Raw genomic sequence first — 111,767 nt, 5'->3', positions numbered from 1 at the left:
CGTCGCGGATCAGCGCGATTTCGGCCGCGTTGACGCCGCGCAACGCGCGCGGCTCGCGATATACCGCGTACCAGATCGCGGCCCACGCGATGCCGGCGAGGCCGGTCGCGACGAACACCATGTGCCAGCCGAGATGCACCTGCAGCCACGCGAGCATCGGCGTGAGGAACGCGAGGCCGACGAACTGGCCCGACGTGTAGCCGCCGATCGCGCTTGCGCGTTCGCGGGTCGGGAACCACGTCGTCACCACGCGGTTGTTGATCGGGTAGGCCGGCGCTTCGAGCGCGCCCACCGCGAGGCGCAGCACGATCAGCCCGACGAACGAACCGGCGAAGCCGAGCAGCAGCGTCGCGGCCGACCACAGTGCGAGCGCGCCCGCATACAGCACGCGCGGCGAGACCTTGTCGACGAGCCAGCCGCCCGGAATCTGCATCAGCGCATAGGTCCAGCCGAACGCGGAGAACACGAGGCCCGCGCGAACCGGATCGATGTTCAGTTCCTTGAACAGCTCGGGCGCCGCGATCGACAGGTTGCTGCGGTCGAGATAGTTGATCACGACGGTGACGAACAGCAGCGCGAGAATCAGCAGCCGCTTGCGGCTCGGCGGCGTGGTGGCGGTCGCTGTCGCGCGGGCGGCGGATCGGGATTCGGGTAAGGCGCCGGGGTGCGCGGATGGCCGCTCCGGCGGGTTGGCATGGGTGCGTGACGCGGATTGGCCCACGGTCGTCTCCTGTGTTCTATGTTCCGCCGGCGCTCGCGAACGAGGCGGCCGAATCGAATGGCATTGGGCGAACGTTAGAGCCGTGGCGCGGCGTGCGTCAACATTTGGGCAGACATCCCTATTAATGGGACGTTTGCCGTTCAATATATGGGAACGTGCCGACAGGCGCGGACCGGCGTCGTCACGAAAGAGCGCAAGCAGGCGAACGGTCAGCCGCCCGTGCTGTCGTCGCGATAGCCGCTCTTGCCGACGAAGATCTCCTTCAACGCAGCGCGCAGCGTGCCCGGATCGTACTGACCGGGCGCGAGATGGATCACGTAACGCGTCTGGCCGTCGAGCCGCGCGGCGATGCCCGGTTCGATCTCGACATCGATCGTGTCGTCGGTCAGACACACCGACAGATCCTTGACGCGCACGTTGAGCTGGTTGCGCACCATCACTTCGATCCGCGCATCGTCCGGAAAGCGCGACAGCGCGAAGCAATAGTCCTGCTCCGCATCGTGACAGTAGATATTGGCGAAGCTTTCGTCGTCGTCGAGGTCGGACGTGGCCGTGCCGACGGTAGCGTGAAGTTCCTTGACGTCCTCCTCTCCCGAAAGAGAGAGGATTCCCACACCTGGCGATGCACGTCCGCATCGGAGAATGTTCAACGCAGCGTTGGTATCTCGATCATGCTCGACACCACATCTACTGCAGGCCCACTCTCTTATTCTCAGTCCCGCGATACCTTTCGGCCGCGTCGTGCTGTCTTTCGACCCGCACGACGAACAGGACTGGGTAGAACCGCTTTCGTCCACTTCCTCGAACGTGGCTCCGTGCGCGATCGCTTTGTAACGGAGCTTGTTTCGGAAGGACGACCAGGATGCGTCGTAGACGCTCTTCGCCATCCTGGTTCTGGCGAGTTTGACCGCCGACACGTTGCCGACCGCGATGTAATCGAAGCGCCGCACCAGATCGAGCGCGAGCTTGTGCTGGAAGTCGGCGCGGGAGTTCGCGACCTTGGCGTGCAGCTTCGCGATATGCCGCTTGTGCTTGCGTGCTCGCTGCGCTTTCGCCAGCTTCTCCGCCGCGCGCCGACCGAACTGGTCATTGGGCAGCTTCTCTCCGGTCGAAAGTGTGGCGAAGTCTTTCAGGCCGAGATCGATGCCGACGCCGGAACGGATCGGGCGGGCCTGCACATCCGGCATCTCGATCACGATGTTGAGAAACCAGTTGCCGCGTGCATCCTGCGCAAAGTTGGTCCCGTCCTTGATCTTGCCTTCGGGAAGCGGTCGGCTGTTGAACACGCGAAACGTGCTGCCGGCGAAACGGAACGCGTCACCCTCGCGCTTCAGGTCACGGCCCTTCAGCGGCACCCAGCCCAACGATTTCCTGCCGCGGTAGCGCAGGTAGGGCCGACGGCGCTGACTGCGCGACTTCGCATATTGCTCGCACGTCGCGTTGACCGTGCCGGAGTGAATGCCGAGTTCCTTGCTGCTGCCGGTCGTGAGCACATTCAAGTCGAAACCGGTCGGCCACTTCTTGTTCCACTTCAGCGCGTGCTTCTGTGTGTCGTTGCAGAAGTTCCAGACGTAGTTCACCACACGGCTCTGCTTGTTGAGCAGTCCGTTGAGCGACTTCACCCGGTAGCGATAGACAAGAATCATGTAGGTGATCCTATCCCGTGGAAGAAGCTGTCTGTCAACAGCACGCCTTTCTTCCCCGTCCTGAAGTACGGGGTTTCTCGGAGCAACTGATGAACGTAGTTCCTGCCGAAGGGTTATTTGTGAGCATACATCGTCGTTTCGGTCTCAGCCGCGGTGTCGGGCATTGCGTCGGCGTGCGCGTCGCGCGCTTTCAGCCACAGCCCGAATTCGCGCATCACGTCGACCACCGGCCGCAGCCGCTCGCCGTCCGCGGTGAGATCGTACTCGACGCGCACCGGCACTTCCGGATAGACGGTTCGCCGCACGAGCCCCGCGTCTTCCAGCGCACGCAGGTCGAGCGTCAGCATGCGCTGCGAGATGCCCGGCATGTCGCGCCGCAGGTCGCTGAAGCGGCGCGGCCCGTCGAGCAGATACGACACCAGCAGCAGCCGCCAGCGGCCGCCGAGCATGCGCATCGCTTCTTCAACGGAACATCCTGTCGCACTCGTTTTCATTGCGCCGAATCCTGGTCGGTAAATTTTTTGTGACTACGGCACAAACGACTGCCGTCTTCTCAGCCATGCGCCGATGCGAGATATTAGCGCCCGCGTCGCGGCGAATCGATACATGGACAACCCACGAAGGAAACATATGAAGCTCTATCACGCTCCCGGCAGCTGTTCGCAGGCGATCTGCATCGTGCTGCGCGAAGCCGATATCGACGCCGAGATCGTCAAGGTCGATGCGCGCAAGCATGTCGTCGAAGGCGGCCGCGATTACTACGACGTGACCGAACTCGGCTACGTGCCGCTGCTCGAACTCGACGACGGCACGATGCTGCGCGAAGGGCCGGTGATCGCGCAGTATCTCGCGGACCAGCGCCCGGACGCCGCGCTCGCGCCCGCTTACGGCACGCTCGCGCGCTACCGGCTGATGGAATGGCTGAACTTTCTCGGCACCGAGATCCACAAGGGTTTCATCCCGCTGCTGTATGCGGTACAGGCGGGGAAGTACGTCGAGCCCGTGCGGCGGAAGCTAGACGGCCGCTTCGCATGGATCGACCGCCAGCTCGACGGCAGGACGTTCCTGACCGGCGATACGTTCACCGTCGCCGATGCGTACCTGTTCGCGCTGACCGGCTGGGGCAAGGCCGACTGGATGCGCTCGGTGTACAACGCGGATATCGACCTGAGCCGGCATGCGCATCTGCGTGCGTGGTACGAGCGAGTGCGGGAGCGGCCGGCGGTGCAGGCGGTGCTCGCGGCGGACAAGCTGTTGCGATGACGCGCAGCCGCCGCAGCGGAGAGGGCGCGTCGTTTCGCCGTAGCGACGCCGCGCCATGCCGCAACAGTGCGCGCTATAATCGCCGCCATGAAACTGCTTCGGACCTTCATCCTGCTGCTGCTGTGCGCGGTGCTGCCCATCACGGGGCTGGCAGCCAGCGGCCTGACCGGTGAATGTCCGATGCAGCACACGATGTCGATGGACGCGGACACGGGCATGAACATGGCCATGTCCGCCGAGATGAGCGATTGCGATTCGATGCAGCCGCCATCCGCCGATCACGCGAAGGCCAAAGCCAAGGGCATGGCCTGCAAGGTGACGGCCCAATGCCAGTTCGGCAGTCTCTACCACCCGGCCGCCCGCGCCGACGTCAACCGTCCCGCTGCATTCGCCAGCACGATCGTCTTCCACTACACGCAGTCCGTCCCAGCTCGCGACCCGAACGGGTTGTGGCGCCCGCCACGCATCAACTGATCCCGATTTGACCGGTTCGCCGCGCACGCGGTGAGGTTCGTCCTGCGCGCAGGACGTGGAATCCCTTTGGATTCCGATTTGGGGTTACACCATGTCATTCGTTTTCCGCACGCTGCGCATGCCGCGTGCAGGTCGGCGCGCGCCCGTACCGTGGGCCGCGCTGCTGGTGGCGGGCGCCGTTCACGCGCAACCGTCGCCGCTGACGCTGGACGCCGCGCTGCAGTCCGCCACCGATCGTTCCGCGTCGATGCAGGCCGCGCAGGCTTCCGTGCTCGCGCGTTCCGAAGCGGCCGTCAAGGCCGGCCAGTTGCCGGACCCGATGCTCAAGGCCGGCATCGACAACCTGCCGGTCAACGGCGGGCAGCGCTTCACCGTCGGCCAAGACTTCATGACGATGCGCCGCATCGGCATCGAGCAGGAATGGGTGTCCGGCGACAAGCGGCGGCTGCGTACCGCGCTGGCCGACGAGCAGGTCGGCCGCGAGCGCGCCGGCTATCTCGTGCAGCTCGCGGCCGTGCGCCGGCAGACCGCGACGGCCTGGCTCGATGCCGTCTATGCGAAGCAGGCGCTCGCGCTTCAGCAGGCGCTGCTCGGCCACATGAACCATGAACTCGACGCGACGCAGGCATCGTATCGCGGCGCGAAGGCGAGCGCGGGCGACGTCGTGCAGGCCCGCGCGATGCTCGCGCAGACGCAGGACCAGGTGCTCAAGGCACAGCAGGCGTATCGCACCGCGCTCATCGCGCTGGCCCGCTGGACGGCGGTGCCCGTGATGGACGTGGCCGGTACGCCGCCCGCGCCCGAATCCTTCGTATCGTCGTTGCCGCCGGACGAACTGCGCCTGTCGCAGCCAGCGCTCGTCGCCGCCGCGGACGACATCGCGGTGGCCGAAGCCGACGCCGCGGTCGCGAACAGCGAGCGCAGCCCCAACTGGACGTGGGAAATCGCGTACCAGCAGCGCGGTGGCGCGTATTCGAACATGGTGTCGGTCGGCGTCTCGATTCCGCTGCCGCTCAATCGCAAGAATCGCCAGAACCGCGACGTCGCCGAAAAGGCCGCGCTCGCGACGAAGGCGCGCCTGATGTACGAGGACACGCTGCGCCAGGTACAGGCCGACATCCGCACGCAATCCGACATGCTGGCGAGCGGCCGCGAACGCATCGCGAACCTCAGCGCCGCGCTGTTGCCGGCCGCCGACCAGCGCGTGCAGCTCGCGACGGCGGCGTACCGGGCCGGCACGGGGTCGCTCGCCGACACGTTCGCCGCGCGACGTGCGCAACTCGAAGCGCAATTACAGGTGCTCGATCTCAGGCGCGACGTGTCGCAGACCTGGGCACAGCTCGAATATCAGGTCGTGCCGTCGGCAATGGCCGCCGCGCAGTGAAGGAGACGCTCATGACAAGGCAATCACTGATGCGTGCGGCGCTGATCGCATCCGCTGGCGCGGTGCTCGTCGGCGCTGGCTATTTCGCGGGCGTTCGCCATGCGACGAGCGGCGCGGCGACGGCCGCCATGCCCGCCGCTGCGCCGTCGGGCATACCGTCGGGTGTACCGGCTCAGCAGGCCGCACGCAAGGTGCTGTACTGGCACGACCCGATGGTGCCGAACCAGCACTTCGACAAGCCGGGCAAATCGCCGTTCATGGACATGCAGTTGCAGCCGGTCTATGCGGACGAAGGCGGTGGCGCGACAGGCATCCGGATCGATCCGGGCCTGCAGCAGAACCTCGGCATCCGCTATGCGACCGTGCGTCGGCAGCAGACGGCGGCCGGCTTCGACGCGGTGGGCACCACGCAGTTCGACGAAGCGCGCGTGGAGGTCGTGCAGTCGCGCGTCACGGGCTACATCGACCATCTGTATGCACGCGCGCCGATGCAGCGCATCGCGAAGGGTGCGCCGGTCGCATCGCTGTTCGTACCCGACTGGCTCGCGCCGCAGGAGGAATATCTCGCGCTGAAGCGCGGCGGCATGGACGGCAACCTGCTCGATGCGGCGCGCGCACGAATGCGCGCGCTGTCGATTCCGGACGGGATGATCGCGACTCTCGATCGCACCGGCCGCGCCCAGACGCACGTCGTGCTGAGCGCGCCGGAGACGGGCGTCGTCAGTGAGCTGAACGTGCGCGACGGCGCGATGGTCGCGCCCGGCCAGACGCTCGCGAAGATCGCCGGGCTGGCGACGCTGTGGCTGATCGTCGAGGTGCCGGAAGCGCTCGCTTTGAACGTGCGGCCGGGAATGTCGGTCGACGCGACGTTCGCGGGCGATCCGGCCCGGCATTTCAGCGGACGCATCCGCGAAGTGCTGCCCGGCATCAGCACGGGCAGCCGCACGCTGCAGGCGCGCGTGGAGATCGACAACGCATCGCTGAAGCTCACGCCCGGCATGCTGATGCGCGTGCGGGTCGCCGCGAGGGAGACGGTGTCGCGCCTGCTCGTGCCGTCCGAGGCCGTGATCGCGACCGGCCAGCGCACGATCGTCATCGTGAAGCTCGGCGACGGCCGGCTCCAGCCGGTGTCGGTGACGGTCGGCAACGACGTCGGCGGCGACACGGAAGTGCTCGGCGGGCTGAACGAAGGCGATACGGTTGTCGCATCGGGGCAGTTCCTGATCGATTCGGAAGCCAGCCTGAAAAGCGTGCTGCCGCGGCTGGAGCGGGCGGCAGGCGCAAGCTCGGCCGCATCGTCCGCGACGGCAAGCGCGCCGGTGTACGAAACCACCGGCAAGGTGGAGAAGGTCACCGCCGACGACATCACGTTCTCGCATCAGCCGGTGCCGGCGCTCGGCTGGGGCGCGATGACGATGGCGTTCGGCAAGCCGTCGGTGCGCGCGTTTCCGGACGTGAAGCCGGGGCAGACCGTGCGTTTCGCGTTCACGCAGACCGACGACGGCTACCGGCTGACGAAGGTCGAGCCGCAGGGAGGTGAGCGATGATCGCGCGCATCATTCACTGGTCCGTCCATCACCGGTTTCTGGTGCTGCTGGCCACCGTGCTGCTCGCGGCATGGGGCGTGCATTCGCTGCGGCAGACACCGCTCGACGCATTGCCCGACCTGTCGGACACGCAGGTGATCGTGAAGGCGTCGTATCCGGGCAAGGCGCCGCAGGTTGTCGAGGATCAGGTGACCTATCCGCTGACGACGACGCTGCTCGGCGTGCCCGGCGCGAAAACCGTGCGTGCGTACTCGTCGTTCGGCGACGCGTTCGTCTACGTGCTGTTCGACGACCGCACCGATCCGTACTGGGCGCGCTCGCGCGTGCTCGAATACCTGAGCCAGGTGCAGAGCCGCCTGCCGGCGGGCGCGACCGTGTCGCTTGGGCCCGATGCGACCGGTGTCGGCTGGGTATACGAGTACGCGCTCGTCGATCGCACCGGCCGTCACGATCTCGGCCAGTTGCGCGCGCTCAACGACTGGTTCCTGAAGTTCGAACTGAAGGCCGTGCCGGACGTCTCCGAAGTCGCGAGTATCGGCGGCATGGTGCGCCAGTACCAGGTCGTGCTGGACCCGGACAAGCTGCGTGCATACGGCATCACGCAGGCGGCGGTCGCGGAGGCGCTCGGCAAGGCCAACCAGGCCTCCGGCGGCTCGGTCGTCGAGCTGGCCGAGTCGGAGTACATGGTGCGGTCGTCCGGCTACCTGCGCACGCTCGACGATTTCCGTCACGTCGTGCTGCGCACCGACGACACCGGCACGCCGGTCTTGCTCGGCGACGTCGCACGCATCCAGGTCGGCCCGGCGATGCGGCGCGGTATCGCGGAACTGAACGGGCAGGGCGAAGTGACGGGCGGCGTCGTCGTGATGCGCTCGGGCAAGAACGCGTTGACGACGATCGACGCGGTGAAGGCGAAGCTCGCCGACCTCAAGCGTTCGCTGCCTGCCGGCGTCGAGATCGTCACGACCTACGACCGATCGCAACTGATCGCGCGCGCGGTCGACAACCTGACGGACAAGCTGATCGAGGAATTCGTCATCGTCGGTGTCGTCTGCGCGGTATTCCTGTTCCATCTGCGCAGCGCGCTGGTCGCGATCCTGTCGCTGCCGCTCGGCGTATTGGTCGCGTTCATCGTGATGCGCTACCAGGGCGTGAATGCGAACCTGATGTCGCTCGGGGGGATCGCGATCGCGATCGGCGCGATGATCGACGCGGCGATCGTAATGATCGAGAACGCGCACAAGCATCTGGAAGCGTACGACCACGCGCATCCGGGCGAGCCGATCACCGCCGCGCGTCGCTGGGAGCTCGTCGCGGCATCGGCGGCGGAAGTCGGGCCCGCGCTGTTCTTCTCGCTGCTGATCATCACGCTGTCGTTCGTTCCGGTGTTTTCGCTGGAAGGGCAGGAGGGCAAGCTGTTCGCGCCGCTGGCGTTCACGAAGACCTATACGATCGCGGCCGCCGCCGGGTTGTCGGTGACGCTGGTGCCGGTGCTGATGGGCTATCTGGTGCGCGGCCGCATTCCGCACGAGCACGCGAACCCGATCAATCGCGTGCTGATCCGCCTGTACCGGCCGCTGCTCGAAGCGACGTTGCGGCGCCCGTGGGCCGCGATCGGCGTGGCAGTCGTCGCGCTCGTGCTGACGGCCGTGCCGTTGTCGCGGCTCGGTGGCGAATTCATGCCGCCGCTCGACGAAGGCGACTTGCTGTACATGCCGACCGCGCTGCCGGGCATCTCGGCGGACAAGGCGAGCGAACTGCTGCAGCAGACCGACCGGCTGATCAAGACCGTGCCCGAGGTCGACACGGTGTTCGGCAAGTCGGGTCGCGCCGATACCGCGACCGACCCCGCGCCGCTCGAGATGTTCGAGACGACGATCCGCTTCAAGCCGCGCAGTACATGGCGGCCGGGCATGACGCCGGAGAAGCTCGTCGACGAACTCGACCGGACGGTGAGGGTGCCGGGCCTGTCGAACGTATGGGTGCCGCCGATCCGCAACCGGCTCGACATGCTGTCCACCGGGATCAAGACGCCGGTCGGCGTGAAGATTTCCGGGCCGGACCTGACGGGAATCGACGCGATCGCGACGCAGGTCGAGGCCGCCGTGAAGCGCGTGCCGGGCGTGACGTCCGCGCTCGCGGAGCGGCTGAACGGCGGCCGCTACGTCGACGTCGACATCGATCGGCTCGCCGCCGCGCGTTACGGGCTGTCGGTGGCGGATATCCAGTCGGTCGTGTCGTCGGCGATCGGCGGCGAGGACGTCGGCGAAGTGATCGCCGGGCGCGAGCGTTTCCCGATCAACATCCGCTATCCACGCGAGATCCGCGATTCGCTCGACAACTTGCGGCAACTGCCGGTCGTCACCGCGCGCGGCGCGCAGATTCGCCTCGGCGACGTCGCGCGTGTCGCGATCGCCGACGGGCCGCCGATGATCCGCAGCGAGAACGCACGGCTGTCCGGCTACGTGTACGTCGATCTCCGCGGTGTCGACCTCAGCACGGCGGTTCGTGCGATGCAGCAGGCCGTCGCGCGGCAGGTCGCGTTGCCGCCCGGCTATTCGATCGCGTGGTCGGGACAGTTCGAGTATCTCGAACGCGCGGCGGCGACGTTGCGTACCGTCGTGCCCGTCACGCTCGTCGTGATCTTCGTGCTGCTGTTCGTCACGTTCGATTCGGCGGCCGACGCGTTGCTGCTGATGTCGACGGTGCCGTTCGCGCTGGTCGGCGGATTCTGGCTCGTATGGGCGCTCGGCCATGCGGTGTCCGTCGCGACGTCGGTCGGGTTCATCGCACTGGCGGGCGTGGCGGCCGAATTCGGCGTGGTGATGCTGCTGTACCTGAAGGGCGCGCTGCAGCGCCGGCTCGATGCCGGCGAACCGCTGACCGATGCGTTGCTGCTCGACGCGATTCGCGAAGGCGCGGTGCTGCGCGTGCGGCCGAAGGCGATGACGGTCGCCGTCGTGCTCGCCGGCCTCGTGCCGATCATGATCGGCCACGGCGCCGGTTCCGAAGTCATGCAGCGCATCGCCGCGCCGATGGTCGGCGGCATGGTCACGGCGCCGCTGCTGTCGATGTTCGTCATTCCCGCCGCGTGGCTTCTGCTGCAGCGCCGTCGTGCGCGAAGCGCGGGCCGAGCGCGGCATTCCGAGGCAGTTCCTTCCGGCACGAACGTGCCATCCCTTCCCACCGGAGAATCACGATGAAGATGAATCAATTGATCGCTGCTGCAACCGCTGTCGTCGCGCTGAGTGCTTTCGCGGTACCGGCGCTTGCCGCCGGCGAGATGTCGAACATGGACATGTCCGGCATGAAGATGTCGTCGGACGGCGCGGCGGAATCGAACGCCGCGCTGACCGACGCCGAAGTGAAGAAGGTCGATGCCGCGAGCGGCAAGATCACGTTGAAGCACGGCGCGCTGCAGAACGTCGGGATGCCGCCGATGACGATGGCGTTCAAGGCGAAGGATGCGGCGATGCTCGCGCAAGCGCATGCGGGCGACCAGGTCAAGGTGCGGATCGAGAAGGTCGACGGCACGTTGACGATCGTCAAACTCGTCAAGGGTTCCTGATCGGCGGGATGCGGGCGTCGCAGCCGCCGCCCGCATCCGGCGCCGTGAAGCGCGCCGCGCCGACGTGTTGGTCGGCCGGCGCGCCCGACCGGCGTTTAGCGCGCCAGCGTCACCGCCAGATACCCCACATAACCCGCGCCGTTCGCGAGCAACGCCCAGATCGCGAGCCCGCGCGTGCGCGCATTGATGCGCAGCCAGGCCGCTGCCGCGAGCGTGATGATCACGCCGGTCAGCACTTCGGGGCGCGGCTCCCACGGCGTCAGCATGATGCCGATCGCCGGCAGCAGCGTGCCCTGGAACACCATCGCGCCGGTGATGTTGCCGAACGCGAGCGTGTCCTTCCGGCGGCGGATCCACAGCACGCTGTTGACCTTCTCCGGCAGTTCCGTCGCGATCGGCACGATGATCAGCGACAGCAGCAGCGCCGACACGCCGAGCACGTGCGACACGCCTTCCACGCCGTGAATGAAGCCCTTCGCCCCGCCCACCAGCAGCGCGACGCCGATCAGCAGTTGCAGCACGATCGTCGCCAGGTTGGTCGGCAGGCCGATGCGCGACAGGAACATCGCGTGCGGCGCCTCGGTGCCGTGCCCGGCATCGACGAGCCCGGTCGATGCACGGAACGTCATCACGACGTACATCACGTAGAGCCCGACCAGCATCGCGGCGAGCAGCGCGCGTACGGCCCAGTTGTGATGCGGAACGAACATCGCGACGGTCGCCAGCGAGAACGCGGCGAGGAACGTGTTCATGTCGCGCACGAAGCCGGTGCGTTCCGGCGTGATCGTGCCGCGCAGCCCGCGCGTGCGGATCACGGCGAGCGTCATCAGGAACGTGGTGAGCGTCGCGAGCATCAGCGGCGCGCCGAGAATCGCGCCGACGCCGATCTCCTCGTTCACGGCCTGGTTCGACGTGCCGCCGGCCAGCGCGAGCAGCGGCACCATCGTTTCGGGCAGCGCGGTGCCGACGGCCGCGAACAGCGAGCCGGTCACGCCTTCGGAAATCTTCAGGCGTTCGCCGAGATGTTCGAGCGCATTGGTGAAGACTTCGGCCGCGACGAGGATCACGACCAGCATGAACGCCAGTTCGACAAACATGAAGGTCATGCGGCACCTCCGCAGGCAGCGGTGGCGTGGGCAAGGCGAGCAGGGAGGAACATGGGGACTCCGTGGTCGGACGCTGACGAACCATGACACATCCGCCGACGTCCGACCAGGAACGACGCGATGTGCCGATGGTCTCGCCAAGCCGATCGGGCCGAACGCGCCACGGCCGCAGGCCGAGTGTGTTGACGCGTTCGCTTTCCGGGGGCGGAAAGCAGGCTACTCCCCAAAGACGGAGAGCAGTCTAGCCGAGCGGTTTTCTTTCGACAAGCCTTCGTCTCGAAAAAAATATACCCCTCCACCCTATAGGGGCAGCCTTCCGGAGATATACTCCCCTACCCTATACAGGAGCCCAGCGATGAGTCATACCGTCCGCGAGAAACAGAAGCTGCTGAACCGCGTGCGCCGTATCAAGGGACAGGTGGAAGCGATCGAGCGGGCGCTGGAAGAAGAGCGCGGCTGCAACGACGTGCTGCAACTGATCACGAGCTGCCGCGGCGCGATGAACGGCCTGCTGGCCGTCGTGCTGGAAGACCACATCCGGTCGCATCTCGTCGATGCGGACACGCCCGATGCGCACGAGGGCAGCGCGACCGAGCAGCTGATCGAGGTCGTGCACAGCTATTTCAAGTAACCGGATGCAAACATGAACGAATTCGACGGCGCGGCGGCGGGCGGCGCGCACAGCCACGCATTTCTGGGCGCCGCACACGCGCGCAACGAGCGGAAGACGTGGATGGTCATCGGCCTGTGTACGGCGATGATGATCGCCGAGATCGTCGGCGGCACGCTGTTCGGCTCGCTCGCGCTGGTCGCCGACGGGCTGCACATGTCGACGCATGCGGGCGCGATGCTGATCGCCGCGCTGGCCTATACCTATGCGCGCCGGCATGCCGACGATCCGCGTTTCGTGTTCGGCACCGGCAAGCTCGGCGACCTCGCTGGTTTCACGAGCGCGATCGTGCTGGCGATGATCGCGGTGCTGATCGGCTATGAGGCGATCGCGCGCCTGCTGGCGCCGGTGCCGATTCACTTCGGCGAAGCGATTCCGATTGCGGTGCTGGGGCTTGCCGTGAACCTCGCGAGCGTGTGGCTGCTCAGCGGCGACCACCATCACGGGCATGGTCACGGCCATCACCATGCGCACGGGCACGACCGCCACGATGACCATGATCATGACCACGACGACGCGCACCACGCGCATCATGCTCACGGTTCGCACTCGGCCGCGCATCACGACCACAACATCCGGTCGGCCTACGTTCACGTGATCGCCGACGCGGCCGTATCGGTGCTGGCGATCGTCGGCCTGCTGCTCGCGCGCGCGTTCGGATGGGTCTGGATGGACCCGCTCGCGGGCATCGTCGGTGCGCTGGTGATCGCCAACTGGGCGTACGGGCTGATGCGCGATACGGGCAGGATCCTGCTCGACGTCAACGTCGATCGCAAGCTGACGGACAACGTCCGCCGCGCGATCGAGGCGCTCGGCGACACGGTCAACGATCTCCATGTGTGGCGCGTGGGGCCCGGGCACATGAGCGCGATCGTGTCGGTCGAATCGGCCGACACCGCGCGCGATGCACGTTTCTACCATGCGCTGGTCGCGGGCTTCGACGGCGTGTCGCACGTGACCGTCGAAGTGCTGACGCCCGCGAAGGCGGCCTGATCGTGGCCGTGAAATCGCCGTGTATCGAGCTGTGCGCGTTCGACGGCCGCACGGGCTTTTGCGTCGGTTGCCTGCGCACCCGCGACGAGGCGCGCGACTGGAAGAAACTGACCGACCATCGCCGGCACCAGATCCTCAACGACCGCACGCGCCGTCAGGCGAAACTTCGGCGCGATACGGCGGAATAGCGGGCGCGCACGCACGGCGTGCGGTCGTGTCACGGGACTGCAGTAGCATCACAGGCATTCGACGTCTGGATTCCTGAACCGGAGCGACCCATGCAGACCGACTCATCGACCGGCATTCTTCGGCAGATTCCACGCAGCGTGTGGGTGCTCGGCTGTGTCAGCCTGCTGATGGACGTGTCGTCCGAAATCATCCACAGCCTGTTGCCGATGTTCCTGATGGCGGGGCTCGGCGCGAGCGCGACGACGATCGGCCTGATCGAGGGGATCGCCGAGGCGACGTCGCCGGTCGTCAAGGTGTTCTCCGGCACGCTGAGCGACTATCTGCGCAATCGCAAATGGCTCGCGGTGGCCGGCTACGCGCTCGGCGCGCTCAGCAAGCCGCTGTTCGCGATCGCGCCGACGATCGGCGTCGTGGTGACCGCACGCATCGTCGATCGCGTCGGCAAGGGGATTCGTGGCGCGCCGCGCGATGCGCTCGTCGCCGACGTCACGCCCGTTCACCTGCGCGGCGCCGCGTACGGGTTGCGCCAGTCGCTCGACACGGTCGGCGCGTTCCTCGGGCCGCTGCTGGCCGTCGTCATCATGCTGGTGTGGCGCGACGATTTCCGCCTCGCGTTCTGGCTGGCCGTGATCCCGGGCGTGCTCGCCGTGGCGCTGCTCGCGTTCGGCATCGACGAACCGGCGCGTGCGCCGGGCGAGCCGCGCGTCAATCCGATCCGCCGCGAGGTCGTCGCGCAACTCGGCGCCCGCTACTGGTGGGTCGTGGCCGTCGGCGGCGTGTTCGCGCTCGCGCGTTTCAGCGAGGCGTTCCTGGTGCTGCGCGCGATGGGCAGCGGCGTGCCCGTCGCGCTCGTGCCGCTCGTGATGGTCGCGATGAACGTCGTGTACGCGTTGTCCGCTTACCCGTTCGGCAAGCTCGCCGATACGACGAGCCACACGACACTGATGGTGGTCGGGCTCGTCATGCTGATCGCCGCCGATATCGTGTTGGCGCACGGCGCGCACTGGCCGGCCGTGCTCGTCGGCGTCGCGCTGTGGGGGCTCCATATGGGCATGACGCAAGGGCTGCTCGCGACGATGGTCGCGCATGCCGCGCCGGCCGAATTGAGAGGGACGGCGTTCGGCGTGTTCAACCTGGTCAGCGGCATCGTGACGCTCGTATCGAGCGTCGTCGCGGGCTTCCTGTGGGACCGGGCCGGTGCTGCTGCCACGTTCTACGCGGGGGCGGTGTTCAGCGCGGCGACCATCGCGCTGCTCGTGTGCGTTCGCACGTCGTTCGGCACGGTGCAGGATCGCTAGCCGCACGACGCGGCGGCGCACGCGCTAACGATCAGTGCCGCGCGGAAAGTAAAGCGCGAACGTCGTGCGCCCGTCGCGGCTCGCGACCTCCACCTTGCCGCGATGCAGCTCCATGATCGACTTCACGATCGCGAGCCCGAGCCCCGCGTTGCGCGCCGCGCCGTGCCGCGACGAATCGATCCGGTAGAACCGCTCGAAGATCCGCTCGACCTGTTCGGGCGGAATCGCGGCGCCGCGGTTCGTGACTTCGACGACCGCGTAGCCGCGTTGTACGGACACGGCCAGCTCGATCGTCGACGCGGCGTGCGCGTGTTCGAGCGCATTCGACGCGAGGTTGCTGACCGCACGCCGGAACAGCGTCGCGTCGGCGACGACCGGCGCTTCGCCATGCACGTCGATGCGCACGCCGGCCTCGTCGGCCAACGCCTGGAAATACGACGCGAGCCGGCGCAGTTCGCTGCCCGCGTCCAGTTCGGCGGTCTTCAGGTGCTGCCGTGCATTGTCGGTGCGCGCGAGAAACAGCATGTTCTCGATCATCCGCTGCAGCCGTTCGCATTCCTCGATGTTCGACTCGATCAGCGCTTCGTATTCGTCGACGGTGCGGGCGCGCGACAGCGTGATCTGCGACGAGCTGATCACGTTCGCGAGCGGCGTGCGCATGTCGTGCGCGAGATCGGACGAGAACTGCGACAGCCGCACGAACGCGCGTTCGAGGCGGTCGAGCATCCGGTTCACCGACGTGGCGAACTCGCGCAATTCGACCGGGCCGCCGCGCGCGTCGAGGCGTGCGTTCAGGTTGTGCGCCTCGATGCGCGATGTCTGCCGGCCGAGGCTTTCGACCGGGCGCAGGCCGCGCGACGCGACCGCGTAGCCGAGCGCGCCGACCAGCAGCGCGCCGACGGCCGCCGCGAGCCAGATATCGACACGATAGCTTTCGAGCAGCGACTGCCGATCGGCCGCGGTGCGCGCGAGCGCGACCTCGATCGCTTCGCCGGACGGCAGCGTTTCGCGCGCGTACACGCAGCGCGACGTGCCGATGCCGGGCGGCGCGCACGTGAACGGCCCAGCGGCGCTGCCAGCCGGATGCGGCGCCGAGATCACCGATGCGAGCGTGTTGCCGGCTTCGTCGGAATGCTCGACGAGCGGCTGGTGTCGCGCATCGTAGATGCCGAGATAGACGCCCGGATGTGACAGCAGCACGTCATGGAACACGGCCGGGTCGGCGCGCAGCGCGGCCGTCGAGCCGCTGGCGCGTGCCAGTTGCAGGAACTGGTTGAGCTTGGCGGAGATCTCGATGTCGTCGCGCCGCGTCAGTTCGGCGGACAGCGAACGATAGAGATACGCGCCGGTCAGCGCGAACACGAGCGCCGCGACGGCGGCGAACGCGAGCGTCAGGCGCCGCAGCAGCGAATACGACGCGGGGCGCGCGGTCACGAACGATCCTCGAGCACGTAGCCCATGCCGCGGATCGTGTGGATCAGCTTCTTCTCGTAAGCGTTGTCGATCTTCGCGCGCAGGCGCTTGATCGCCGCATCGACGACGTTCGTGTCGCTGTCGAAATTCATGTCCCAGATCTGCGACGTGATGAAGGTGCGCGTCAGCACCTCGCCTTCGCGTTCCGCGAGCAGCTGCAGCAGCGCGAATTCCTGTGCGGTCAGGTCGATGCGGGCGTCGGCGCGCCGCACGCGGCGCTTGAGCAGGTCGATTTCCAGATCGGCGACGTGCAGGACGTCGCGCACGTTGCGCGGTGCGCGCCGCAGCAGTGAGCGGATACGGGCGAGGAATTCGGCATACGCGAACGGCTTGAGCAGGTAATCGTCGGCGCCGAGTTCGAGCCCGGCGACCTTGTCCTCGATCGCGTCGCGGGCCGTGAGCAGCAGCACGGGCGTCTGCTTCTGCGCGCGCAGCCGCCTGAGCACCTCGAAGCCGTCGAGCTCCGGCAGCATCACGTCGAGCACGACGAGGTCGAAATCCTCGTGCAATGCGAGGAACAGCCCGTCCTTGCCGTTTTCCGCGACGTCGACCGTGTAGCTCGCCTCCGTCAGGCCCTTCCGCAGGTAGGACGCCATCTTGGCTTCGTCTTCGACTATCAGTATCCGCATGGTGAGGCAGGCTGTCCGTGATTCCAGCCGGTCAGTGTAACGCCGAGCGTACGGTGTCGCGCGTGCGCGCAGGATGACCGGCGGATGACGGAATTGTCATGAAAAGCCGGTCATGTTTCGGCCATGCCGTCGTCACCGCGGCGGCGATAAGCTGCGACCGTCTTGTCCCCGGAGCGCGCCGTCGCGGCGCCGCGATGGCCCGAACGATCGCTGTCTGCCCGATTTTGCATCCATGTCGTACTGGCGCACATTCCTCGTCGTCGTGTTGCTCGCGCTGAGCCTGCCGATCCAGTCGTTCGCGGCTGTTTCGATGCAGTGCGCGAGCGTCGCCGCGCCGCATGAGGAGAAGGCGTCGCACGCGATGCCGGCTGCGCAGGATGGTCATGCCGATCACGGCGACCACGCGCGGCATGCGTCGTCGTGTGTCGCGTGCGTGTCCTGCTGCTTCGGCACGGGCATGTCGGGGGCGCCTGCGGTGGCGGCCGCGGCGAGCGGCGGCGTCACGATCGTCGCGCCGCCGCCTTCGGCTGCGGACGTGTCGTTCCTGACCGGCGGCATCGACCGGCCGCCGCGCCGGATGCCCGCCTAGTCCCTGCCCGTGGCCGACCGGCCGCGATCCGCCCTCTACTCCGGCGGCCGCCTCGGGCGCGCCGGACGACTTACGACGAGACATGTTCATGCGATTGATCATTGCGGCGCTAATGGGCGCGGCGGCCCTCGTGCCGTCGCTCGCGCCCGCGCAAACCCCGTTGCCCGATCCGGCGGACGCCGCCGCGTCGGTGCCGGACGTCACCGTGACGTCCGCGTTCGACGGCTACCGGCCGTATCGGGACGATGCAGGCCCGGGCTGGAAGCAACTGAACCGGGACGTGACGGAGCGGCCCGCGAAAGGGCGTACGACCGGCGGCGCGGCCGGCAACGGCGCGGCCCATTCGATGCACGGAGGGGCCGCGCGATGACGACGTTCGCGATATCGCCGAGGATCGGCGCGGCCGTGGTCGCGCTGGCGTTCCTCGCGGGCTGCACGACGTTTTCGAAGGACGGGTTCGACGCCGTGTCGTCCGCCGCATCGGCGCGCATCGGCAAGGACGCAGTGGTGGTCAGGACCGACGCCGACCGCGAAGCCGTCGACCGGCGGACGAAGGAACTGCTCGGCAAGCCGCTGTCGATGGACGACGCGGTGCAGGTCGCGCTGCTGAACAACCGCGGGCTGCAGGCGTCGTATGCGGAGCTGGGGCTGTCGGAGGCCGACCTCGTGCAGGCCGGCCGGCTGCCGAACCCGCGCTTCGCATTCAGCCGCACGCGTGCCGGCGACGGCGAGCTGACGCTCGGCCGCACGTTCTCGGCGAACGTGTTCGCGCTGCTGACGATGCCGCTTGCAACGAAGATCGAGCGCCGCCGTTTCGAGCAGACCAGGCTGGAAACGGCCGATGCGATGCTGAAGGTCGCGGCCGATGCGCGCCGGGCCTACGTGGAAGCGGTCGCCGCCGAGCAGGCCGCGAACTATGCGCAGCAGGTGCGCGACGCCGCGAGCGCGGCCGCCGAGCTGGCGCTGCGCATGCGGCAGGCCGGCAACTTCAGCCGGCTCGACTACGCGCGCGAACAGGCGTTTCATGCCGACGCGGTCGCGCAGCACGCGAAGGCGCGCCAGCAGGCCGTCGCCGCACGCGAGAAGCTCACGCGTGCGATGGGGCTGTGGGGCGAACGCACGCGATACGCGCTACCCGAACGCCTGCCGGATTTGCCGAAGGCGCGCCCGGATCTGCCCGATCTCGAACGCTTCGCGATGCGCAACCGCCTCGACATCCAGGCGGCGAAGCTGCGGACGCAGGGCGTCGCGTCGTCGCTCGGCCTGAGCAAGGCCACGCGTTTCGTCAACGCGGTCGAGCTCGGTTACGTGAACGACTACGAGACCGGCAAGGGCCACGAGCACGGCTACGAGATCAGCGTCGAGATTCCGCTGTTCGACTGGGGCGGCGCGAAGGTCGCGCGCGCCGAGGCCGTCTACATGCAATCGGCGAACCGGCTCGCGAAAACGGCCATCGATGCCCGCTCCGAAGTACGCGAATCGTACGCGGCGTACGTGACGAGCTACGACGTCGCGACGCACTATCGCGACGAAGTCGTGCCGCTGCGCAAGACGATTTCCGACGAACTGCTGCTGCGCTACAACGGGATGCTCGCGAGCGTGTTCGAGCTGCTGACCGATGCGCGCGAACAGGTCGGCGCGGTCAACGGCTACATCGATGCGCTGAAGGACTACTGGCTCGCCGAAACCGATCTGCAGATGGCCGTCGGCGGCCGGTTGCCGTCGTCGGGCGCCGCGCCGCGCGCACCGCATGACGCCGAATCGGCACCCGCATCCACATTCGACGCCGACGCTGCGCGGCAGCCGGCTTCCACCCCCGCGGCGCCATCGGCGCCCGCCACGCAACCGCATCCGGAAGGTCATTGACATGGTGTCCCGTCGACAATTTCTCAGCGGCTCGGGCGCCGCGCTGCTTGGCGCGGCGATGGTCAGCCGGGCCGGCGCCGCGTCGCTGCCCGACGCGCCGACGATGGCGAAAACCGGCACGCAGCCGCCGCTCGTGCCGCCCAACGGCCGCCCGTACACGCCCGTCGCGACGCTGAACGGCTGGTCGCTGCCGTGGCGGATGAAGAACGGCTGGAAGGAATTCCACCTGACGGCCGAGCCCGTCGTGCGCGAGATGGCGCCCGGCATGAACGCGAACCTGTGGGGTTACAACGGCCAGTCGCCCGGCCCGACGATCGAGGCCGTCGAAGGCGACAAGGTCCGCATCTTCGTGACCAACCGGCTGCCCGAGCACACGACGATCCACTGGCACGGGCTGCGGCTGCCGAACGGGATGGACGGCGTCGGCGGCCTCACGCAGCCGCATATCCCGCCCGGCAAGACCTTCGTCTACGAGTTCCAGCTCGAAGCGCACGGCACGTTCATGTATCACCCGCACGCCGACGAGATGGTGCAGATGGCGATGGGGATGATGGGCATGTTCATCGTGCATCCGAAGGATCGCGGCACGATGCCGGTCGATCGCGATTTCGTGTTCCTGCTCGCCGCGTACGACATCGATCCGGGCAGCTACACGCCGCGCGTGAACGAGATGACCGACTTCAACATGTGGACCTTCAACTCGCGCGTGTTCCCGGGCATCGATCCGCTGCCGGTGCGCGCCGGCGACCGCGTGCGGATTCGTTTCGGCAACCTGACGATGACGAATCACCCGATCCATCTGCACGGCTACAGCTTCGAGGTCGCGGGCACCGACGGCGGCTGGATTCCGCCGGTCGCGCGCTGGCCGGAAGTGACGGCCGATGTCGCGGTGGGCCAGATGCGCGCGATCGAGTTCACCGCCGATCGCCCGGGCGACTGGGCGTTTCATTGCCACAAGTCGCATCACACGATGAATGCGATGGGCCACCAGGTGCCGAACCTGATCGGCGTGCCGCAGAAGGATCTCGCGAAGCGGATCGGCAAGCTCGTGCCCGACTACATGGCGATGGGCAGCACGGGCGGCGCGATGGGCGGCATGGAGATGCCGCTGCCCGACAACACGCTGCCGATGATGACCGGCACGGGCCCGTTCGGGCCGCTGGAGATGGGCGGCATGTTCACGGTGCTCAAGGTGCGGCGGGGGCTCGGGCGCAACGACTATCGCGATCCGGGCTGGTTCCGGCATCCGAAGGGCACCGTCGCATACGAATACACCGGCGAATTGCCGGATAGCTGAAGCAGCATGCGGCGGCCGCACCGAGACGGCCGCCGGTTTCCATTCACTGACACGGGAGTCGACACGATGAAGAAGGGACTGGTTTTGATGGCGACGGGGTGGGCGCTGGCGTTGTCGGCCGCGTCGCACGCGGCCGGCGACATGACCGGCGACATGACCGGCGGCACGGCCGGCATGGACATGAGCGCGGATGCGAAGCAGGGCGCCGCGGCGTCGAGCATGTCGCACGGCGAGATCCGCAAGGTCGACACGGCGGCCGGCAAGCTGACGATCAAGCACGGCCCGCTGGAGAACCTCGGGATGGACGCGATGACGATGGTATTCAAGGTGAAGGACCCGGCGATGCTGTCGCAGGTGAAGGCGGGCGATACGATCGACTTCGTCGCCGAGGACGTGGACGGCACGCTGACCGTCGTCGAACTGAAGAAGCCGTGACGCGGAGCGCGAACATGACGATTTCCACACGCAAGCGGCTGGCCGGCTTCACCGCCGCTGCCGCGCTCTTCGCGATTGCACCGGTCGCGGCGTCGGCGCACGGCAAGCTGGAAAGCGCGGTCCCGGCGGCCGGCAGCACGATCGACGCGGCGCCCGACATGGTGCGGCTCACGTTCAACGAAGCTCTCGAACCGGCGTTCAGCACGGTGAAGGTGTCGGATGCGAGCGGCAACGCCATCACGCAGGACAAGGCGAAGGTCGACGCGTCGAACCCGCGTGTGATGACCGTCGCGATCCCGACGCTCGCGGCGGGCGCGTACACCGTGCAATGGGCGGCGATGACGGCCGATGCGCATCGCACGAAGGGCACTTATACGTTCCGGGTGAAGGGATGAACGACGGCGTCGTCGGCCTGCTGCGGCTCGGGGCGGTGGCGATCCAGAACGCCGGGTTCGCGGTCGTCGTCGGTGCGCTGCTGGGGCGCCACTGGCTCGCGCGCGGCGCGTCCGCATGGCAGCACGGTGTCGGACGGCGGCTCGTCGCGACGCTGCGCATCGCGTCCGTCGTATCGCTGCTCGCGAGCGTCACCGCGTTCTGGGCGCACTGCGCGCTGATGAGCGAAGTGTCGCTGCTCGACGCGGGCCCGGCGGTGTGTTCGATGCTCGCGGGCACCGGCTTCGGTCATGCGTGGCTGGCCGGCACGGTGTTCATGCTCGTCGTCGTGCTGCTGTCGTTCGCCGGACGTGCGAACGACACGCGGTTTCCGTTCGCGATGGCGGCCGTGCTTGCCGGTGTCGCGCTGGCGCGCAGCAATGGCGGCCATCCGGTCGACGCCGGGCTGTTCAGCGTGCCGGTGTGGATCGACTGGCTGCATCTGCTGGCGATCAGCGTGTGGATCGGACTCGTGCTCGTGACGGCGTTCGGCGTGATGCCGCGGCTCGCCCGCATGCCGGCGAGCGAACGCATGACGGGCGCGGCGTTCGTGCAGTCGCTGTCCGATGCGTCGACCTGCGCGTTGATCGTGCTGTTCGCGACCGGCGCGTACAACGGCTGGCGCGGCGTCGAGACGCCGGCCAACCTGTTCGCGTCGACGTACGGGCAGATCCTGCTGCTGAAGCTCGCGCTCGTGCTGCTTGCCGCGATGCTCGGCGCACACAACCGCTTCTTCGGGATGCCGACGCTGCTGCGCGCGTTGAAGGACCCGGCCGCCGCGATGCCGGCACACGCGTTGAAGCGGTTCTGCACCGTGCTGCGAGTCGAGGCGGTCGTGCTCGGCGGCGTGCTGATGGCGGCGGCCGTGCTCGTGTCGAGCGCGTTGCCGGGGACGGTCTAGCGGCGGGGCTTCGGCGCCGGAAGATGGGGTGCATGGTCGGGGCTTGACCGGACGACACAGGGCGATCGCGGCGTGATGACGACCATTACATCGGCCTGTCTCGCGATTACCAAAAACTGTCACCGAGCGCCGCTAAGCTTTCGCCACCCTCACAACCGGGATTCCCGCCATGCGCTCGACAATCCGCCTGTTTGCCCCGCTATTGCTGCTCCCGGCGCTCGCCGCGCCGGTGTGCGCCGCCACCGCCGCACCCGTCAGCCCCAATTGCGGCGGCAGCACGACGCCGATCGCCGATATCCAGGGGCCGGGCGCGCCGTCGCCGCTCGCCGGGCAGAACGCATCGATCGAAGCGGTCGTCACCGCCGATTTCGGCGGCACGGACGGCTTCGGCGGCTTCTTCGTCCAGCAGGCCGACGCGCAGCGCCGCAACCAGCCGGGCGTGTCCGAAGGGCTGTTCGTCTATGCGCCGAAAGCGCGCGCGAAGGCCGGCGATCTCGTGCACGTGACGGGCAAGGTCGAGGAGAAATACGGGCAGACGCAGCTCACGCTGTCGGGCGCGATCGCGGTGTGCGCGAACGGCCAGACGGTCACGCCCGCGACGCTCACGCTGCCGGTCGACAGCCCGAGCGCGTTCGCCGCATACGAAGGGATGCTCGTGCGCCTGCCGCAGACGCTGAGCGTCACCGACAACTACGAACTCGGCCGCTACGGCAGCGTGATGCTCAGCAACGGCCGCTTGCGGACGCCGACGAGCGTCGTGCCGCCCGCGCAGGCGCAGACGCAGATCGACGCGAACGCGCGCAACCGCCTGATCCTCGACGACGGCTCGAACAAGCAGAACCCGGCAACCGTGCCGTATCCGGCGCCGGGCCTGTCGGCCGCGAACACGCTGCGCGCGGGCTACACGGTGCGCGACGTCGAGGGCGTGCTCGAAGTGCGTTACGGCGCCTGGCGCGTGCAGCCGCTGCCCGGCGCGGCCGCGCCGGCGTTCGACGCGCGTTCGAACCCGCGCACCCAAGCACCGGCGCGCGATCCGAAATCGAACCTGCGCGTCGCGTCGTTCAACGTGCTGAACTATTTCAACGGCAACGGTCTCGGCGGCGGCTTCGACGATCCGAACAACCGCGGCGCGAAGACCTTCCAGGAATTCCAGCGTCAGGAAGCGAAGATCGTCAGCGCGCTGAAGGCGATCGACGCCGACGTGATCGGCCTGATGGAAATCCAGAACAACGGCTACGGCGAACTGAGCGCGGTGCGCCAGCTCGCGGCGAAGCTCGGCAACCACTGGCGCGTGGTCGATCCCGGCACGTCGCGGCTGGGCGGCGACGCGATCGCGGTCGCGCTGATCTACGACAGCCGCAAGGTCGAACCGGTCGGCCGCGCGGCGACGCTCGCGATCGACGACAAGAACCGTCAGCCGCTCGCGCAGTCGTTCCGGCTGATCAACGGCAACAAGCAGGCGCTGACGGTGGCCGTGAATCACCTGAAGTCGAAGAACTGCCCGGATGCGGCGAACGACGATCTCGACCAGGGCGATGGCCAGGGCTGCTGGAACCCGACGCGCACGCGCGCGGCGGCGAAGGTGGCCGACTGGCTGGCCGGCAACCCGACGGGCGTCAAGAGCCAGGGCGTGCTGCTGATCGGCGATTTCAACAGCTACACGTACGAAGACCCGATCCGCGCGCTCGAATCGCGCGGCTACCGCAACCTCGTCGCGCGCTGGATCGGCGCGAACGCGTACAGCTACGTGTACAACGGCGAAGCCGGCTATCTCGACCACGCGCTGGCGACGCTGCCGCTCGCATCGCACGTGAAGGCCGTGCACGAATGGCACATCAACGCGGACGAGCCGCTCGCGCTGCAGTACACGCTCGCGTACAAGTCGGCGGAGCAGCAGAAGACGTTCTACGCGGCCGATGCATATCGTTCGTCGGATCACGATCCGGTGCTGATCGATATCGCGCTGCCGGGCGGCGGGAAGTAATCGCGGTTCGAGTCTTGACGACGGACGACGTGCGGCAGGCAATACCGTACGTCGTCGCTTGTCCGGGAACACCGTTTGAATGCCGGGTAAATAATGCCGTGAAGAATTAATCGAATCGGTATTTTATGGATGACGCAGCGCACGGCGATGCTGCGATTGAAGCGTGATTGAAGCGAATCGAATCGTCGAATGACGCGCGCATGCCGCCGCATTGCATTAATCGATCGGTGATAATAGAAATGAAAGAATAATCCTGTCGATTTGAAGGCTTTGAATGCGCTTGTCCAAGACGGGAAAGGCTTCCGCGTTGTGCTGGAAAAGCAAAATATTCTGCGCGGCATTACCGATGAAGCACGCGCTGCCCGAATAATCCCGCTTTCTTTCAGATTCCAGACACTGTCCGCCCTTTGCATCATTGCGGGATTTTTAATATCCGAATGATCTTTGACAACGCGGTGCAGCACCACCTATTTTTGTGGTGTCGTAAATTTAGTCATATAAAAGTTGGCCAAACTGCAGGGGGCGCGTCCGAGCACCATTCTCGCCAGCAGTTTGCTGTGTCTGTATCAAGTTCAGTCTCTGAGAAGTCCAATCCCCAACCGCCGACTGCCGACCGTGCAACGCGAGTGGCGGGTCGGCCTGCGCGTGTCGCAGGCGTTGGCGGCCTTTGTGACGCGGTATCCGAAGCCAAAGGAAAGAGATGAAACCAGACAGGAGCAGTACCGGCAGCCGCCGTGTTCGTCGCGGCCGGCTGGCCGGGCTCGGTGCGTTGTCGGCCATGACGCTGGCGCTCGCGGCGTGCGGCGGCGACGATTCGTCGTCGGTCGGCGCGTCGAGTCTCGCGCAGGCCACCGCGAGCCAGCAGGCGAGCGCGCAGGCGGCCGGCACCCAGGCGCCGGCGGCCAACCAGCCGTACGTCGACCCGGTCGCGTACTCGATGAACGCGACCGACGGCCTCGCGCCGTCGCAGGTGTCCGAGAAGGCGGCCGTCATGCATTACCAGTGGACCGGCGGCGGCAAGACGATCAACTACACGACGACCACCGGCCACCTGACCGCGCAGGACGCGAACGGCAATGCGGAAGCGTCGATGTCGTATGTCGCGTACACCGCGCCCAGCACGAACGGCAAGCCGCGCCCGGTCACGTTCGTCTACAACGGCGGGCCCGGCTCGTCGTCGATCTGGCTGCGGCTCGGCTCGTTCGCGCCGACCCGCGTGGCCACGCCCGATCCGCTGTTCGGCAACAACTGGCCGAACTACCCGCTCGTCGACAATGCGGAGAGCCTGATCGACACCACCGACCTCGTGTTCATCGACCCGCCCGGCACCGGGCTGTCGGAAGCCGTGTTGCCGAACACCAACCAGAAGTACTGGGGCTCCGACGTGGACGTGAACATCATGCGCGACTTCATCCAGCGCTACCTGAACGTCAACAGTCGCGGCACGTCGCCGATCTACCTGTACGGCGAATCGTACGGCACGCCGCGGACCGACATGCTCGCGCTCGCGCTCGAATCGGCCGGCGTGCACCTGACGGGCATCGTGCTGCAGTCGTCGATCCTGAACTACTTCGCGGATGCGGTGGAAGCGGTGGCGATCACGCAGTCGACCGAAGGGCTGCTGCTCGATACCGATACGGTGGCCGGCTACCTGCCCGGCTACGCGGCGGTCGCCGCGTACTTCAACCAGGTGTCGCCGGCGCCGGTGAACCAGGATCTGTACGCATTCCAGACGGAACTGTTCACGACGCTGATCTACAGCCAGCTGCAGAAGTACTCGCAATCGTGGGTGTTGAGCCAGCTCGGCATTCCGGATGCGCTCGGCACGCCGGTGTTCCCGAGCGATGCGACGCTCAGGCTGTGGTCGATCCCGTCGAGCCTCACGCAGCAGGCGCTGCGCGGCTACTTCAACGCGAATCCGTTCGGCACGAGCCTGCTGCCCGGCACGACGATCGGCCGCTACGACGGGCGCGTGTCGTTGCCGAACTCGGACCCGCGGCTGCAGACCGACGGCGATCCGTCCGACATCCTGATCTCGCAGCCGTTCACGAACGCGCTCGCGACGCAGATGCCCGACTACCTCGGCTATACGGCCCCGAACGCGACGTACCTGCCGCTGAACGACAACATCATCGGCGTCTGGGACTTCTCGCACGACGGCCAGCCGATGCCGGACACGATCCCCGATCTGCTCGGCGCGCTGCAGCTCAACCCGAAGCTTCGCGTGCTCGCGGAGAACGGCTACCACGATCTCGCGACGCCGTTCTTCAACACCGAGAAGCAACTCGCGCGGCTGCAGACGGTGAAGGGCCTGAATCCGAAACTGCAGGTGAACTTCTTCCAGGGCGGCCACATGACTTACCTGGACGACGTCGCCCGTCCGCTGATGAAGCGGGACCTGCAGACGTTCTACAAGGGCGCGCGGATTCCGACGGCGCTGACGCTGCACACGCTGCCGCCGCCGTGGCCGGATGAAAACCCGCCCAGCGTGCCGACCGGCAGCGTCCCGGGCGTGGCGGCCGCGACGACGCTGGCGGCCGCCCCTTGAGCGACGGCGTCCTTGTCGAAGGAACCCACTCTTCATCCATTGAATGCGAGCGATCATGTCCCTAATCCAATTGATGCGGCGTATGTCTCCGTTGATCGTGCTCGGTGCCGCGATGAGCAGTGCCCACGCGTTGCCGCCGCAGGCGGTGGCGCCGGTGAAGCTGCCGCACGGCGGGCGCGGTGTCGACGGCCCGTTCTTTCCGGCCACGCGCGCGGCGCCGGTGTTGCCGTCGACCGGCGCGGCGTTGCAGCAGCAGGCGCAGCAGCGCGTCGATGCGCGGCTCGGCGCCAATACCGTGCTGAGCAACGGCGCGGCCGTGACGAAGGCGCAGGCGCAGAGCAGCGGGCTCGGCTTCGTGTCGAAGCACTTCGACGAGATCGATGCGAAGCACACCGGCCGCGTGACGATGAGCGATGTACGGCAGTTCATCCGGCAGCGGCAGGTGCAGGCGCAGCAGGAACAGCAGGACGAGTGACGTAGTCGGGCAGGGCGGCGGCCGGCGTGATGGCGATCGCACCGGCCGCCGCCTATTCGGCTGCGCGGGGGCGGGGCCGCCCGGCTTCCGTTGCATGTTTTCATCCCGCATGCCGGAGAGGCGGGCGACGGCTTATTCCGTTTGCCGGTTGTCGCGTCGCGGTCCGAAGCGCGCGCGATAGTCGCGCGGCGAGATGCCGACGCGTTTCGAGAACGCACGCTGCAGCGCGTCCACGCTGCCGAATCCCGAGCGTTCCGCGATCCGTTCGAGCGGCCAGTCGGCCCGCTCCAGCAGCGCCTTCGCGCGCTCGACGCGCGCTGCCAGCACGTACTGCGCGGGCGATAGTCCGGTCTCCTTGACGAAATGGCGCGCGAACGTCCGTTCGCTCATGTGCATGCGGGCGGCCAGCGCGGCGACGCCGAGGTCGCCGGCCGGATCGTCGGCGATGTCGGCGAGCAGCGACCGCATGCGCGGCGTCGCCCCGGCCTGGATGTCGAGCCCGACGCTGAACTGCGCCTGTCCGCCGGGACGATGCATGAACAGCACGAGTTCGCGTGCGATCGCGAGCGCGGTCGGCGCACCGCAGTCCGCCTCGACGAGCGCCAGGCACAGATCGATACCGGCCGTCACGCCGGCCGACGTATGGAACGGCGGATCGCTCACGTAGATCGCGTCCGGCTCGATCCGCGCGTCGGGACAGAGCGCCTGTAGCGCCGAGCACTGGTTCCAGTGCGTGGTCGCGCGCTTGCCGTCCAGCCAGCCGCCGGCGGCGAGCACGAACGCGCCGGTGCAGATGCTCGCGATGCGCCGCGTGCTCGCGATCCGGGTGCGGAGCCACGGCAGCACGCCGGCTTCCGACGCGGCGTGCCGCAGCGCCGCTTCATCGCCGCCCGCGACGATGATCGTGTCGATTCGTTCCGGCAGTGCCGCGAGGGCGGCCGCGCCAGCGAGCCGCAGGCCCGCGTGCGTGACGATATCGTCCCCGTGTTGCGACGCGAGCGTGAGCCGGTACGGAACGGCGTGATCCGGAAGATGACGGTTCGCGACCGCGAACACTTCCATCGGCCCCGTGATGTCGAGCGACTGGACACCTGCGAAGCCGACGACGACGACGTCGCGTGCCGAACGGGTTGACTGAGGCATGGCGGAAAGTGCGGTGGAGTTGTCCTTGTGACCGCGAGCATGATCCTTGTAATTTTCCGGACATGCAATCGATCGACACGGGTGGGCGATGCGGGAACGGAAGACAGGCGGCGCGGTGCTGCTCGTATGCGGGCTGCTGGGTGCGTGGGCATGGGGGTGGCCGGCGCGGGCGATGGCGGAGGACCCGCCGGCGGCGGCCCGGACGCTGACGATCGGCATGCCGAAGGCGGGTCGCCCGCGGCCGCTCGTTGCGATCGTCGCGGACAACGCCGGAACGGAGACGACCGATTTCATCGTGCCGTACGCGATTCTGAAGCGCTCCGGTGCGGTCGATGTCGTCGCCGTGTCGGTCGACGAAGGCGCGGTCGAACTGATGCCCGCTCTGCGCGTGCTCGCCGATACCACGTTCGACCGGTTCGACGCGACGGTGCCCGCGGGGGCGGATGTCGTGATCGTTCCCGCGATGCATCGCGCGGACCGGCCGGCCGTGCTGGCCTGGCTACGCAAGCAGGCCGCTGCCGGCGCGACGATGGTGGCGATCTGCGATGGCGCCGAGGTGCTCGCGAACACCGGCCTGCTGCGGCATCGCACCGCGACGTCGCACTGGTATTCGCGCGAGCGCCTGCGTCGCCGCTTTACCGAGACGAAATGGGTCGACGATCGTCGCTACGTGATGGACGGCAACGTGATGACGACGACCGGCGTGTCCGCATCGATTCCCGCTTCGCTGGCATTGTTGAGCGCGCTGGCCGGGCCGACCGCCGCGCGCGACACGGCGCGCGGCCTCGGCGTGCAGGCATGGGGCGATGCGCACGACGGCAGCCGCTTCGGGGTGACCGCGCGCGCGGTGGCGATCGCATTGATGAACCGCGTCGCGTTCTGGCGGCACGAGACGTTCGATCTTCCGGTCGAAAGCGGGTTTGACGAGCTGCCGGTCGCGTTGAGCGCCGACGCGTGGGCACGGACCTGGCGCAGTGACGTCGTCGCGACGGCCGATGCGGGCGTGGTCGAGTCGAGGTACGGGCTGCGGTTGCTGGCGCAGCCGGCCCATGGCCGGCACGCGCGCGTGACGACGTCGGCCGGCTGGCGGGGCGAATCGACGCTTGCCGGTGTGCTCGCGGATATCGCGGCGCGCTACGGCGACGCCACATCCGGGTGGGTCGCGTTGCAACTGGAGTATCCGGAGTAGCGCCCGCCGCGCTCACTTCACCCATTCCGCGAGCCGCGGATCGGGATAGGGCAGGAGATCCTGCGACGCGGTGGGCTCGGCCACCCATTTCTCGCCGTTCCAGTGGAAATCGGCCTGCGTTTCCGATCCGTGGCCGTTCGAGCGGATGGCCATGGTGCAGGCAGCCTGTCCGGGGTACGTCGGGTTCTTGGCACCGATGCAGGACCCGAGAAACACCATGACGTCGCCGAGGCCGAACCGCTCCTGCATCGCATAGGTTGCGTCGAGGTCGGAGAGCCGGTCCGGCACCGGCGTCGCGTCGCATGCAGCGACGCTCGCGGCCAGCAGCAGTGCGGCGGCGCGGCCGGCGCGCCGCCAGTGGTTCGGGCCGTGGGCGGAACGTGCGTCAGCGTCGGCGCGCTGCCGCGCGCGGGCATGTGACGGGCGGGGCATTCGGCGTCCAGCGGATGAACATGGCGGCCATTATGACGGATTTCGCCGGCCGCCGCGACGTTCGCCAGGGGATCGACATGAAGCTGCCGTGCCTCGACGTGCCGCTACCCGGCGCCAGCCCCGACGCGGCGTGATGGCGGCTCGCGTGCCGCGTGCGCGAACGCCAACGCGCGATCACCGTCATCCTGAACGGCCCGCCGTGTTCCGCCGCATGCGCGACTGCGCCGTTCGCATCGTCGAGCGCGAAGACCCTCACGTCGAAATGCCCGAAGTCGAGCGACCCGCCGCGACCGCGCCCGGTCATCAGCGTCACGGCTTCCGTCGGGTACATCCATTTGCCGTGCAGCGTCACGGCGGGGACGTTCAGGCCGTCCGTCGTGCAGACAGCCGGTTCCACAGCATGCCGGAGCGGCTGCCGCTGCGGCAATACGCGAGCACCGGCTTGGGCAGCGTGTCGACCAGTGCGCCGAACGCGTCGACTTCCGCGTCGCCGATGCGATCGCGTTCGACCGGCAGGTAGCGCGCGTCCATCCCGAGTTCGCGCGCGGCCGCGGCGATTTCCTCGAACGCCGGCTGGTCGTCGCCTTCGCCATCCGGCCGGTTGCATATCACCGCACGGAAGCCGGCATTGCGGATCGCCTTCAGGTCGGCCGGCGTGATCTGCCGCGACGCGGTGAAGCCGGTCGCCGCGGCCGCGCGACATTGCTCGATCGCTCGCGCGAAACAGCCGATCGCGAAGTCGACGTCCTGCTCCGTTGTGAACCGCCCGAAACTGATGCGCACGGTGCGACCGGCCGTTTCCGCATCGAGGCCGATCGCGGTCAGCACGTGGGACGGCGCGCCGCTGGTCGAATTGCACGCGGACGTCGACGACACGGCGAGCGCATCGCCGAGCATGAACGGGAAGAAGCCCGGCGCATGCACCGTCAGGCTCAGCGTGTGCGGGATGCGGCGGGCGGCGGCCGCGTTCTGCGTGACGTCGCCGAGCGCGAACAGCGCGTCGGTCAGCCGTGCGCCGAGCGCCGCGATTCGCGCGGCTTCGCCGTCGAGCTTTTCAGCGGCGAGTGCGCACGCGACGCCCATGCCGACGATCTGGTGCGTCGCGAGCGTGCCCGAACGCAACCCGCGCTCGTGGCCGCCGCCGTGAATCTGCGGTGCGATCCGGCTGGCGATCTCGCGGCGGACGAACAGGGCGCCGATGCCTTTCGGGCCGTACACTTTGTGGGCGGACATCGACATCATGTCGATGCCGAGCGCGCGCACGTCGATCGGCGTCTTGCCGAGCGCCTGCGCGGCGTCGACGTGGAGCAGCGCGCCGGCGGCGTGCACGATGCCGGCGATCGCGCCGATGTCGGTCAGCGTGCCGATCTCGTTGTTCACGAGCATCAGCGACACGAGGCCCGTGTCGGGGCCGATCGCGGCCGCGACCGCGTCGGCGGTGATTTCGCCGTGTGCGTCGGGCGTCAGGAAGGTGACCTGCGTGCCGTGCTTCGACAGGTTCGCCATCGTGTCGAGAATGGCCTTGTGCTCGAGGCGGCTCGTGATCAGGTGGCGCTTGCCGGAAGCGTTTTCCGCATAGCCCTTCAGCGCGAGGTTGTTCGATTCGGTGGCGCCGGACGTCCAGACGATTTCGTCGGCATCCGCGCCGATCAGGGCGGCGACCTGCGCGCGGGCGTGCTCGACCTTGTCTTTCGCGAGCCGGCCGGCGGCGTGCGAACTGGAAGCGGGGTTGCCGAAGATGCCGTCGAAGCCGAGGCAGGCCGTCATCGCTTCGATCACGCGCGGATCGGCCGGGGTGGTGGCTGCGTAGTCGAGGTAGTGCAGCGGGGTGGGTTCGCTCATGTCCGTCTCTTGCTCATTGCGTAGTAAGAGAAATGATACGGGGGACAGAAGGGAAAAAGGATCCAAAATTGGCTGGCGATTCAGCTTGATGTGGAATAACGTTTTCTCTATTTATGAAATTAGGGAATTTATTTCTCAGTGGGCCAATTGTGCGCGGGGGCACCGGCTCGACTGGCGGGTTGGCCTGCTGCGGACGGCCGGGTCGCACGGAGAAGCGCCGCGGGCCGGCATGGCAGCTGGCCATCGCCTGCCCGGGTTCGAGCCTGCCGGCGCCCGGCGGCACGTCGGGTCACGCGCGCATCAAGTCTCGATGAGATTGAGAAACTGCCGCACGCGCGGGTGCGTGCTCGCGGTAAAGAACGCATCGGGCGTCGTGTCCTGCACCACCACGCCGTTCTCCATGAACACCACGCGATCGGCGACGTCCTGCGCGAAGCGCACTTCGTGCGTGACGACGAGCATCGTCATTCCGTTGCCCGCGAGTTCCCGCATGACCGCGAGCACGTCTTCCCGCAATGCCGGATCGAGCGCGGAAGTCGGCTCGTCGAACAGGATGACTTCCGGGTCCATCGCGAGGCCGCGGGCGATGGCGACGCGCTGCTTCTGGCCGCCGGACAGTCGCGCCGGGTATTCGCCGGCCTTGTGCGCGAGGCCCACGCGGTCGAGCAGGTGCCGCCCGCGCTCGAGCGCTTCGCTTTTGCGCACGCCCTTGACGCTCACGAGCCCCTCGATGACGTTTTCCAGCGCGGTGCGGTGCGGAAACAGGTTGAACGACTGGAACACCATCGCCGTACGCTGGCGGATGGCCTTGATGCGTTTCTGCTCGTCGCGCGACAGCGCGGTGCCGCCCGCGCGTTCGATTTCGATGCCGCACACCGATACCTTGCCCGCATCGGGCAGTTCCAGAAAATTCAGCGAGCGCAACAACGTGGTCTTGCCGGAGCCGGACGGCCCCATCAGCACGACCACTTCGCCGCGTGCGACACGGAAGTCGACGCGCCGCAGCACGACGTTTTCCCCGAAGGACTTGGCCAGCCCCTGAACGACGATGGTATGCATAGGTGTAGTCATTGAAAGCGCCGCGACACGCGGCCTTCGAAGATCGTCTGGACGATCGTCAGGATCTGGTTGATGACCCAGTAGATCAGGCCGACCATCAGGAACATCTCCATGTAGCGGAAGGTCGACGCGCCGACCTGGTCGGCCACGCGGGTGAGTTCGACGACGGTGATCGTGGACGCCAGCGACGTATCCTTGATCAGCGCGATCATCCGGCTGCCGACGGGCGGGATCGCGATGCGCAGCCCCTGCGGCAGGATCACGCGCCACATCATCTTCCAGTAGTTCATGCCGAGCGAATGCGCGGCTTCCCACTGGCCGCGATCGACCGCGTTGATCCCGGAGCGGAAGTTCTCGCTCAGGTACGCCGCGGAGAACAGCGTGAGCGCGAGCAGCGCGGCCGGTACCGGGTCGAGCGTGATGCCGTAGCGCGGCAGCCCGAAGTAGATCAGCAGGATCTGCACCAGCAGCGGCGTGCCGCGAAAGATCGACACGTACGCGAACGCGATGCCGCGCAGGAAGCGGATCGACGACACCCGCGCGAGCGCGACGGCGAGCCCCAGCGCCGAGCCGAGCGCGAACGACGCGAGGCCGAGGAACACGGTCATCGTCACCGCGCTTTCGAGCAGCGGCAGCGACCGCACGAAGAGATCGAACATGCGTCACTCCTTCTGCGCTTTCGCCCGCGCGATGTTGCCGACCATGTCGTAGGTCGGGCCGACCCAGCGCTTCGCGAGCCGTTCGAGCGTGCCGTCGGCGGCCATGTCGTCGATCGCCTTGTCGACGGCGGCGAGCAGCGCCGGTTGTCCCTTCGCGAGCGCCGGCGCGGACAGCTGATAGATCAGCGGCTCGCCGACTTCCTTGACCGGCAGGTGATTCACGTTCGCGTATTTCATCCCGCCGAAGTGGGAAATGATGACCGCATCGAGGCGGCCGCTGCCGAGATCGTTGAACACGAGGCCGCCGTTGTCGTACGCGCGAATGTCGGCGTCCTTCAGGTGCGCGCGTGCCCAGGTTTCGTTCGACGAGCCCGTGGTCACGCCGACGCGCTTGCCTTTCAGGTCGGCCTGCCCGTGAATGTTGGTGTTGTCGGTGCGCACGAAGATCCGGAAATCCTCGACGCCGTACGGTTTCGCGAAATCGACCTGCTTGCTGCGCTCGGCCGTCGGCGTCAGGTCGTTCATCACCAGATCGTATTTGCCGGCCTTGAGCCCTTCGACGAAGTTCTTGTACGCGTCCGCGACGAACACGACCTGCTTCACGCCGATGCGCTTGCCGACTTCGCGCGCGACTTCGACGTCGTAGCCGGCCGGCTGGTTGCGCTCGTCCAGCAGGCTCCACGGCGGGCTGCTCTGCGAGTTCGCGACGCGCAGCGTGCCGCTGCCGCGCGCGGCAGCGAGCAGGTCGGCCGCGCCGGCATCGAGGCTCGACAACGCGAGCGCGCCTGCGATGCCGAGCGCGGCCAGGCCTCTGGCCAGAACGCGGGTGGTCTGAGGGTTCATGGTGTCTCCTTGGGTGGTGGCTTGTTCCGCACGGCGGGTGTGTACGAGCGCCGCGTTACGCTGCGCGGTTTCTGACGTCGGTGAACGCGGCGAGCCCCGTGTACAGATCGTCGATCAGCAGCTCGGGGGCTTCGAGTCCGATCGACAGGCGCACGATCGGCTGGTCGGTCAGCGGGAACCGGCGCTGCGCCTGCAGCGGCGCCGGGTAGTACGCGGCGAGGCTGTGGACGCCGCCCCAGCTCGCGCCGATCGCGAAGTAGCGCAGCGCATCGAAGAACGCGGTGAACGCGGCTTCCGGCGCGGGTTCGAGCATCAGCGAAAACAGGCAGCCGTTGCCGGAGAAATCGCGCTTCCAGATCGCGTGCCCCGCGTCGGACGGCAGTGCGGGAAACAGCACCTGGCGAACCGCCGGATGCGATTCGAGCGCCTGTGCGACGCGCAGCGCCGCCGCGCTTTGCGCATCGAAGCGCACCTTCAGGGTGTCGAGGCCGCGCAACACGAGGAAACAGTCGTCGGGGCTCGCCTGCTGGCCGAGGATGCTCTGCGTCTCGCGCAGCGTCTCGTAGTAGCCGAAGTCGTTCATGCTGATCGCGCCGAGCAGCAGATCGGAGTGACCGCCGAACAGCTTCGTGGCCGCTTCGACGCTCAGGTCCACGCCATGTTCGAGCGGTCGAAACGCGAGCGGGCTGGCCCACGTGTTGTCCATCATCGTCATGATGCGATGGCGGCGCGCGACGTCGACGATCGCCGGCACGTCCGGCATTTCCATCGTCACCGTGCCCGGCGATTCCATGCAGATCATCCGCGTATTCGGTTTCACGTACCGCTCGATGTCGGCGCCGATCGCCGGTTCGTACAGCTCGACGTCCACGTCGAACAGCGCGAGCCATTTCTGCGCGAAGGTCTTCAGCGCGCCGTAGCACGCGGCCGACACGAGCAGGTGATCGCCGCCGCGCACGAAGCCCATCACGGACGTCATCAGCGCGGCCTGCCCGGACGGCGCCAGCACGCAGTGCGCGCCGCCTTCGAGCACGGCGATGCGGCGCTCCAGTTCGCGCGCGGTCGGCGTGCCGGTGATGCCGTAGCTGTAGCCGTCGGGCTGGCGTTCCTTGCGGCGGGCGAAATCGTCGAGCGAGTCGAATACGACGGTCGAGGCACGCATGACCGCCGGCGACAGGCTGCGGAACGGTTGCGGAGGGAGCGGCGGGGTGGTCGTCATGATGCGGGTCGGGACTCCATGGCTGGAAACGGGATGACGAGCAGTTTTACTTTCGCGCCGGTTTGCAGCAACATCGGAAATAATTAGGTTGATAAGCCGGAGTTATAGGTGAGCGTGCGCGATATCGAGGTGTTCCGGGCGGTGATGAACGCCGGCAGTACCAGCAAGGCGGCCGGCGTGCTGGAGATTTCGCAGCCGGCGGTGAGCCAGTCGATCCGGCGGCTCGAGGGCATGGCCGGGTTCCGCCTGTTCGAGCGCGTGCGCAGCCGGCTCGTGCCGACGCAGGAGGCCGTCGCGCTGATGCGCGACGTCGACCGGTACTTTCTCGGCTTCGAGGTGATCGAGCACCGGATCCGCAGCCTGCGTTCGTATGGGTTGGGGCGCCTCGCGATCGCGTCGCTGCCCGCGCTCGGCACCGGCTTCCTGCCGCGCGTGATCGCGTCGTTCGACGCGGCGGCGCGCGACGTGCAGATTTCGCTGCAGGTGATGAGCTCCCGCGAGGTTCACGAGAAGGTGTCGGCCGGGCAGGTCGATTTCGGGCTGATGTCCGACGAGATGTCGATGGCCGGGCTCGAGCACTCGTCGTTCGTCAGCATGCCCGGTGTCGCGGTGATGAATGCCGCGCACCCGCTGGCGGCGAAAAGCGTGATCAAGGCCGACGATCTGTCGCAGGCGCCGTTCATCGCGCTGAACCCGGAGGACAGCACGCGGTTGCGGCTCGAAACGCGGTTGCGCGGGCTCGGCGTCGTGCTGAAGCCGCTGGTCGAAACGCCTTATTCGCATACCGTGTGCGAACTCGCGCTGGCCGGCGTGGGCGTCGGTTTCGCGCATCCGCTGGTGGCGCTCGACTTCGCACAGCGCGGGCTCGTGGTCCGGCCGTTCGACGTCGATGTCGCGTTTACCGGCGTGCTGGTGTTTCGTCCGGGTACGCCGATGTCGGAGAACGCGCGCGTGTTTCTCCAGCACATGCGGATCCAGCTGGAGGCCGACCGGCATGCGCTGGCGGCGTTGTCAGGCAGGAAGGGGCGGGGTAGTGCGCGGGGGGCGGGCGGTGGCGGTTGAATCGACAACTGCTCGGGGGTCGTCCACCGATATCCCGATGTCCATGAGGGATTCCCCCGTAGCACGTGGCCACGCGCCCGTTCGACGCGGTACCCGTTCGCTTCGCGCGTTCCGGTAGCGCCTTCCGGTCCGCCGCGCCCGATTGTTTGCGTTTCGCGAATGGCGCGTTCGCCGGTTGTTCCATACCCGATCGGCGTCCGCGCACCTATCGTGGTGGCGTCGGCCGAGCCCGTTCGATGCGTCGAATCGGGACGCCGGCCGGCACTTCCTCGCGATTCGCGTCGCACACAAAAACCATCGGACACGAACCATGCGCAGGCGCTGCGGCGCGCGCGGGCGAACCGGCGTCCACGGAGACGGACATGAAAGCAAACGAGTGGGATACCTCATACGAGTGGAAGGCGGTCACGCTGCTGGCGCTCGGTTTCGGGCTGGTTGGCCTCGACCGCTGGCTCATCGCGCCGCTGTTTCCTTCGATCATGAAGGACCTGAACCTGAACGCGCAGGACGTCGGCAACTGCATCGGCGTGCTCGGCCTGTCGTGGGGCATCTTCGCCGCGCTGATGGGCGGCATCTCGGACAAGATCGGTCGCCGGAAGGTGCTGATTCCGGCCATCATCGCGTTCTCGCTGCTGTCGGGCTTCTCGGGGCTCGCGGGCGGGTTGCTCGGCCTGATGGCGATTCGCGGGCTGATGGGCGTCGCGGAAGGCTCGTTCTGTCCGACGAGTTTTGCCGCGACGGCCGATGCGTCGCATCCGCGGCGGCGCGGCCTGAACCTCGGCCTGCAGCAAAGCGGCTTCGCGCTGTTCGGGCTCGCGCTGTCGCCGATCATCGCCACGCAGTTGCTCGGTTTCGTGTCGTGGCGCTGGGTCTTCGCGCTCGTGGCCGTGCCCGGCCTGGTCCTCGGCGCGATCATGGTGTTCGTGATTCGCGAGCCGAAGGTCGCGCAGGACGTCGCGTCGGAGCATGCGCCCGCGTCGCTCGGCCACGTGCTCAAGCGCCGCAACATCCTCGTGGCGATGGCCGCGCTGTGCTGCGCGATGACCGGCGTCTTCGTGCTCGGCGCGCTGCTGCCGCTGTACCTGACCGATTACCTGTCGCTCGGCACGCAGAAGATGGGCCTCGTCGTATCCGCGATCGGCTTCGGCGGCTTTCTCGGCCAGTTCGGCCTGCCCGGCCTGTCCGATCTGGTCGGCCGCCGCATCGCCAGCATCGTCGGCTTCGCGGGCACGGCCGTGATGCTCTACGTGTTCCGCGGCCTCGGCCCGCAGCCGCTCGCGCTGTTCGGCGTGCTGTTCGTCGCGTCGTTCTTCACGCTCGGGCTGGTGTCGCTGCTGTCCGGCCCGGTCGCGACCGAGGCCGCGCCGGTCGGCCTCGTGTCCACGTCCATCGGCGTGGTGGTCGGCGTCGGCGAGATCTTCGGCGGCGGCATCGCGCCGGCGATGGGCGGCTACGTGGCCGCACACTTTGGCATCCAGAACATCCTGTGGCTGCCGATGGCCTCGGTGCTGCTCGGCATCGTGGTCAGCCTGCTGCTGAAGGAAACCGCGCCGGCCGTGCTGCAGCGCCGCGCGATCGTGCAGCCGGAGCTGGCCGCCGGAGAGCAAGCGCGGTAATGCCGGTGTCGATGGGTCGGGCGATTGACATCGATTTGGCGACACAGTGACGCCTTTCGCATGACACCGCCCTGTATCCGCACAGGTAGACTGCCGGTTTCGCTGTCGAAAAAGGGCGCGGTATGGACCGGTTTCTGAGCATCGAGGCATTCGTGAGGGTCGCGGAGGCGAGCAGCTTCGCCGAGGCGGCGCGGCAGCTGGGTGTGACGAGTTCGGTCGTGACGAACCGCATCCAGCAGCTGGAGAAGTTCGTCAACGCGCCGTTGTTTCACCGCAGCACGCGCCACGTGCGGCTGTCCGAAGTCGGTGAAACGTTTTACCGCGAGTGCGCCGAGGTGGTGGGCCGCGTCAACGAGCTGACCGACCAGATGCGCGAGCTGCGCGCGACACCGACCGGGCGGCTGCGCATCCAGATGCTGCCCGGCTTCGCGCTCGATCACTTCGGCAAGCCGCTCGCCGCGTTCAACCAGCGCTATCCGGGCATCCAGCTCGACATCATCGTCAACGATCGCGTCGTCGACCCCGTCGAAGAAGGGTTCGACATCGCGTTCCAGATCTTCCCGCCGATTTCCGAGTCGCTGATCGAGCGACGGCTGTTCACGGTCCGGCGCCTCTTCTGTGCCGCGCCCGCGTATGTCGACGCGCATGGTGCACCACAACATCCGCGCGATCTGCTGCAACACACGACGGCGCTGTATTCGGGCTACCCATCGCGCAACCGCTGGACGATGACGCGCGGCGACGAGGTCGTCGAGATGGAGTTGCCGGGCATGATTCGCTCGAACTCCGTTCATCTGTTGCGCGAATACGCGCTGACCGGCGGCGGGGTCGTCTGCCTGCCCACGCTCGTGGCCAGCGACGCGCTCGTCGCGGGCCGCCTGGTGCCGATCCTGACCGACTACCAGCTCGCGCCGCTGAGCTTCGCCGCCGTCTATCCCGCCACGCAGCGACAGGCGTTGAAGGTGAAGGCCTTGGTCGAATTCCTCGCGGAATACATCGGCGACGAATCGCCGTGGGACCGGCCGCTGCTGGCGCGCGGCTGGGTACGCTGACCCGCGCGGATTATTCGCGAAACGCAAATGCCGTAATCGCCATCCGTTGCCTTGTTGCTGGTGTGCGTTGCCCCTAGAGTGGAATCCAACAAGCGGTTCAACTCAGGAGACAGACATGACCAGCACGGCATTCCACACCGTCTTCGGTTCGCTCGACGGTTACCGGAAGGGCGAGATCGAAATCACCAGCGGCAGCGCGCAGCACTACGCCTTCTCGAACGTCTTCGAGGTGGCGTCGAAGTCGGCCCCTTACGAAAAGGTCGTCGCCGGCAAGAACCTCGAATACGTGATCGAAGTGCTGCGGACCGGCGGCCAGTCGCCGTGGTTCGCGTGCGCGCACGACGAGTTCACGATCCAGATGGACGGCGAAGTCCGGATCGACTTCATCAAGCTCGACCACCCCCCGCAAGCGGGCCGCGGCACCGTGAGCGCAGGCGCGCATCCGGCCGGCCGAAACATGGGGTACGTCGTGTTGCGCAACGGGCATCAGGCGCTGTTGCCGGCCGGCTGTGCGTATCGCTTCACCGCGAGCCGGCCGGGCGTCGCGCTCGTCCAGACCGTGCTCGGCGAACTGTCCGTCGAGAAGTGGGCCGAGATCTGCCTGCACTGACCGTCCGACCGCATTCGACTATTCCAGGAGACACGTTATGGCCACCCTCGAGACCCTCGACCTTTCCACGGGCTTCGCCGCCGATCTGGTGCGATCGACCGAAGCCGATGCCGTCACCGGCTACCGCCGCTTTCAGCTCGGCGAATTCGCATTCCAGCGCGACGAATATTTCGTGAAGATCAGCTGGCCCGCGAAAGGCCAGACCCGCACGCATGCGATGCCGGCCGACGCATTCCTGCGCGCGATGATGCGCGACGTCGCGTGGGGCTTCTTCTACGGCTGGGTGAATTTCGACCACGTATTCGGCACGCGCAATCACTACGGCAAGGTCGACATGTATGCGGGCACCTTCAACGGCATTCTGAAGGACGCCGGCGTCGACTACACCGAGACCTTCGACACGCCGACGATCATGGCGACCTTCAAGGCGATGCTGCACGACTGGACCAACGAAGGCTTCGACCCGTTCGCGGCGCCCGAGGAAACGGGCACGGCGTTCGGCCGCAAGCACGGCGACAACGGCGCGGCGATCGAGCGCACGCGGATCGCGACGCGCCGCATGCCGGGGCTCGAAGGCGACTCGCCGTTGCGCGACGACCTGCCGGTCAACCGCGCGTTTCTCGACGTCGCGCAGGACGAGCCGGAAGTGCACGTCGAGCCGGGCTTCGAGGGCGAACTGCACGCGTTCAACCTGTTCAAGTACCTGTCGCGCTCGGACGTGACGTGGAATCCGTCGGTCACGTCGGTGTGCGGGCGCAGCCTGTTCTGTCCGACCACCGAGGAATTCATCCTGCCGGTCTTCCATGGCAACGACCGCGTCGAATGGTTCCTGCAACTGTCCGACGAAATCGTGTGGGACATCGGCGACAAGAACACCGGCGCGCCGCGCGCCCGCATCACGATGCGGGCCGGCGACATCTGCGCGATGCCGGCCGATATCCGGCACCAGGGGTATTCGACGAAGCGCTCGATGCTGCTGGTCTGGGAAAACGCGACGCCGGATCTGCCGCAACGCTACGAGAGCGGCGAGCTCGCGCCGTACCCGATCGCGTTCTAGGCCGCGCGTCAGTGTCTGCTTCCGCTTCCGCATTACACCGAGGACGATTCATGCAAACCCAACTCTTCATCGACGGGCGCTTCGTTGACGCCGTCGATCGCGGCACGATCGACGTGCTGAACCCGCACGACGGCTCCGTCATCACGAAGATCGCGGCAGCCACCGCGGCGGACGTCGATCTGGCCGTCGACGCCGCGACGCGCGCCTTCCCGGCCTGGTCGGCGATGCCGGCCGCCGAGCGCGGCCGCCTGCTGCTGCGCCTGGCCGATGCGATCGAAGCGAACACGGAAGCGCTGGCGCAGCTCGAATCGCTGGACACCGGCCACCCGATTCGCGATTCGCGGGCGCTCGACGTGCCGCGCACGGCGGCCTGCTTCCGCTATTTCGGCGGCATGGCCGACAAGCTGCAAGGCTCGGTGATACCGGTCGACACCGGCTTCCTGAACTACGTGCAGCGCGCGCCGATCGGCGTGGTCGGCCAGATCGTGCCGTGGAATTTTCCGCTGATGTTCACGAGCTGGAAGATGGGCCCGGCGCTGGCGGCCGGCAACACGGTGGTGCTCAAGCCGTCGGAAATCACGCCGCTGTCGACGTTGCGCATCGTCGAGCTGATGGCCGAGGTCGGATTTCCTGCCGGAGTCGTCAACATCGTGCCCGGCTACGGCCATACGGCCGGCCAGCGGCTCGCCGAACATCCGGGCGTCGGCAAGATCGCGTTCACCGGCTCGACGGCGACCGGCCGGCGAATCGTCGAAGCATCGCAGGGCAACCTGAAGCGCGTGCAACTGGAACTGGGCGGCAAGGGCGCCAACATCGTGTTCGACGATGCCAACCTCGACGCGGCCATCAACGGCGCCGCGTGGGCGATCTTCCACAACCAGGGGCAGGCGTGTATCGCGGGGTCGCGTCTGGTGCTGCACGAACGCATCGCGGACGCGTTCCTTGAACGCTTCGTCGCGCTCGCGTCGTCGATCCGGATCGGCAATCCGCTCGACCCGAATACCGAAATGGGGCCGCTCACGTCGAAGCAGCACCTCGATCGCGTGCTGTCGTATGTCGACGTCGCGCGCGAGCAGGGCGGCCGCGTGCTGACGGGCGGCAGCGCGCCGCAGGACCCGGCGCTCGCCAATGGCTATTACGTGCGCCCGACGATCGTCGAGGCGAAGCATGCGACCGACCGCGTCGCGCAGGAAGAAGTGTTCGGCCCGTTCGTCACCGTGCTGCGCTTCGGCAGCGATGACGAAGCGCTGGCCATCGCCAACGCGACGGAATACGGGCTCGGCAGCGGCCTGTGGACCAACGACCTGTCGCGCGCCCACCGGATGGCGGCGCGGATCGACGCGGGCATGTGCTGGATCAACTGCTACAAGCGCGTGAATCCGGGCAGCCCGTTCGGCGGCGTCGGCAAGTCGGGCTACGGCCGCGAGATGGGCTTCGAGGCGATGCACGACTACACGGAAGCACGCTCGGTGTGGGTCAACGTCGACGGCAACGTGCCGCCGCATTTCAAGCGCTGAGGCTCGTATGGAGCGCTTCGTCTATCAGGGCACCCCGTCGCGCGTGGTCTTCGAATGGGGCGCGCTCGACAGGCTGCCGGACGAGCTGTCGGCGCTCGGCGCCCGCCGCGCGCTCATCCTCTCCACGCCCGAACAGCAGCCGCTCGCCGATCGCGTGAAGGACGTGCTGGGCGAACGTGCGGCCGGCGTGTGCGCCGAAGCCGTCATGCACGTGCCGGTCGAGGTCGCCCGCGCGGCGCGCGAGACGGCCGCCGAACTGGGCGCGGATTGCTGCATCGCGATCGGCGGCGGTTCGACGATCGGGCTCGGCAAGGCCATCGCGCTCGAATCGTCGCTGCCGATCCTCGCCGTGCCGACGACCTACGCCGGCTCGGAGATGACGCCGATCTACGGGCTCACCGAAGGCCGGTTGAAGCGCACCGGGCGCGACGCACGCGTGCTGCCGCGGACCGTGATTTACGATCCGTCGCTGACGGTGTCGCTGCCGCCGGGTATTTCGGCGGCGTCCGGTGTCAATGCGATGGCGCATGCGGTCGAGGCGCTCTACGCGGAAGACGCGAACCCGGTCATCAGCTTGATGGCCGAGGAGTCGATTCGCGCGCTCGGCGAAGCATTGCCCGTCGTGGTGCGCGATCCGCAAGATCGCGCAATGCGCAGCCGCGCGCTGTATGGCGCGTGGCTCGCCGGCACCTGCCTCGGCGCGGTCGGCATGGCGTTGCATCACAAGCTTTGTCACACGCTCGGCGGCACGTTCAACCTGCCGCACGCGCAGACGCACGCGGCGATGTTGCCGCATACCGCGCATTACAACCACGCCGCCGCGCCCGACGCGCTGCGTCGCGTCGCGCGGGCGCTGGGCGGGAGCGACGCGGCTGACGCCGGGCCGCTGCTGTTCAGGCTGAACGCGCAACTCGGCATCGCGCCGGCGCTCGCCGATATCGGGATGCCGGAGCAGGGGCTCGACGAAGCGGCCGACCTCGCATGCAGGAACCCGTATGCGAACCCGCGGCCGATCGAACGCGCGGCGATTCGCGCGTTGCTTCAGCACGCATGGGAAGGACGCGCGCCGCATTGAACGCCGGACAGGCGAACGGAGAACGACGTGATGAATGACCAGACCGGCCTGCACGGCTTGCACCGCGAAGCGATGTTCGGCTTCGTCCTCGATCGGAGCTGATCGCCATGGCGCGTTTTTTTGCGGTGTTTGCCACCGACCAGCCGGGCATGCGTGACGTGCGCGACCGCATGCGGCCGATTCACCGGACATATCTGCGCTCGGCGGCCGAGCATGGCGTGTATGTGCGGCTCGGCGGCCCGACGCTGGACCCGCAGGACGATGCGATGAACGGCACGCTGCTCGTTGTCGAGGCGGACGACATCCATGCGGTGATGCAGTTCATCGGCAACGATCCGTATGTGAAGGAGGGCCTGTTCTCGCGCGTCGAGGTGCGCCCGTGGGACTGGAGCCTCGGCAACCCCGAGCACAGGGTGTGAGCGATGGAAGCGAAACAGCTGTGTCGCGTGGCCGATGTGCCCGACGGCGGCGCGCGGGTCGTCGACGAAGCCTGCATCGGCCGTCCCGTCATCGTCGTGCGGCGTGGCGAGCAGGTGTGGGCGTACGTGAATCGTTGCCCGCACTTTTCGGTGCCGCTCGATTTCGTGCCGGGCAATGTGTCGTGCTACCGGTCGCAGGTGTTGATGTGCGCGCATCACAGTGCGTTGTTCCGGTTCGATGATGGCGTGTGTATCGACGGACCCTGCACGGGGGCCGGGCTGGAAACCGTGGCCGTCGAGGTGGACGCATCCGCATGGATCGTCTTTCGGGGCGCTTGACTTGGCGCATGTTGAATGCGTGCGCGTCGATGCGGGTTCACCGGGAATTGTTCTGAATTGATCGATCGGTAAAACCCATTTCCGGTGTTGATGTGACTGCCTGAATCAACGCGATTTTCCACGAAGCAATGAGCGAACACCCGCCTCGCAGCGGGTGACGGACTCGCATTTTCATAAAAAAGACGGAGACGACATGAAACTCAGGTTTGGTGTATTGGCGGTGCTTGCCGTGGCGCAGGGCGCATGGGCGCAAAGCAGCGTGACGATGTTCGGGCTGATCGATTCCGGCATCACGTATGTCAGCAACGAGGGCGGCGGAAAGAACGTCAAGTTCGACGACGGCATATTCGCGCCCAACCTATTCGGCCTGCGCGGCATCGAGGATCTCGGCGGCGGGTATCGCGCGACCTTCGCGCTCGTGAACCAGTTCTCGATGGCGAACGGCAGCATCATCGGGACCGGGATTTTCGGGCGCAATGCCTACGTGGGGATCGAGAGCGACCGCTTCGGCAGCATCACGCTGGGCAATCAGTACGACTTCATGGTCGATGCATTGTTTTCAAAGGGCAACGCGATTTCGCGGGACATTTCCGGGCTGTACGGCTTTCGGAACGGCCCGTTCCAGCGTCTCGCGCTGCCGGGCAATCCGACCGGCGCATTCGACTGGGACCGCACCGCAGGCAGCAAGCCGATCGCGAATTCGGTCAAGTACAGCTCGCCGACCGTCGCGGGTTTGTCCGGCGGCGTGATGTATGCGTTCGGCGGCGTCGCGGGTTCGATCGGCGCGGACAACGCCGTCAGCGCCGGCGTGAACTACGAGCTCGGGGCCTTCGGCGTGGGCGCGGCCTATACGAACGAGAAATACGGTCCGGCGCCGGGTGTGCCATCGACCAGCGTGCGCAACTGGGGTGTCGGGATGCACTACGACTTCGGTGTCGTGACCGCGAAGGCGCTGATGACCACCGTGCGCAATTCGTTCAACGATGCGGGCGTGTGGATGGCCGAGGCCGGCGGCTTGTGGCGAATCAGGCCGGACGTCGTGCTGGGCGCGAAATACATGTACATGAAGGGCAATGAAGCGTTGAACGACGACCATGCGCATCAGGTCAGCGTCGCGCTTCAATACCTGTTGTCGAAGCGGACGATGGTGTATGTGTCGGCGGATTATCAGCGCGCGAATGGCGGCGCGAATGCGCAGGTGAACGGCGTGCTGGATCCGAACGGGGCGTCGAGTTCCGCGAGTCAGGCGGTGGCGCGGGTGGGGGTGCATACGGTGTTTTGACGGGGCGGCGGTGCCGCGCTTCAGATGCGTCGTGGTGCGTCGCGTATGCGACGCCTGTCGTTGGACGGATCAAACGGAAAACGGGCCAGGCGGCCCGTTTTCTTTTCCACTTTTACGGCGTTTGCGATTGCCATACTCGCTTACGCGAGACTCATGACGACGCCGTTACTTGCGCCGAAGTAGTCCTTGACCACCCGTTTCGGCAAGGCCGTGCGGGTCAGTTCCGACAGATTGCGCAGGAGAGGGACGTCGCCGCCGCTCGCCTGCAGCGTCATTCCGCCCAGGGCGAAACAGGCGACGGCGTCCTCCAGTGTGCCTTGCGTCATGATTTCGGTAATGCGATTGACATTTCCGCGCAATTTAATGCCTTCCGCGATGCCGAGTTTGCTCATATTTGCCTCTTTTTCTAGAGAAGGTTGGCCACGAAGTGTGACTGGAGCGACTTTAGGCCATGGCGTCGTGTTCGGGCAGTCATGCTAAAGTGATTGCATGGTTGATAAACTGAAAGCGCGCACCGAGCCCCTGTTTGCTCGTATCCCGGCGAGTCTGAAGCGGAATCTGGTCGCCTCGGCGCAAGCGCGGGGAGTGGGCGTAGGCCAGGAGCTCGCCCGTCTTCTCGGGGAGCGCTTTGAATCCGGGTTGTCGGCATCGTTACAGCGCGGGATCGACGAATTCGGTCGTGCTCAAAGGGCCGAGCGAGCAGTGTGGCTCGAGAAATATCAGGTACTTCTCGAGGCGCATGTACTGGAGTGTGTAAAGGCGGCACAAAACGGCGATATTTCCGCGCTCGTCAAGCTCGGTGCCGATGTCCGAGCGGCCCGGCGAAATCGTCAACGTGGCCTTGCCGGGTTGAACTCCAGAATTGAAGCGCGAAAGCGCGAGTCGTTACAGGAACAGGCGGCAAAGGACGAAGCTGCGAGGGTTCGACAAAATTCCGCATTCGACACAGGCGGGCCTATCGAGGATTTTCAACTGCCTCCCGAGGAGCGGAGGCGGAGAAATCTGATCGCGCAGTTGGAAAAAATGCCGGTCGGCACTAAAAAGAATCTGGCTTTGCAGCTTGGGTGGCGTTCCATGTCTCGCGTAAGTCACATACTGACTCCCAAAGGGAAGAAAGGGCATCGGCCGATTTCCGCCGCGCTCGCAAAGGAAATTGCAAAAATTCTCGAAATCGATGTTGAGGTGCTCAACAAAATTGAGCCGAATCGTGACCTCGCGGCAATACTTCACCATGTCGACAAGCTGGAGAAGCTCTTCGATGACATTGCAAATGTCGGGCCTCGTTCCAGGTGAATGTCCGCACATGGCATACGCCTGACGGACTTCGCATCGCGGACCAGCCATTTCCCGTTCCCGTTTGTCTACGGCCGCAACGATTCGAGCGTGCCGTTTTACGGTGCGAAGGTCTTCCTGTCCGATATCGAGCAGGTTCTGTCCGCTTCCCCGATGCTGCGTACCTGACGAGCTTCCTGCACGTTCATCTCGAACGGGCGTCGACCAGTGCGCCGATACCGCTTGAGGACGCAGTACTGCATGCCGAGATGTTCGAGGGTATGAAACGCGTGAATCACGATTTTCGTGAGGTATCGAGGCGGTTCGATCCGACGCAGGTGATCGTGCATGTGCACGATCACGATACGGGGCCGTTTCAGGGGCGCGATATTCGGATCAAGAACAAGGACATCGCGTGAGAACGGGAGGAGGATGGGTTCGCGCTGCTTCGCTTCGCTTCGCCTCGCGTCGTGCCGAGCCATCCGGCGTATTCCCCTGTCGTTCTCCCGGTCCGGCAGCCTCGGCTGATCGTCCGCGAACTTGAACGTCGACGTACGCTCCCTCTCGTATGAGGGCCGGATCGGTGCAGGCACTCCAGCCGGAATGTGGCTTTTACTGGACAGCTTGTCAGCTTCCGGATTTTCGATATAATGAATCAACGTTCGGAATGTCGAACGTGAGAGTTCAAGCATCCAGAGTCGGGTTTCCCGACGCCAACCTGCCCTCCCGGGCAAGGTGGACGCCCTCGAGGCGATGCGGCCGATTGACGGCAACGAAACGGGAGCAGCATGGCTGGCACCGGTTCGATAACCATTCATCCGGAGCTACCATGAGCCAAGTTTCCTCCGCTTCCCGCCCGACCGTCTGTGAAGACTGGTCGCACTTCCTTCCCGGTTTCACGTTGACGCATACGGTTCATCTCGTTTCGAGACGGAACCCGGGCATCGTCTCGACCGCGGCGGCCGTGCTCGAAGGGGAAACGGCTACGGTCGATCGGTGGGCCATCACCCGCTGTGGTGACGTTCTCGAACAGAAGATCGTGCTCGGCGAAATGACGGAAGGGCAAGCGGTCCGGCTGCGTGAGCGGCTTGCCGCGCTGGAGGGGGTGCTCCGGACTCGGGTGGAGCACCATTTCGTGAGGGCGGTGGCCGGAAGCACGCCGGAGAGCAGCCACTAGACGACGCATGCGCATCGTCGCTGTATCAGCCGACGAGGGGGAGAACTCGCCCCCTCACTCCACCGTCACCGACTTAGCCAAATTCCTCGGCTTATCAATATCCGTCCCCCGCGCCAGCGCAGCGTGATACGCGAGCAACTGCATCGGCACCGTATGCAAGATCGGCGACAACGGCCCGTAATACTCGTTCAGCCGAATCACCTCGATCCCTTCACTCGGCACCAACCCACAGTCCACATCCGCAAACACGAACAGCCGTCCATTCCGCGCACTGACCTCATGCATGTTCGACCTGAGCTTCTCGAGCAGCACGTCGTTCGGCGCAACCGCAATCACCGGCATTTCATTACTCACGAGCGCCAGCGGTCCATGCTTCAACTCCCCGGCCGGATAAGCCTCCGCATGAATATAGGAAATCTCCTTCATCTTCAGCGCGCCTTCCAGCGCGATCGGATAATGCATCCCGCGCCCGAGAAACAGCATGTTGTCGCGTCGCGCGAGCAACTCCGACCACGCCATGATCTGCGGCTCCAGCGCGAGCACCTTCGACATCGCATCGGGCAGATGCCGCAGCGCCCGCAGATGCTCCTTTTCTGCATCGTCACTCAACCGCCCGCGCACCTGCGCCAGTGACAACGTCAGCAGGAACAGCGCAACGAGCTGCGTCGTAAACGCCTTCGTCGACGCCACGCCGATCTCGATCCCCGCACGTGTCACGAACTGCAGCGCACATTCGCGCATCAGCGCACTCGTCGCCACGTTGCAGATCGCGAGCGTATGCATCATCCCGCTGCGTTTCGCGACATGCACGGCGCCGAGCACATCGGCCGTCTCGCCGCTCTGCGATACCGCAACCACCAGCGTGCGCGGATTCGGCACACTGTCGCGATAACGAAACTCGCTGGCGATCTCGACGCTCGCCGGCAGCTTCGCGATGCTTTCGATCCAGTACTTCGCGGTCAGCGCCGCGTGATAGCTGCCGCCGCACGCGAGCAGCAGCACCGAATCGACGTCGTTGAACACACGCCACGCGCCGTCGCCGAACAGCTCGGGCATGATCGACGAGACGTCGAGCAGCGTATCGGCCACGGCCTGCGGCTGCTCGAAGATCTCCTTCTGCATGTAGTAGCGATACGATCCGAGATCGGCCGCGCCGCTATGCGCGGCGACGCGTTGCACCGTGCGCTCGACGCGCTGGCCGGCCGCGTCGACGATCCAGTAGCGATGCAACTGAATGTCGGCGACGTCGCCGTTCTCCAGGTAGGCAATGCGATCGGTGATGCCCGACAGCGCAATCGCGTCGGACGCCAGGAAATTCTCGCCTTCGCCGACCCCGACGACGAGCGGCATCCCGTCGCGCGCGCCGACGATCCGGTGCGGCTCGTCGCGGCACATCACCGCGATCGCATAGCTGCCGCGCAGTCGCGCGACCGCGCGCCGTACCGCGTCGAACAGGTCGCCGTCGTACAGGTGGTCGATCAGGTGCGCGATCGCCTCGCTGTCGGTCTGGCTCGCGAACACATAGCCGTGCGCCTGCAATTCCGCGCGCAGTTGATCGCAGTTTTCGATGATCCCGTTGTGCGACAGCGCGATGCGCGCATTCGCGTCGCTCGGCGAGAAGTGCGGATGCGCGTTGAGCGTGACGGGCGCGCCATGCGTGGCCCAGCGCGTATGCGCGATGCCCGTGTAACCGGACAACGCCAGCTCGGCGATTTCGCGCTGCAGGTTCGCGACGCGATCGACGCTGCGGGCGCGCGCCAGCGCCCGGTCGCGGTAGACCACGACGCCGCACGAATCGTAGCCGCGGTATTCGAGCCGCTTCAGGCCGTCGACGAGGTTCGGCAGGATGTCCCGCTGGGCAACCGCCCCGACAATTCCACACATATCGCGCTCCGTAAATGTCCCGTCTGGATCAGTGAGAGCGATGGTAGAGCCGGTGAGATGGAATTAAATTGCAAAAAACAAACAAATATGAAACAGACGGATGATCGTCTATCATGTTGAAATTAAATTTCACTCGCTAACCGGAAGGAGTGGCCGATGGCCGGCATCACCCTCGACGATCTCGACCTGCGCATCCTCGCGATCCTGCAGGACGATGCATCGGTATCGAACCTGCAACTCGCCGAGCGCGCGCTGTCGTCGCCGCCCACCTGCATGCGTCGCGTGCGGCGGCTGACGGAGGCCGGCGTGATCCGCCGGCAGGTCGCGGTGCTCGACCCGGTCGCGATCGGCACGGCCGTCACCGCGCTGATCGAGATCAGCCTCGACCGGCAGACGGCCGAAGACTACGACGCGTTCGAAGCGTACGTGTGCGCGGAGCCGGCCGTCACGCAGTGCTATCGCGTGTCGCCGGGGCCCGATTTCGTCGTGATCGCCGATCTGGCCGACGTCGCCGAATACGACGAATTCGCGCGGCGGCTGTTCACCGGCGCATCGAACGTCCGCAACGTGCGGACGTTTTTCTCGACGCATCGCGCGAAATTCGAAGCGAACGCGCGGGTCGCGCATGCGATGCGCCAGCGCACCTAGCGTGCGGTAACCGCGTCGTTCGTCCCGCCTCACGCAGCCGGGGCCGCGTCCGCCAGTTGCAGCGGCTTGCCGTATCCGAAGCAATGCGCGGGCTCGGGAAACACGCGCTGCCGCACGTCGTGCGCGTACTGGCGGATCGCGTCGCGCATCACCGCGTTCGCATCCGCGTAACGCTTCACGAAGCGCGGCGTGTACGCATCGAACGCGCCGATCATGTCCTCGGTCACGAGCACCTGCCCGTCGCACGCTGGCGATGCGCCGATGCCGATCGTCGGGATCGTCAGCGTTTCGGTCAGATGGCGCGCGAGCGCTTCGGCGGTGCCTTCGATGACGACGCCGAACGCGCCGGCCCGCTCGGCCGCGCACGCGGCGTCGAACACCTGCGCGGCCGAACGCGGGTCCATGCCCTGCGCACGGAAGCCGCCCGTCGCGTTGGCCTGCTGCGGCATGAGGCCGACATGCGCCATCACCGGAATGCCGCGATCGGTCAGGAAGCGGATCGTGTCGGTCATCTCGCAGCCGCCTTCGAGCTTCACGGCCTGCGCGCCGGTTTCAGCGAGCAGCCGCGCGGCGGAGCGATATGCCTGAGCGGGCGATTCCTGGAACGTGGAGAACGGCAGGTCGACGACGACGCACGCCTGCGCGGCGCCGCGCACGACGGCGGCCCCGTGTGCAATCATCATGTCGAGCGTGACGCGCAGCGTATCGGGCATCCCGTACAGCACCATGCCGACGGAGTCGCCGACGATGATCACGTCGGCCACGTCGTCGACGAGTTTCGCCATCGGCGCGGAATACGCGGTCAGCGACACGAGGCTGCCGATGCCTTTGGTCGAGCGGATCGCGGTGACGGTCTTGCGGGTGATGCGGGTATGAGCGCTCATGAGCGGAAGCCGTGTGAAAAAGGAGCCGCCACGGTAGCATCGCGCTCGTTCGTGCAATGACCTTCGGAGGACGTCTTATGTTGCTGGCGGGACAACCCGGCGACCCTTACGCGGTGCCGCCGATGGCGCGCCTGCCTCGGCCGCTGTACGTGCGGGCGTTCGGCATTCCCGGCAACGCGAGCGTCGATGCGCACAGTCATCCGTGGGCCCAGCTGATGTATGCGACGAGCGGCGTGCTCGAGGTGACGACGCCGTCGGGCCGGCAACTGCTGCCGCCGCACTACGCGATGTGGATTCCGCCGCACGTGCCGCACGCGGTGTCGACGCGCGATTGCGTCGCGTTTCACAGCCTGTATCTCGACGAAGCCATCGCGCGCCGCGACGTGAACGACGATTGCACGATCCTCTGCATGACGCCGCTGCTGCGCGAACTGATGATCGCGACCGGCGAGTTGCCGGTGAATTACGACGAGGCGGGGCCAGACGGTGCGCTCGTGTGCCTGATCGCGGACCGGATCGCGCGCATGCAGCCGGCGCCGCTCACGGTGCCGCTGCCGCGCGATGCGCGCCTGCTGAAAATCGCGCGCGCGTTGCACGCGGCGCCGGGCGACACGCGCAGTCTCGACGAATGGGGGCATCAGGTCGGCGCGACGCGGCGCACGCTGTCGCGGCTGTTCCGGCAGGACACGGGGCTGTCGTTTACCGAATGGCGGCAGGCCGTGCGGCTGCTCGCATCGCTGCCGCTGCTCGATGCGGGCGCGCCGATCGGCACGGTGGCCGCGCAACTGGGTTACGACTCGACGTCGTCGTTCATCGCGCTGTTCCACGCGAAATTCCGCGTGACGCCCGGCGCGTATGCGAAGCGTGAAGCGCGCCGGCCGGTGTTGAGCGCGTGATGCGGTCCGCCGATCAGAACGCGAGCGCGTGCTGCATCGGATGATGCACATCGCGTGAAAGTTCTGCGCCTTCGAGTGACAGCAGCGCACGTTTGCGGTCGATGCCGCCCGCATAGCCGGTCAGGCTGCCCGATGCGCCGACCACGCGGTGACACGGCACGATGATCGACACCGGATTGCGGCCGACCGCACCGCCCACGGCGCGCGCGCCGCTCATCGGCAGCCCGACGCGCTCGGTGATGTCGCCGTACGACACGAGTTCGCCGAACGGAATCGCCAGCAGTTCTTGCCATACGCGTCGCTGAAACGCGGTGCCGCGCAGGTGGATCGGCACCGAGAACGTGTCGCGCGCGCCGGTGAAGTATTCGGCGATTTCTTCCGCGACCTGGCGTGCGATGGGCGATGTGGCGAGCGCATCCGCTTCGCGCACGATCGCCAGCGACGGGAAGTATTTCTGGCCGACGAAGTACAGGCCGGTCAGCGCATCGTCCTCGATGCGCACGGCGATGTCGCCCAGCGGGCTCGGAATCAGATGAGCGGGAGTCATCGCAACCTCTCTCCATGAAGGCGCCACACGTGCAGCGCGGCATACGCGCGCCACGGCGCCCAGCGTGCCGCATGCGGCGCCGATGATGATACGCGCGTGCGCTCGGTGCGGGCGGGCAGCCACGCGTCGTCGGCGGGGAACGCATTCGGCCACGCCATCGCGCGCATCGCGACGTACTGCACCGCGCGTTCGTCGAAGCCGGGCAGCGCGCGCAGCGCGGCGAGCGGCGCCATCGGTTCGAGCGCGAGCGTGCCGTCGTCGACCGCGCGGGCGAGCGACACGATCGCGTGCGCCGTGTCGCGCTCGATGCCGATCGTTTCGAGGACCGAAGGCGGTAGCGCCGCCAGCGTCGCGGCGCAGGGCAGCGCATGCGCGAGGCCCGGCGGCGCGCCATCGACCGGATTGCCGAAGCGTGCCGCGATCCGTGCGAGCAGCGGCGTATCGGCCTGCGCCGCCGCAAGCTGCTCGCCCGCGATGGCACGGATCGCCATCTCGAGGCCGTCGAACGCGCCGGGCACGCGCAGGCCCGGCGAACCGTTCGCGAGATCGCCGAGATGCGCATCGATCACGTCGGGGCGGCTGTCGAGATCGAACAGCCGGCGCACGCGCGCGAGCACGGCCGGCACGACCGGCGTCAGCGCGGGCGACACGGTGACGGCGAGCGCGAAGCGCTGCGGCATGTGCGCGACGGACAGCCAGCCGGCCGCGCGCCCGCCGTCGTTCCGGTTCGGCAGTTCGACGATGCGTGCATAACCGCGCGCGTCGATCCGCTCGACGCCGTCGATCTGCCGCTGTGCGAGAAAGCGCATCAGGTCGGCCCACGCGAACGGCGGCCGGTACGGCAGCGGGAAAGTCATGTCGCCGTCGGCCGACGCGCCGGCTCCTTTGCGCAGCCGCAGCGGATTGAGGCCATAGCGCTGGCGGAACAGGTCGTTGAAGCGCCGTACGCTGCCGAACCCGGCCGTCGACGCGACGACGGCCACCGGCAGCGCGGTATCGGTCAGCAGCCGCTTGGCCATCAGCAGCCGCTGCGTCTGCGCGAACTCGACCGGCGACACGCCGAATTGCGCGCCGAAGATCCGCCGCAGATGGCGTTCGGTCACGCCGACGCGCCGTGCGAGCGCCGCGACGGAATGCGCGTTCAGGAAACCGTCGTCGATCAGCGTCGCGGCCGCGTCGGCGAGATTGCCGGACAGGTCGAGCAGCCCGTGGCCGGGCGCGAGCTCGGGGCGGCAGCGCATGCAGGGCCGGAAGCCGGCTTTCTCGGCGGCCGCGGCGGTCGGGTAGTAGCTGCAGTTTTGCGCTTTCGGCGGCTTCACCGGGCAGACCGGGCGGCAGTACACGCCGGTCGTCGCGACGCCGACGAAGAACCAGCCGTCGAAGCGGCGGTTCCGCGAAAGCAGGGCGTCGTAGCAGGTGTCGGGATCGAGGCGCATGGGGCGACTGTAAACCATCCTCGCGGTCGATTCTGGCTGGAATCGGACATGTGTCCTGGCGGCCGCGCGCCCGTTGGTCCGCAGCGGGAAAATCAGAGGAAAAACGGTTAATACCAATCTGCGAAACAGTCGTCTCTTTTGCCGTGCCGAATTTGAGATGACTCATCGAAATCCCCGACTGACACGGCGCCGGCACCCGTCCTATCCTTTGAAAAACGTTTTCCAGATGGAGCGGCGAAACGGGCCGTGCGCTGCAGCGCACCGCCGTTCGCCCCGGCGCCGGTCGCCGGTCAACGAACTTCGTGCGGCGCGACGGGCGCGACCGTGCATCGGAGACATTCATGCCCTCTGCCGTCGTCGGCGCCGTGCGCGCGGCCGCCAGCCGTTATCGCTGGACCGTCTGTGCGCTGCTGTTTTTCGCGACCGTGATCAACTATATGGATCGGCAGATCCTCGGCCTGCTCGCGCCGATGCTCCAGCACGACATCGGCTGGAGCCAGGTGCAGTACGGCCGCATCGTGATGGCGTTTTCGGCGTTCTATGCGCTGGGCCTGCTCGGCTTCGGGCGCATCGTCGACTGGCTCGGCACGCGCGTGTCGTACGCGGTGGCGATGCTGGTGTGGAGCATCGCCGCGATGCTGCATGCGGCGGTCGGCTCGGTGACGGGCTTCGCGTTCGTGCGCGCGCTGCTCGGCATCGGCGAGGGCGGCAACTTCCCGGCCGCGATCAAGACCACGGCCGAATGGTTTCCGCGTCGCGAACGCGCGCTCGCCACGGGCATCTTCAACTCGGGCGCGAACATCGGCGCGGTGTTCGCGCCGGCGATCATCCCGGCGATCGCGGTGGCCTACGGCTGGCGCGCGGCGTTCGTGATCATCGGCGCGATCGGTATCGTATGGCTCGCCGTATGGCTGGTGATGTATCGCACCGCCGACACGCGCGCGCTCGCCGCGGAATACGACGAGCCGCGCGACGAAGCCGAAGCGCTCGACGCGGCGAACGCGGACGCCGGCGCGCCGCGCTGGGGCGAGCTGATCCGCAAGCGCGAGACGTGGGCGTTCCTGGTCGGCAAGTTCCTGACCGATCCGGTGTGGTGGTTCTACCTGTTCTGGCTGCCGAAATGGCTCAACGAGTCGCGCGGGATGGACATGCAGCACATCGGCTTGCCGCTCGTCTGCATCTATGCGCTGACGACGGTCGGCAGCATCGGCGGCGGCTGGCTGTCGTCGACGCTGCTGCGCGCCGGCTGGAGCGTGAACCGTGCGCGCAAGACGGCGATGCTGATCTGCGCATGCTGCGTGCTGCCGATCGCGTTCGTGTCGCAGGTGCAGAGCCTGTGGGTCGCGGTGCTGATCGTCGGCCTTGCCGCCGCCGCGCACCAGGGCTGGTCGGCGAACCTGTTCACGACGGCGTCCGACCTGTTCCCGCGCCGCGCGGTCGCGTCGGTGGTCGGCATCGGCGGGATGGCCGGCTCGATCGGCGGCGTGCTGTTCTCGGAAGTGATCGGCCAGGTGCTGCAGCGCACCGGCCACTACTGGGTGCTGTTCGCGATCGGCGCATCGGCCTACCTGATCGCGCTGGCCGTGATGCACGGGCTCACGCCGAAGATGAAGCCCGCGAAGCTCGACGCGTGATCGCGTATCCGCAAGCGAAAACGCCGCCCTCGGGCGGCGTTTTTTGTGGGCGGGGAAGCCGGGTGCCGCGAACGCGTCAGCCGGCCGGTGCCGTCGACGCGCGCATGATCAGCCGCGGCTCGAACGTCGAGTAGCTCGCGTCGGTGCGCCCCGCGAGCGCGTCGATCAGCTTCTGCATCGCGAGCTCGCCCATGTTCTCGCTCTGGATGTCGACGGTCGTCAGCGCGGGCGCCGCGTATTCGCCATACGGCACGTTGTCGATGCCGGCGACGGACACGTCCTGCGGCAGCCGGAAGCCGAGCGACGCGGCTTCCTTCATGAAGCCGAGCGCGATCAGGTCGTTGTAGCAGATCACGGCCTGCGGGCGCTGCGGCCCGAGCATCACGCGCGAGCACGCGCGCTCGCCGGCTTCGGCGGTCGGCGCGTGCGCGTCGTGCACGTCGAGCGTGAGCCCCGCTTCGGCGAGGCAGTCGCGCGCGCCCTGGATCCGTTCGTCGTTCACGCGCGCGGTGCCGAAGCCGAGATACGCGATGCGCGTGTGGCCGAGGTTGAGCAGATGGCGCGCGAGCATGTACGTCGACAGCCGGTTGTCGATGCCGACGCTCGGAATCGGCAGGCCCGGGCTGCGACGCAGCAGCACGAGCGGCTTGTTGAGGTCGAGCATCCAGCCGGCTTCCTCGTCGGGCATCCGCGTGCTGACGATCAGCCCGTCGACGCGCTGCGCGAGCGCCTCGATCAGCGAGCGTTCGCGCGCCTGGCTCTCCTCGGTATCGACGAGCAGCAGCGTGTAGTCGTGCTGCAGCGCGACGCGGTTCGCGCCTTTCACCACGTTCGTGAAGTGCGGGTTGCTGATGTCGAGGATCACGAGGCCGATCGTGCGCGTGCGGCCGGTGATCATCGAACGCGCGAGCGGGTTCGAACGGTAGCCGAGCCGCTCGATGGCTTCCTTGAGCCGGGCCTCGACGGTCGGCGAGAAGCGCTGCGTGCCGTTCACGTACTTCGATACCGTCGCGACCGACACGCCGGCTTCCGCGGCCACGTCGCGGATCGTCGGGGAAACTTTTTTCATCGGAAGGGTAACGTTTTCGTTCGATAACGCCGGATTGTGGCAGAAAAAGCCGGCGCGCGGCCAGCCGTCGATATCGGGAAAGTGCGGATGGCTGCGAACGGGTTCGACCATTGACGTTCGACGGCGCGTCCGCGTATAGTTGGAAAACGTTTTCCGCTTCAGGTCAGATCCAAGGAGATTCGATGAACGCCTCATCCACCGCCGCGCGCAAACCGTTCGGCCGCCTGCTGCTGACGGGCGCGGCCGGCAACCTCGGCCGCCAGTTGCGCGGCGCGCTCGCCGACTGGGCCGACGTCGTGCGCGTCAGCGACATCGCGGCGCTGGACGACGCGGCCGCGCATGAAGAAATCCGCGTGGTCGACCTGGCCGACCGGCCGGCCGTGATGCAGCTCGTCGACGGCGTGGACGCGATCGTCCACCTCGGCGGCATTTCGGTCGATGCGCCGTTCGACGATCTGGTCGGCGCAAACATCACCGGCACGTACAACCTGTACGAAGCCGCGCGCAAGCACGGCGTGAAGCGCGTCGTGTTCGCGAGCTCGAACCATGCGATCGGTTTCCATCCGGTCACGGAAGTGCTCGACGCCGATGCGCCGCTGCGCCCCGACAGCCTGTACGGCGTGACGAAGTGCTTCGGCGAATCGCTGTCGCGGTATTACTTCGACCGCTTCGGGATCGAAACCGTATGTCTGCGGATCGGCTCGTCGTTCGAGGTGCCGAAGAATCCGCGGATGCTCGTCACGTTCCTCAGCTATCGCGATTTCATCGAGCTCGTGCGCTGCTCGCTGCTGACGAACCGCGTCGGGCACGCGATCGTCTACGGCGCGTCGGACAACCCGGTGAAGTGGTGGGACAACACGAAGGTCGGTTTCCTCGGCTTCCGTCCGCGCGACAGCTCCGAACAGTTCGCCGGGTTGTTCCCGGTGACGGCGCCGACCGCCGAGTACGACGATCCCGCACAGCGGTTCCAGGGCGGTGGATTCGTCGTCGGCGAGCCGATGGAGCGGAAGGCGTCGTAAGCGGTGTCGGCATCGCCGGCGTCATGATTCAGCGCAGGATGTCGGTCGCCTTGTGCCGTTCGTCGACGCCATCGATCAGGATCAGCGGGCCGCTCGCGTGTCGCGCGCGCAGCGGCTGGATCTGCCGGTACGCATCCGATTCGTACCATGCGCGCGCCGTGTCGAGATCGGGAAACGCGATCGCGATCAGGTCGCCGCGCCATTCGCCTTCGCGCACTTCCGGGCGTGCGCCGTGAATCACGAAATGGCCGTCGTACGGCGCGAGGGTGCCGTCGATCCGTTCGAGGTATTCGACGATGTCGTCGCACATGTCGACGTCATGCAGGTGGGCGATGGCGTAGGCGGTCATGGCGGGCTCCTTGGCGTGATGCGGTTCGAGAGTCGATGGAGCCATGATCGCGGCGCGGACGGCGCGCGTCGATTACCTGCGACGTAAGCAAATCCTCGCAGCCGCGCCCGCCTCGCCGCCAGCCGGCCGCCGTCAATGCTTGCGGCAAGCCGGATCGTTGTTGCGCCGCTCGGCGGAATCGCACCAGTAACTCGGCCGCCACGCTTCGAACGAAACGGCCTTTGCCGCATTCGCACGCGTGACGCGTACCGGGTCGGCCTTCAGCGCATCGCCGTCCTGCTCGTAGTTGAATCGCCAGTTCCGGAACACTTCGCGATGGAACAGCCACGTGCGATGCGCGACGTCATAGCGAAACGTCACGCGGTCGCGCCAGTGGTTATGGCCTGCGAATACGCCCTGTTCGACGGTGAACATGCGAGGCTCGATCGTGAGCGCGTTCTCGGCGACGCCATCGAGATACGGGTCGCCCATGCCGCCTTCGTCGGCTTTCATGATCACGGTGTCGTTGCGGGCCGCCAGCCGGTAGCGTCCGTTCGCACCCTGCAGGAAGATCAGCAGCGGACGCAGCGACGGCGTCTGCATCGAATCGCCGGGCTGATGCGCGACGACGACGTAACCGTTGCGCGTGCCGTCGGTCAGGCGCCCCGATGCGGCATCCAGCGCTTCGTAACCGGCGGGCAGTTGCGCGACGATGTCGGCCGGCAGATCGGAGGTGTCCGGGCAACGGATCGACGAATGCGTGTCGTCGCACGTCGACGCGAAGGCACTGCCGATGCCGAACGTCAGCAGTACGGCGATGAAAAATCCTTTGATACGGGGGATCGTCATGCGGATACGGTCGTGAGGGTGCTCGGCGGAAGACGGTGCGCATGCGGCGACGCGTGTCGCCGCAGCGCCGGTTGATCGATGGGTGACGCAGTGTAGCCGGTCACGCGCGCTTGCGCGCCGGCCGCACCACAGGGGCGGACTCCAGCGGCTGGCTGGCCTGCTCGCACAGCCGGTCGAGCATCCGCTGCGCGGCGCCCGCGCAATCCTCGCCTTCGGGCTTGTTCTCGATTTCGTCGATCAGCGTCTCGAGGTGCTGCCGGTTCTGCGCGAGACGCCGTTCGAGCAGCGCGATTTCGTCGACCTTGTGCCGCAGCGCGACCAGCAGTTCGTCGTGCGGCCATGCGCCGAGATCGGGCGGCAGCACCGCGCGAATCTCGTCGAGCGAGAAGCCTGCGCGCTGCGCGCGATCGATGATCGCGAGCCGCGTCAACGCTTCCGGCCCGTATTCCCGATAGCCGTTCGCCTGGCGGCGGGCCGGTTCGAGCAGGCCGCTCGCTTCGTAGAAGCGGATGCGCGACGCCGCGAGGCCGCTCGCCTTCGCCAGTTCGCCGATTTTCATGATGGGCTCCAAAAGGGCTTGACCTTAAAGTTGACTTTAAAGTTATCGTTGGGCATCGTCAATCGAGGGTGTCCACCATGAATCTGTTTGCGCCGCTCACACTGCCCAACGGGGCGGTGATTCCGAACCGTCTGGCCAAGGCCGCGATGGAAGAAAACATGGCCGATGCGGACCACGCGCCGTCCGACGCGTTGCTGCGCCTGTACCAGGCGTGGGCCGACGGTCAGGTCGGCCTGATCCTGACCGGCAACGTGATGGTGGACGGCCGCGCGATGACGGGGCCGAACGGCGTCGTGCTCGAAAGCGACGCGCATCTCGACCGGTTCCGCCGCTGGGCGCAGATCGCGCGCTCGGGCGGCGCGCACGTATGGATGCAGATCAATCACCCGGGGCGCCAGATGCAGGCGGCGCTGGGCCAGACGACGCTCGCGCCGTCGGCCGTGCCGCTCGCGCTCGGCGCGCTGTCGAAGCAGTTTCCGGTGCCGAAGGAGATGACGGCGGCCGACATCGCCGACGTGCAGCAGCGCTTCGTGCGCGCCGCGCAGCTCGCGGAGCAAAGCGGCTTCACCGGCGTGCAGGTGCACGCGGCGCACGGCTATCTGCTGAGCCAGTTCCTGTCGCCGCTGACCAATCGCCGCCAGGATCAGTGGGGCGGCAGCATCGAGAATCGCGCGCGCCTGCTGCTCGATATCGTGAAGGCGGTGCGCGCGACGGTGTCGCCGGCCTTCGTTGTCGCGGTGAAGCTGAACTCGGCCGATTTCCAGCGCGGCGGCTTCAGCGCGGACGACGCGAAGCGGGTGGTCGAACTGCTGAATCCGCTCGGCGTCGATCTCGTCGAACTGTCGGGCGGCAGCTATGAAGTGCCGGCGATGCAGGGCGAGGCGCGCGACGGGCGCACGCTCGCGCGCGAAGCGTACTTCCTCGAATTCGCGCGCGACATCACGGCCGTCGCGCGGATGCCGCTGATGGTCACGGGCGGCATCCGGCGCCGTGCGGTGGCCGAGCAGGTGGTGAACAGCGGTGTCGCGATGGTCGGCATCGCGACCGCGCTGTCGATCGACCCGAACCTGCCGCGCGACTGGCGCGCGGGCAAGGACAGCGCGCCGGTGCTGCAGCCGATCCGCTGGAAGAACAAGGCGCTGGGCGCGCTGGCGAACATGGCCGTCGTCAAGTTCCAGCTCACGCGGCTCAGCGAAGGGCGTCGCACGCATCCTCGGGTGTCGCCGCTGCGCGCGCTGGTGCGCCAGCAACTGGCCGCGCAGTGCCAGACGCGGCGCTACCGGAAGTGGATGGCCGGCCCGCGCGCGTGACGGGCCGTTTCGGGCGGGCAGCGGCGAGACCGGAAGCTGACCGACCCGCCGCCGCGCACGCATCGGCGGACGCGTTGCGCGGCGGCGCGCCGCATCAGAACCGGTAGTTCGCCAGCAGCTCGAACCGCCGGTCGTTGCCGAGCAGATACTGCGTCTCGTTGTAATACGCGGACTGCACGTAGCGACGATTGAAGACGTTGTACGCGCGGGCGGTGATCGTCGTGTCCTTGCGCGGCTTCCACGCGAGGCCGAGGTCGACGGTCGTGTACGACGGCATCACGAGCTGGTTCGCGGTGTCGGCGAACCGCTTGCCCACGTACTTGACGCCCGCGATGCCGGTCCAGTCCGGCGCGAAGCGCCAGCTTATCCACAGGTTCGCGAGCCGCTGCGGCACCGACACCGGCACGTTGCCCGCGCGCGACACGGTCGTGCCGCCGGACGACTGCTGGAAATCGTCGTATTTCGCGCGCAGGATCGACACGTTCGCATCGACGCGCCAGTCCTTCGCGATCTCCGCGCCGACCGTCGCCTCCAGCCCGCGCGACGACTGCTGGCCGACCTGGATCGACTGGTTCGGATTCACCGGGTCGGCCGTCAGGAGGTTACGCTTCACGATCCGGTACGCGGCGAGCGTCCATTCGGCCTTGCCGTCGAGGAACGACTGCTTCACGCCGATCTCGATCTGCCGGCCGGTCGCGAGCGTGAAGCTGGCCTTCGACGCATTCAGCGACAGCAGCGAGCTGACCGGATCGGCCGCGACCGAATACTGGCCGTATACGGCGAGGCCGGGCCGCACGTCGTACACGGTGCCGATGCGCCAGCCCGTGTTCGCGAATACCTTCGTGAACGCGCCGCCGTTCACGAGATCGTCGCGGTTCACGCTCGCATGGTCGTAGCGCAGCCCGCCGATCACCGACCAGCGCGGCGTGATCTCCAGCCGGTTCTCCGCGAACAGCGCGTACTGGTTCGACTGGCTGCGGTACTTCGGGAACGTGCCGGCCGTGTTGATGAAACTGCCCGGATCGAAGTTGAACGGATCGACCGTCGACGTGCCCGCATACGGCGAGTTGTTGTCGTGCTGGAACGTCGTGTGGTTGAACTCGACGCCCGCCGAAAACGTGTTGCGCATGCCGAGCAGCGCGCCGCCGACGGTGGCCGTCGTCACGTTGCCGTATTGCTCCTGGTCGTGAAAGATTTCCGTATAGCTGCTGCGCCGCACTTGCGCGCTCGACGGCAGGTACGTGTAGTACTCGGCATCCTTCCAGTGACGGTTGCTCTTCATCCGGTACAGCGTGCTCGTTACGTTCAGCGCGTCGCTCGGCTGCCAGTTCGCCGAGACGGTGGCCCAGCTGTCGCGGAACGCGATGTCGGCGTCGCCGACGTTGTAGTTCTTCTTGTCGAGCGCGCGATCGCGCGCACCGTCGACGAGCGGCACACCGAAATACTGCATCGGATGCATGAAGCCCTGCGCGTACGACGCCGTCACGTACAGGTCGGGCGTCACGTCGTAGCGCAGCGCGCCGGACACCGACAGGTTGCGCGAGTCGCCGCGATCGACCCAGTTCGACGAACGGTTGCCGCTGACGTCGAAGCGGTACGACAGCTTGTCGTTGACCGCGCCGCCGCTGCCGAACGCGGCGCGCGCCGTGCCTTCGGTGCCGCCGCCGACCTGCAGCTCGTTGCGGATCGGCGTGCGCGTCGGCTTCTTCGGGACGATGTTGACCACGCCGCCGATCGCGCCTTCGCCGTAGATCACCGAAGCGGGGCCGCGCAACACGTCGATGTGGTCGACCGACCACGTGTCGAACGGGAACGTGACGCCGATCGCGCCGTACGGGCGCACGCCGTCGTAGAGCTGCGTGACCGACGACGCGCCGACGAAGCCGCGCGCGGCGAGCTCCGAGTTGCCGTTGCCGGGATGCGGCGACGCGCTGATGCCGGCGGCGCGGCTCACGGCGTCGATGATCGAGTTGTCGCCGCGCGTGTCCAGCGTCGCGCGGTTGATCTGCTCGACGCTCGCGGGCGTTTCGAGCGGCGACAGCCCGAGATGGCTGCCGGTGTCGAGCGGTTGCGTCAGGGCGGGCGCCTTCTGCGCGTCGACGCGAATCGGCGCGAGCGTGGCGCCGGCACCGTCGACGCCGCGTTCCTGTGCGTGGGCCTGCCCGGCCGGCGAGAGCGCCGCGAGCACGGCGGCGGGCAGCATCGATTTGAACTTCATTGTTTCGGTTTCCTTCGAATGGGGGAAGCGCTTGCGTCGATCACGCCGCGGCGCGCGCGGCGCGGCCGAACAGCAGCCGGTCGAGCAGCCAGACCGCGACGATCGTCAGTCCCATCAACGGGAACACGATGCCGAGCAGCACGAGCCCGGCGATCCAGCCGCGCATCGGCGGCGTGCCGCGTTCGCGCGACGGTGCGCCCAGCGTCCCGGCCGGGCGGCGCTTCCACCACATCACGGTGCCCGTGACGGCCATTGCGGCCAGCCCGAGCGACAGCACCGCGCAAATGATCTGGTTCGCGAGGCCGAAATAGCGGCCCATGTGCAGCGACGTGCCGTACGACACCGCTTTCGATACCGCGCCGTAGTCGCCATAGCGGATGTCCTTCAGGACCGCGCCGCTGTACTGGTCGATGTAGATCGTGCGTTCGGCCTTCGGGTCGGCCGGGAAGTACGACGCGGTGAACACGCCGTCCGCGCCGGACGGCAGCGCGAGCGTGTAGCCGCTCGTCACGCCGAGCCCGGCGACGATCGCGATCGCGCGGGCCAGCGGCAGCGGCGTGGGTGTCGGCGCGGACGGCGAATGCGGCACGGGCACGTTGCCGACCGCCCACGGCGTTTGCGGCAACGGCAGGTCGTCCATCACCATCCCCGGCATCGATTCGCCGGAATCGTGGTGATGGCCGGACGGCGCGGTGGCCTGCGCAGGCGCCTGCCCGGCCGTCGCGGCGGCACCGGGGCGCGTCGAGCGTACCGACGCGCCGCCCCATGCGCCTTCCGGCGCGCCGAGGTTCACGGTCGCGGCGAGCGCCTTGAAGTTCTTGCCCCACGAGCCCGACCACGGCAGCCCGGTCAGGATGAACGCGACCGTGCCGGCCGCGAGCCAGATGCCGGCCGTCGCATGAAGGCTCTTCCACAGCGGCCGGCCGCGCAGCGACAGGTCGGGCCGCAGCGCGCGCCCGACGCGTGCCGCGCCGCGCGGCCACCACAGCGCGATGCCGGTGCCGATCATCACGAAGGTCCAGCAAGCGGCGAGCTCCATCAGCCACTCGCCGGTCTTGCCGAGCAGCAGCTTGCGATGCAGCATCCGGTCGACCTGCATGAAGCGGTTCTCGACGCTCAGCGTGCCGAGCACGCGGCCGTCGTACGGGTTCACGTACACGCTCTCGCGGCTGCCGTCGCGCAGCCGAAAAACATACTCGGCGCTGCGGTCCGGCGCGGTGGCGACCTGCACGGATACCGGCGTCGCGTCGGCCGGCATCGCGGTGCGGGCGCGGGCGAGCAGCGTGTCGGCATCGAGCCGCGGCGTCGCGCGCGGTTCGACGACCAGCCGGTGCGGATACAGCAGCGGCTCGATTTGCGGCTGGAAGCAGTACAGCGTGCCCGTGATCGCGAGAATCACGAGAAACGGCATCACGAACAGGCCGGCGTAGAAGTGCCAGCGCCAGAGCGTCCGGTAACCGGCGCTGGCGGAACGGGCGGGCGCGACGGCCCGATCGACGGTGGTCGACATGGTGTGAACTCCTCGTATGCGTCGAGCGGCGGGACCGGCGCGGGCCGGCGGCCGTCAACGTGCGTCGCACCCGCGTGCAGGCCGCACCGCGGCAGGCGGCGCGGCACGTTGTGCGGACGATGCGCAGGGCGGCGTCGCCCGCGCGATGCGGGCTGGCGGGTGAATGCGTGAATCAGGTCGGGTGAAACGAACGGCGTGAACGCGCGTGCACGTCGACGTGCATGCGCCACGGGGCGGAACGTTCAGCAGAACCGAGGAGGGGCGCGGGAGGGCGGGCGATCGTCGAATAGCGATCGCACGAAAGGAAGACTGTCGAAGTGAACGCGGAAGCGTCGGGGAACCGCCGCGGGAAACAGCAGCACCAGCAGCACGAACGATGCGAGCGCGGTGAACAGCGCGGCGCCGAATGCGCACAGGCTGTCGCCGTTACCGGAAGACGCCGCCTTGTCGGCGTGCGCGTCATGCTTCAGTGCATCGACGAGCGCCAGCGCATCGTTGGCCGGCGTGATCGGCGCGCTCGCATCGAAGCGGGCGGCCAGCGCGGCGGCGGTGACGATCAGCGGGCCGCGGCCCGAACACAGCACCACCGAGCCCGCATCCGGACCGTCCGGATCGAGCATCACGGCGCCCGACATCAGCGCGCGGGACAGCAGCGTCACGAGGAGGAACCCCCACAGCCACTGTCGTGCGACGCCTGGCCGGAGCAGGAAGCGGCGAAGTGCGTTCATGGCGCGCGATTGTACCTCCGTTTGCGTGGAGGGGCAGGCGGGCCGTGCGTGTGCGGGGTGGGTCGAGGTGGGTCGGGTTGCGTCAGGCGGGACCGGAATCCACACCCGATTCGTCTTCTTCGGTTGCGTCGTCGGCTGGCAGACCGGGGAGGTCGGCCGTCGACAGTCGCCTCATCGCGCGTTCGGTGTCGTTCGGGTCGAGGTGTTTCCGTGCGTTGCGCCCGTATTGCTTCACGAAGAGGCCGGGCTCGCCGGCCAGCCGGGATGTCCGGTTTCCGATGCGCATGCGGCGAGGTTATCCGGCATGCGAGCGTATCGCGGACGGCCGGCGCCGGCACGACGGCCGTGTGCGGCACGCGCTCCGTTGCGCCGGCTCACACCGGATACGCATCGTCGACCTTGAGGTTCGCGAGCCGGAACAGCGTGCGCAGCGTCTGCGGATGAATGTCGCGGTGCGCGGCGAGCGACGTCAGCATGAAATCGAGCACCTTCGCGTAGCGCAGCAGCACGAGGCAGCGCGCGAGATCGGGCGTGCGGCCGCGCATGTCTTCGGCGAGCGTGACCATTTGCGTCGACAGCGTGCGCGCCATCTCGAGTTCCATCTGCTGTTTCTCGGTCCAGTCGGGCAGCGGCTGTTCGAGCACCTTCGCGAGGAAGAGCTGGAACGACGTATCGGACGAATTGGGCTGCGCATCCATGAAGGGCCTCGTTGCGTGTGCACATCGTACGGGTGTAGCCATTGGGGCGCCCGCGGGTGAATTCATGTCCGCGCGCCAGCGCGGCTTCTGCCCGAACGGAATGCAGATTCCGTACCAGCGCCGCCGGACGATTGTTGAGCAATGTTGAGCCGCGCTCCCGCATCGGTCGGCGAGTCCCGCCGGGACTGGATCGGGCTGGCGATCGAGGAGGGCGTCTACGCGCGCACGGCGGGCGGCGTCGGGCGCCTGCAGCGGCGCGACGAGGTGAAATGCTTCACGGATGTAACGTAACGCAGGTATCCGGCACGTCGCGCGTTTCCGCCGGCGGACGGCCGGCACGGCGTGTGTCGCGCGGTTCGGCCACGCCCGCCGTGCGTCCGCCGACGGGACGCGGCCGCGGGAAACGCGTGCCGCTGCGTCGCGCGAACCGGCGGCGGACGCGCCGGTTGTTTCAAAACAGAGACGGTCCGGCGTGCGGCGATCGGTTGCATGACCACGCAACTGGCCCAGCGATCGGCCGCACAATTGTCCATGGGCAGACGGCGCGGGTTTGCCAACAATCTCCGAACCATCCCCGCGAGATTCGACATGAGCGTCCACACCTTCTTCTCGGCCAATCTGCTGCTCGCCTACACGGCCTATTTCATCGGCACGGCCAGCCCCGGGCCGAGCAATCTCGCGATCATGTCGGTCGCCGCGAACCAGGGCCGCAAGGCGGCGCTGGCGTTCGCGCTCGGCGTGATTTCAGGGTCGATGTTCTGGGCGACGGTGGCGGCGCTCGGCGTATCGGCCGCGCTGCTCGCATGGTCGAAGCTGCTGATCGCGATCAAGGTCTTCGGCGGGCTGTACCTGCTGTGGCTCGCGTTCAAGTCGGCGCGTACGGCGCTGGCGGGGCCGCCGGCGGCATCGGCGAACGCGGCGCGCGAGCAGCGGCTGTCGCGCTTCTACGTGCGCGGCGCGATGCTGCACCTGACCAATCCGAAGGCGATTCTCGTGTGGGTGTCGATCGTCGCGCTGTCGTCGAACGGCGCGGGCGGCGCGCACGGCGCCGTCGTGCCGGGCTGCCTCGCGATCGGCTGCGCGGTGTTCGGCGGTTATGCATTGGTGTTCTCGATGGACGGTGCGCGCCGGCTGTACGTGCGCGGCCGGCGTGCGATGGAGGCGTGTCTGGCCGTCGTGTTCGGCGTGGCGGGGGTGCGGCTGCTGGTGACGAACGTGTGAGGTGTCGCGCGCCGGCTGCGCGGGCCGCGAGAGGCGGTCAGCCCGCGCAATCGTCGCGCCGGTGACGGCGTCGTGCGTGCCGTCGATACCGGCGTGGCCGACGTGCCGGTTGACGTGCCCGCATCGGGCCTCGCACCGCCCGCTGCTGCGCGACCCGTGCAACGGCGAGGGCCGCGTCTTTCCGGGTACAGTGTCGGGCAACCCATGAAGGATGCACGAGGTACCGGAAGATGCTGATGGTTCGTCTTTTGCGCTGGTTCGGTGTGCTGGCGGGACTGTGTGCCTGCACTTCGGTGTTTGCCGCCGATCCGGCGACAAGCAATCCGCTGCTGTCCAAAGTACCTCCGTGGTGTATCGGCCGCCTGGTGTTCGATCGGCCGGTTTCGAGCGAGATCTCGAGTCAGCGTTACGCGTACCGCGGGGAGCAACTGCTCACGACGCACGAGGTGCCGCCGGATGCCTACCAGGCCGCCATCGCCGCTCGCGAGCAGGTGATGCGTACCCGGCTGCGTGCGAATCCGGTCGAGATGGATCGGAAGACCCGTCACGCGTGGCTGGAAAAGGCCTTTTCCCCCGTACCGGATTCGCGTGTTTTCGTCTTCAACGAAGCGGCGGCGAAATCCGTGATATTGCCGTTCGATACCGAAGGCTATCTGTACGCGAACCGCACGCTCGTCCGCACGACGGGCAGCATCGGCGCCGATGCGCTGGATCGTGTCGAGGGCGTCTATGACGACACGTTCCGGCGCATCCGGATGCGCGATAACTGGGTTGTACCGACCGAACCGGGCTTCTGCTTCGACGGCGGGATCGTGACCGGATCGTCCACCTACCCCGAAGAAGTCAGGCAATCGTTCGCGTTGATGCCGGGCCGACCGGCGCTGCTCGTGATCCAGTCGCGCAATGCCGTCGGTGACGATCGCGAGCAGTCGCTCAGCCGTACGCTGCCCGCGTTGCGCGCGAAACTCGACCGCCTGCCCGGAAGCCATCGCCTCCTGCGCGAGGGGAAACGGTCGATTGCCGGCATGGATGCCGAGGAAGTGCTGTTCGAGCTTCGGGACGGCGCCGTCACGGCTTATCGCTTCTACCTGCTCGCGCCGGGCAATGCCGCCACGCTTGCGCAACCGCATACCGCGATCGAGATGCTGCTGGGCGTGGCCGGGCAGAGCGACTTGCCGCCGGCGCAGGCCACCTCACCGGTCGATGAGGCGCGCGCGCTGCAGGCATGGGACACGCTGCTGAACGGCCTGCACGCGCGACCGGGCGCGATCTGACCGGCGGCGGTGATGCGGGCGACGCGGGCGATGCGTTCGACCGGACGCCCCGCCGCGCCATGCACGGCGGGGGCCCCGCATCGAAGCGGCTTCAGAAAATGAAGCCCGTATTGATGAACTTCGAGTGGTGATCCGACACGATCGAGTCGAGCAGCTGCTTGCTGCCGTCGGTCTGCTTCGCCGCGACCATCGAGCGGATCGAGAACGCGCGCAGCGCGTCGCTCACCGACAGCGTGCCCTCGGCCGAATCCTTGCGCCCGGCGAACGGGAACACGTCGGGCCCGCGCTGGCACTGACAGTTGATGTTCACGCGGCACACCTGGTTCACGAGCGGATCGACGAGCGCGCCGATCTGCGCCGGATCGGAACCGAAGATGCTGACCTGCTGGCCGTGCTCCGACGTCGTCACGTAGTCGAGCGCGGTTTCCACGTCGTCGAACGGCGCGACCGGAATGATCGGCCCGAACTGCTCCTCGCGGTACAGTTTCATCCCTTCGGACACCGGATACACGACGGCCGGGTAGAACAGCGTCTTGCTGAATTCGCCGCCCTGATGGTTGACGACCTGCGCGCCCTTCGCCCTCGCGTCGTCGATCGCGTCCGTCATGTACGCGGTGCGATGCATGCCGGGCAGCGGCGTGATGCTGACGCCTTTTTCCCACGGCATGCCGATCTTCAGCTGTTCGAGCGCGGCGGTGAAGCGCTTCAGGAATTCGTCGACGATCGAGCGATGCACGAGCAGCATCTTCAGCGCGGTACAGCGCTGGCCGTTGAACGACAGCGCGCCGAGCAGGCACTCCTTCACGGTGAGGTCGAGATCGGCGTCGGGCAGCACGATCGCCGCGTTCTTCGCATCGAGACCGAGGATCGCGCGCAGCCGGTGCGACTTCGGGTGCTGCTTCTTCAGGTGATCGGCGACCTTGCTCGAGCCGATCAGCGCGAGCACGTTGATCTTGCCCGATGCGAGCATGTGCGGCACGACCACCGCGCCCGGCGCGTAGATCGTGTTGATCACGCCCTTCGGGAACGCGTCGCGGAACGCTTCCAGCAGCGGCTCGAACAGCAGCGTGCCGTACTGCGGCGGCTTGAACACCACGGTGTTGCCCATCAGCAGCGCGGGGATCAGCGTCGCGAACGTTTCGTTCAGCGGATAGTTGTACGGGCCCATGCACAGCACGACGCCGAGCGGCGTGCGGCGGATCTGGCCGATCGTGCCTTCCGCGATCACGAAGCGCGAGTTCGCATTGTCCAGCTCCTTCAGCGCGTCGATCGTCTGCGTCATGTACGTGACGGTGCGGTCGAATTCCTTCTGCGAATCGGCGAGGCTCTTGCCGATCTCCCACATGATCAGGTTCACGACGCGTTCGCGCTGCGCGACCATCCGCTTGATGAAATCCTGCATGCACGCGATGCGCTGCTCGACCTTCATCGTCGGCCATTCGCCGCGGCCGGCGTCGTACGCGCGTACCGCGGCGTCGAGCGCCGCGTCGCTTTCCGTTTCGCCCATCACCGGATAGCTGCCGATCTCGACCTGCTCGACGCCGCCGTCCGGCTGCCGCACGCACACGGGCGACAGCACGGTCTTGGTCGCGCCGTCCCACGGTCGCAATTCGCCGTCGACGAGCGACACGCGCTGGTGAATCGGCGAAGCCAGCCGGAATTCGGCGGGGATGTCCTGTAAGGCGGGAAAGAGGTGCTGCAGGGAGGCGGAATCGGGCATGACGGTCTCGTTTGACGGGGGTGTCCGGGAAGGACGGGCGATGCGAATCCTGAGCTGAATGATCCTCGATCCTGAATCGGCATCATGACCTGCACGCGACGGCGCGTCACGCGGGAATGTGGCCGATTCAGCGAATGGAACCAGTTCCATTAAAAAGGAACGCCGTCACGAATGCAACAATGACCGAATCGCGGCAGCGGCATCGTAAGTATTTAGAAAGACTGTTTCCGAATCGCCGGTATAACGGCCTGGGTGCAACCGCAAACGTTTTACTTCGGCCGAATTGAGCGGATAATGGCGCAGCGCGGTGAGGAAAAAAATGCAGTGAACCTGAGAGCAGACGTAGTGAAGAATAGAAGTCGGTCCGCCGCGCTGCCGATACGAGGTCGGCTGCCCGGAGCGCCGGGTCGGGGTTGCCCGGTCCGGCGCGCACCGGACCGTTGAATCCGTCCCGCCAGTCCCGCCAGCTTGGCCGATCCTTCGTGATCCTCTCCAGCTTCTCCGCCGTCGTATCCCGAATCCCGCCTTTTACGATCGTCGCCGCATGACGCGATCGATCCGATACTTTCGTTTTTATTACGATTCGCGCCGCCCAATCGCTTGAAACAGAAAGGCATTCGTCAGAAATGCAGAGCGCATCGCGTATTCACGTTGTGGCCAGGCGACACGTTGAAAATTAATTAAAAACGCGAATCATTCTCGTTTATTATTTCGCCGCATTACGAGCCGTGACGGGATGTCACGGCTTTTTTCGTGCCGCTTGCGCTGGCCGTTCGCCGTTTTCTTCACCACCTCTACGTTCACGATGAAACTCCACACGAGCGCGTGCCATGCGCTTCTGATCGCCACGTCGCTGGCCGGCGCCCGCACTTCGTTTGCGCAGGCGAGCGATGCCGCGGCGACCCTGCCCGCGATTTCCGTCAACGCGGCCGCCGAGCATGCGTCGTACGACGGCGGCCATTCGCGCGCGGCGACCAAAACCGACATGTCGCTGATGGACGTGCCGCAAACCGTGAACGTCGTGCCGCACGCGGTGATCGAGGATCAGAACGCGACGTCGCTGCAGGATGCGCTGCGCAACGTGCCGGGCGTCGGCTTCTCGGTCGGCGACGGCCAGCGCGACCAGATCACGATCCGCGGCTTCAACAGCATCACGGACCAGTACGTCGACGGCATTCGCGACGACGCGCTGTACTACCGCGACCTGTCGAACGTCGATCGCGTCGAGGTGCTGAAGGGGCCGGCGGCCGTACTGTACGGGCGCGGCTCGGCGGGCGGCATCGTGAATCGCGTGCTGAAGCGGCCGCAGGCGAACCCGGTGAACGACGTGGGCGTGACGCTCGGCACGCGCGGCGAGCGGCGGGGCGAATTCGATCTCGGCTGGAACCCGAACGACGCGGCGCGCTTTCGCATCACCGGCGCGGCCGAGAATTCGAACAGCTTCCGCGACCGGTTCCAGCTCAACCGGCAGGCGATCGCGCCGTCCGCGCAGTTCAAGCTCGACCGCGACACGGTGCTGAACGTCGAATTCGACTACCTGCACGACCGTCGCACGTCCGATCAGGGGTTGCCCGCGTATCGCGGCCGGCCGGTCGACGTGCCGATCAACACGTACTACGGGTCGGCCGACGGCGGGAACAGTTCGTACAACGACATCTCCGCGAAAAGCGCGACGGTGTCGCTCGATCACCGCTTCAACGATTCGCTGTCGTTCCACGGCGCGATCCGCGCGTACGACTTCTCGCTCGAGCGGAAGAACTACGTGACGTACGAGCCGATCAAGACCGCCGCGCACCCGGTCGTCACGCTCGATCAGTCGACGCGCCAGCGCACCGATCACGGCATCGACGGGCTGTTCGAACTCACGCAGAAGACCTCGCTGTTCGGCATGCGTCACGAGTTGCTGTACGGGCTGGAGCTGTCGCAGCAGCAGAAGTTCGACACGATCTACAGCGTGACGAAGGTCGCGACCTACGATCTGTTCAATCCGCAGCCGGTCGTCCTGCCCGGCGTGCCGGGCGGCACGCGTGCGAAGACGAACGCGTCGACCGTCGTCGGGCTCGCGGGCGTCTATGCGCAGGACCTGATCTCGCTGACCGAACACTGGAAGGTGCTCGCCGGCCTGCGCTTCGATTACCTGAACCAGATCCGCCACGACTACACGTCGTCGAACGTCAACCTCGACCGCACCGATCATGCATGGAGCCCGCGCGTCGGCCTGATCTACGAACCGCTCGACTGGCTCACGCTGTACGGGTCGTTCAGCCAGTCGTTCTCGCCGCTGGCCGACACGCTGATCAGTTCCGGCGCGTTCTCGAACGGCGCCGCGCTCGCGCCGCAGAAGACCACCGCGTATGAAGTGGGCTCGCGCTTCGACCTCGGCGGCAAGGCGACGGCCAGCGTCGCGCTGTTCGACATGCGCCAGACCAACCAGCAGATCGGCGACCCGGCGAATCCCGGCTATGCGCTGCCGATCGGCACGCAACACGTGCGCGGGATGGAGCTCGGCTTCACCGGCGAGATCGCGCCGAAGTGGTCGGTGTATGCGGGTTACGCGTACCTGAACGGCACGGTGGACGGGTCCGCGCAATCGACCGCGGCCGGCCTGGCGGTGTCGAGCAACACGCCGGGGCTGATGCCGCGCCACAGCGCGAACCTGTGGCTCAAGCGCGAGCTGCCGTACGGCTTCTATGCGGCGGCCGGCATGCAGTTCCAGTCCGCGCGCTATACGTCGGCGAGCGATCTCGTCACGCTGCCGTCGTTCACGGTGTTCAACCTGGGCGCCGGCTATCGCAGCAAGAAGGTCGATGTGACGCTCACGCTCGACAACCTGTTCGATCGACGCTACTTCATCGCCGCGCACGGCAACGCGGACCTGTACAACATGCCCGGCGATCCGCGTACGCTGACCGCCACGGTGAAGTGGCACATGTAACGCACGCGGTGCGCGACAATGCGGGTCTTCGTCACGACGACCCGCACCCGACTGCCCATGAGCCGCCACGCGCTTGATGCGTCCAGCATGACCGCCCGCGCCCGCGCGCTGCTTTTATCGTTGCTGGCGTGCGGCCCGGTCGCGGCCGGCGCGCAGACCATTCCCGCGGATGCCGAGCCGGGTTGCCATGCCGTGCATGTCGACCGGACGATCACGCTGTCGGGGCGTTACGCGCTCGACTACGGCGACGAATCGATCGGGCCGGACGTGGGGTTCGAAGAGGACGACGCGTCGGCGCGGCACTTGCCTGATCGCTCGCAGCGCGCAGGCGTGATCGTTTTCACGAACCAGCCCGACGCGCGGCGCCGGCTGCGGCTGTCCGCCGCGCAGCCGCGCGGCGTGTGCCGGTTCGACGGGCGCGCGACGCTCGTGATCCGCGATCTGGAGACCGCGTGCCCGGGGCTGGAAACGCCCGATCGTGCGCGGCTGGTGAAGGTCGTGTCAGCCGACGCGCCGACGCGGCACGCATGCGGCGCCACCGCGCGGTGACGCCGGCGCGGCAGCGCCGTTACTCGACGTCTTCGTCATCCTCTTCATCGGCGTCTCGCGCGTCGCGTTCCGGCGCCGCATACGCGCTCGCCTGTTCGAGCAGCCAGCCGCGGAACGATTCCAGCGGCTTGCTGTGACTGAACTCCGTCGGATACACGAGGTAGTACGCCGAATCGCCGACGGTTGCCGCATCGCACGGCACGACGAGCCCGAGTTGCTGCAACTGTTCCTCGACGAAAAACTTCGGCACGAGCGCGACGCCGAGCCCGGCCGCGGCCGCGCTGATCAGCATCGTATGCAGCTCGTAGCGCACGCCCTGCATCGTGCGGATGTCCTCGACGCCGTGCGTCTCGAACCACTGCGCCCACGCGCCGGGGCGCGTCGTCGAGTGCAGCAGCGGGTACGCGAGCAGATCCTCGACGCGCTCGACCGGCCCGTTCAGCAGCGCGGGCGAGCAGATCGGCACGACTTCCTCGCCGAACAGATAGTCGGACGACGTGCCGGGCCAGGTCGGCTTGCCGTAGTGGATCGCGGCTTCGAAGTGCGTGTCCTCGAACGAGAACAGGTCGGTGCGGCTGCCCATGTTCACGCGCACGTCGGGCGTGCGGTCGTAGAAGCTCTTGATGCGCGGGATCAGCCAGTGCGACGCGAAGGTCGGCAGCACCGCGAGTTCCAGGTAGCCGCCGCCGCTGCCGTGCGCGATGATCGACAGCGTGTCGCGGTCGAGCGCTTCCAGCGCGCGCCGCACCTGCGTGCCGTACAGCTTGCCGGCGCGCGTCAGCACGACGCGCTGCTTCACGCGCGCGAACAGCCGCACGCCGAGGCTCGCCTCCAGCGTCGCGATCTGCCGCGACACTGCGCTTTCGGTCAGGAACAGCTCCTTGGCCGCGTGCGTGAAGCTCTCGTGGCGGGCGGCGGCTTCGAAAGCCACGAGCGCGCCCATGTTGGGGATCTTGAATTTGCGCATGATGCTCTATTTATCCGACAAAAAGGGCCGCGCCGCACGGGGGTGAAGGGGAGCGAAGGGCCGCCGATAATTCCAAAAACTCATCACATATCAATTTAATCTCGCTTTACGCCCCGCTGCAACCCTTTGAATAATGCTTCCCGTGCAAGGTCAGGCGCCCGCGGGGCGGCCGGCCGACGAGTTGCCGGCACGTTTGCCGGCGGGTCCCCCGAGACGAGAATCCTGATGCGCAATCCGAATATCGACAGCTTGCTGACGAAGCTGCTGGGACAGGCGAAGACCGACGCCCTGTTCTCGACCCTGAACATGCCGGCCATCCTCGAAGAATGGGAAGACGGCGTCGTGACGCGCGCGGAAATCGCGCAGGCGATGAACATGGCGCTGTTCGAAGGGCTGCTCGAGCGTTCGGCGAACGGCCGCGCGTACACGGCCGAGGCGATCGAAAACGGCGGCTCGGTCTATTTCGATCACGGCGCGCTGCGCACGGTGCGCTGGCCGCACACGGGCGCGCTGCCGCCGGGCGAGGCGGCGTTCACGCGCATCCTGCGTCCGCTCGGCTTCCGCCTGAACGGCCGTTACCCGCTCGACAAGCTCGGCATGACGGGCCGCGCGTATGCGCATGAAGACGCGCCGGACGAAATCGCACAGTTTTTCGTCAGCGAACTGCATCCGGAGCGCTTCTCGAAGGAATTCCAGCAGGCGGTGACGAACGTCGTCAGTTCGTCGCGCGACCCGCTGTCGCCGGCGGCCGTCGCGCTGCTGTGGGAAGTCGAGCGCGAAGGCTGGCTGTCGCTCGAAGCCGCGCACGCGCTGCTGCCGGAAATCGTCGGCGCGTTCGCGCGCCAGCACGATGTGCCGAACGAGCTCGACTACGAAACGCTGCTGATGGAATCGGCGGAGATGGCGTGGATCGCGACCGAAGGCAATGCGTTCAACCATGCGACCGACCGCGTCGCCGACGTGTTCAAGCTGTCCGACGACGAGAAGGCGAAGGGCCGGCCGATGAAGCCGGAGGTCGAGCGCTCGCGCTCGGGCCGCGTGTTCCAGACGGCCTATCGCGCGGATACCGTCGAGCGCGAATTCCGCACCCGCGACGGCGGCACGGTCAAGCGCAACGTGCCGGGGTCGTTCTACGAATTCATCACGCGCAAGCGCACGTTCGACCAGGCGGCGCGGCGCTGGGTGACCGACCTGCGTTTCGACGCGGGCAATGCGCAGGGCATCTTCAAGATGACGGCGAACGCGGCGAAGTAAGCACGGCGCGTCACGTATCGCGTGCACAAGCAGAAGGGCCGGCGGCTGATTTCAGCCGTCGGCCCGTTTTCATTGACGGGGCGTCGCGTGCGTCAGAAGAGGTGCGTGACCAGAAAAAACAGCACCAGCAGCCCGATCGGTACGCCGAGCAGCCATGCGATCAGATATTTGCCCATGTCGTTGTCCTCCGCGTGGCCGCGACGCGGTGCGCGTCGCGGCGGGGTGAGACGACTGGCGCGTTACAGCTCGCGGTCGAATTCCTTCAACTGCTTCTCGGCTTCGTCGCGGGCGATCCCGTAACGCTCCTGGATCTTGCCGGCCAGATAATCGCGATTGCCTTCCGCGACCTGGAGGTCGTCGTCGGTCAGCTTGCCCCACTTGGCCTTCAGCTTGCCGGTGAGCTGCTTCCACTGGCCCTTGATCTTGTCTTCGTTCATGGTGTGCTCCTTTCGAAAGGGGAGAAAAGTGCGGCGCTCGGCCGCGGGGTAGCTCAGGCCTTCGCCTTCAGGCCGGATGCGTCGACGTGCTTCACGCCCTTGATCGCGCGCGTCACGGCGATGGCCTTCTTCACGGCGACCTTCGTCGGCAGCACGCCCGTGAGCGTGACGACGCCGTCGACCGTCTTCACGCTGATGTCGGTGCTCTTCACGCCGTCGGTGGTTGCGAGCTCACCTTTCACCTTGGTCGTGATCCACGTGTCGGTGACCGGCTGATTCGATTCGCTCGCCATGCCGCTGTCGGTCGACGAGGCCTGGGCGTGCGCGTTCGTGAGCGGGGCGGCGGACAGCAGGAAGGCCGCGCTGACGGCGAGCAGGGTCGAAAGGTGCGAGGTCTTGTTCATTGATGTTCTCCTTCGATTGGCGGGTTGAATCAATCAGTCGGTGAGCACGGCGCGTTCCCGTGCGTTCGTGTGCCTCAGCGGGCGATCGGCGTGTCGTAGCCGGGCTCGCGCGGCGGCATGTCCGGGCGCGGCACGTCGGGCGGCAGCGGTACCGGCGGGTCGGTGCCGGGCGCCGGCTCGGGCGGATTGTCCGGGGCCGGTTCGGGCCGCGTCGGATCGGGTGTCTGATGCAATTTCATCCGGGTGTCCTCCCTCTGCGGTATGAAAGGGCAGCGCATGAGCGCCGATGCAGTACCAGCGTACCGACGCGAACGCGAGCGGACATCGCGCAAATTCACCGGATCGGTTAGTGCGTTTGCACCGGGGGACGGAACAGACCGGCGGGACGGGTACGTGCACCACGACCCGGGCAACGCGGCGCGACAGGCGCGCCGGCCGCACCGCACCATTTGGCGGGGCACCGCACGATCACGGGCGGCATGCGAATGTACTATTCGAGATAGTGCATTCGCGCGTGTCGCGCCGTTGCGCGGCACGCGATCATCGCCGCACGCGCCGGCCGGGGCATGCCGTTGCAACGGGCGCCTGGCCGGCGCTCGGGTTGACCGCTCATGTTGACGACAGGGACAACGATTCGATGAACGAACAAGTAGACGAACAGGCGCTCAAGTCGCATACCGACCGGCGCCAGCTGCACCAGATCATCGCGGGACTCACCGAGGGCGTGATCCTGATCGAGCCGGACCAGCGGATCGTCTGGGCGAACGAGGCCGCGCTCGCGATGCATGGCGTGACCGAGCTGAAGGCGCTCGGCGCGGACGTCACCGAATACCGCGAGCGATTTCGGCTGCGCTACCGGAACAACCATCCGGTGCGCGACGGCCACTATCCGATGGATCGCGTGATCGCCGGAGAGGAGTTCAGCGACGTGACGGTCGAAGTCGAATCGGCCGCCGACGCGTCGGTGAGCTGGGTGCACCGCATCCGCAGCCTGGTGCTGACGAACGCGGCCGGCGAACCCGACTGCCTCGCGCTCGTGCTGCACGACGCGACCGAATGGGCGAGCGCCGAGGAGCGCTTCGAGCGCACCTTCAACGCGAACCCGGCGCCGGCCGTGATCTGCCGGCTCGACGACTTGCGCTACGTGAAGGTCAACCAGGGCTTTCTCGACATGACGGGCCACGCGCGCGACGACGTGCTCGGCCGCTCGGTGTACGAGGTCGACGTGCTCGAACAGGCCGAACGGCGCGAGCTCGCGATCGAGCGGCTCGGCGAAGGCGCGACGATTCCGCAGATGGAGGCTGTGCTCAAGCTTGCCGACGGCAGTACCAAGGCGGTGGTCGTCGCCGGGCAGCCGATCGACATGAACGGCGAGGCGTGCATGCTGTTCACGTTCATGGATCTCGAGCCGCGCAAGCAGGCCGAGCGCGCGCTGATGCAAAGCGAGGAACGCTTCGCGACGGCCTTCCGGATGGCGCCGGTCGCGATGGCGATCGTCACGGCGGACCGTTTCGAGCTGCTCGACGTGAACGATGGGTTTGCCGCGATGACGGGCCATGCGCAGGCCGACCTCCTTGGTAAATCCGCGGACGAGATCGGGCTGTGGGCCGAACGCGGTGCGTGGTCGCGCATCGAAGGCCGGCTCGCCGACGACGGCCACGTGCGCAACGTGGACGTGCAGATCCGCACGCGCGACGGCGACGTGCGCGATTGCGTCGTGTCGGCCGACCCCGTCGCGATTCACGGACGCGACTGCCTGCTCGTCGCGCTGCTCGACATCAGCGACCGCAAGCGCACGGAGATGGAGCTCGTCTACGCGATCGAGACCGCGATGCAGGATGCGTCGTGGTTCAGCCGTACGCTGATCGAGAAGCTCGCGAACGTGCGGCGCGCGAATGCGCCGGATGCGGGCGCGCAGCTGTCCGACCTGACCGCGCGCGAGCGCGACGTGTTCGACCTGCTGTGCCACGGCCTGGCCGACAAGGAGATCGCCGGCCGCCTCGGGCTCGCGCCGAACACCGTGCGCAATCACGTCGCGACGATCTACGCGAAGCTCGACGTGCACAGCCGCGGCGAGGCGATTGTGTGGGCGCGCGAGCGCGGGATCGTCGGCACGGCCGAACCGAACGGCGCGCGCGGCGACAAGGGCGGCGCGAAGGGCAAGGACTGACCGCGGCGGTACGAATGCACCATGCCGATTGGTGCATCCGCATCTGCCGCCCGCGGCGTCCGATTGCGATCCTGTCCACTCGGCGGTGCGGCGCAGGGGCGCGGCGTCGCCGGCTCTCCCCCAAACCATCGCAGGAGATGACCATGGACAGGAATCGCATCGAAGGCAAGCTCAAACAGGTCAAGGGTTCGGTCAAGGAAGCACTCGGCAAGGTGACGGGCGACCGCGAGACCGAAGCGGAAGGCCTGGCCGAACAGCAGGCCGGCAAGCTTCAGGAGAAGGCCGGCGAGGCGGCCGATGCGGTGCGCAAGCATACGGGCACCGATCGCCACTGAACGATGACGCGGCGCCCGCCACGGGCGTCGCGAAGGCCGGCCGGGCCGGCGTCGCAGCGATGATGCGTGGCCGGCATGACCACGGCCGGCCTTTCTCCACGGGCGCGGCCGCCATTTCCTGCACGAGCACTCCATCCACGGCCCCCGTCGTACGGGCCGCGGATCGGCCATGAACCCGGAACTTGATGACAAATCCTCACAACGTAGTTCCGATATTTCGTTTGCTGCACGGGTATTGGCTACCCACAATCCATTCACCTCTTTCGCGATGAAAGGTTCTTCGGAGACGGAACCGCGGTGATCGGCCGGCCGGTCGGACGCATGCAATGCGCCCCGGGCAGTGCAAGCAGTCACCGGCGCGCAGGAGGTTGCCGACGCGCGTCATTCGCGCGTTGCATCCCGACCCTCAGAAGAAGGACTGCCATGACGTTCCGCATTCGTTCGCTTTCCGGCGCTGCACTGACCGCCGCGCTTCTCGCGTTCCAGACGGGCGCGGCCCATGCGCAGGAGACGATCGTCAAGGTCGGCGTGGCGGGCCCGCTGACCGGCGGCGGCGCCGCCTACGGCAAGGACATCGAGAACGGCGTGCGCATGGCGGTCGACGAAGCGAATGCCGCGCGCACGACGGTCGGCGGCAAGCCGGTGAAATTCGTGATCGCGTCGCAGGACGACCAGAGCGATCCGCGCACCGGCGTGCAGGCCGCGCAGCAGCTCGCCGACGCGCAGGTCGCCGTCGTGATCGGCCACTTCAATTCGGGCACGACGCTGCCCGCGTCGAAGATCTACGCGAAGGCCGGCATTCCGATGATCACGCCGTCGGCGACCAATCCCGACATCACGCGCGCCGGGCTCGACACCGTGTATCGCGTGATCGCGACCGACACGCAGAACGCCGGCAACGCCGGTGCGTATGCGGCGAGCGTGACGAAGGCGAAGCGCATCGCGATCATCGACGATCGCACCGCGTTCGGCCAGGGCGAAGCCGACGAATTCGAGAAGTCGGTGAAGGCGAACGGCGGCACGATCGTCGCGCGCGAATTCACGAACGACAAGGCCGTCGACTTCAGCGCGCAGCTCACGAAGATCAAGAGCACCAATGCCGATCTCGTGTTCTTCGGCGGCCTCGACGCACAGGCCGCGATGCTCGTGAAGCGCATGCGCCAGCTCGGCATCCGCGCGCAGTTCCTCGCGGGCGGCGGCGTGATGAACGCGAACTTCATCCGGCTGGCCGGCAATGCGGCCGAGGGCGCGTCGGTGTGGGAATACGGGCAGCCGCTGTCGCGTCTCGCGAAGGGCAAGCTGTTCGAAACGAAATTCAAGCAGAAGTACGGCGTCGACATGCTCGCGTATGCGCCGTTCGCGTACGACGCGACGTGGATCGCGATCAATGCGATGCAGAAGGCGAACTCGACCAAGCCGGCCGATTTCAACGGCGCGCTGAAGGGCACGCGCTACGACGGCATCACGGGCACGATCGCGTTCACGAACACGGGCGACCTGAAGAACCCGAGCTCGACGCTGTATGAAGTGAAGAACGCCGCGTGGCAGCCCGTCACGACCAAGTCGGCGGACTGAATGCAACCCGCGTGAGCGGGCTTTCGCGGCGATGCCGGACGTGCTGAAATAGCCGGAGCGATCGCCCACGAAGGCTGCCCGCGCGACGCCGCGCGAGTCGCGGCACGAACCACCCAACGGGCGCGGCCGGCTGGCTGCGCCTTTTACGTGTAACCGGAGTCAGTCGTGAGTTCTCAAGTCGTCATCGTCGGCGGTGGTGTGATCGGCAGCTCGATCGCGTATTTCCTGCGCGCCACCGATCCCACGGTCGCCGTGACCGTCATCGAACGCGATCCTACCTATGCAAGATCGTCGTCGGCGCTGTCGGCCGCGTCGATTCGCCAGCAGTTTTCCACGCCGCTGTCGATCGAGATGTCGCTGTTCGGCATCGAGTTCCTGCGCACGATCGGCGAGCGGCTCGAAGTGGACGGCAATCGGCCGTCGATCGATCTGCACGAAGGCGGCTACCTGTTCCTCGCGACGCCGGCCGGCGACGCGACGCTGCGCGAGAACCATGCGCTGCAGACCAGCCTCGGCGCCGATATCCGGCTGATGGACGGCGACGCGCTGCGCGCGAAGTTTCCGTGGCTGAACGTCGACGATCTCGTGTCGGGTGCGTACGGCGTGAGCGGCGAAGGCTGGTTCGACGGCTACGGGCTCGTGCAGGCGCTGCGCAAGAAGACGCAGGCGCTCGGCGCGCGCTACGTGCCGGCCGACGTGAAGGACGTGGTGCGCGACGGCCGCAAGATTACGCATGTCGTGACGGACGACGGCGAGCGCTACGCGTGCGACACGCTCGTCAACGCGGCCGGCGCATGGACGCGTACGCTGTCGTCGATGATGGGCATCGACATTCCGGTGTTTGCACGGCGTCGCAGCATCTTCAACGTATCGTCGCCAGCGAAGCTTGCCGATTGCCCGCTGCTGATCGATCCGACCGGCGTGTATTTCCGGCCGGAAGGGCGCACGTATATCTGCGGCACGTCGCCGAGCCCCGATCGCGACCCGGACGACCTGCCGCTCGACGAAGTCGACCACGACCTGTTCGACGACGTGATCTGGCCGACGCTCGCGCATCGCGTACCGGAATTCGAGGCGCTGCGCGTCGAGAATTGCTGGTCCGGTTACTACGAGTACAACGTGTTCGATCACAACGCGATCATCGGCTACCACCCGGAACTCGACAACGTCGTGTTCGCGAACGGCTACAGCGGCCACGGGCTGCAGCAGGGGCCCGCGACGGGGCGCGGCGTCAGCGAACTCATTCTGGGCGGGCGTTACGACACGCTCGACCTGTCGTCGCTCGGCTGGGCGCGCGTGCTCGAAAACCGGCCGATCGTCGAAAAGAACGTCGTGTAGCGCGGCGTGACCGCCCGGTATGGGGTGGGCGGGATTCTCCTAGTGTCTCAAACCCGTTGGCCCGACTTTCGTCGGGCCTTTTTTTGTCGTCGGCAGGCTGATCCGTACCCGATGTCGTCGATGTCGGAATGTGGCAACATCGCGGAGGTTTTTACACACTGACTGTCTACTTGAGCAACGGGGGCCCGCTGGAATGAGCGACATCGCCATCGATATACCGTGGCCGGTCATGATGCTGATTTTGGGCATCAGCTATTGGCCGTTGTGGCTGCTTGTCGGTGCCGGGTTGATGTATTTCGGTATGACGCGTCTGCGCGGGATCGGGCGTATTGCCTGTATCGTCGCTGCGGTCTTGTTCATCGCTTATACCGGCTTGGGCTTGTACGTGATCCTTGCCAGGTAGGGGAAACGTCCGTGACGGCGTGCGACAACGATGCGGTCAGCCGGAATTGGCGTTGCGTTGATTCAGGGCGCTCGCCGCACGTTATTCGCCATGCCGGGCGCGAGGAAGTGGCCGAGCCGCATGGAACGAGACTGGCCCGGCTTTGCCGGGCCTTTTCCATTCCGCGCTACCGCACACCATAAATCGCATCGCGCAGATCGAGCGTGTACTGCCCGTTCATCCCTTCGTAGAGCGTGTTCGACAGCGACACGGCGGTGAGCCCGCGTGCGCGGTCGACGAACCACGAATGACCGTAGACGCCGCCCCAGCGCCACGTGCCGACGGATTCCGGCGACGCGGCCGCCTGCGGGTCGTGCAGCACCGAGAAGCCGATTCCGAAGCCCGCGCCGGGCAGGTCCGGCAATTCCAGATCGCCGGTCTGTACGCGGCCCATCTCGTCGACCAGCTCGGCGGGCAGGATCGCGCCGCCGCCCGCGCGCAACGTGTCCAGCACCGTCAGCACGTCGCCGGCGGTGCCGACCATCCCGGCGCCGCCCGACGGGAACGCGTGTGCATCCAGCGCACGCGACGGCGAGTACGTGACGCCGACGAACCCTTCGACGATGGGTACCGTCTCGTTCTCGGCGAGCCGGTGCGGCTGCGGCGTGTCGTTGACGTACGGCGTCGCGAGCCGCGCGGGATCGCGTGCGACGAACGCCGTGTCGTGCACGCCGAGCGGGCGCAGCACGAGCGCATCGATCGCATCGGGGAGCGGCACGCCGCAGACGGCCTCGATCAGCGCGCCGATGACGTCGATCGACAGCGAGTAGTTCCAGCTGGTGCCGGGCGCGAACAGCAGCGGCACGCTCGCGATCCGGCGCAGGTTGTCGGCGAGCGTGATCGATGCGGCATCGAGCCCATCGGAGACGCCCGCACGCGCATACGGGCCGTTCGCGTCGGTTTCGTTGAAGCGATAGTCGAGGCCGGCGGTATGCACGAGCAGCTGGCGCACCGTGATCGTCGGCACGCGGCCGTCGGGCAGCGCCGGACGGAATTCGGGCAGCCAGCGCGTGACGTCGTCGTCGAGCGACAGCTTGCGTTGCGCGACGAGCGCCATCGCGGCCGCCGAGACGATCGGCTTCGTCACCGATGCGAGCCGGAACAGCGTGTCCTCGCGCATCGGCGTACGCGATTCGCGGTCCGCGAAGCCGGCCGCGCGGCGATAGACGAGTTCGCCGTCGCGGGCGACGAGGACGACGGCGCCGACGAGGCGCTGCGTGTCGAGCTGGCGGGACAGGACCGCGTCGATGCGCTCGGCGAGCGCGCGATCGGTTGACGACTGCAGTGACGATGCGGGAGAGGAGGTCATCGAAAATTCCGTCGTGAAGGGCCTGGTCGACATGTTATGTGACGCGCGCCGCACGCGTCGTTAACCCTTACATGGAACGGGGCGATGTGCGCGGCAGGGGCCGGCGTCGACGAATACCGGGCTCCGCAGCAGACAAAATATGCCCCAATCGACCGGCGCCGTTCGTTAGAATCTGCTTTCGTCGAGGAAATGACGCATTTGCATGGGTGCAGAGCAGTATCGAATCGAAGACGCTGCTTGTCCTGATTCCATCGTTCATCTTTCACCGGAGGCGAGCATGCCAGGTTTACTTCCCGATGTTGACCGCGAGGGGCTCCTCGAATATTCGGTGGTGTACACCGATCGCTCCGTCAACCATATGTCGCAGCGCTTCCAGGGCGTCATGCGCGACATCTCCGCCACGCTGAAAAACGTCTACAACGCGAAGTCGGTCGCGATCGTTCCGGGCAGCGGGACGTTCGGCATGGAGGCCGTGGCGCGGCAGTTCGCGACGAACAGGAAGTGCCTCGTCATCCGCAACGGCTGGTTCAGCTTCCGCTGGTCGCAGATTTTCGACATGGGCGGCATTCCGTCCGAGACGACGGTGCTGAAGGCGCGTCCGGTCGAAGCGGGCAGGCAGGCCGCCTATGCGCCGGCGCCGATCGACGAAGTGGTCGCCGCGATCAACGAGCACAAGCCCGATCTCGTGTTCGCGCCGCACGTCGAAACCGCGTCCGGCATGATGCTGCCCGATGCGTACCTGCGCGCGGTGGCCGATGCCGTGCATGCGGTCGGCGGCATGTTCGTGCTGGATTGCATCGCGTCGGGCACCGTGTGGGTCGACATGCAGGCGAGCGGCGTCGATATCCTGATCAGCGCGCCGCAAAAGGGCTGGAGCGCGTCGCCGTGTTGCGCGATGGTCATGTTGAGCCCGCTCGCGCGGGAACGCATCGATTCGACGACGAGCACCAGCTTCGCGTGCGATCTGCGCAAGTGGCTGCAGATCATGGAAGCGTACGAGGGCGGCGGGTTCGCGTACCACGCGACGATGCCCACGGACAGCCTCACGACGCTGCGCGACGTGATGAAGGAAACCGAGGCATATGGCTTCGACAAGGTGAAGGCGGAACAGCTCGAACTCGGCGAGCGCGTTCGTGCCGTGCTGACGGAGAAGGGATTCAGAAGCGTGGCCGCGAAAGGGTTCGAGGCGCCGGGTGTCGTGGTCAGCTACACGGACGACGACGGTATTCGCACCGGGCAGAAATTCGCCGATGTCGGTTTGCAGATCGCGGCGGGCGTGCCGTTGCAATGCGACGAGCCGGCGGACTTCAAGACGTTCCGGCTCGGGTTGTTCGGTCTCGACAAGCTGCATGACATCGATGGGGCGGTGAAGCGGTTTGCCGATGCGTTGAACCGGATTGTTTGACGCGGTTTTTTGCCATGGCGTGTTGCGGTGGCTGCCGCTCATTGGTTGAGCGGCGGCTTTCGAGTCGTTGAAAACGCAACCATTCAGGATCGTGTCATGACCGATTGTGCGCTGACGTTCGCCAGTCAGGCCGAATGGGAAAACTGGTTGGGGCAAAACGGCGGCACGTCGACCGGAGCATGGCTGCGGCTCGCGAAAAAAGGCGCGGAGCAGCGAACCGTCACCTACGAACAGGCGGTTGAGAGCGCCCTCTGCCACGGCTGGATCGATGGCCAAAAGAAGGCCGAGAGCGAGCAGTATTGGTTGCAGCGCTTTAGCCCGCGTTCCGCGAAAAGCATCTGGTCAAAAATCAACAAGGACAAGGCCGAAGCGTTGATCGCCGCAGGCAGGATGCAGCCGTCTGGCCTGTCCGAGATCGACAGGGCCAGGAAGGACGGCCGCTGGGAGGCGGCCTATACGTCGGCCAGCAACTCGACCGTGCCGGACGACTTGCAGGCGGCGCTGGACGCCAATCCGAAAGCCGCGAAGTTTTTTGCAACGCTGAACAGCCGTAATCGCTATGCGATCCTGTTCCGGATACAGAGCGCCAAGAAGCCGGAAACGCGGGCGCGCAAAATCGCGGAATTCATCGACATGCTGAAGCGGGGCGAGACTTTTCATCCGTAGAGAGCGGGCTTCTGACGGCGTGGAGCGCCCGATTGATCATCACCCGTTCGCGAACGTTCGACGTCGCCCGAAGCCGCGTCGCCGCTGCACGGCTACGCGGGCAAAAGGCCTGCCTTACGATAACTGTCGATCAGCGCGTCGTAGAGCGAGAGATCGGCACGGCTGCGCGCGATGAGCTGAGCGCCGGCGATGGCGGCGAAGATGGCCCGCGCCCGCTGTTTGCTCTCCCGAGCGCCGACCACTGCCGCCGCGGACAGCACCTTGCTCAACCACGCCACGTTCACGTCGGCGAAGGCCAGCACTTCCTTCATCACGACTTCCGGCAGGTCGTCGGTTTCGGCGGCCATGAAGCTGCACAGGCACAGGCGGTTGCCGGTCTCGAGCGCCTTGCGAAAGGTATCCGGATAGCGACGCAGGCAATCCAGCGGATCGCGCGATCGGGCCAGCATGTCGTTCAGCGCCGCCGCTGAATCTTCCCGATAACGCCTCGCTACCGCCGCGCCGAGATCGGCCTTGCTTTCAAAATGGTGGTAGATGCTCGCGGCCTTGATCCCCACCTCGTTGGCGAGATCCCGATAGTTCAAGCCGCCGTAACCGTGCGTCTGCGCGAGCCGCGTGGCGGCTGCCAGAATTCTTTCTCTCGAGTTCGAGCTCGCGTCGTTCGTCACTGCGTCAGTCTCCGCGCACGGGAAATGGTGTTGACACTCCGGATTGTACCTTATATGGTTAACCTAACAAACGTTAGGTAGATTCGCGGGCGACGTGTGTTCATGTCGTCCGATCCAGTGCAAACGACCATGGAGCGCGCCTGCAATGACTTCCCGTACCGCCAATTTCGACGTAGCCCGACTGCCCCTGATGAAGGTCTACGATTTCCCGACCGGGCCCTATCCGACCCGCGTGCGCATCGCGCTGGCCGAAAAGGGGCTGCAATCGCGCGTCGAGTTCGTGATGGTCGATCTTTACAAGGGCGAGCATAAAAAGCCCGAGTTCATCGCCGGCAAGAATTATTCGGGTACGTTGCCGGTGCTGGAGCTCGACGACGGAACCTGTATCGCCGAGTGCACGGCCATTACCGAATACCTCGACGCACTCGATGGCGCGCCCACGCTCACCGGCAGCACGCCTCGCGAAAAGGGCATCATTCACATGATGAGCAAACGCGCCGAGCTGGAGCTGCTCGACGCCGTCAGCGTCTATTTCCATCACGGCACGCCGGGGCTCGGCCCCGACGTCGAGACGTATCAAAACCCGGAGTGGGGGTTCCGCCAGCGCGACAAGGCGCTGAGGGGCATGCGCTACTTCGATGCCGTTCTGCAAAGCCGGCCGTATGTCGCGGGTGCGACGTTCTCGATGGCCGACATCACCGTCATCGGCGGTCTGATCTTTGCGATGCTCGTGAAGCTGCCGGTGCCTGAGGAATGCGAAGCGCTTCGCGCCTGGTACGCGCGCATGCTGCAGCGCGAGAGCGTCAGGAGCCAGCCGGTGTTCGCCGCCTTGACCTGAGCCGCTGTGGATGCGCGGCGACGTGTGTGAGAGCGCATGGGAAAGCCAGTGCATTGCGCGATCGGAGAGCGGCTTCGGTCACCGCTATTCCCGTATCATCTGTCCGGTTCGCCAGGACCGTATCACTGTCCATCCCAAGCTCATTCATCCGGGGGAGCCCCATGTTCGACCACGTCAAATTCGGCGTCAGCGACTACGCCGCCAGCAAGGCGTTTTTCCTCAAGGCGCTTGAACCGCTGGGCGTCGTGATCGTCGGGGAAGGCGAGCCGTCGTACGGGATAGAGATCAGTGCGCCCGGCAAGCCTTCGCTGTGTTTGTTCCAGACCGACGAGAAGCCGGCGCATCTCCACATCGCATTCGTGGCCGACACGCGGCAGCAAGTCGATGCGTTTTACCGCGCGGCGCTGGAGGCTGGTGCGAAAGACAATGGCGCGCCCGGGCTGCGGCCGCATTATCACGCGAACTATTACGCGGCGTTCGTCACCGGTCCGGATGGACACAATATCGAGGTGGTGTGTCATCGGGCGGAGGGGTGATGCGCCGGATCGGTAAAACGCTCGCGGTGATCTCGAGCATGGTGATCGTCGGCATCGCCCACGTTCAAGCAGCCTCCGGCGAAACTGCATTCCCGCGTTTCACGCAATCCGAAGGCAAGCTCGATGCCGACGGGCTTCCGCTGTCGGGCGTGAAGCTCTGCGTGCTGCCCGACCGTGCGCCGTGCTTCGAGATGCCGCCGAAGCTTGTCCCCGGTTCCGCCAAGGAGCTGTACCAGTTCGGTCTGAATCCACGCTCCGAACGGCTGCCGATTGCGTCGGGCGGCTCGTGGGTGTTTTTCTCGGGAATGTTCTCGGGTGGCGGCAGCGGAATGCTGGAGCGCGTGGCTGTCCTGCGTGTCGGCGCGAATGGCAAGATCGAGAACCTGATGCCGATCGTCACCGAAACCGAGATGGCCGATCGTGCGATGTGGAGCGTGCCGCAGGTGTCGCCGTATCCGCTGTTCGTCCGGGCCGACTACGTGTGGGGCAAGGGCGAGGATCATTTCGGCAAGCACGTCTTCGACGTCGACGCATGGACGTTCGATCCCGCCGCCAATCGATACGCGAAGCGCTTTTCCTACCGGACGAGCAAACGCTATGACAGAGGCGAAGGCGCGGATCGCGTGCTGAGTGCCGAGCGTCCGGAAATCCTGCGGCGCCTCGCCGCCGCCCAATAGCGTGTTACCGCTGTGCGTCCCCGTAAGTCTCCTTGCACACCGCGCGTAGCGCGTCGACGAGCAGATCGCGCGCGGGCGACCGCGAATCGGCGGAACGCGTGAACAGCGCGATGGGCGGCAGCGTCCACACCAGCGAATACGGCACGATCGCCACGCCGGCGATCCGCACCAGCTCTTCCGCGATATCGGCCGGCACGATCGACACGGCTTCGTCGCTCGACGCGATCATTTCGCCGATCAGCTTCGACGAATAGCTTTCGACGATCGGCACGGGCGGCGCGATGCCGGCCGACAGGAACAGGTCGGTCACCTGTTCGCGCATCGGCGTGTGCGGCGCGCCGAGAATCCAGTCGAGCGCGTGCAGCTTGTGCCAGTCCAGCGGCGTGCGGGCGAGCTTGGCCGCCAGGCGCCGGCTCGCGATCATGCGCGGCTGCTGCTGGTACAGCACTTCGAACGAAACCTGCCCGAGATCGATCGCCGACGACGCGCGCCCGATCACGATGTCGACACTGTGATCCTTGAGTTGCAGCAGCAGCTGATCGCTGGTGCCTTCGTGAATCGTCACGGTCAGGCGCCGCTCCATGCGCGCTTGCAGCCGCTTCAGCGCGGCCGACAGCATCTGGCCGGAGATGAACGGAATCACGCCGATGTGCAGATGGGCCGCATGCCCGGCGGCGACGGCCTCCATCTCGCGGGCGAGGTGGTCGAGATCCTTGATCATCGCCTTCGCGCGCTCGAGCACGACCGCGCCGAGCGCGGTGGGCCGCATGCCGCGCGACGAGCGCTCGAACAGCGCCGTGCCGAACATGCTTTCCAGTTCGGACAGCGCGTTCGTCACGGCCGGCTGGCTGCTGGCCATGTGTTCGGCGACCCGCGTCAGCGATCCGTGCTGCTGGATCTGCAGCAACAGCACCAGATGCCGGATCTTCAGACGCGCGCCGAGCCGCCTGACCACGTCGTTTGCGTCAAAATTCATTGACTGGTCATGTATTCATCATGAAAAAGTGATGGGCCGATATTAAAACAGAATCATCACGTTATGGCGGATCCCTAGAATCCCCTTCATGGATCGCGCCGGGATTGGCCTGGCGCCCACGCCGGGACCCACAACATGAAACAGACAGAGACACAGCAGCAGGCCGCGTTCGACTACCACGAGTTTCCGACCCCCGGGAAGATCTCGGTCGTCGCGAGCAAGCCGCTGGTGACCCAGCGCGATCTGGCGCTGGCCTATACGCCCGGCGTGGCGAGCGTGTGCGAGTCGATCGCCGCCGATCCGCTGCAGGCGCACCGCTTCACGAGCCGCGGCAACCTGGTCGGCGTGATCACGAACGGCACCGCGGTGCTCGGCCTCGGCAACATCGGCCCGCTCGCGTCGAAGCCGGTGATGGAAGGCAAGGCTGTCCTGTTCAAGAAGTTCGCCGGGATCGACGTGTTCGACATCGAGATCAACGAGACCGATCCGGACAAGCTGGTCGACATCATCGCCGGCCTCGAACCCACGTTCGGCGGCATCAACCTCGAGGACATCAAGGCGCCGGAATGCTTCACCGTCGAGCAGAAGTTGCGCGAGCGCATGAAGATTCCCGTTTTCCACGACGATCAGCACGGCACGGCCATCACCGTTTCCGCCGCGTTCATCAACGGGTTGAAGGTCGTCGGGAAATCCATCAAGGAAGTGAAGGTCGTGACGTCGGGCGCCGGTGCGGCCGCGCTGGCGTGCCTGGACCTGCTGGTCGACCTCGGGCTGCCGGTGGAAAACGTGTGGGTGACCGACATCGAGGGCGTCGTCTATCGCGGCCGCACCACGCTGATGGACCCGGCCAAGTCGCGCTTCGCGCAGGAAACCGACGCGCGCAAGCTCGCCGAAGTGATCGGCGGCGCGGACGTGTTTCTCGGCCTGTCGGTCGGCGGCATCCTCACGGCGGACATGCTGAAGGAAATGGCGGCGCGGCCGCTGATTCTCGCGCTGGCCAACCCGACGCCGGAAATCTTCCCGGAACTGGCGCACGAGACGCGCGATGACGTCGTCATCGCGACGGGCCGCTCGGACTACCCGAACCAGGTCAACAACGTGCTGTGCTTCCCGTATATTTTCCGCGGCGCGCTCGATGTGGGCGCGACGACGATCACGCGCGAGATGGAAATCGCCGCGGTGCACGCGATCGCCGGGCTGGCCGAGGAAGAGCAGAACGAAGTCGTCGCGGCGGCCTACGGTGCCTACGACGTGTCGTTCGGCGCGCAATACCTGATTCCGAAGCCGTTCGACCCGCGCCTGATCGTGCGGATCGCGCCGGCGGTGGCGAAGGCGGCGATGGAAGGCGGTGTGGCGACGCGTCCGCTCGCCAATCTCGATGCGTACGTCGAGCAGTTGCAGCAATTCGTCTACCACTCGGGCGCATTCATGAAGCCGCTGTTCGCGACCGCGCGTCAGCTCGTGCGTGACGGCGGCAAGGCGCGGATCGTGTTCACCGAAGGCGAAGACGAGCGGGTGCTGCGCGCGGTGCAGGTGATCGTCGACGAGAAGCTTGCGCGGCCGATTCTGGTCGGGCGTCCGGAGGTGCTGCTCGCGCGCATCGAGCGATTCGGCCTGCGTCTGCGACTCGGTCAGGATGTCGAAGTGACCAATCCGGAATACGACGAGCGCTTTCCGCAGTACTGGACGAAGTATTGGGAACTGCGCTGCCGCGACGGTATTTCGAAGGAAATGGCGCGCGTGGAAATGCGCCGCCGCCTGACGCTGATCGGCGCGATGATGGTGCAGCTCGGCGACGCGGACGGGATGATCTGCGGGACGGTGGGCGAGTATCACAATCACCTGCGGTTCGTGGATGAAGTGATCGGCAAGAAGCCGGGTGCGTCGACCTACGCGGCGATGAACATCCTGTTGCTCGATCAGCGCACGGTCGCGCTGGTGGATACGCACGTGAACGACAACCCCGATGCGGAGCAGATCGCGGAATTCACGATCGCGGCGGCGCGCCAGATGGAATGGCTGAACCTGACACCGAAGGTCGCGCTGCTGTCGCGGTCGAATTTCGGGTCGGGGAGCGCGGCTTCGGGTGTGAAGATGCGCCGGGCGCTGGAGATCGTGCGGGAGCAGGCGCCGGATATCGAGGCGGATGGCGAGATGCATGGCGACTGTGCGCTCGATGAAGGGCTGCGGGCGAAGTTGCTGCCGATGTCGCCGTTGAAGGGCGCCGCGAATTTGCTGGTTTGTCCGAACGTGGATGCGGGGAATATTGCTTACAACCTGCTCAAGACCGAGGCGGGGAGTAATGTGGCGGTGGGGCCGTTCCTGTTGGGCGTTAATGCGCCGGTGAATATTCTTACTTCCAGTGCGACCGTGCGGCGGATCGTGAATATGGCCGCGCTGACGGTGATCGAGGCGAATCGGGGTGTGGCGGGCTGATTGATTGGTTTTGTGAGGGGCGGCCGAGGCCGCCCTTCGTTTGTCGGGACCGGTCAGAAAGTGAAAATGACCATTAATGACCAAACCGCAAGACCTAGTGCATAGATATCGTTTGCCGAGCCCTTAATGACTATCGACAATCGTGGCTCGAATTCACCGCCGCGGCGCCAGAAGCGCCTTGACGGCCGGCGCTCGACGGCTATCCCGGCCGTCCGCGCCCACCAGCTCACGACGACATGTACGCGTTCACGCCCTCATTCCAAAACCCTGCCGGCTCGCCGATCCGCGAGTTGTTCAAGTACCTGTCCGAACCGGGCATGATTTCCTTCGCGGGCGGCTATCCGGCCAGCGACCTGTTCGACGTCGACGGCCTGAACGCGGCCGCCGAACGCGCGTACGCGCAACCCGTCCGCTGCCTGCAATACGGCCCGACCGACGGCCTCGCCGAACTGAAGCAGCAACTGATCGCGCTGATGGCGCGGCGCGGCGTCGCGTGCACGCCGGCCGAACTGCTCGTCACGACCGGCTCGCAGCAAGGCCTCGACCTGCTGCTGCGCGTGATGGTGTCGCCCGGAGACGTCGTGCTGACCGAACAGCCGGCATATCCGGCCACGCTGCAGGCCATGCGCTTGCAGCAGGCGCGCATCGTGACGATTCCCGTCGATGGCGCGGGCCTCGACGTCGATCGTCTCGGCGAACAACTCGCGTCCGGCGCGATCGCGCAGCCGAAGCTGCTCTACACGGTCCCGACTTTCGCGAACCCGACGGGCGCGACGCTCACGCGCGAACGCCGGCTGAAGCTGCTGCGTCTCGCGGTGCAATACCGTTTCCTGATCGTCGAGGACGATCCGTACGGCGACCTGCGTTTCGCGGGCGAAGCCGTGCCGTCGATGCTCGCGCTGGCCGGTGAAGTGGACGGCGCGCGCGACTGGCTCGTGCATTTCGCGAGCCTGTCGAAGATCGTCGCGCCGGGGCTGCGCGTGGGCTGGACGATCGCGCCGGCCGAGATCACGCGGCGCTGCGTGATCGCGAAGCAGACGGTCGATCTGTGCAGCACGCCGTGGACGCAGGCTACTGCCGCCGAATATCTGGCCGACGGTGCGCTCGAACGCCATCTGCCGCGCATCACGGCCGCGTACCGGCGCAAATGCGACGCGATGTGCGACGCGCTACGCGACGGGTTCGGCGATGCGATCGAATTCCATCGTCCCGAAGGCGGGATGTTCGTGTGGGCGCGGCTTGGCGCGGTGCCGTCGGACGTGCTGCTGCAACAGGCGATCGCCAACAAGATCGTGTTCGTGCCCGGCAAGGCGTTCTTCGCGGACAACGTCGACGCGGCATCGCTGCGCCTGTCGTTCGCCGCGCCGGACGTCGATGCGATCCGGGAAGGCGTCGCGCGCCTCGTGCGCGCGTATGGTGCGGCACTGGCCGCGTGAGGAGACATCAGCGTGAATATCACCGTCAACGAAACGGCATCGATGGGGGCGGCGGCGAGCGCCGCGTATAAGCAGCCGGCGAAGCATCGCTCGTCGCAGATCAGCGCCGGGCCGCAATATGTGGCCGACGTGCTCGGCCGGTTCGGCGCGGAGCCGGCGCCCGATGCAGGCGATGCGGCGCCGGTCGTGCTCGGCTACAACTGACGGGCGCACAGGCCGCGGCGCATCGCCGGCGCGCCGTCGCCGCAACAAACGGTTAAGCTTGCGCGATCGAAACACCGACGATCGCCGCCGCCTCATGTCCGACTCGACCTCCGCATCGCTCGCGCAAACCTACGATCGCCTCTGGTCCTGCCTCGAATCCGGCGTCAGCGTGCAGCGCTCGCCGTTCACGATGTTGCAGGCGGCGACGCTCGGCCTCGACGGTGCGCCGAAGGTTCGGACGATCGTGTTGCGTCAGGTGAATCGCACGGAGCGCGTGCTGTCGTTTCATACCGATGCACGTTCGGAGAAGGTCGCGGAGTTGCGTCGCGATCCGCGCATCTCGATCGTCGCCAATGACCTCGATGCACTCGTGCAGATTCGCGCGGAAGGCGTTGCGTCGATCTGCGACGACGAAGCGCAGCGGCGCGCGATCTGGCAATCGAGCCGTCCGCATACGCTGCTGCTGTATCGCGCACCGTTGCCGCCCGGTACGCCGGTCGCGTCGCCGGAAGCCGCGCATCCCGACAGTACCGCGCCGACCGGCGACGGCTACGAAAACTTCTGCCTGATCCACATGACGGTCACGCGCATCGACTGGCTCGAACTCGCACGCGCCGGCCATCGTCGAGCGGTATTCGACCTGAACGACAGCGGCGACGAAGCCCGCTGGATCGCCCCCTGAGGCCAGCCAGGCGAGCTCACGCGGCTCAAGGCCGCCCGTCCGACGCGGCCTGGATCATCCACGCGCGCATTACCGCGATCGCGTCGTCGTCGCGGCGCTCGGCCGGATACACGAGATAGAACCCCATCGACAGCGGAAACGCGAAGTCGAACGGCTTGCACAGCCGTCCGGCGGCGATGTCGCGCTCGACGAGCGGCTCGGTCGCGAGCGCGATGCCCTGGCCGGCGACGGCCGCGTCGATCGCGAGCGACGTCTGGTTGAAGCGCAGCCCCTTGTGCGGATCGACGTCGACCGGTTCGGGCATCGCCGCGAGGAATTCGGGCCACAGATCGTGCGCGTCGTGCAGCAGCACCTGGCCAGCGAGCGCGCGCGGCGAAGCCGGCGCGGTCAGCACCGACGGGCTGCACACCGCGTACACGTCGAGCGGGAACAGCGCATGGGTGGCGAGATGCTTGCCGAACGGCGGCTTGCCGTAGCGGATCGCGAGGTCGACGCCGTCGTGGCGGAACGTCGCGATCTGCGGATCGGCGATCACGCGCACGTCGTAGTCGGGATGCGCGTCGGTGAACTGCGCGAGCCGCGGGATCAGCCACTTCGACGCGAACGACGGCGTCGTGCTGATCGTCAGCGCGGCGCGGCGCTTGACGAGCTTGTCGGTCGCGTCGGCGATCGCATGCAGCGCGCGCTGCACGTCGGAGAAGTACGCGGCGCCGTCGTGCGTGAGCGCGAGGCCGCGCGGCAGGCGCTCGAACAGCTTCAGGCCGAGCACGTCCTCGAGGTGGCGCACCTGCTGCGCGACGGCGCCCTGCGTGACGCCGATCTCGTCGGCGGCGGCGCGGAAATTGAGGTGCCGCGCGGACACTTCGAACGCACGAAGCGCATTCAGCGGCGGCAGGCGGGAAGGGCGTGGCGGCATCGTCAGGCTGTAGAAAAACTATCGGCTGGCGGCAGAAATACTGGTTCGACAGCCGGAATCGATGCGCCTACATTACCACCATGGCGCGCCGAATGGCGGCTGCGCGGCGGCAGAATCGAAACGAGGAGCGGATCGTGACTGTAGAAAAAGTGGCGCTGATCACGGCGGCGGGCAAGGGCATGGGCGCGGCGATCGCGCGCGAACTGGCGGCGACCGGCTACCGCGTCGCGCTGATGTCGCCGTCGGGCAGCGCGGCGGCGCTCGGCGAGGAACTGGGCGGCTTCGGCATCCAGGGCTCGGTGACGGAAGAAGCCGATATCGACCGGCTCGTGCAGGAAACGGTCGCCCGCTACGGGCGGATCGACGCGGTCGTGAACAACACCGGCCATCCGCCGAAGGGCGAGCTGCTGGCGATCACCGACGACAACTGGCACGCGGGCCTCGACCTGATCCTGCTGAACGTGGTGCGCGTGATGCGCCGCGTGACGCCGATCTTCCAGAAGCAGGGCGGCGGCGCGGTGGTCAACATCTCGAGCTTCGCGGCGGACTCGCCCGAGCAGCCGATGCCCGTGTCGTCGGCGCTGCGCGCTGCGCTGAGCGCATGGACGCGCCTCTACGCGGAACGCTATGCGGCCGAGAACATCCGGATGAACGCGGTGCTGCCGGGCTTCATCGACAGCTGGCCGGAAACGCCGGAGATCGTCGCGCGCATTCCGGCCGGCCGCTTCGGCAAGACCGGCGAGATCGCGAAGACGGTCGCGTTCCTGCTGTCGGACGGCGCGGGCTACATCACCGGGCAGAACATTCGCGTCGACGGCGCGATCGTCAAGGCGCTCTGAGCGCCGCATCGGCGAGCAGCCATACAGGCGTGGCCGCTCGCCGCGCAACAGCTACAAACGCGTACAAATCAGACAAATCCGGGATACATCAGACCTTTCGAATAGGCGACGCCGCGTGACGAGGGCGCGCCTGATTGAAAGCCTGGGCGCGATCTCGCGCGCGGCATGTTCACTTTCCACTTCACGAAAGGAGATGCCGAACGATGTCTTCCACACCGTTTTCCCCGATGCGTCGCCACCTGCTGGCCACTTCCGTGGCCGCCGGGGTGTCGGCGATGCTGCCCACCGCGCTGCATGCGGCCACCGGCGCGAGCGGCACACGCCCGTTCACCGCGCACATTCCCGATGAAGCCGTGGCCGACCTGCGCCGTCGCATCGCCGCGACGCGCTGGCCGGGCCACGAGACCGTCGCCGACGAATCGCAGGGCGTGCGACTCGCGCGCATGCAGGCGCTGCTGCGCTACTGGGGCACCGACTACGACTGGCGCAAGGGCGAGGCGCGCCTGAACGGTTTCCCGATGTTCATCACGGAAATCGACGGGCTCGACATTCATTTCATTCACGTCCGCTCGCGGCACGAGAACGCGATGCCGATGATCATGACGCACGGCTGGCCCGGTTCGATCTTCGAGTTGCTGAAGGCGATCGGCCCGCTGACCGATCCGACCGCGCACGGCGCGAGTGCGGACGATGCGTTCCATGTCGTCGTGCCGTCGCTGCCGGGTTTCGGTTTCTCGGGCCGGCCGACGAAGACCGGCTGGGGTTCGGATCACATCGCGCGCGCGTGGGGCGAGCTGATGGCGCGGCTCGGCTATACGCGCTTCGTGTCGCAGGGCGGCGACTGCGGCTCGGTGATCTCGCACCGGATGGCGATGCAGCGCGTGCAAGGTCTGGCCGGGATTCACGTGAACATGCCGGCGACGGTGCCGCCGGACATCGCCACGCTGCTCGCGACCGATGCGCCCGCGCCGGCTTCGCTGTCGCCGAAGGAGAAGGCCGCGTACGAGAAGCTCGCGACGTTCTATCGCGACAACTGCGGCTACTCGGCGATGATGGTCACGCGGCCGCAGACGGTCGGTTATGCGCTGGCGGATTCGCCGTCCGGGCAGGCCGCGTGGATGTACGACAAGATCTCGCAGTGGACGTACAGCGGCGGCGTGCCCGAACGCTCGATTCCGCGCGACGAGATTCTCGACGACATTTCGTTGTACTGGTTGACCAATACAGCGACGTCGGCCGCGCAGATCTACTGGGAGGATCACTCGAACAACTTCAACGCGGTCGATATCTCGTTGCCGGCGGCGATCACGGTGTTTCCGGGCGAGATCTATCAGGCGCCGCGCAGTTGGGCCGAGCGCAGTTATCACAACCTGATCTACTTCAACGAAGTCGACAAGGGCGGGCACTTCGCGGCATGGGAGGAACCGGAATTGTTCGCGCGTGAAGTGCGTGCCGGGTTCCGGCCGTTGCGGCGCGTGTAGGCAGGGTTGTGCGACGAATGCGGGCCGGCCTGTTGCGCGGCCCGCGTTTTTCAAACACCGGGTTTCGATACGGATTGAATCCTCGCGTGAGCATTAGAGTGGCGATGGGGTGCCTGTCAAAAGAGGCTGCACGACCAGTGTGAATCCATCAGTTTCCCGACAATCGCCGCGGCAAAGTAGATGCCGGTTAGCGTGACCAGGAACCCTATCCATGTCACCTCGATTCGTTGAAAACGTCGGACAATCGACGCAGCTGCGGCGCAGACAACGAGTCCGATCAACATGCTGGGCGCATGATGGATGACGCCGGCCATCACGGCGAAGGCCGAGAGAAACAGCGCCCAGTTCAGCGCGTCGCCGAAGGAACTGCAGGAGGCCGTGGAATAGCCGAAGAAGCCCGCAAACGCGAGAGCCGGAAGCCCGAGCACGATCCAGATCATCGCGAGCCAGAACGGCGGTCCACTCGCGGCTCGTTTCAACGAATGCATGCCTTGTTCATCGATATCGGCCAAATCGATCACCTCGAATTGAATGGATGAATACCGCGCAACGTCGATGGCGAATCGGCGCGCGGCTACGGTTGCTTCCCTTTTCCAACGACATGCCGCGCCTACGCAATCGCCTGCAACGCCTGCGCAAACCGCTTGTCCGCCAGATACGCAACGTTGAACCGGCAATACTTCGACGGACGATCGGCGTGCGGCGAGAATACCGCCCCGGGCGCGAGGATCACGCCGCGCTCCAGCAGCGCCTGCGCGAGCGACATCGAATCCGGCCAGCCGGGCAGCGCGGCCCACAGATACAGGTTCTGCTCGCACGGCCGATAGACCTCCGCGCCGAGACGGCCGAGCGCATCGAGCGCGGTGCCGGTCGCGCGCCGCAGCTTCTCCTGCAGATGATTCGTATGCCTGAGAAAGTGGCCATCGCTGACGATCGCATCGAGCGTGCGTTCGCAGTATTCCGAGCTGCTGACGTGCGTCAGCATCTTCACGTCGGCGAGATCGCTGGCAAGCGCCGCATTGCACGCGAGAAACCCGACACGCAGCGCGGCCGACACCGATTTCGAAAAACTGCCGATATAGATCGTGCGGCGCAACTGGTCGAGCGTCGCGATGCGCGTGAGCGAGCGCGGCCGCAGGTCGGCCAGCGCATCGTCCTCGACGATGATCAGGTCGTGCGCGTCGGCGAGCTGCAGGATGCGGTGCGCCTTGGCCGCGCTCGTATCGGTCGCGGTCGGGTTGTGGCCGACCGATTGCGTGAAGAACAGTTTCGGCCGGTACGCGGCGATATGCTCGGCCAGCTTCGCGACGTCGGGGCCGTCGATCTCGCGCGGCACGCCGACGATGTTCGCGCCGCTCAGCTTCAGCTTGCCGAACAGCGGGTAGTAGCCGGGATCGTCGACGAGCACGGTGTCGCCGGGGCGCACGAAATAGCGCAGCACGAGGTCCATCGCCTGGTTCGCGCCGTGCGTGAGCACGATCTGCGCGGGCGGCGCCTCGATCTCGTAACCGGCGAGCTTCTGTTGCAGTGACTGGCGCAGCGGCAGGTAGCCGAAGCGGCTGCCGTAGCGGAACAGCGACGCGGCGCTCGTGCGCATGATGCGCTGCTGGTACTGGTTCAGCCGCGTTTCCTCGAGCCACTCGATCGGCGGGAAGCCTTCGCCGAGATTGAGCACGTCGGGTTTCACGTGCAGTTGCTCGCGCATCAGCCACACGATGTCCATCGCGCGGTCGAGCGAGCTCGGCTCGTCGAGGTCGGGCGTGGCCGCCGCACGTCGCGTGACGAAGAAGCCGGAGCCGCGACGCGGCTCGATCAGGCCGTCGGCCGCGAGCATCTCGAACGCGCTGATCACGGTGTTCTTCGAGCAGCCGGACGCCTCAGCGTATTCCCTGATCGACGGCAGTTTCGCGCCGGCCGGCAACACCCCTTCCTCGATCTGTCTGGCGAGATTGTCCGCCATCGCGCCAGACAGGCTGGCTTTTGCACGCTGTTTCATCGGAATCTTCCGTCGGGCCGGCCTACTGTCATGGGTACGGTTGAGGGACTGTCTGCGCCGTCTGTACCTTTTCAATGGGTACAGCGTGACTATTATTCGGCTATCCACTGCCCGCCGCAAGCACCGACGGGCAATACCGCCACCCCGCAACAGTCAACCCATCATGCCGATCGATTCCGCCTTGCCGAACTTCCGCTCGCTGACGCCCGAGCAACGCCTGTCCCACCTGGCCCGCGTCGTCGGGCTCGACGATGCCGAGCACGCGCTGCTCGCCCGACCGGGCGCGCTGCCGCTCGATACCGCGAACGGGATGATCGAGAACGTGATCGGCACGTTCGAGCTGCCGATGGCGGTGGCCGGCTACTTCAGGATCAACGACCGGGACGTGATCGTGCCGATGGCCGTCGAGGAGCCGTCGATCGTGGCGGCCGCATCGTACATGGCGAAGCTTTCGCGCGCGGCGGGCGGCTTCCGCACGTCGAGCAGCGGCCCGCTGATGCGTGCGCAGGTCCAGGTGGTCGGCGTCGACGATCCGTACGGCGCGCGGCTCGCGATCCTGCGTCATGCGGCCGAACTGATCGCGCTCGCGAACAGCCGCGACAAGGTGCTGGTCGGGCTCGGCGGCGGCTGCCGCGACATCGAGGTTCACGTGTTTCCCGACACGCCGCGCGGCGCGATGATCGTCGCGCACCTGATCGTCGACGTGCGCGACGCGATGGGCGCGAACACGGTCAACACGATGGCCGAGACCGTCGCGACGCGCATCGAGGCGATTACCGGCGGCCAGGTACGGTTGCGGATACTGTCCAACCTCGCCGACCTGCGGTTGGCGCGCGCGGAGGTACGGTACTCGGCCGCGACGCTCGCGACCGACGATTACGCCGGCGAAGCGGTGATCGACCGCGTGATCGACGCATACGTGTTCGCGGCGACCGATCCGTACCGCGCGGCGACCCACAACAAGGGCATCATGAACGGCATCGATCCGGTGGTGGTCGCGACCGGCAACGACTGGCGCGCGGTCGAAGCCGGCGCGCATGCGTACGCGAGCCGCAGCGGCCGCTATACGTCGCTGACGACGTGGGAGAAGGCCGCGAACGGCGACCTCGTCGGCACGATCGAGATGCCGATGCCGGTCGGGCTCGTCGGCGGCGCGACGAAGACGCACCCGCTCGCGCGCCTCGCATTGAAGATCATGAACGTGACGTCCGCGCAGGAACTCGGCGAAATTGCGGTCGCGGTCGGGCTTGCGCAGAATCTCGGGGCGCTGCGTGCGCTCGCGACCGAAGGAATCCAGCGCGGCCACATGGCGCTGCATGCGCGCAACATCGCCGTCGCGGCCGGCGCGACGGGCGCCGACATCGACCGGATCGCGCAGCGGATGGTCGCGGCGAAGGACGTGCGTACCGATTTCGCCGTCGAGCTGCTCGCGGGCCGCAGCGACGGCTGACGCGCGGCTGCGCGCCGCGTGATCGACGCGGTGTGCAGTCCGCGCCGCGCCGGCATGGCCGGCGACATATCAAACCAGGAGGAGACACATGGAACAGACCGGTTCAAGCGCCGTCGCACCCGCGCCGCATCGCACCCGGCCGTTGGCCGGCGCCGATGCGGCGGCCGCGACGCTCGTCGAGGTGTGGGGCGACACGGTGGCGACGAAGCATCTCGCGTGGTCGGTGCTGCTCGGCATCGCGATCAGCCTCGGCGCGTTCGAGATCGGCCGCATCGCGCTCGCATCGTTCGTGCACGACGCGGCGATCGCACGCGCTTATGCGATGCTGATCGGCCTCGGCGGCTGCCTGCTGGCCGGCACGATCTGCGCGGTGCTGTTCAAGCCGAAGCGCACGGTGATCGAGCATGCGGCGGGCAGCGCCGAGCGCGACGACGCCTTGCGGCAACTCGCCGAAGCATCGGGCGGACTGGGCGCGACGAGCGACCTGTCGGCCAGCGCGCGCGCCGAGATGGAGGAACTCGGGCTGCTCGACCTGTTCGCGTCGTACGACGCGTCGACCGGGCGCGCACGCGCGGGAGGCCGCTGATGGACGCACTGCTGCAGGCGTTGCCGGCCGCGTTCGCGATGGGGCTGCTCGGCGCGATCGTGTTCTCCGGCATCGGGCTGATCTCCGGCACCGACGAAACGACGACGATCGCGCCGCTCACGTTGCTCGTCGCGCTGCTCGGCGTGCCGCCGGCCGGCGTGTTCACGTTCTTCCTCGCGGGCGCGGTGGCCAAGCACATCACGCATGCGATCCCGACCGCGCTGCTCGGCATTCCCGGCGACACGATGGCCGCGCCGCTGCTGCAACAGGCGACGCTGCTGCGCGCGCTCGGCGTGCCGCACATCGCGCTGCGCAAGATGATCTCCGGCGCGATCGTCGCCGCGTTCGTCGCGCTGCCGCTCGCGGTGTTGTTCGCGTCGCTGCTCGCGCCGTTCGGCGCGGCGATCGCGAAGGCCGCGCCGTGGGTGTTCCTCGCGGCGGCCGTCGGCATCGCGTACTGCTCGGCGGGGCGCTGGGCATCGGTGCTGCTGCTGGTGCCGTTCGTGATGCTGGTGGTCGGGCTGCAGGCGCTCACCGGTCATTACGGCGTGAAGCTGAGCGTCAGCTACTTCCTCGGGATCGCGATCGGCCCGCTGGTGGCCGACCTGTTCTCGATCCTGTCGCCGGCCGAGCGGCGGCGCATGCGCCGCGACGGGCCGTCGACGTTCGTGCTCGCGCCCGACGTGAAAAGCTGGCGCGGCTATTTCCCGAATCCGCTGAAGGTGCTCGACCGCGAGCAGGTCGCGTGGACGGTCGGCACGGCCGCCGTGTCGAGCGCGACGTTCGTGTTCAGCCCGGTCGCGATGACGGTGCTGATGGGCGAGATCGTCGGCGCGCGCGTGCGTCATGCGTACCAGCGCCTGACGACCGTGATCGCCGCGCGCAACGGCGTGACCGAGGCCACCTATATCGCCGAAGCGCTGATTCCGCTGATCGCGTTCGGGCTGCCGCTGAGCCCGGTGGCGGCCGGCCCGGCCGCGCCGCTGTTCAATGCGCCGCCGCGCTTCACGGTCGACGCGGCGAGCGGGCAGATCCACAACCTGCATACGCTGATGAGCTGGCCCGCGTTCCTCGGCTACGGGCTGCTGGCGATCGTGCTGGCCGCGCTGATCGCGTATCCGCTCGCGATGCACCACGCGCACCGCGCGGCGGCGTTCGTCGCGCGCAAGCTGAGCCACGAAGCGATCATCGCGACCTTCGCGGGGCTGATCGTCGTGATCGGCGTGTGGGAAGGGCAACTGCTCGGGCTCGCCGTGATCGTGACGATCGGCCTGTTCGGCGGGATGCTGTCGCGCCTGTTCGCGTTCAACACCGGCGTGCAGTTCATGGGCTATTACGTCGCGGTGCTCAGCGTGCCCGCGATCGCCAGGCTGTTCTGACACGCCGGCGTACCGGGCCGCGAGTGCCGCGCGGCCGCGCCGAAGCGTCGTTTTCTCGCGATTTTTGAATCGCTGTGTGTCGTGTTCGCACACGGATACGTTGGGATACAAAGCGTCCGGATGGTTCGGATATAAAACCGGTGAAGCGATTCGCACGGCGGCGCGGTGCCATGCGCCGCCGCTGCGAACGGCGACACCCGATTGCCCGCACGTGCCGCGGGCCCTTTCCTGAGCGATCGACAATGGAGAACGAGTCATGCCTGATACCGTGAACACCCGCCGCCGCCTGATTCTGGGCACGACACTGGCGAGCCTGAGCCTGGCCGACCTCGGCTTCAGCGCGCTCGCGCATGCGCAGTCGGCGCCCGATGCATCGGCGGCGAAGCGCCCGGCCGGCGCTGCGTCGCTGGGCCCGATCCACCAGATCGACGCGGGCGTGCTCAACGTCGGTTATGCGGATCTCGGACCGAAGCAGGGCCCGGTCGTGTTCCTGCTGCACGGCTGGCCGTACGACATCTACAGCTACGCGGACGTCGCGCCGCTGCTCGTCGCGGCCGGCTATCGCGTGATCGTGCCGTACCTGCGCGGCTACGGCTCGACGACGTTCCGCTCGGCCGACACGGTGCGCAACGGCCAGCAGGCGGTGACGGCCGTCGACATCGTCGCGCTGATGGATGCGCTGAAGATCGACCGCGCGGTGTTCGGCGGCTACGACTGGGGCGCGCGCACGGCCGACATCATCGCGGCGCTGTGGCCGCAGCGCGTGAAGGCGCTGGTGTCGGTGAGCGGCTACCTGATCGGCAGCCAGGCGGCGAACGCCAAGCCGCTGCCGCCGCAGGCCGAATTCCAGTGGTGGTATCAGTTCTACTTCACGACCGAGCGCGGCGAACTCGGCTACGCGCAGAACCGCGATGCGTTCAACAAGCTGATCTGGCAACTCGCGTCGCCGAAGTGGCAGTTCTCCGACGAGACGTATGCGCGCTCGGCCGCATCGTTCCGGAATCCCGATCACGTGGCCGTCGTGATCCACAACTATCGCTGGCGGCTCGGGCTCGCGAAGGGCGAAGCGCAATACGACGACATCGAGCGGCGTCTCGCGGCCGGGCCCGCGATCACCGTGCCGACGATCACGATGGAAGGCGACGCGAACGGCGCGCCGCATCCGGAGCCGGCCGCGTACGCGAAGAAGTTCACCGGCAAGTACCAGCACCGGACCATCACCGGCGGCATCGGCCACAACCTGCCGCAGGAAGCGCCGCAGGCATTCGCCGATGCGATCCTGCAAGTGGAGCATCTGTGATGCGGGCCCGCGTGGGAATGGAGCGGCGCGGCGCGCGCCATGTGCTCGTCGCGGGCGTGCTGCTGGCCGGTGCGTGGTCGGCGAGCGGTCCGGCCGCGTTCGCGGAGCAGCCGAAACCGGCCGCGGCCGCGTCGCCGATCTACGGCGTGACGATTCCGCCCGGCTACCGGAAGTGGGAGATGGTCGCGCCGGCCGAAGAGGCCGCACCGCTCGACGAACTGCGGGTGGTGCTCGGCAACCCGGTCGCGATCCGCGCGCTCGAACAGGCGACGCTGCCGTTTCCGGACGGCACGATCCTCGTGAAGCTCGCATACAAGCGCAAGCAGTCCGACGAGTTCGCGCCCGCGACGGTGCCCGGCCAGGCGACGACCGTGCAGGTGATGGTGAAGGATTCGCGCCGCTATACGGCGACGGGCGGCTGGGGATTCGGGCGCTTCATCAACGGCGTGCCAGCCGACCTCGGCCAGCATCAGACATGCTTTGCATGCCATCAGGCGCGGGTGAAAAACCACGATTACGTGTTCACGCGGCTCGCGCCGTGACGTGACACGGCGAGGTGAAGTTGAAGGTGACGGAAAGGCGTGCCCTGCGAGGCACGCCTTTTTTCGTGGTGCGCGGGGAACGGCGCAGCGCATCGGCAAACGGGTTTGTATCGCTCTGTATCTGCGGCCGCTCCTGAAAAACTGGCATGCAGAAAGCCCCGGTTTCGGAAACATGCCGGATACGTGCGCGGGTTCTACTGTCGACATGCAGCAAACGTTCGGTGCCAGGCGTTCGCACCGGATGCCAGGTGATCGACACCCCCAACTTCGTTCAAGGAGAAATCTCATGAAAGCCGCTCGAATCCTCGCCGTTGCCATTCTCGCCGTCGCACCCGCACTGTCGTTCGCCGATACCGGCCACGGCCTCACGCGTGCCGAAGTGCGCGCCGACCTCGTCCGTCTCGAGAAGGCCGGCTACAACCCGGCCGGCAGCGAAGCGCATTACCCGGACGACATCGCCGCCGCAGAGCATGCCGTCGCGGCTGCCGAGCAGGTCGCACGTTCGGACCAGAACGGCCCGTCGAAGTCGCAAGGCGACAACGTGGCCGATGCGTCGACGCCGGCCGGCCATCGCGATGCCGCGCAGCCGCGTGCCGCACGCAACGCCGCCGACGACCTGTACGCGCATTCGTGATTCCGCGCCGCGCCTGCCGCATGCAGGCGCGGCCTTCACTGCAGTCCTTCATTTGAACGACACGACAAGCAAAGGAGCATGACGATGGCCGGTTTGACGAAACGCGTTCTGGTATCCGCCGCGATGATCGGCGGACTGTTCGGTGCGGTCGCGGCGCAGGCCGCGCCGAAGGAAGACCTGAAGGGCACCAACGTCGTGCTCGTGCACGGCGCGTTCGCCGACGGATCGAGCTGGAACCGCGTGATTCCGCTGCTGGAGGCGCGCGGGCTGCACGTGGTGTCGGTGCAGAATCCGCTGAGCTCGCTCGCCGACGATGCGGCCGCGGCGAAGCGTACGATCGACGAACAGAAGGGGCCGGTCGTGCTGGTCGGCCATTCGTGGGCGGGCGTCGTGATCAGCGACGCGGGCAACGACGACAAGGTGAAGTCGCTCGTGTACGTCGCGGCGTTCGCCCCCGACAACGGCCAGTCGATCGCGGACGTCACGCAGGGGCTGCCGGCGCCGGCATGGGCCGGCGAGTTGCGCAAGGACGCGGGCGGTTTCGCACGGCTGTCGGACAAGGCGATCGCGCAGGACTTCGCGCCGGATCTGCCGCCCGCGCAGCAGCGCCTCGTCGCGGCGACCCAGGGGCCGTGGTATGGCGGGTGCATCTCGGAGAAGGTCACGCAGGCCGCGTGGCATGCGAAGCCGTCGACGTTCGTCGTCGCGACGCAGGACCGGATGATCGACCCGACGCTGCAGGAAGCGATGGCGAAGCGGATCGGCGCGACGGTCACGCGCGTGAACGCGAGCCACGTCGCGATGCTGAGCCAGCCGAAGGCCGTGGCCGACGCGATCATCGCCGCGGCCGAGCGCGCGAAGCAGGATACGCAGTGAGCGCATGCGGCGCCGCGCTTTCGTGAGGGGCGCGGTTCCGCGCGTGATCGTGATGTCTTTTCACCAGGAGAAGTCATGACCGAACTCTGGCAACTGTCCGCGACCGAACTCGCGAAACGCGTGCGGCGGCGCGACGTATCCGCGCGCGAAGTGGCGGACGCGGTGCTCGATCGTCTCGATGCCGTGAATCCGGCGATCAACGCGGTGGTCGAACACCGTCCCGACGACGTGCGGCAGCAGGCCGACGAAGTCGATCGCGCGATCGCGCGCGGCGACGATCCGGGGCCGCTCGCGGGCGTCCCCGTCACCGTGAAGATCAACGTCGATCAGGCCGGCTTTGCGACGACCAACGGCACGCGTTTGCAGCGCAATCTGGTCGCGCCCGCCGACAGCCCGGTGGTCGCGAACATCCGGAAGGCCGGCGGGGTGCTGCTCGGCCGCACCAATTCCCCGACGTTCGCATTGCGCTGGTTCACGGCGAATCTCGTGCACGGCCACACGCGCAATCCGCGCAATGCGTCGCTGACGCCGGGCGGATCGAGCGGTGGCGCGGCGGCGGCCGTGGCTGCCGGGATCGGCCCGCTCGCGGTCGGCACCGACATCGGCGGCTCGGTGCGCTACCCGGCCTATGCATGCGGCGTACACGGGATCCGGCCGTCGCTCGGCCGCGTGCCGGCATTCAATGCATCGTCGCCCGAGCGGGCGATCGGCGCGCAACTGATGTCGACGGCCGGGCCGATCGCGCGCACGATCGACGATCTCTCGCTCGCGCTACGCGCCTTCTCCGCGCCGGACCCGCGCGATCCGTGGCACGTCGCGGTGCCGTTCGACGGGCGCGAGGTGCCGAAGCGCGCGGCGCTGTGCGTGCGTCCGCGCGGCCTGGAGGTCGTGCCCGAAGTCGAGGCCGCGTTGCGCGATGCCGCGCGCCGGCTGGTCGATGCCGGCTGGACCGTCGACGAGATCGACGATACGCCGCCGATGCGCGAGGCCGCGCTGCTGCAGGAGCAGCTGTGGCTCGGCGACGGATTCGACGCGCTGGCGAACGCCGTGGCGCAAGACGGCGATCCGGGCGCGGCCGCGGTGATCGCCGCCGTGCGCGGCAAGGTGCGCGACCTGCCGGCCGACGTGATCAGCCGCGCGCTGGTCCGGCGTACCACGCTGACGCGAGCGTGGCGGCTGTTTCTCGACGACTATGCGGTGCTGCTGTTGCCCGTTTCGGCGGAACTGCCGTTCCCCGACGATCTCGACCGGCAAGGGCCGGACGGCTTCGAGCGCGTGTGGGAAGCGCAGCTCACGTTGCGCGCGCTGCCCGCGATGGGGCTGCCGGGGCTGGCCGTTACGACATCGATCGTGAACGGCGTGCCGGTGGGCGTGCAGGTGGTGGCCACGCATCATCGCGAGGATCTGTGTCTGCTTGCCGGGCGCGATATTGAAGCGCGCGGGGTGCCGATTGTGCCGGTCGATCCAGTGGTATGACATCCTGAAGAACCCATGCGCCGGCGACGCTCGGTGGCTTCGCCCGCGCATTTCGGATTCCATGACGACGCGCGGAATGCCGCGCTGCTCGTTCTTCCCCTTCCTTTCAAACTCCTTCGATGCACGACGTCGAACGGTCGTCGCCTTTCATTTCCCGCCCGCCATCAACCGCGCACCGATAGCGCGCGTCTGCTATTGCATTCCCCGCGGCGCTGATTAGGAAATGAATTTTTATTGGTTCTGCTTCCCCGACCGCACTCGCATAGTGACGCTGACGGCTATAGACAGCACGCAAGCTGCAACAGCCGCATTCCCGGTGTTTTTGTTCATACGAATCTGCGAAAACAAGGAAGTGTCATGACGGTTGAACTGGAAGAACGAACCGCCGCGCAGCAGGCGCTCGAAGACGCGCGCGCGGCAGCCGTGGCGGCCGGCACGCCCTATGCGGGCGGCGTCGCGCCGGAAGCCGCGTGGGCGCTGTTCTCGGCGGGCGATGCGTTGCTGGTGGACGTGCGCACGGCCGAGGAACGGAAATTCGTCGGTTACGTGCCTGAATCGCTGCACGTGCCGTGGGCGACCGGCACGAGCCTGACGCGCAACCCGCGCTTCGTGCGCGAACTGGAAGCGAAGACCGGCAAGGACGCGGTCGTGCTGTTGTTGTGCCGCAGCGGCAACCGCTCGGCGCAGGCGGCCGAGGCCGCGGCGAAGGCGGGCTTCACGCAGGTTTTCAATGTGCTCGAAGGCTTCGAGGGCGACCTCGACGAGCGGCAGCATCGCGGCGGCCAAAACGGCTGGCGCTTCCGCGGCCTGCCTTGGGCGCAGGATTGATTCACGGCCGTTACGGGGAGAAAGCAGCATGGCCGCATTCGAGATCGACGACATCGTTCAATCGCTGCAGACGGTGCGCCGTGCATGGCGCGAAAAGCAGCGGCGCTCGCTCGAACCGGGCGGGCGCGATTTGCCGGCGCGCGAGGCACTCGCGCAGATCGTCGGCGCGCTGAAGGGCGTGCTGTTCCCGATGCGGCTCGGGCCGCCCGACCTGCGGCAGGAGAGCGAGAACTTCCACGTGGCCCACGCGCTCGACGCGGCGCTGAATGCGCTGCTCGCGCAGGTGACGCTCGAATTGCGCTATGCGGCGCGTCACCGCCATGCCGACGGGCCGGCAGACAACCTCGACGAAGTCGCGTCGAAGGCCGTGCAGGCATTCGCCGCGCGCTTGCCGGAGATTCGCCGGCTGCTCGACAGCGACGTGCTGGCGGCGTTCCATGGCGATCCGGCGGCCGGCAGCGTCGACGAGGTGCTGCTGTGCTATCCCGGCATCCTCGCGATGATCCACCATCGGCTCGCGCACGAGCTGTACGGGCTCGGCCTGCCGCTGCTCGCGCGAATCATCGCTGAGCAGGCGCATGCGGAAACCGGCATCGACATTCATCCGGGCGCGCGCATCGGCGCGGGCTTCTTCATCGACCACGGCACGGGCGTCGTGATCGGCGAGACGGCGATCATCGGCGAGCGCGTGCGCGTGTACCAGGCCGTCACGCTCGGCGCGAAGCGCTTCCCGCGCGATGCGGCCGGCCATCTGGAGAAAGGGCTCGCGCGCCATCCGATCGTCGAGGACGACGTGGTGATCTATGCGGGCGCAACGATCCTCGGCCGCGTGACGATCGGGCGCGGCGCGGTGATCGGCGGCAACGTTTGGCTCACGCAGGACGTGCCGGCCGGCGAAAACGTCACGCAGGCCGTGCTGCGCAGCGAAGCGAACGCCGCGCCGCGCACGGCGGCGCGCGTCGCCTAGGAGGCGCGATGAGCGACCTCATCCATCACTTCGGCGCCACCGTGCGCAAGCTGCGCGAAGCGCGCACGTGGTCGCAGGAGCAGCTGGCCGAGCATGCGGGGCTGAACCGCTCGTACGTCGGCGAGATCGAGCGCGGCGAGGCGATCGCGTCGATCGTCACGGCCGACAAGATCGCGCGCGCGTTCGACGTGTCGATCTCGACGCTGCTGCCGGGCGCGTACGTCACCTGAGGTCGCCCGCATCGTTTCCCCTTTCGGGTGCACGACCTGACGGCTATAGCATGTTGAGCCGGCAGGGGCGTGCTTCCGATAATCACCCAGCGTCATAAGCAATCCCGTTTTTCATCTTAAGAACCCGGAGCCACACATGTCGACCGTTGCAAGCGGCACGGCCGCGCTGAGCGATCACGCCGCCCGCCAACTAGCGAACGCTACCAAGACCGTCCCCCAGCTTTCCACGATCACGCCGCGCTGGCTGACCCATCTGCTGCAATGGGTGCCGGTCGAGGCCGGCATCTACCGCCTGAACCAGGTGAAGAACCCGGAAGCCGTGCGCGCCGCATGCACGCAGCTCGAGGACGAAAGCGTGCTGCCGCAGACCTTCGTGCCGTACGAGGAACAGCCGCGCGAATACTTCCTGAACGCGGTGAGCACGGTGCTCGACGTTCATACGCGGATCTCCGATCTTTACAGCAGTCCTCATGACCAGATCAAGGAGCAGCTGCGCCTGACGATCGAGACGATCAAGGAGCTGCAGGAAAGCCAGCTGATCAACAACCCCGACTACGGGCTGCTCGCGAACGTGACCGACGAACAGCGGATCTTCCCGCTGACGGGCGCGCCGACGCCGGACGATCTCGACGAGCTGCTGACGAAGGTGTGGAAGGAGCCGGCATTCTTCCTCACGCACCCGCTCGCGATCGCCGCGTTCGGCCGCGAATGCACGCGGCGCGGCGTGCCGCCGCCGACGGTCAGCCTGTTCGGCTCGCAGTTCCTCACGTGGCGCGGCATTCCGCTGATTCCGTCGGACAAGGTGCCGGTCGCGGACGGCAAGACCAAGATCCTGCTGCTGCGCGTCGGCGACAAGCGCCAGGGCGTCGTCGGCCTGTATCAGCCGGGCGTAGCTGGCGAGCAGGGGCCGGGCCTGTCGGTGCGCTTCATGGGGATCAACAACCAGGCGATCGCGTCGTACCTGATCTCGCTGTATTGCTCGCTCGCGGTCCATTCGCCGGATGCGCTGGCTGTCCTCGATGACGTCGAAATCGCCAAGTTCCATGACTATCCCGACACCTACCGTTAATCCCGGCCTGGCCGGCGGCGACGCGCACGCGTTGCCGCACGCGCCGCTGCCGGCCGGGTTGCCCGACCCGGCGACGCTCGCGCGGCTCGCGTCCGAGTTCTTCGCGACGCCGCCCGGGCAGGCCACCGCGCCCGGGCTGTCGGCGGGCAGCGGCGCGGTCGGCGGCGTGCCGTCG

The 111,767-nt window shown here is 66.9% G+C and carries 112 protein-coding genes, 2 pseudogenes and 2 riboswitches (1 of these 116 running past the window's edge); of the genes and pseudogenes, 73 read left to right on the top strand and 41 right to left on the bottom strand.

Annotated features, from left to right (window positions below; translation table 11 throughout):
- The 4 genes and pseudogenes from MMB92_RS02860 to MMB92_RS02845 form a co-directional block, all read right to left on the bottom strand.
- A protein-coding gene (locus MMB92_RS02860; RefSeq protein WP_060267402.1) for an MFS transporter crosses the window boundary here: on the bottom strand, window positions 1–721 show its 5' portion. Its footprint begins 671 nt before the window's first position; only the first 721 of its 1,392 coding nucleotides appear in the window; the start codon lies at window positions 719–721; the stop codon falls past the left edge of the window.
- Window positions 722–930: 209 nt separating this feature from the next.
- Window positions 931–1,329 (bottom strand): hypothetical protein, encoded by a 399-nt coding sequence (locus MMB92_RS02855; RefSeq protein ID WP_200038152.1) that lies wholly within the window; start codon window positions 1,327–1,329, stop codon window positions 931–933.
- Window positions 1,318–2,367, bottom strand: a pseudogene (locus MMB92_RS02850) (transposase); the annotation flags it as partial. The gene MMB92_RS02855 and the pseudogene MMB92_RS02850, both read right to left, overlap by 12 nt.
- Window positions 2,368–2,480: 113 nt before the next feature.
- Window positions 2,481–2,861 carry a helix-turn-helix domain-containing protein gene (locus MMB92_RS02845; RefSeq protein ID WP_060267404.1) on the bottom strand — a complete coding sequence of 127 codons (381 nt, stop codon included), beginning with the start codon at window positions 2,859–2,861 and terminating at the stop codon, window positions 2,481–2,483.
- Window positions 2,862–2,997: 136 nt separating this feature from the next.
- Between MMB92_RS02845 and gstA the strand changes: the two genes are divergently transcribed.
- The 6 genes from gstA to MMB92_RS02815 all read left to right on the top strand — a co-directional run bounded on the left by gstA (window position 2,998) and on the right by MMB92_RS02815 (window position 10,603).
- Complete coding sequence (gene gstA, locus MMB92_RS02840) at window positions 2,998–3,630, top strand: glutathione transferase GstA (protein WP_077056677.1); 633 nt, start codon at window positions 2,998–3,000, stop codon at window positions 3,628–3,630.
- 87 nt (window positions 3,631–3,717) lie between these two features.
- Window positions 3,718–4,104, top strand: a complete 387-nt coding sequence (locus tag MMB92_RS02835) for a hypothetical protein (protein ID WP_058902679.1) — start codon at window positions 3,718–3,720, stop codon at window positions 4,102–4,104.
- A gap of 91 nt (window positions 4,105–4,195) precedes the next feature.
- Window positions 4,196–5,488, top strand: a complete 1,293-nt coding sequence (locus MMB92_RS02830; protein ID WP_058902680.1) for a TolC family protein — start codon at window positions 4,196–4,198, stop codon at window positions 5,486–5,488.
- An 11-nt stretch (window positions 5,489–5,499) separates the two neighbouring features.
- Window positions 5,500–7,035: an efflux RND transporter periplasmic adaptor subunit gene (locus MMB92_RS02825; RefSeq protein WP_060267410.1), complete on the top strand. Its 1,536-nt coding sequence runs from the start codon at window positions 5,500–5,502 to the stop codon at window positions 7,033–7,035.
- Window positions 7,032–10,238, top strand: a complete 3,207-nt coding sequence (locus tag MMB92_RS02820; RefSeq protein WP_060267412.1) for an efflux RND transporter permease subunit — start codon at window positions 7,032–7,034, stop codon at window positions 10,236–10,238. The genes MMB92_RS02825 and MMB92_RS02820 overlap by 4 nt, the downstream gene beginning before the upstream one ends.
- Complete coding sequence (locus MMB92_RS02815; RefSeq protein ID WP_058902683.1) at window positions 10,235–10,603, top strand: copper-binding protein; 369 nt, start codon at window positions 10,235–10,237, stop codon at window positions 10,601–10,603. The genes MMB92_RS02820 and MMB92_RS02815 overlap by 4 nt, the downstream gene beginning before the upstream one ends.
- A 95-nt stretch (window positions 10,604–10,698) precedes the next feature.
- On the opposite strand, the gene MMB92_RS02810 is transcribed toward MMB92_RS02815, so the two are convergent.
- The gene (locus MMB92_RS02810; RefSeq protein ID WP_059722292.1) at window positions 10,699–11,709 is read right to left on the bottom strand and encodes a sodium:calcium antiporter; all 1,011 of its coding nucleotides are present in this window, start codon (window positions 11,707–11,709) and stop codon (window positions 10,699–10,701) included.
- A gap of 102 nt (window positions 11,710–11,811) precedes the next feature.
- Window positions 11,812–11,946: riboswitch (yybP-ykoY riboswitch) on the bottom strand.
- Between the two features lie 118 nt (window positions 11,947–12,064).
- On the opposite strand from MMB92_RS02810, the gene MMB92_RS02805 reads away from it, so the two are divergent.
- The 4 genes from MMB92_RS02805 to MMB92_RS02790 all read left to right on the top strand — a co-directional run bounded on the left by MMB92_RS02805 (window position 12,065) and on the right by MMB92_RS02790 (window position 14,859).
- Entirely contained in the window at window positions 12,065–12,340 is a 276-nt protein-coding gene (locus MMB92_RS02805) for a metal/formaldehyde-sensitive transcriptional repressor (RefSeq protein WP_006479857.1), read from the top strand.
- A gap of 12 nt (window positions 12,341–12,352) precedes the next feature.
- Entirely contained in the window at window positions 12,353–13,372 is a 1,020-nt protein-coding gene (gene dmeF / locus MMB92_RS02800; protein WP_006484514.1) for a CDF family Co(II)/Ni(II) efflux transporter DmeF, read from the top strand.
- A 2-nt stretch (window positions 13,373–13,374) separates the two neighbouring features.
- On the top strand, window positions 13,375–13,560 hold the full coding sequence (locus MMB92_RS02795; RefSeq protein WP_006484585.1) for a DUF1289 domain-containing protein: 186 nt from the start codon (window positions 13,375–13,377) through the stop codon (window positions 13,558–13,560).
- A gap of 90 nt (window positions 13,561–13,650) precedes the next feature.
- Window positions 13,651–14,859, top strand: a complete 1,209-nt coding sequence (locus MMB92_RS02790; RefSeq protein ID WP_059784808.1) for an MFS transporter — start codon at window positions 13,651–13,653, stop codon at window positions 14,857–14,859.
- A 24-nt stretch (window positions 14,860–14,883) separates the two neighbouring features.
- On the opposite strand, the gene MMB92_RS02785 is transcribed toward MMB92_RS02790, so the two are convergent.
- Window positions 14,884–16,293: a heavy metal sensor histidine kinase gene (locus MMB92_RS02785; RefSeq protein WP_062885236.1), complete on the bottom strand. Its 1,410-nt coding sequence runs from the start codon at window positions 16,291–16,293 to the stop codon at window positions 14,884–14,886.
- On the bottom strand, window positions 16,290–16,961 hold the full coding sequence (locus MMB92_RS02780) for a heavy metal response regulator transcription factor (protein WP_059784800.1): 672 nt from the start codon (window positions 16,959–16,961) through the stop codon (window positions 16,290–16,292). The genes MMB92_RS02785 and MMB92_RS02780 overlap by 4 nt, the downstream gene beginning before the upstream one ends.
- 232 nt (window positions 16,962–17,193) lie before the next feature.
- Here MMB92_RS02780 and MMB92_RS02775 point away from each other — a divergent pair, with 232 nt between their 5' ends.
- From MMB92_RS02775 to MMB92_RS02730, 10 genes are all read left to right on the top strand, one after another.
- The gene (locus MMB92_RS02775; protein ID WP_062885237.1) at window positions 17,194–17,550 is read left to right on the top strand and encodes a hypothetical protein; all 357 of its coding nucleotides are present in this window, start codon (window positions 17,194–17,196) and stop codon (window positions 17,548–17,550) included.
- A gap of 88 nt (window positions 17,551–17,638) precedes the next feature.
- Window positions 17,639–17,920, top strand: a complete 282-nt coding sequence (locus MMB92_RS02770) for a hypothetical protein (RefSeq protein ID WP_058903570.1) — start codon at window positions 17,639–17,641, stop codon at window positions 17,918–17,920.
- A complete protein-coding gene (locus tag MMB92_RS02765; RefSeq protein ID WP_059784797.1) occupies window positions 17,917–19,416 on the top strand; it encodes a TolC family protein in 1,500 nt (499 codons plus the stop codon). The genes MMB92_RS02770 and MMB92_RS02765 overlap by 4 nt, the downstream gene beginning before the upstream one ends.
- A 1-nt stretch (window position 19,417) precedes the next feature.
- Window positions 19,418–20,713 (top strand): copper oxidase, encoded by a 1,296-nt coding sequence (locus MMB92_RS02760; RefSeq protein ID WP_062910094.1) that lies wholly within the window; start codon window positions 19,418–19,420, stop codon window positions 20,711–20,713.
- 66 nt (window positions 20,714–20,779) lie between these two features.
- A complete protein-coding gene (locus tag MMB92_RS02755; RefSeq protein ID WP_062910093.1) occupies window positions 20,780–21,148 on the top strand; it encodes a copper-binding protein in 369 nt (122 codons plus the stop codon).
- Window positions 21,149–21,162: 14 nt separating this feature from the next.
- On the top strand, window positions 21,163–21,543 hold the full coding sequence (copC, locus tag MMB92_RS02750; protein WP_006484606.1) for a copper homeostasis periplasmic binding protein CopC: 381 nt from the start codon (window positions 21,163–21,165) through the stop codon (window positions 21,541–21,543).
- Window positions 21,540–22,481 (top strand): CopD family protein, encoded by a 942-nt coding sequence (locus MMB92_RS02745; RefSeq protein ID WP_277562499.1) that lies wholly within the window; start codon window positions 21,540–21,542, stop codon window positions 22,479–22,481. Before copC ends, MMB92_RS02745 begins: the two co-directional genes overlap by 4 nt.
- Window positions 22,482–22,650: 169 nt before the next feature.
- Window positions 22,651–24,465, top strand: a complete 1,815-nt coding sequence (locus tag MMB92_RS02740; protein WP_080331248.1) for an ExeM/NucH family extracellular endonuclease — start codon at window positions 22,651–22,653, stop codon at window positions 24,463–24,465.
- 700 nt (window positions 24,466–25,165) lie between these two features.
- A complete protein-coding gene (locus MMB92_RS02735) occupies window positions 25,166–27,013 on the top strand; it encodes a peptidase S10 (RefSeq protein ID WP_080331249.1) in 1,848 nt (615 codons plus the stop codon).
- Window positions 27,014–27,095: 82 nt separating this feature from the next.
- Window positions 27,096–27,488: a 2-oxoglutarate dehydrogenase gene (locus MMB92_RS02730; RefSeq protein WP_226245194.1), complete on the top strand. Its 393-nt coding sequence runs from the start codon at window positions 27,096–27,098 to the stop codon at window positions 27,486–27,488.
- A gap of 132 nt (window positions 27,489–27,620) precedes the next feature.
- Here MMB92_RS02730 and MMB92_RS02725 read toward each other — a convergent pair whose 3' ends face one another.
- Entirely contained in the window at window positions 27,621–28,631 is a 1,011-nt protein-coding gene (locus tag MMB92_RS02725) for a helix-turn-helix domain-containing protein (RefSeq protein WP_060212893.1), read from the bottom strand.
- Window positions 28,632–28,719: 88 nt separating this feature from the next.
- On the opposite strand from MMB92_RS02725, the gene MMB92_RS02720 reads away from it, so the two are divergent.
- Window positions 28,720–29,820, top strand: a complete 1,101-nt coding sequence (locus MMB92_RS02720; protein ID WP_277562498.1) for a DJ-1/PfpI family protein — start codon at window positions 28,720–28,722, stop codon at window positions 29,818–29,820.
- Between the two features lie 12 nt (window positions 29,821–29,832).
- Here MMB92_RS02720 and MMB92_RS02715 read toward each other — a convergent pair whose 3' ends face one another.
- From MMB92_RS02715 to metC, 6 genes are all read right to left on the bottom strand, one after another.
- Window positions 29,833–30,252: a hypothetical protein gene (locus MMB92_RS02715; RefSeq protein ID WP_080331252.1), complete on the bottom strand. Its 420-nt coding sequence runs from the start codon at window positions 30,250–30,252 to the stop codon at window positions 29,833–29,835.
- Window positions 30,253–30,615: 363 nt separating this feature from the next.
- Window positions 30,616–32,094 carry an aminotransferase class V-fold PLP-dependent enzyme gene (locus tag MMB92_RS02710; RefSeq protein ID WP_080331253.1) on the bottom strand — a complete coding sequence of 493 codons (1,479 nt, stop codon included), beginning with the start codon at window positions 32,092–32,094 and terminating at the stop codon, window positions 30,616–30,618.
- A 300-nt stretch (window positions 32,095–32,394) separates the two neighbouring features.
- On the bottom strand, window positions 32,395–33,153 hold the full coding sequence (locus tag MMB92_RS02705; protein WP_112750968.1) for an amino acid ABC transporter ATP-binding protein: 759 nt from the start codon (window positions 33,151–33,153) through the stop codon (window positions 32,395–32,397).
- An 8-nt stretch (window positions 33,154–33,161) separates the two neighbouring features.
- Window positions 33,162–33,812, bottom strand: coding sequence for an amino acid ABC transporter permease (locus tag MMB92_RS02700; protein ID WP_034202830.1), 651 nt, complete (start codon window positions 33,810–33,812; stop codon window positions 33,162–33,164).
- A gap of 3 nt (window positions 33,813–33,815) precedes the next feature.
- Window positions 33,816–34,655: an ABC transporter substrate-binding protein gene (locus tag MMB92_RS02695; protein ID WP_112750969.1), complete on the bottom strand. Its 840-nt coding sequence runs from the start codon at window positions 34,653–34,655 to the stop codon at window positions 33,816–33,818.
- 55 nt (window positions 34,656–34,710) lie between these two features.
- The gene (metC, locus tag MMB92_RS02690; protein WP_112750970.1) at window positions 34,711–35,874 is read right to left on the bottom strand and encodes a cystathionine beta-lyase; all 1,164 of its coding nucleotides are present in this window, start codon (window positions 35,872–35,874) and stop codon (window positions 34,711–34,713) included.
- 108 nt (window positions 35,875–35,982) lie between these two features.
- Here metC and MMB92_RS02685 point away from each other — a divergent pair, with 108 nt between their 5' ends.
- From MMB92_RS02685 to MMB92_RS02640, 10 genes are all read left to right on the top strand, one after another.
- A complete protein-coding gene (locus MMB92_RS02685; protein WP_112750971.1) occupies window positions 35,983–36,936 on the top strand; it encodes a LysR substrate-binding domain-containing protein in 954 nt (317 codons plus the stop codon).
- Between the two features lie 362 nt (window positions 36,937–37,298).
- Window positions 37,299–38,552 carry an MFS transporter gene (locus tag MMB92_RS02680; protein WP_006484557.1) on the top strand — a complete coding sequence of 418 codons (1,254 nt, stop codon included), beginning with the start codon at window positions 37,299–37,301 and terminating at the stop codon, window positions 38,550–38,552.
- Window positions 38,553–38,674: 122 nt separating this feature from the next.
- Window positions 38,675–39,604 (top strand): LysR family transcriptional regulator, encoded by a 930-nt coding sequence (locus MMB92_RS02675; RefSeq protein WP_006484594.1) that lies wholly within the window; start codon window positions 38,675–38,677, stop codon window positions 39,602–39,604.
- A gap of 115 nt (window positions 39,605–39,719) precedes the next feature.
- Window positions 39,720–40,214, top strand: coding sequence for a hydroxyquinol 1,2-dioxygenase (locus MMB92_RS02670; RefSeq protein ID WP_277562497.1), 495 nt, complete (start codon window positions 39,720–39,722; stop codon window positions 40,212–40,214).
- Between the two features lie 37 nt (window positions 40,215–40,251).
- Window positions 40,252–41,271 carry a hypothetical protein gene (locus MMB92_RS02665; RefSeq protein WP_006484584.1) on the top strand — a complete coding sequence of 340 codons (1,020 nt, stop codon included), beginning with the start codon at window positions 40,252–40,254 and terminating at the stop codon, window positions 41,269–41,271.
- Between the two features lie 50 nt (window positions 41,272–41,321).
- A complete protein-coding gene (locus MMB92_RS02660) occupies window positions 41,322–42,788 on the top strand; it encodes an aldehyde dehydrogenase family protein (protein WP_006484608.1) in 1,467 nt (488 codons plus the stop codon).
- Window positions 42,789–42,795: 7 nt separating this feature from the next.
- Window positions 42,796–43,863, top strand: coding sequence for a maleylacetate reductase (locus MMB92_RS02655; RefSeq protein ID WP_048984252.1), 1,068 nt, complete (start codon window positions 42,796–42,798; stop codon window positions 43,861–43,863).
- A 107-nt stretch (window positions 43,864–43,970) separates the two neighbouring features.
- Entirely contained in the window at window positions 43,971–44,282 is a 312-nt protein-coding gene (locus tag MMB92_RS02650; protein WP_006484614.1) for a YciI family protein, read from the top strand.
- Between the two features lie 3 nt (window positions 44,283–44,285).
- Complete coding sequence (locus MMB92_RS02645; protein ID WP_006484583.1) at window positions 44,286–44,621, top strand: Rieske 2Fe-2S domain-containing protein; 336 nt, start codon at window positions 44,286–44,288, stop codon at window positions 44,619–44,621.
- A 193-nt stretch (window positions 44,622–44,814) separates the two neighbouring features.
- Window positions 44,815–45,903, top strand: a complete 1,089-nt coding sequence (locus MMB92_RS02640) for a porin (protein WP_048984255.1) — start codon at window positions 44,815–44,817, stop codon at window positions 45,901–45,903.
- A gap of 140 nt (window positions 45,904–46,043) precedes the next feature.
- On the opposite strand, the gene MMB92_RS02635 is transcribed toward MMB92_RS02640, so the two are convergent.
- Entirely contained in the window at window positions 46,044–46,295 is a 252-nt protein-coding gene (locus tag MMB92_RS02635; protein WP_048984259.1) for a hypothetical protein, read from the bottom strand.
- A 97-nt stretch (window positions 46,296–46,392) separates the two neighbouring features.
- Between MMB92_RS02635 and MMB92_RS02630 the strand changes: the two genes are divergently transcribed.
- A complete protein-coding gene (locus MMB92_RS02630; protein WP_012493105.1) occupies window positions 46,393–47,196 on the top strand; it encodes a hypothetical protein in 804 nt (267 codons plus the stop codon).
- Window positions 47,197–47,294: 98 nt separating this feature from the next.
- Here the strand turns inward: MMB92_RS02630 and MMB92_RS02625 are convergent, their stop codons facing one another.
- Complete coding sequence (locus MMB92_RS02625; protein ID WP_154641314.1) at window positions 47,295–47,867, bottom strand: hypothetical protein; 573 nt, start codon at window positions 47,865–47,867, stop codon at window positions 47,295–47,297.
- Window positions 47,859–47,962: riboswitch (SAM-I-IV-variant riboswitch) on the top strand. It overlaps the preceding gene by 9 nt.
- Before the next feature lie 42 nt (window positions 47,963–48,004).
- Between MMB92_RS02625 and MMB92_RS02620 the strand changes: the two genes are divergently transcribed.
- Entirely contained in the window at window positions 48,005–48,352 is a 348-nt protein-coding gene (locus tag MMB92_RS02620) for a hypothetical protein (protein ID WP_153188208.1), read from the top strand.
- Between the two features lie 54 nt (window positions 48,353–48,406).
- Here the strand turns inward: MMB92_RS02620 and glmS are convergent, their stop codons facing one another.
- A complete protein-coding gene (gene glmS, locus MMB92_RS02615) occupies window positions 48,407–50,236 on the bottom strand; it encodes a glutamine--fructose-6-phosphate transaminase (isomerizing) (RefSeq protein WP_034202820.1) in 1,830 nt (609 codons plus the stop codon).
- Window positions 50,237–50,392: 156 nt separating this feature from the next.
- Between glmS and MMB92_RS02610 the strand changes: the two genes are divergently transcribed.
- On the top strand, window positions 50,393–50,884 hold the full coding sequence (locus tag MMB92_RS02610) for an Lrp/AsnC family transcriptional regulator (RefSeq protein ID WP_006495781.1): 492 nt from the start codon (window positions 50,393–50,395) through the stop codon (window positions 50,882–50,884).
- Between the two features lie 29 nt (window positions 50,885–50,913).
- On the opposite strand, the gene panB is transcribed toward MMB92_RS02610, so the two are convergent.
- Entirely contained in the window at window positions 50,914–51,768 is an 855-nt protein-coding gene (gene panB, locus MMB92_RS02605) for a 3-methyl-2-oxobutanoate hydroxymethyltransferase (protein WP_006484638.1), read from the bottom strand.
- A 77-nt stretch (window positions 51,769–51,845) separates the two neighbouring features.
- On the opposite strand from panB, the gene MMB92_RS02600 reads away from it, so the two are divergent.
- The gene (locus MMB92_RS02600) at window positions 51,846–52,664 is read left to right on the top strand and encodes a helix-turn-helix transcriptional regulator (protein ID WP_060267446.1); all 819 of its coding nucleotides are present in this window, start codon (window positions 51,846–51,848) and stop codon (window positions 52,662–52,664) included.
- 13 nt (window positions 52,665–52,677) lie between these two features.
- Here MMB92_RS02600 and MMB92_RS02595 read toward each other — a convergent pair whose 3' ends face one another.
- Entirely contained in the window at window positions 52,678–53,211 is a 534-nt protein-coding gene (locus tag MMB92_RS02595; RefSeq protein ID WP_060267448.1) for a methylated-DNA--[protein]-cysteine S-methyltransferase, read from the bottom strand.
- On the bottom strand, window positions 53,208–54,665 hold the full coding sequence (locus MMB92_RS02590; protein ID WP_277562496.1) for a DNA-3-methyladenine glycosylase 2 family protein: 1,458 nt from the start codon (window positions 54,663–54,665) through the stop codon (window positions 53,208–53,210). Before MMB92_RS02590 ends, MMB92_RS02595 begins: the two co-directional genes overlap by 4 nt.
- Before the next feature lie 323 nt (window positions 54,666–54,988).
- Between MMB92_RS02590 and MMB92_RS02585 the strand changes: the two genes are divergently transcribed.
- Entirely contained in the window at window positions 54,989–56,281 is a 1,293-nt protein-coding gene (locus MMB92_RS02585) for an MFS transporter (protein WP_080331287.1), read from the top strand.
- 76 nt (window positions 56,282–56,357) lie between these two features.
- Here the strand turns inward: MMB92_RS02585 and MMB92_RS02580 are convergent, their stop codons facing one another.
- Window positions 56,358–57,461, bottom strand: a complete 1,104-nt coding sequence (locus MMB92_RS02580) for a LacI family DNA-binding transcriptional regulator (protein WP_080331261.1) — start codon at window positions 57,459–57,461, stop codon at window positions 56,358–56,360.
- A 71-nt stretch (window positions 57,462–57,532) separates the two neighbouring features.
- On the opposite strand from MMB92_RS02580, the gene MMB92_RS02575 reads away from it, so the two are divergent.
- Window positions 57,533–58,369: an NAD(P)-dependent oxidoreductase gene (locus tag MMB92_RS02575; protein WP_006484602.1), complete on the top strand. Its 837-nt coding sequence runs from the start codon at window positions 57,533–57,535 to the stop codon at window positions 58,367–58,369.
- Window positions 58,370–58,397: 28 nt separating this feature from the next.
- On the opposite strand, the gene MMB92_RS02570 is transcribed toward MMB92_RS02575, so the two are convergent.
- The 3 genes from MMB92_RS02570 to MMB92_RS02560 form a co-directional block, all read right to left on the bottom strand.
- On the bottom strand, window positions 58,398–58,718 hold the full coding sequence (locus MMB92_RS02570) for a DUF1330 domain-containing protein (RefSeq protein ID WP_006484625.1): 321 nt from the start codon (window positions 58,716–58,718) through the stop codon (window positions 58,398–58,400).
- 132 nt (window positions 58,719–58,850) lie between these two features.
- On the bottom strand, window positions 58,851–59,546 hold the full coding sequence (locus MMB92_RS02565) for a hypothetical protein (protein WP_006484558.1): 696 nt from the start codon (window positions 59,544–59,546) through the stop codon (window positions 58,851–58,853).
- A 100-nt stretch (window positions 59,547–59,646) separates the two neighbouring features.
- On the bottom strand, window positions 59,647–60,105 hold the full coding sequence (locus tag MMB92_RS02560; RefSeq protein ID WP_006484623.1) for a MerR family transcriptional regulator: 459 nt from the start codon (window positions 60,103–60,105) through the stop codon (window positions 59,647–59,649).
- A 77-nt stretch (window positions 60,106–60,182) separates the two neighbouring features.
- Here MMB92_RS02560 and MMB92_RS02555 point away from each other — a divergent pair, with 77 nt between their 5' ends.
- The gene (locus tag MMB92_RS02555; protein WP_006484563.1) at window positions 60,183–61,415 is read left to right on the top strand and encodes an NADH:flavin oxidoreductase/NADH oxidase family protein; all 1,233 of its coding nucleotides are present in this window, start codon (window positions 60,183–60,185) and stop codon (window positions 61,413–61,415) included.
- A 94-nt stretch (window positions 61,416–61,509) separates the two neighbouring features.
- On the opposite strand, the gene MMB92_RS02550 is transcribed toward MMB92_RS02555, so the two are convergent.
- From MMB92_RS02550 to MMB92_RS02530, 5 genes are all read right to left on the bottom strand, one after another.
- Window positions 61,510–63,633: a TonB-dependent receptor gene (locus tag MMB92_RS02550; protein ID WP_112750980.1), complete on the bottom strand. Its 2,124-nt coding sequence runs from the start codon at window positions 63,631–63,633 to the stop codon at window positions 61,510–61,512.
- Between the two features lie 40 nt (window positions 63,634–63,673).
- On the bottom strand, window positions 63,674–65,143 hold the full coding sequence (locus tag MMB92_RS02545; RefSeq protein WP_077190977.1) for a PepSY domain-containing protein: 1,470 nt from the start codon (window positions 65,141–65,143) through the stop codon (window positions 63,674–63,676).
- A gap of 242 nt (window positions 65,144–65,385) precedes the next feature.
- Entirely contained in the window at window positions 65,386–65,871 is a 486-nt protein-coding gene (locus tag MMB92_RS02540) for a hypothetical protein (protein ID WP_060212864.1), read from the bottom strand.
- An 82-nt stretch (window positions 65,872–65,953) separates the two neighbouring features.
- On the bottom strand, window positions 65,954–66,157 hold the full coding sequence (locus MMB92_RS02535) for a hypothetical protein (protein ID WP_060212861.1): 204 nt from the start codon (window positions 66,155–66,157) through the stop codon (window positions 65,954–65,956).
- Between the two features lie 88 nt (window positions 66,158–66,245).
- Window positions 66,246–66,569 carry a hypothetical protein gene (locus MMB92_RS02530; RefSeq protein ID WP_006484612.1) on the bottom strand — a complete coding sequence of 108 codons (324 nt, stop codon included), beginning with the start codon at window positions 66,567–66,569 and terminating at the stop codon, window positions 66,246–66,248.
- A 141-nt stretch (window positions 66,570–66,710) separates the two neighbouring features.
- Here MMB92_RS02530 and MMB92_RS02525 point away from each other — a divergent pair, with 141 nt between their 5' ends.
- The 3 genes from MMB92_RS02525 to MMB92_RS02515 all read left to right on the top strand — a co-directional run bounded on the left by MMB92_RS02525 (window position 66,711) and on the right by MMB92_RS02515 (window position 69,064).
- Window positions 66,711–66,860 (top strand): hypothetical protein, encoded by a 150-nt coding sequence (locus tag MMB92_RS02525; RefSeq protein ID WP_006484525.1) that lies wholly within the window; start codon window positions 66,711–66,713, stop codon window positions 66,858–66,860.
- Window positions 66,861–67,157: 297 nt separating this feature from the next.
- Complete coding sequence (locus tag MMB92_RS02520) at window positions 67,158–67,790, top strand: LysE family translocator (RefSeq protein ID WP_006484586.1); 633 nt, start codon at window positions 67,158–67,160, stop codon at window positions 67,788–67,790.
- Between the two features lie 230 nt (window positions 67,791–68,020).
- On the top strand, window positions 68,021–69,064 hold the full coding sequence (locus MMB92_RS02515) for a T6SS immunity protein Tli4 family protein (RefSeq protein WP_277562495.1): 1,044 nt from the start codon (window positions 68,021–68,023) through the stop codon (window positions 69,062–69,064).
- Window positions 69,065–69,155: 91 nt separating this feature from the next.
- Here the strand turns inward: MMB92_RS02515 and MMB92_RS02510 are convergent, their stop codons facing one another.
- A complete protein-coding gene (locus tag MMB92_RS02510) occupies window positions 69,156–70,784 on the bottom strand; it encodes an NADP-dependent glyceraldehyde-3-phosphate dehydrogenase (RefSeq protein ID WP_006484641.1) in 1,629 nt (542 codons plus the stop codon).
- Between the two features lie 805 nt (window positions 70,785–71,589).
- On the opposite strand from MMB92_RS02510, the gene MMB92_RS02505 reads away from it, so the two are divergent.
- Entirely contained in the window at window positions 71,590–73,719 is a 2,130-nt protein-coding gene (locus MMB92_RS02505) for a TonB-dependent siderophore receptor (protein ID WP_060212855.1), read from the top strand.
- 87 nt (window positions 73,720–73,806) lie between these two features.
- Window positions 73,807–74,268: a hypothetical protein gene (locus MMB92_RS02500; protein WP_077021691.1), complete on the top strand. Its 462-nt coding sequence runs from the start codon at window positions 73,807–73,809 to the stop codon at window positions 74,266–74,268.
- A gap of 19 nt (window positions 74,269–74,287) precedes the next feature.
- On the opposite strand, the gene MMB92_RS02495 is transcribed toward MMB92_RS02500, so the two are convergent.
- Complete coding sequence (locus MMB92_RS02495) at window positions 74,288–75,235, bottom strand: LysR family transcriptional regulator (protein ID WP_006484618.1); 948 nt, start codon at window positions 75,233–75,235, stop codon at window positions 74,288–74,290.
- 225 nt (window positions 75,236–75,460) lie between these two features.
- On the opposite strand from MMB92_RS02495, the gene MMB92_RS02490 reads away from it, so the two are divergent.
- Window positions 75,461–76,489 (top strand): DUF1338 domain-containing protein, encoded by a 1,029-nt coding sequence (locus MMB92_RS02490; RefSeq protein ID WP_006495762.1) that lies wholly within the window; start codon window positions 75,461–75,463, stop codon window positions 76,487–76,489.
- A 239-nt stretch (window positions 76,490–76,728) separates the two neighbouring features.
- On the opposite strand, the gene MMB92_RS02485 is transcribed toward MMB92_RS02490, so the two are convergent.
- From MMB92_RS02485 to MMB92_RS02475, 3 genes are all read right to left on the bottom strand, one after another.
- Window positions 76,729–76,926: a CsbD family protein gene (locus tag MMB92_RS02485; protein WP_006479804.1), complete on the bottom strand. Its 198-nt coding sequence runs from the start codon at window positions 76,924–76,926 to the stop codon at window positions 76,729–76,731.
- Between the two features lie 53 nt (window positions 76,927–76,979).
- Complete coding sequence (locus MMB92_RS02480; protein WP_006484592.1) at window positions 76,980–77,330, bottom strand: BON domain-containing protein; 351 nt, start codon at window positions 77,328–77,330, stop codon at window positions 76,980–76,982.
- Window positions 77,331–77,404: 74 nt separating this feature from the next.
- On the bottom strand, window positions 77,405–77,569 hold the full coding sequence (locus MMB92_RS02475; protein ID WP_006484627.1) for a hypothetical protein: 165 nt from the start codon (window positions 77,567–77,569) through the stop codon (window positions 77,405–77,407).
- A 398-nt stretch (window positions 77,570–77,967) separates the two neighbouring features.
- On the opposite strand from MMB92_RS02475, the gene MMB92_RS02470 reads away from it, so the two are divergent.
- The 5 genes from MMB92_RS02470 to MMB92_RS02450 all read left to right on the top strand — a co-directional run bounded on the left by MMB92_RS02470 (window position 77,968) and on the right by MMB92_RS02450 (window position 83,151).
- Window positions 77,968–79,500 carry a helix-turn-helix transcriptional regulator gene (locus MMB92_RS02470; protein WP_048984293.1) on the top strand — a complete coding sequence of 511 codons (1,533 nt, stop codon included), beginning with the start codon at window positions 77,968–77,970 and terminating at the stop codon, window positions 79,498–79,500.
- A gap of 143 nt (window positions 79,501–79,643) precedes the next feature.
- Window positions 79,644–79,835 carry a CsbD family protein gene (locus tag MMB92_RS02465; RefSeq protein ID WP_006495758.1) on the top strand — a complete coding sequence of 64 codons (192 nt, stop codon included), beginning with the start codon at window positions 79,644–79,646 and terminating at the stop codon, window positions 79,833–79,835.
- Window positions 79,836–80,258: 423 nt separating this feature from the next.
- Complete coding sequence (locus tag MMB92_RS02460; RefSeq protein ID WP_006495757.1) at window positions 80,259–81,410, top strand: branched-chain amino acid ABC transporter substrate-binding protein; 1,152 nt, start codon at window positions 80,259–80,261, stop codon at window positions 81,408–81,410.
- 165 nt (window positions 81,411–81,575) lie between these two features.
- Window positions 81,576–82,748, top strand: coding sequence for an FAD-binding oxidoreductase (locus tag MMB92_RS02455; protein ID WP_277562494.1), 1,173 nt, complete (start codon window positions 81,576–81,578; stop codon window positions 82,746–82,748).
- Window positions 82,749–82,941: 193 nt separating this feature from the next.
- Window positions 82,942–83,151 (top strand): hypothetical protein, encoded by a 210-nt coding sequence (locus MMB92_RS02450; protein ID WP_012493113.1) that lies wholly within the window; start codon window positions 82,942–82,944, stop codon window positions 83,149–83,151.
- Between the two features lie 166 nt (window positions 83,152–83,317).
- Here the strand turns inward: MMB92_RS02450 and MMB92_RS02445 are convergent, their stop codons facing one another.
- The gene (locus MMB92_RS02445; RefSeq protein ID WP_048984302.1) at window positions 83,318–84,499 is read right to left on the bottom strand and encodes a serine hydrolase domain-containing protein; all 1,182 of its coding nucleotides are present in this window, start codon (window positions 84,497–84,499) and stop codon (window positions 83,318–83,320) included.
- A gap of 277 nt (window positions 84,500–84,776) precedes the next feature.
- Here MMB92_RS02445 and MMB92_RS02440 point away from each other — a divergent pair, with 277 nt between their 5' ends.
- Together MMB92_RS02440 and MMB92_RS02435 are read left to right on the top strand one after the other, a co-directional pair.
- A complete protein-coding gene (locus MMB92_RS02440; RefSeq protein ID WP_034202808.1) occupies window positions 84,777–85,904 on the top strand; it encodes an aminotransferase class V-fold PLP-dependent enzyme in 1,128 nt (375 codons plus the stop codon).
- A 96-nt stretch (window positions 85,905–86,000) separates the two neighbouring features.
- On the top strand, window positions 86,001–86,570 hold the full coding sequence (locus MMB92_RS02435) for a YdeI/OmpD-associated family protein (protein ID WP_059722347.1): 570 nt from the start codon (window positions 86,001–86,003) through the stop codon (window positions 86,568–86,570).
- Between the two features lie 92 nt (window positions 86,571–86,662).
- On the opposite strand, the gene MMB92_RS02430 is transcribed toward MMB92_RS02435, so the two are convergent.
- Window positions 86,663–87,238, bottom strand: a complete 576-nt coding sequence (locus MMB92_RS02430; protein WP_034202807.1) for a TetR/AcrR family transcriptional regulator — start codon at window positions 87,236–87,238, stop codon at window positions 86,663–86,665.
- A gap of 145 nt (window positions 87,239–87,383) precedes the next feature.
- Here MMB92_RS02430 and MMB92_RS02425 point away from each other — a divergent pair, with 145 nt between their 5' ends.
- The 3 genes from MMB92_RS02425 (at window position 87,384) to MMB92_RS02415 (ending at window position 89,289) form a co-directional block, all read left to right on the top strand.
- Window positions 87,384–88,076, top strand: coding sequence for a glutathione S-transferase (locus tag MMB92_RS02425; protein ID WP_043205045.1), 693 nt, complete (start codon window positions 87,384–87,386; stop codon window positions 88,074–88,076).
- 161 nt (window positions 88,077–88,237) lie between these two features.
- Window positions 88,238–88,612 carry a VOC family protein gene (locus MMB92_RS02420; protein ID WP_034202805.1) on the top strand — a complete coding sequence of 125 codons (375 nt, stop codon included), beginning with the start codon at window positions 88,238–88,240 and terminating at the stop codon, window positions 88,610–88,612.
- A complete protein-coding gene (locus MMB92_RS02415) occupies window positions 88,612–89,289 on the top strand; it encodes a hypothetical protein (RefSeq protein WP_006495748.1) in 678 nt (225 codons plus the stop codon). The genes MMB92_RS02420 and MMB92_RS02415 overlap by 1 nt, the downstream gene beginning before the upstream one ends.
- 4 nt (window positions 89,290–89,293) lie before the next feature.
- Here MMB92_RS02415 and MMB92_RS02410 read toward each other — a convergent pair whose 3' ends face one another.
- The gene (locus MMB92_RS02410) at window positions 89,294–90,265 is read right to left on the bottom strand and encodes a LysR substrate-binding domain-containing protein (RefSeq protein ID WP_006484599.1); all 972 of its coding nucleotides are present in this window, start codon (window positions 90,263–90,265) and stop codon (window positions 89,294–89,296) included.
- A 135-nt stretch (window positions 90,266–90,400) separates the two neighbouring features.
- On the opposite strand from MMB92_RS02410, the gene MMB92_RS02405 reads away from it, so the two are divergent.
- The 4 genes from MMB92_RS02405 (at window position 90,401) to MMB92_RS02390 (ending at window position 95,023) form a co-directional block, all read left to right on the top strand.
- On the top strand, window positions 90,401–92,701 hold the full coding sequence (locus MMB92_RS02405) for an NADP-dependent malic enzyme (protein ID WP_006484543.1): 2,301 nt from the start codon (window positions 90,401–90,403) through the stop codon (window positions 92,699–92,701).
- A gap of 236 nt (window positions 92,702–92,937) precedes the next feature.
- Entirely contained in the window at window positions 92,938–94,137 is a 1,200-nt protein-coding gene (locus MMB92_RS02400; RefSeq protein WP_062885268.1) for a PLP-dependent aminotransferase family protein, read from the top strand.
- 12 nt (window positions 94,138–94,149) lie between these two features.
- On the top strand, window positions 94,150–94,341 hold the full coding sequence (locus tag MMB92_RS02395) for a hypothetical protein (protein WP_027810831.1): 192 nt from the start codon (window positions 94,150–94,152) through the stop codon (window positions 94,339–94,341).
- Between the two features lie 94 nt (window positions 94,342–94,435).
- Window positions 94,436–95,023: a pyridoxamine 5'-phosphate oxidase family protein gene (locus MMB92_RS02390; RefSeq protein WP_109341943.1), complete on the top strand. Its 588-nt coding sequence runs from the start codon at window positions 94,436–94,438 to the stop codon at window positions 95,021–95,023.
- 25 nt (window positions 95,024–95,048) lie between these two features.
- Here MMB92_RS02390 and gcvA read toward each other — a convergent pair whose 3' ends face one another.
- Window positions 95,049–95,939: a transcriptional regulator GcvA gene (gcvA, locus tag MMB92_RS02385; RefSeq protein ID WP_006495741.1), complete on the bottom strand. Its 891-nt coding sequence runs from the start codon at window positions 95,937–95,939 to the stop codon at window positions 95,049–95,051.
- Between the two features lie 134 nt (window positions 95,940–96,073).
- On the opposite strand from gcvA, the gene MMB92_RS02380 reads away from it, so the two are divergent.
- Together MMB92_RS02380 and MMB92_RS02375 are read left to right on the top strand one after the other, a co-directional pair.
- The gene (locus MMB92_RS02380; RefSeq protein ID WP_034203397.1) at window positions 96,074–96,778 is read left to right on the top strand and encodes an SDR family oxidoreductase; all 705 of its coding nucleotides are present in this window, start codon (window positions 96,074–96,076) and stop codon (window positions 96,776–96,778) included.
- Window positions 96,779–96,981: 203 nt separating this feature from the next.
- Window positions 96,982–98,259, top strand: a complete 1,278-nt coding sequence (locus MMB92_RS02375; RefSeq protein ID WP_277562493.1) for an epoxide hydrolase — start codon at window positions 96,982–96,984, stop codon at window positions 98,257–98,259.
- 116 nt (window positions 98,260–98,375) lie between these two features.
- On the opposite strand, the gene MMB92_RS02370 is transcribed toward MMB92_RS02375, so the two are convergent.
- Window positions 98,376–98,780 (bottom strand): hypothetical protein, encoded by a 405-nt coding sequence (locus MMB92_RS02370; RefSeq protein ID WP_227739715.1) that lies wholly within the window; start codon window positions 98,778–98,780, stop codon window positions 98,376–98,378.
- Between the two features lie 89 nt (window positions 98,781–98,869).
- On the bottom strand, window positions 98,870–100,255 hold the full coding sequence (locus MMB92_RS02365) for a PLP-dependent aminotransferase family protein (protein ID WP_034202799.1): 1,386 nt from the start codon (window positions 100,253–100,255) through the stop codon (window positions 98,870–98,872).
- Between the two features lie 163 nt (window positions 100,256–100,418).
- Here MMB92_RS02365 and MMB92_RS02360 point away from each other — a divergent pair, with 163 nt between their 5' ends.
- The 5 genes from MMB92_RS02360 (at window position 100,419) to MMB92_RS02340 (ending at window position 105,512) form a co-directional block, all read left to right on the top strand.
- Window positions 100,419–101,705 (top strand): hydroxymethylglutaryl-CoA reductase, degradative, encoded by a 1,287-nt coding sequence (locus MMB92_RS02360; RefSeq protein ID WP_006495735.1) that lies wholly within the window; start codon window positions 100,419–100,421, stop codon window positions 101,703–101,705.
- Between the two features lie 88 nt (window positions 101,706–101,793).
- Window positions 101,794–102,291: a hypothetical protein gene (locus tag MMB92_RS02355; protein WP_006484516.1), complete on the top strand. Its 498-nt coding sequence runs from the start codon at window positions 101,794–101,796 to the stop codon at window positions 102,289–102,291.
- Window positions 102,291–103,670, top strand: coding sequence for a tripartite tricarboxylate transporter permease (locus MMB92_RS02350; RefSeq protein WP_006484537.1), 1,380 nt, complete (start codon window positions 102,291–102,293; stop codon window positions 103,668–103,670). The genes MMB92_RS02355 and MMB92_RS02350 overlap by 1 nt, the downstream gene beginning before the upstream one ends.
- Window positions 103,671–103,926: 256 nt before the next feature.
- Window positions 103,927–104,970 (top strand): alpha/beta hydrolase, encoded by a 1,044-nt coding sequence (locus MMB92_RS02345; RefSeq protein ID WP_062885271.1) that lies wholly within the window; start codon window positions 103,927–103,929, stop codon window positions 104,968–104,970.
- Window positions 104,970–105,512: a cytochrome P460 family protein gene (locus MMB92_RS02340; RefSeq protein ID WP_277562492.1), complete on the top strand. Its 543-nt coding sequence runs from the start codon at window positions 104,970–104,972 to the stop codon at window positions 105,510–105,512. The genes MMB92_RS02345 and MMB92_RS02340 overlap by 1 nt, the downstream gene beginning before the upstream one ends.
- Here MMB92_RS02340 and MMB92_RS02335 read toward each other — a convergent pair.
- Window positions 105,493–105,771 (bottom strand): hypothetical protein, encoded by a 279-nt coding sequence (locus MMB92_RS02335; protein WP_124633622.1) that lies wholly within the window; start codon window positions 105,769–105,771, stop codon window positions 105,493–105,495. The genes MMB92_RS02340 and MMB92_RS02335 overlap by 20 nt on opposite strands.
- Before the next feature lie 27 nt (window positions 105,772–105,798).
- Between MMB92_RS02335 and MMB92_RS02330 the strand changes: the two genes are divergently transcribed.
- The 8 genes and pseudogenes from MMB92_RS02330 to MMB92_RS02295 all read left to right on the top strand — a co-directional run.
- Window positions 105,799–106,146, top strand: coding sequence for a DUF4148 domain-containing protein (locus MMB92_RS02330; protein ID WP_062910074.1), 348 nt, complete (start codon window positions 105,799–105,801; stop codon window positions 106,144–106,146).
- 84 nt (window positions 106,147–106,230) lie between these two features.
- Window positions 106,231–107,022, top strand: a complete 792-nt coding sequence (locus tag MMB92_RS02325) for an alpha/beta hydrolase (RefSeq protein WP_006484617.1) — start codon at window positions 106,231–106,233, stop codon at window positions 107,020–107,022.
- Window positions 107,023–107,097: 75 nt separating this feature from the next.
- Window positions 107,098–108,498, top strand: coding sequence for an amidase family protein (locus tag MMB92_RS02320; protein WP_006495731.1), 1,401 nt, complete (start codon window positions 107,098–107,100; stop codon window positions 108,496–108,498).
- A gap of 357 nt (window positions 108,499–108,855) precedes the next feature.
- On the top strand, window positions 108,856–109,326 hold the full coding sequence (locus MMB92_RS02315) for a rhodanese-like domain-containing protein (RefSeq protein ID WP_048984332.1): 471 nt from the start codon (window positions 108,856–108,858) through the stop codon (window positions 109,324–109,326).
- Between the two features lie 28 nt (window positions 109,327–109,354).
- Window positions 109,355–110,293, top strand: a complete 939-nt coding sequence (epsC, locus tag MMB92_RS02310) for a serine O-acetyltransferase EpsC (protein WP_006495729.1) — start codon at window positions 109,355–109,357, stop codon at window positions 110,291–110,293.
- 8 nt (window positions 110,294–110,301) lie between these two features.
- Window positions 110,302–110,523: a helix-turn-helix transcriptional regulator gene (locus tag MMB92_RS02305; protein ID WP_006484517.1), complete on the top strand. Its 222-nt coding sequence runs from the start codon at window positions 110,302–110,304 to the stop codon at window positions 110,521–110,523.
- Window positions 110,524–110,659: 136 nt separating this feature from the next.
- Window positions 110,660–111,592 carry a family 2A encapsulin nanocompartment shell protein gene (locus tag MMB92_RS02300; protein WP_006479760.1) on the top strand — a complete coding sequence of 311 codons (933 nt, stop codon included), beginning with the start codon at window positions 110,660–110,662 and terminating at the stop codon, window positions 111,590–111,592.
- Window positions 111,567–111,767: pseudogene (locus MMB92_RS02295) on the top strand (cysteine desulfurase); the annotation flags it as partial. The gene MMB92_RS02300 and the pseudogene MMB92_RS02295, both read left to right, overlap by 26 nt.

It is taken from the genome of Burkholderia sp. IO2, from assembly GCF_029522185.1.
Taxonomy (GTDB): Bacteria; Pseudomonadota; Gammaproteobacteria; order Burkholderiales; family Burkholderiaceae; genus Burkholderia; species Burkholderia cenocepacia.
This window is presented reverse-complemented; position numbering and strand designations above follow the sequence as displayed.

Coding starts and splice junctions, on each gene's coding strand:
- MMB92_RS02845 (WP_060267404.1), bottom strand. CDS start 2,861: ATGAAAACGAGTGCGACAGGATGTTCCGTTGAAGAAGCGATGCGCATG.
- gstA (WP_077056677.1), top strand. CDS start 2,998: ATGAAGCTCTATCACGCTCCCGGCAGCTGTTCGCAGGCGATCTGCATC.
- MMB92_RS02835 (WP_058902679.1), top strand. CDS start 3,718: ATGAAACTGCTTCGGACCTTCATCCTGCTGCTGCTGTGCGCGGTGCTG.
- MMB92_RS02830 (WP_058902680.1), top strand. CDS start 4,196: ATGTCATTCGTTTTCCGCACGCTGCGCATGCCGCGTGCAGGTCGGCGC.
- MMB92_RS02825 (WP_060267410.1), top strand. CDS start 5,500: ATGACAAGGCAATCACTGATGCGTGCGGCGCTGATCGCATCCGCTGGC.
- MMB92_RS02820 (WP_060267412.1), top strand. CDS start 7,032: ATGATCGCGCGCATCATTCACTGGTCCGTCCATCACCGGTTTCTGGTG.
- MMB92_RS02815 (WP_058902683.1), top strand. CDS start 10,235: ATGAAGATGAATCAATTGATCGCTGCTGCAACCGCTGTCGTCGCGCTG.
- MMB92_RS02810 (WP_059722292.1), bottom strand. CDS start 11,709: ATGACCTTCATGTTTGTCGAACTGGCGTTCATGCTGGTCGTGATCCTC.
- MMB92_RS02805 (WP_006479857.1), top strand. CDS start 12,065: ATGAGTCATACCGTCCGCGAGAAACAGAAGCTGCTGAACCGCGTGCGC.
- dmeF (WP_006484514.1), top strand. CDS start 12,353: ATGAACGAATTCGACGGCGCGGCGGCGGGCGGCGCGCACAGCCACGCA.
- MMB92_RS02790 (WP_059784808.1), top strand. CDS start 13,651: ATGCAGACCGACTCATCGACCGGCATTCTTCGGCAGATTCCACGCAGC.
- MMB92_RS02780 (WP_059784800.1), bottom strand. CDS start 16,961: ATGCGGATACTGATAGTCGAAGACGAAGCCAAGATGGCGTCCTACCTG.
- MMB92_RS02775 (WP_062885237.1), top strand. CDS start 17,194: ATGTCGTACTGGCGCACATTCCTCGTCGTCGTGTTGCTCGCGCTGAGC.
- MMB92_RS02770 (WP_058903570.1), top strand. CDS start 17,639: ATGCGATTGATCATTGCGGCGCTAATGGGCGCGGCGGCCCTCGTGCCG.
- MMB92_RS02765 (WP_059784797.1), top strand. CDS start 17,917: ATGACGACGTTCGCGATATCGCCGAGGATCGGCGCGGCCGTGGTCGCG.
- MMB92_RS02760 (WP_062910094.1), top strand. CDS start 19,418: ATGGTGTCCCGTCGACAATTTCTCAGCGGCTCGGGCGCCGCGCTGCTT.
- MMB92_RS02755 (WP_062910093.1), top strand. CDS start 20,780: ATGAAGAAGGGACTGGTTTTGATGGCGACGGGGTGGGCGCTGGCGTTG.
- copC (WP_006484606.1), top strand. CDS start 21,163: ATGACGATTTCCACACGCAAGCGGCTGGCCGGCTTCACCGCCGCTGCC.
- MMB92_RS02745 (WP_277562499.1), top strand. CDS start 21,540: ATGAACGACGGCGTCGTCGGCCTGCTGCGGCTCGGGGCGGTGGCGATC.
- MMB92_RS02740 (WP_080331248.1), top strand. CDS start 22,651: ATGCGCTCGACAATCCGCCTGTTTGCCCCGCTATTGCTGCTCCCGGCG.
- MMB92_RS02735 (WP_080331249.1), top strand. CDS start 25,166: ATGAAACCAGACAGGAGCAGTACCGGCAGCCGCCGTGTTCGTCGCGGC.
- MMB92_RS02730 (WP_226245194.1), top strand. CDS start 27,096: ATGTCTCCGTTGATCGTGCTCGGTGCCGCGATGAGCAGTGCCCACGCG.
- MMB92_RS02725 (WP_060212893.1), bottom strand. CDS start 28,631: ATGCCTCAGTCAACCCGTTCGGCACGCGACGTCGTCGTCGTCGGCTTC.
- MMB92_RS02720 (WP_277562498.1), top strand. CDS start 28,720: ATGCGGGAACGGAAGACAGGCGGCGCGGTGCTGCTCGTATGCGGGCTG.
- MMB92_RS02715 (WP_080331252.1), bottom strand. CDS start 30,252: ATGCCCCGCCCGTCACATGCCCGCGCGCGGCAGCGCGCCGACGCTGAC.
- MMB92_RS02710 (WP_080331253.1), bottom strand. CDS start 32,094: ATGAGCGAACCCACCCCGCTGCACTACCTCGACTACGCAGCCACCACC.
- MMB92_RS02705 (WP_112750968.1), bottom strand. CDS start 33,153: ATGCATACCATCGTCGTTCAGGGGCTGGCCAAGTCCTTCGGGGAAAAC.
- MMB92_RS02700 (WP_034202830.1), bottom strand. CDS start 33,812: ATGTTCGATCTCTTCGTGCGGTCGCTGCCGCTGCTCGAAAGCGCGGTG.
- MMB92_RS02695 (WP_112750969.1), bottom strand. CDS start 34,655: ATGAACCCTCAGACCACCCGCGTTCTGGCCAGAGGCCTGGCCGCGCTC.
- metC (WP_112750970.1), bottom strand. CDS start 35,874: ATGACGACCACCCCGCCGCTCCCTCCGCAACCGTTCCGCAGCCTGTCG.
- MMB92_RS02680 (WP_006484557.1), top strand. CDS start 37,299: ATGAAAGCAAACGAGTGGGATACCTCATACGAGTGGAAGGCGGTCACG.
- MMB92_RS02675 (WP_006484594.1), top strand. CDS start 38,675: ATGGACCGGTTTCTGAGCATCGAGGCATTCGTGAGGGTCGCGGAGGCG.
- MMB92_RS02670 (WP_277562497.1), top strand. CDS start 39,720: ATGACCAGCACGGCATTCCACACCGTCTTCGGTTCGCTCGACGGTTAC.
- MMB92_RS02665 (WP_006484584.1), top strand. CDS start 40,252: ATGGCCACCCTCGAGACCCTCGACCTTTCCACGGGCTTCGCCGCCGAT.
- MMB92_RS02660 (WP_006484608.1), top strand. CDS start 41,322: ATGCAAACCCAACTCTTCATCGACGGGCGCTTCGTTGACGCCGTCGAT.
- MMB92_RS02655 (WP_048984252.1), top strand. CDS start 42,796: ATGGAGCGCTTCGTCTATCAGGGCACCCCGTCGCGCGTGGTCTTCGAA.
- MMB92_RS02650 (WP_006484614.1), top strand. CDS start 43,971: ATGGCGCGTTTTTTTGCGGTGTTTGCCACCGACCAGCCGGGCATGCGT.
- MMB92_RS02645 (WP_006484583.1), top strand. CDS start 44,286: ATGGAAGCGAAACAGCTGTGTCGCGTGGCCGATGTGCCCGACGGCGGC.
- MMB92_RS02640 (WP_048984255.1), top strand. CDS start 44,815: ATGAAACTCAGGTTTGGTGTATTGGCGGTGCTTGCCGTGGCGCAGGGC.
- MMB92_RS02635 (WP_048984259.1), bottom strand. CDS start 46,295: ATGAGCAAACTCGGCATCGCGGAAGGCATTAAATTGCGCGGAAATGTC.
- MMB92_RS02630 (WP_012493105.1), top strand. CDS start 46,393: ATGGTTGATAAACTGAAAGCGCGCACCGAGCCCCTGTTTGCTCGTATC.
- MMB92_RS02625 (WP_154641314.1), bottom strand. CDS start 47,867: ATGCTTGAACTCTCACGTTCGACATTCCGAACGTTGATTCATTATATC.
- MMB92_RS02620 (WP_153188208.1), top strand. CDS start 48,005: ATGAGCCAAGTTTCCTCCGCTTCCCGCCCGACCGTCTGTGAAGACTGG.
- glmS (WP_034202820.1), bottom strand. CDS start 50,236: ATGTGTGGAATTGTCGGGGCGGTTGCCCAGCGGGACATCCTGCCGAAC.
- MMB92_RS02610 (WP_006495781.1), top strand. CDS start 50,393: ATGGCCGGCATCACCCTCGACGATCTCGACCTGCGCATCCTCGCGATC.
- panB (WP_006484638.1), bottom strand. CDS start 51,768: ATGAGCGCTCATACCCGCATCACCCGCAAGACCGTCACCGCGATCCGC.
- MMB92_RS02600 (WP_060267446.1), top strand. CDS start 51,846: ATGTTGCTGGCGGGACAACCCGGCGACCCTTACGCGGTGCCGCCGATG.
- MMB92_RS02595 (WP_060267448.1), bottom strand. CDS start 53,211: ATGACTCCCGCTCATCTGATTCCGAGCCCGCTGGGCGACATCGCCGTG.
- MMB92_RS02590 (WP_277562496.1), bottom strand. CDS start 54,665: ATGGTTTACAGTCGCCCCATGCGCCTCGATCCCGACACCTGCTACGAC.
- MMB92_RS02585 (WP_080331287.1), top strand. CDS start 54,989: ATGCCCTCTGCCGTCGTCGGCGCCGTGCGCGCGGCCGCCAGCCGTTAT.
- MMB92_RS02580 (WP_080331261.1), bottom strand. CDS start 57,461: ATGGTCGAACCCGTTCGCAGCCATCCGCACTTTCCCGATATCGACGGC.
- MMB92_RS02575 (WP_006484602.1), top strand. CDS start 57,533: ATGAACGCCTCATCCACCGCCGCGCGCAAACCGTTCGGCCGCCTGCTG.
- MMB92_RS02570 (WP_006484625.1), bottom strand. CDS start 58,718: ATGACCGCCTACGCCATCGCCCACCTGCATGACGTCGACATGTGCGAC.
- MMB92_RS02565 (WP_006484558.1), bottom strand. CDS start 59,546: ATGACGATCCCCCGTATCAAAGGATTTTTCATCGCCGTACTGCTGACG.
- MMB92_RS02560 (WP_006484623.1), bottom strand. CDS start 60,105: ATGAAAATCGGCGAACTGGCGAAGGCGAGCGGCCTCGCGGCGTCGCGC.
- MMB92_RS02555 (WP_006484563.1), top strand. CDS start 60,183: ATGAATCTGTTTGCGCCGCTCACACTGCCCAACGGGGCGGTGATTCCG.
- MMB92_RS02550 (WP_112750980.1), bottom strand. CDS start 63,633: ATGAAGTTCAAATCGATGCTGCCCGCCGCCGTGCTCGCGGCGCTCTCG.
- MMB92_RS02545 (WP_077190977.1), bottom strand. CDS start 65,143: ATGTCGACCACCGTCGATCGGGCCGTCGCGCCCGCCCGTTCCGCCAGC.
- MMB92_RS02540 (WP_060212864.1), bottom strand. CDS start 65,871: ATGAACGCACTTCGCCGCTTCCTGCTCCGGCCAGGCGTCGCACGACAG.
- MMB92_RS02535 (WP_060212861.1), bottom strand. CDS start 66,157: ATGCGCATCGGAAACCGGACATCCCGGCTGGCCGGCGAGCCCGGCCTC.
- MMB92_RS02530 (WP_006484612.1), bottom strand. CDS start 66,569: ATGGATGCGCAGCCCAATTCGTCCGATACGTCGTTCCAGCTCTTCCTC.
- MMB92_RS02525 (WP_006484525.1), top strand. CDS start 66,711: ATGTTGAGCCGCGCTCCCGCATCGGTCGGCGAGTCCCGCCGGGACTGG.
- MMB92_RS02520 (WP_006484586.1), top strand. CDS start 67,158: ATGAGCGTCCACACCTTCTTCTCGGCCAATCTGCTGCTCGCCTACACG.
- MMB92_RS02515 (WP_277562495.1), top strand. CDS start 68,021: ATGCTGATGGTTCGTCTTTTGCGCTGGTTCGGTGTGCTGGCGGGACTG.
- MMB92_RS02510 (WP_006484641.1), bottom strand. CDS start 70,784: ATGCCCGATTCCGCCTCCCTGCAGCACCTCTTTCCCGCCTTACAGGAC.
- MMB92_RS02505 (WP_060212855.1), top strand. CDS start 71,590: ATGAAACTCCACACGAGCGCGTGCCATGCGCTTCTGATCGCCACGTCG.
- MMB92_RS02500 (WP_077021691.1), top strand. CDS start 73,807: ATGACCGCCCGCGCCCGCGCGCTGCTTTTATCGTTGCTGGCGTGCGGC.
- MMB92_RS02495 (WP_006484618.1), bottom strand. CDS start 75,235: ATGCGCAAATTCAAGATCCCCAACATGGGCGCGCTCGTGGCTTTCGAA.
- MMB92_RS02490 (WP_006495762.1), top strand. CDS start 75,461: ATGCGCAATCCGAATATCGACAGCTTGCTGACGAAGCTGCTGGGACAG.
- MMB92_RS02485 (WP_006479804.1), bottom strand. CDS start 76,926: ATGAACGAAGACAAGATCAAGGGCCAGTGGAAGCAGCTCACCGGCAAG.
- MMB92_RS02480 (WP_006484592.1), bottom strand. CDS start 77,330: ATGAACAAGACCTCGCACCTTTCGACCCTGCTCGCCGTCAGCGCGGCC.
- MMB92_RS02475 (WP_006484627.1), bottom strand. CDS start 77,569: ATGAAATTGCATCAGACACCCGATCCGACGCGGCCCGAACCGGCCCCG.
- MMB92_RS02470 (WP_048984293.1), top strand. CDS start 77,968: ATGAACGAACAAGTAGACGAACAGGCGCTCAAGTCGCATACCGACCGG.
- MMB92_RS02465 (WP_006495758.1), top strand. CDS start 79,644: ATGGACAGGAATCGCATCGAAGGCAAGCTCAAACAGGTCAAGGGTTCG.
- MMB92_RS02460 (WP_006495757.1), top strand. CDS start 80,259: ATGACGTTCCGCATTCGTTCGCTTTCCGGCGCTGCACTGACCGCCGCG.
- MMB92_RS02450 (WP_012493113.1), top strand. CDS start 82,942: ATGAGCGACATCGCCATCGATATACCGTGGCCGGTCATGATGCTGATT.
- MMB92_RS02445 (WP_048984302.1), bottom strand. CDS start 84,499: ATGACCTCCTCTCCCGCATCGTCACTGCAGTCGTCAACCGATCGCGCG.
- MMB92_RS02440 (WP_034202808.1), top strand. CDS start 84,777: ATGCCAGGTTTACTTCCCGATGTTGACCGCGAGGGGCTCCTCGAATAT.
- MMB92_RS02435 (WP_059722347.1), top strand. CDS start 86,001: ATGACCGATTGTGCGCTGACGTTCGCCAGTCAGGCCGAATGGGAAAAC.
- MMB92_RS02425 (WP_043205045.1), top strand. CDS start 87,384: ATGACTTCCCGTACCGCCAATTTCGACGTAGCCCGACTGCCCCTGATG.
- MMB92_RS02420 (WP_034202805.1), top strand. CDS start 88,238: ATGTTCGACCACGTCAAATTCGGCGTCAGCGACTACGCCGCCAGCAAG.
- MMB92_RS02415 (WP_006495748.1), top strand. CDS start 88,612: ATGCGCCGGATCGGTAAAACGCTCGCGGTGATCTCGAGCATGGTGATC.
- MMB92_RS02410 (WP_006484599.1), bottom strand. CDS start 90,265: ATGAATTTTGACGCAAACGACGTGGTCAGGCGGCTCGGCGCGCGTCTG.
- MMB92_RS02405 (WP_006484543.1), top strand. CDS start 90,401: ATGAAACAGACAGAGACACAGCAGCAGGCCGCGTTCGACTACCACGAG.
- MMB92_RS02400 (WP_062885268.1), top strand. CDS start 92,938: ATGTACGCGTTCACGCCCTCATTCCAAAACCCTGCCGGCTCGCCGATC.
- MMB92_RS02390 (WP_109341943.1), top strand. CDS start 94,436: ATGTCCGACTCGACCTCCGCATCGCTCGCGCAAACCTACGATCGCCTC.
- gcvA (WP_006495741.1), bottom strand. CDS start 95,939: ATGCCGCCACGCCCTTCCCGCCTGCCGCCGCTGAATGCGCTTCGTGCG.
- MMB92_RS02375 (WP_277562493.1), top strand. CDS start 96,982: ATGTCTTCCACACCGTTTTCCCCGATGCGTCGCCACCTGCTGGCCACT.
- MMB92_RS02365 (WP_034202799.1), bottom strand. CDS start 100,255: ATGAAACAGCGTGCAAAAGCCAGCCTGTCTGGCGCGATGGCGGACAAT.
- MMB92_RS02360 (WP_006495735.1), top strand. CDS start 100,419: ATGCCGATCGATTCCGCCTTGCCGAACTTCCGCTCGCTGACGCCCGAG.
- MMB92_RS02355 (WP_006484516.1), top strand. CDS start 101,794: ATGGAACAGACCGGTTCAAGCGCCGTCGCACCCGCGCCGCATCGCACC.
- MMB92_RS02350 (WP_006484537.1), top strand. CDS start 102,291: ATGGACGCACTGCTGCAGGCGTTGCCGGCCGCGTTCGCGATGGGGCTG.
- MMB92_RS02345 (WP_062885271.1), top strand. CDS start 103,927: ATGCCTGATACCGTGAACACCCGCCGCCGCCTGATTCTGGGCACGACA.
- MMB92_RS02340 (WP_277562492.1), top strand. CDS start 104,970: ATGCGGGCCCGCGTGGGAATGGAGCGGCGCGGCGCGCGCCATGTGCTC.
- MMB92_RS02330 (WP_062910074.1), top strand. CDS start 105,799: ATGAAAGCCGCTCGAATCCTCGCCGTTGCCATTCTCGCCGTCGCACCC.
- MMB92_RS02325 (WP_006484617.1), top strand. CDS start 106,231: ATGGCCGGTTTGACGAAACGCGTTCTGGTATCCGCCGCGATGATCGGC.
- MMB92_RS02320 (WP_006495731.1), top strand. CDS start 107,098: ATGACCGAACTCTGGCAACTGTCCGCGACCGAACTCGCGAAACGCGTG.
- MMB92_RS02315 (WP_048984332.1), top strand. CDS start 108,856: ATGACGGTTGAACTGGAAGAACGAACCGCCGCGCAGCAGGCGCTCGAA.
- epsC (WP_006495729.1), top strand. CDS start 109,355: ATGGCCGCATTCGAGATCGACGACATCGTTCAATCGCTGCAGACGGTG.
- MMB92_RS02305 (WP_006484517.1), top strand. CDS start 110,302: ATGAGCGACCTCATCCATCACTTCGGCGCCACCGTGCGCAAGCTGCGC.
- MMB92_RS02300 (WP_006479760.1), top strand. CDS start 110,660: ATGTCGACCGTTGCAAGCGGCACGGCCGCGCTGAGCGATCACGCCGCC.